Source organism: Fodinicurvata halophila (assembly GCF_042651425.1).
Lineage (GTDB): Bacteria > Pseudomonadota > Alphaproteobacteria > Kiloniellales > DSM-21159 > Fodinicurvata > Fodinicurvata halophila.
Genome location: NZ_JBHSCW010000007.1, coordinates 165976 through 280398, shown reverse-complemented (window position 1 = coordinate 280398; position 114423 = coordinate 165976). Strand labels below are relative to the sequence as shown.

General features: G+C 64.3%; 98 protein-coding genes (2 of these 98 cut by a window edge). 53 read left to right on the top strand and 45 right to left on the bottom strand.

Annotated elements, in window-relative coordinates:
* The 11 genes from ACFOW6_RS13540 to ACFOW6_RS13490 form a co-directional block, all read left to right on the top strand.
* On the top strand, positions 1-338 hold the end of the coding sequence (locus ACFOW6_RS13540) for an ABC transporter ATP-binding protein (protein ID WP_382422919.1). It extends 370 nt beyond the left edge of the window; the window shows 338 of its 708 coding nt (coding positions 371-708); the start codon falls outside the window, past its left edge; the stop codon is at positions 336-338.
* 33 nt (positions 339-371) lie between these two features.
* Positions 372-1601: an ABC transporter substrate-binding protein gene (locus ACFOW6_RS13535; protein ID WP_382422918.1), complete on the top strand. Its 1230-nt coding sequence runs from the start codon at positions 372-374 to the stop codon at positions 1599-1601.
* Between the two features lie 105 nt (positions 1602-1706).
* Positions 1707-2084: a 4-carboxymuconolactone decarboxylase gene (pcaC, locus tag ACFOW6_RS13530; RefSeq protein WP_382422917.1), complete on the top strand. Its 378-nt coding sequence runs from the start codon at positions 1707-1709 to the stop codon at positions 2082-2084.
* A gap of 156 nt (positions 2085-2240) precedes the next feature.
* Entirely contained in the window at positions 2241-2948 is a 708-nt protein-coding gene (locus ACFOW6_RS13525; protein WP_382422916.1) for a GntR family transcriptional regulator, read from the top strand.
* Between the two features lie 9 nt (positions 2949-2957).
* Positions 2958-3356, top strand: coding sequence for a carboxymuconolactone decarboxylase family protein (locus tag ACFOW6_RS13520; RefSeq protein ID WP_382422915.1), 399 nt, complete (start codon positions 2958-2960; stop codon positions 3354-3356).
* Positions 3356-4264: an NAD(P)-dependent oxidoreductase gene (locus ACFOW6_RS13515; protein WP_382422914.1), complete on the top strand. Its 909-nt coding sequence runs from the start codon at positions 3356-3358 to the stop codon at positions 4262-4264. The genes ACFOW6_RS13520 and ACFOW6_RS13515 overlap by 1 nt, the downstream gene beginning before the upstream one ends.
* A 364-nt stretch (positions 4265-4628) precedes the next feature.
* A complete protein-coding gene (locus ACFOW6_RS13510; RefSeq protein ID WP_382422913.1) occupies positions 4629-4874 on the top strand; it encodes a type II toxin-antitoxin system ParD family antitoxin in 246 nt (81 codons plus the stop codon).
* A gap of 1 nt (position 4875) precedes the next feature.
* Positions 4876-5166 (top strand): type II toxin-antitoxin system RelE/ParE family toxin, encoded by a 291-nt coding sequence (locus tag ACFOW6_RS13505; protein WP_382422912.1) that lies wholly within the window; start codon positions 4876-4878, stop codon positions 5164-5166.
* Positions 5167-5484: 318 nt separating this feature from the next.
* A complete protein-coding gene (locus ACFOW6_RS13500) occupies positions 5485-6372 on the top strand; it encodes an N-acyl homoserine lactonase family protein (RefSeq protein WP_382422910.1) in 888 nt (295 codons plus the stop codon).
* 213 nt (positions 6373-6585) lie between these two features.
* Positions 6586-8520, top strand: a complete 1935-nt coding sequence (locus tag ACFOW6_RS13495) for a glycosyltransferase family 2 protein (RefSeq protein WP_382422909.1) — start codon at positions 6586-6588, stop codon at positions 8518-8520.
* A 129-nt stretch (positions 8521-8649) separates the two neighbouring features.
* Entirely contained in the window at positions 8650-9807 is a 1158-nt protein-coding gene (locus tag ACFOW6_RS13490; RefSeq protein ID WP_382422908.1) for a class I SAM-dependent methyltransferase, read from the top strand.
* A 30-nt stretch (positions 9808-9837) separates the two neighbouring features.
* On the opposite strand, the gene ACFOW6_RS13485 is transcribed toward ACFOW6_RS13490, so the two are convergent.
* Positions 9838-11565, bottom strand: coding sequence for an ABC transporter ATP-binding protein (locus ACFOW6_RS13485; RefSeq protein WP_382422907.1), 1728 nt, complete (start codon positions 11563-11565; stop codon positions 9838-9840).
* Positions 11566-11824: 259 nt separating this feature from the next.
* Here ACFOW6_RS13485 and ACFOW6_RS13480 point away from each other — a divergent pair, with 259 nt between their 5' ends.
* Both ACFOW6_RS13480 and ACFOW6_RS13475 read left to right on the top strand, forming a co-directional pair.
* The gene (locus ACFOW6_RS13480; RefSeq protein WP_382422906.1) at positions 11825-12700 is read left to right on the top strand and encodes a class I SAM-dependent methyltransferase; all 876 of its coding nucleotides are present in this window, start codon (positions 11825-11827) and stop codon (positions 12698-12700) included.
* A complete protein-coding gene (locus tag ACFOW6_RS13475; protein WP_382422905.1) occupies positions 12700-13701 on the top strand; it encodes a hypothetical protein in 1002 nt (333 codons plus the stop codon). Before ACFOW6_RS13480 ends, ACFOW6_RS13475 begins: the two co-directional genes overlap by 1 nt.
* A 49-nt stretch (positions 13702-13750) precedes the next feature.
* Here the strand turns inward: ACFOW6_RS13475 and ACFOW6_RS13470 are convergent, their stop codons facing one another.
* From ACFOW6_RS13470 to ACFOW6_RS13405, 14 genes are all read right to left on the bottom strand, one after another.
* Complete coding sequence (locus tag ACFOW6_RS13470) at positions 13751-15214, bottom strand: class I SAM-dependent methyltransferase (RefSeq protein WP_382422904.1); 1464 nt, start codon at positions 15212-15214, stop codon at positions 13751-13753.
* Between the two features lie 303 nt (positions 15215-15517).
* Positions 15518-16444 (bottom strand): NAD-dependent epimerase/dehydratase family protein, encoded by a 927-nt coding sequence (locus ACFOW6_RS13465; RefSeq protein ID WP_382422903.1) that lies wholly within the window; start codon positions 16442-16444, stop codon positions 15518-15520.
* A 172-nt stretch (positions 16445-16616) separates the two neighbouring features.
* On the bottom strand, positions 16617-17777 hold the full coding sequence (locus ACFOW6_RS13460) for an NAD-dependent epimerase/dehydratase family protein (protein ID WP_382422902.1): 1161 nt from the start codon (positions 17775-17777) through the stop codon (positions 16617-16619).
* A complete protein-coding gene (locus ACFOW6_RS13455) occupies positions 17774-18535 on the bottom strand; it encodes a glycosyltransferase (RefSeq protein WP_382422901.1) in 762 nt (253 codons plus the stop codon). The genes ACFOW6_RS13460 and ACFOW6_RS13455 overlap by 4 nt, the downstream gene beginning before the upstream one ends.
* 17 nt (positions 18536-18552) lie before the next feature.
* Complete coding sequence (locus ACFOW6_RS13450) at positions 18553-20535, bottom strand: glycosyltransferase family 4 protein (RefSeq protein WP_382422900.1); 1983 nt, start codon at positions 20533-20535, stop codon at positions 18553-18555.
* 120 nt (positions 20536-20655) lie between these two features.
* A complete protein-coding gene (locus ACFOW6_RS13445) occupies positions 20656-21699 on the bottom strand; it encodes a hypothetical protein (protein ID WP_382422899.1) in 1044 nt (347 codons plus the stop codon).
* A gap of 48 nt (positions 21700-21747) precedes the next feature.
* Complete coding sequence (locus ACFOW6_RS13440; RefSeq protein ID WP_382422898.1) at positions 21748-22737, bottom strand: hypothetical protein; 990 nt, start codon at positions 22735-22737, stop codon at positions 21748-21750.
* Between the two features lie 100 nt (positions 22738-22837).
* On the bottom strand, positions 22838-23626 hold the full coding sequence (rfbA, locus tag ACFOW6_RS13435; protein ID WP_382422897.1) for a glucose-1-phosphate thymidylyltransferase RfbA: 789 nt from the start codon (positions 23624-23626) through the stop codon (positions 22838-22840).
* Positions 23623-24561 (bottom strand): dTDP-4-dehydrorhamnose reductase, encoded by a 939-nt coding sequence (rfbD, locus tag ACFOW6_RS13430; protein WP_382422896.1) that lies wholly within the window; start codon positions 24559-24561, stop codon positions 23623-23625. The genes rfbA and rfbD overlap by 4 nt, the downstream gene beginning before the upstream one ends.
* Positions 24558-25637, bottom strand: a complete 1080-nt coding sequence (gene rfbB, locus ACFOW6_RS13425) for a dTDP-glucose 4,6-dehydratase (protein WP_382422895.1) — start codon at positions 25635-25637, stop codon at positions 24558-24560. Before rfbB ends, rfbD begins: the two co-directional genes overlap by 4 nt.
* A 36-nt stretch (positions 25638-25673) precedes the next feature.
* On the bottom strand, positions 25674-26237 hold the full coding sequence (gene rfbC / locus ACFOW6_RS13420; RefSeq protein WP_382422894.1) for a dTDP-4-dehydrorhamnose 3,5-epimerase: 564 nt from the start codon (positions 26235-26237) through the stop codon (positions 25674-25676).
* A 250-nt stretch (positions 26238-26487) separates the two neighbouring features.
* Positions 26488-27813 (bottom strand): hypothetical protein, encoded by a 1326-nt coding sequence (locus tag ACFOW6_RS13415; RefSeq protein ID WP_382422893.1) that lies wholly within the window; start codon positions 27811-27813, stop codon positions 26488-26490.
* Positions 27814-28080: 267 nt separating this feature from the next.
* Complete coding sequence (locus ACFOW6_RS13410) at positions 28081-28368, bottom strand: HigA family addiction module antitoxin (RefSeq protein ID WP_382422892.1); 288 nt, start codon at positions 28366-28368, stop codon at positions 28081-28083.
* Between the two features lie 10 nt (positions 28369-28378).
* On the bottom strand, positions 28379-28657 hold the full coding sequence (locus ACFOW6_RS13405) for a type II toxin-antitoxin system RelE/ParE family toxin (protein WP_382422891.1): 279 nt from the start codon (positions 28655-28657) through the stop codon (positions 28379-28381).
* A gap of 333 nt (positions 28658-28990) precedes the next feature.
* Here ACFOW6_RS13405 and ACFOW6_RS13400 point away from each other — a divergent pair, with 333 nt between their 5' ends.
* Positions 28991-30313, top strand: a complete 1323-nt coding sequence (locus tag ACFOW6_RS13400) for a UDP-glucose dehydrogenase family protein (RefSeq protein ID WP_382422890.1) — start codon at positions 28991-28993, stop codon at positions 30311-30313.
* 299 nt (positions 30314-30612) lie between these two features.
* Here ACFOW6_RS13400 and ACFOW6_RS13395 read toward each other — a convergent pair whose 3' ends face one another.
* Entirely contained in the window at positions 30613-30786 is a 174-nt protein-coding gene (locus ACFOW6_RS13395; protein ID WP_382422889.1) for a hypothetical protein, read from the bottom strand.
* 200 nt (positions 30787-30986) lie between these two features.
* Between ACFOW6_RS13395 and ACFOW6_RS13390 the strand changes: the two genes are divergently transcribed.
* From ACFOW6_RS13390 to ACFOW6_RS13375, 4 genes are all read left to right on the top strand, one after another.
* Entirely contained in the window at positions 30987-31247 is a 261-nt protein-coding gene (locus ACFOW6_RS13390) for a hypothetical protein (protein ID WP_382422888.1), read from the top strand.
* Between the two features lie 336 nt (positions 31248-31583).
* Positions 31584-34217, top strand: a complete 2634-nt coding sequence (gene mutS / locus ACFOW6_RS13385) for a DNA mismatch repair protein MutS (RefSeq protein ID WP_382423012.1) — start codon at positions 31584-31586, stop codon at positions 34215-34217.
* Between the two features lie 223 nt (positions 34218-34440).
* Complete coding sequence (locus tag ACFOW6_RS13380; protein ID WP_382422887.1) at positions 34441-36126, top strand: methyl-accepting chemotaxis protein; 1686 nt, start codon at positions 34441-34443, stop codon at positions 36124-36126.
* A 182-nt stretch (positions 36127-36308) separates the two neighbouring features.
* Entirely contained in the window at positions 36309-39218 is a 2910-nt protein-coding gene (locus ACFOW6_RS13375; RefSeq protein WP_382422886.1) for a [protein-PII] uridylyltransferase, read from the top strand.
* Between the two features lie 28 nt (positions 39219-39246).
* Here the strand turns inward: ACFOW6_RS13375 and ACFOW6_RS13370 are convergent, their stop codons facing one another.
* From ACFOW6_RS13370 to metX, 3 genes are all read right to left on the bottom strand, one after another.
* Positions 39247-41133, bottom strand: coding sequence for an ABC transporter ATP-binding protein (locus ACFOW6_RS13370; protein ID WP_382422885.1), 1887 nt, complete (start codon positions 41131-41133; stop codon positions 39247-39249).
* Positions 41134-41271: 138 nt separating this feature from the next.
* On the bottom strand, positions 41272-41892 hold the full coding sequence (gene metW, locus ACFOW6_RS13365) for a methionine biosynthesis protein MetW (protein WP_382422884.1): 621 nt from the start codon (positions 41890-41892) through the stop codon (positions 41272-41274).
* A gap of 29 nt (positions 41893-41921) precedes the next feature.
* On the bottom strand, positions 41922-43145 hold the full coding sequence (gene metX, locus ACFOW6_RS13360) for a homoserine O-acetyltransferase MetX (RefSeq protein ID WP_382422882.1): 1224 nt from the start codon (positions 43143-43145) through the stop codon (positions 41922-41924).
* 223 nt (positions 43146-43368) lie between these two features.
* On the opposite strand from metX, the gene ACFOW6_RS13355 reads away from it, so the two are divergent.
* From ACFOW6_RS13355 to ACFOW6_RS13345, 3 genes are read left to right on the top strand one after another with little or no spacing between them, the layout of a single operon-like run.
* Complete coding sequence (locus ACFOW6_RS13355; RefSeq protein WP_382422881.1) at positions 43369-44277, top strand: chorismate mutase; 909 nt, start codon at positions 43369-43371, stop codon at positions 44275-44277.
* Positions 44274-45347 (top strand): histidinol-phosphate transaminase, encoded by a 1074-nt coding sequence (hisC, locus tag ACFOW6_RS13350; RefSeq protein WP_382423011.1) that lies wholly within the window; start codon positions 44274-44276, stop codon positions 45345-45347. The genes ACFOW6_RS13355 and hisC overlap by 4 nt, the downstream gene beginning before the upstream one ends.
* A gap of 10 nt (positions 45348-45357) precedes the next feature.
* Positions 45358-46287 (top strand): prephenate/arogenate dehydrogenase family protein, encoded by a 930-nt coding sequence (locus ACFOW6_RS13345; protein ID WP_382422880.1) that lies wholly within the window; start codon positions 45358-45360, stop codon positions 46285-46287.
* Here the strand turns inward: ACFOW6_RS13345 and ACFOW6_RS13340 are convergent.
* Positions 46271-47287, bottom strand: a complete 1017-nt coding sequence (locus ACFOW6_RS13340) for a DUF2125 domain-containing protein (RefSeq protein ID WP_382422879.1) — start codon at positions 47285-47287, stop codon at positions 46271-46273. The genes ACFOW6_RS13345 and ACFOW6_RS13340 overlap by 17 nt on opposite strands.
* A gap of 130 nt (positions 47288-47417) precedes the next feature.
* On the opposite strand from ACFOW6_RS13340, the gene ACFOW6_RS13335 reads away from it, so the two are divergent.
* Positions 47418-48026, top strand: a complete 609-nt coding sequence (locus ACFOW6_RS13335; RefSeq protein ID WP_382422878.1) for a gamma-glutamylcyclotransferase — start codon at positions 47418-47420, stop codon at positions 48024-48026.
* Positions 48027-48088: 62 nt separating this feature from the next.
* Here ACFOW6_RS13335 and ACFOW6_RS13330 read toward each other — a convergent pair whose 3' ends face one another.
* Positions 48089-49408 carry an aspartate aminotransferase family protein gene (locus tag ACFOW6_RS13330; RefSeq protein ID WP_382422877.1) on the bottom strand — a complete coding sequence of 440 codons (1320 nt, stop codon included), beginning with the start codon at positions 49406-49408 and terminating at the stop codon, positions 48089-48091.
* Positions 49409-49566: 158 nt separating this feature from the next.
* On the opposite strand from ACFOW6_RS13330, the gene ACFOW6_RS13325 reads away from it, so the two are divergent.
* From ACFOW6_RS13325 to ACFOW6_RS13300, 6 genes are all read left to right on the top strand, one after another.
* Entirely contained in the window at positions 49567-51585 is a 2019-nt protein-coding gene (locus tag ACFOW6_RS13325) for a tetratricopeptide repeat-containing sulfotransferase family protein (protein WP_382422876.1), read from the top strand.
* Between the two features lie 105 nt (positions 51586-51690).
* The gene (locus tag ACFOW6_RS13320) at positions 51691-52473 is read left to right on the top strand and encodes a class II aldolase/adducin family protein (protein WP_382422875.1); all 783 of its coding nucleotides are present in this window, start codon (positions 51691-51693) and stop codon (positions 52471-52473) included.
* 137 nt (positions 52474-52610) lie between these two features.
* Positions 52611-53630 carry a DctP family TRAP transporter solute-binding subunit gene (locus ACFOW6_RS13315; protein WP_382422874.1) on the top strand — a complete coding sequence of 340 codons (1020 nt, stop codon included), beginning with the start codon at positions 52611-52613 and terminating at the stop codon, positions 53628-53630.
* Between the two features lie 78 nt (positions 53631-53708).
* Positions 53709-54230 (top strand): TRAP transporter small permease, encoded by a 522-nt coding sequence (locus tag ACFOW6_RS13310; RefSeq protein WP_382422873.1) that lies wholly within the window; start codon positions 53709-53711, stop codon positions 54228-54230.
* Entirely contained in the window at positions 54227-55507 is a 1281-nt protein-coding gene (locus ACFOW6_RS13305; RefSeq protein WP_382422872.1) for a TRAP transporter large permease, read from the top strand. The genes ACFOW6_RS13310 and ACFOW6_RS13305 overlap by 4 nt, the downstream gene beginning before the upstream one ends.
* Positions 55508-55523: 16 nt before the next feature.
* Complete coding sequence (locus ACFOW6_RS13300; RefSeq protein ID WP_382422871.1) at positions 55524-56414, top strand: amidohydrolase family protein; 891 nt, start codon at positions 55524-55526, stop codon at positions 56412-56414.
* A 29-nt stretch (positions 56415-56443) separates the two neighbouring features.
* Here ACFOW6_RS13300 and purH read toward each other — a convergent pair whose 3' ends face one another.
* The 4 genes from purH to ACFOW6_RS13280 form a co-directional block, all read right to left on the bottom strand.
* On the bottom strand, positions 56444-58030 hold the full coding sequence (gene purH, locus ACFOW6_RS13295) for a bifunctional phosphoribosylaminoimidazolecarboxamide formyltransferase/IMP cyclohydrolase (RefSeq protein ID WP_382422870.1): 1587 nt from the start codon (positions 58028-58030) through the stop codon (positions 56444-56446).
* Positions 58031-58116: 86 nt separating this feature from the next.
* Entirely contained in the window at positions 58117-59919 is a 1803-nt protein-coding gene (locus ACFOW6_RS13290; protein ID WP_382422869.1) for a heparinase II/III family protein, read from the bottom strand.
* Complete coding sequence (rpe, locus tag ACFOW6_RS13285) at positions 59916-60584, bottom strand: ribulose-phosphate 3-epimerase (protein ID WP_382422868.1); 669 nt, start codon at positions 60582-60584, stop codon at positions 59916-59918. Before rpe ends, ACFOW6_RS13290 begins: the two co-directional genes overlap by 4 nt.
* A gap of 132 nt (positions 60585-60716) precedes the next feature.
* The gene (locus ACFOW6_RS13280; protein WP_382422867.1) at positions 60717-62057 is read right to left on the bottom strand and encodes an RsmB/NOP family class I SAM-dependent RNA methyltransferase; all 1341 of its coding nucleotides are present in this window, start codon (positions 62055-62057) and stop codon (positions 60717-60719) included.
* 86 nt (positions 62058-62143) lie between these two features.
* Between ACFOW6_RS13280 and ACFOW6_RS13275 the strand changes: the two genes are divergently transcribed.
* Together ACFOW6_RS13275 and ACFOW6_RS13270 are read left to right on the top strand one after the other, a co-directional pair.
* The gene (locus ACFOW6_RS13275; RefSeq protein WP_382422866.1) at positions 62144-62413 is read left to right on the top strand and encodes a hypothetical protein; all 270 of its coding nucleotides are present in this window, start codon (positions 62144-62146) and stop codon (positions 62411-62413) included.
* A gap of 67 nt (positions 62414-62480) precedes the next feature.
* Positions 62481-63032, top strand: a complete 552-nt coding sequence (locus tag ACFOW6_RS13270) for an NUDIX hydrolase (RefSeq protein ID WP_382423010.1) — start codon at positions 62481-62483, stop codon at positions 63030-63032.
* Between the two features lie 59 nt (positions 63033-63091).
* Here ACFOW6_RS13270 and ACFOW6_RS13265 read toward each other — a convergent pair whose 3' ends face one another.
* The 7 genes from ACFOW6_RS13265 to ACFOW6_RS13235 all read right to left on the bottom strand — a co-directional run bounded on the left by ACFOW6_RS13265 (position 63092) and on the right by ACFOW6_RS13235 (position 73773).
* Positions 63092-64045 (bottom strand): branched-chain amino acid ABC transporter permease, encoded by a 954-nt coding sequence (locus ACFOW6_RS13265; protein ID WP_449267367.1) that lies wholly within the window; start codon positions 64043-64045, stop codon positions 63092-63094.
* Between the two features lie 35 nt (positions 64046-64080).
* The gene (locus ACFOW6_RS13260; RefSeq protein WP_382422864.1) at positions 64081-64971 is read right to left on the bottom strand and encodes a branched-chain amino acid ABC transporter permease; all 891 of its coding nucleotides are present in this window, start codon (positions 64969-64971) and stop codon (positions 64081-64083) included.
* 58 nt (positions 64972-65029) lie between these two features.
* A complete protein-coding gene (locus ACFOW6_RS13255; RefSeq protein WP_382422863.1) occupies positions 65030-66241 on the bottom strand; it encodes an ABC transporter substrate-binding protein in 1212 nt (403 codons plus the stop codon).
* Between the two features lie 44 nt (positions 66242-66285).
* Complete coding sequence (locus tag ACFOW6_RS13250) at positions 66286-67032, bottom strand: ABC transporter ATP-binding protein (protein ID WP_382422862.1); 747 nt, start codon at positions 67030-67032, stop codon at positions 66286-66288.
* Positions 67025-67783, bottom strand: coding sequence for an ABC transporter ATP-binding protein (locus ACFOW6_RS13245; RefSeq protein WP_382422861.1), 759 nt, complete (start codon positions 67781-67783; stop codon positions 67025-67027). The genes ACFOW6_RS13250 and ACFOW6_RS13245 overlap by 8 nt, the downstream gene beginning before the upstream one ends.
* A gap of 526 nt (positions 67784-68309) precedes the next feature.
* Positions 68310-69671: a GGDEF domain-containing protein gene (locus ACFOW6_RS13240; protein WP_382422860.1), complete on the bottom strand. Its 1362-nt coding sequence runs from the start codon at positions 69669-69671 to the stop codon at positions 68310-68312.
* A gap of 466 nt (positions 69672-70137) precedes the next feature.
* Entirely contained in the window at positions 70138-73773 is a 3636-nt protein-coding gene (locus ACFOW6_RS13235) for a hydantoinase B/oxoprolinase family protein (protein WP_382422859.1), read from the bottom strand.
* Between the two features lie 210 nt (positions 73774-73983).
* On the opposite strand from ACFOW6_RS13235, the gene coaBC reads away from it, so the two are divergent.
* Genes coaBC through ACFOW6_RS13210 form a run of 5 tightly spaced genes read left to right on the top strand, consistent with a single transcriptional unit; the run spans position 73984 to position 78145 of the window.
* Entirely contained in the window at positions 73984-75216 is a 1233-nt protein-coding gene (coaBC, locus tag ACFOW6_RS13230) for a bifunctional phosphopantothenoylcysteine decarboxylase/phosphopantothenate--cysteine ligase CoaBC (protein ID WP_382422858.1), read from the top strand.
* The gene (dut, locus tag ACFOW6_RS13225) at positions 75209-75718 is read left to right on the top strand and encodes a dUTP diphosphatase (RefSeq protein WP_382422857.1); all 510 of its coding nucleotides are present in this window, start codon (positions 75209-75211) and stop codon (positions 75716-75718) included. The genes coaBC and dut overlap by 8 nt, the downstream gene beginning before the upstream one ends.
* A 57-nt stretch (positions 75719-75775) precedes the next feature.
* Positions 75776-76234, top strand: coding sequence for an RrF2 family transcriptional regulator (locus ACFOW6_RS13220; RefSeq protein ID WP_382422856.1), 459 nt, complete (start codon positions 75776-75778; stop codon positions 76232-76234).
* Positions 76235-76275: 41 nt separating this feature from the next.
* Entirely contained in the window at positions 76276-77271 is a 996-nt protein-coding gene (gene cysK, locus ACFOW6_RS13215; protein ID WP_382422855.1) for a cysteine synthase A, read from the top strand.
* 22 nt (positions 77272-77293) lie between these two features.
* Positions 77294-78145 (top strand): HesA/MoeB/ThiF family protein, encoded by an 852-nt coding sequence (locus tag ACFOW6_RS13210; protein ID WP_382422854.1) that lies wholly within the window; start codon positions 77294-77296, stop codon positions 78143-78145.
* 19 nt (positions 78146-78164) lie between these two features.
* On the opposite strand, the gene ACFOW6_RS13205 is transcribed toward ACFOW6_RS13210, so the two are convergent.
* Positions 78165-79505 (bottom strand): sodium-dependent transporter, encoded by a 1341-nt coding sequence (locus ACFOW6_RS13205; RefSeq protein ID WP_382422853.1) that lies wholly within the window; start codon positions 79503-79505, stop codon positions 78165-78167.
* 342 nt (positions 79506-79847) lie between these two features.
* Between ACFOW6_RS13205 and ACFOW6_RS13200 the strand changes: the two genes are divergently transcribed.
* Positions 79848-82043, top strand: a complete 2196-nt coding sequence (locus tag ACFOW6_RS13200) for a sensor histidine kinase (protein ID WP_382422852.1) — start codon at positions 79848-79850, stop codon at positions 82041-82043.
* A 37-nt stretch (positions 82044-82080) separates the two neighbouring features.
* Here the strand turns inward: ACFOW6_RS13200 and ACFOW6_RS13195 are convergent, their stop codons facing one another.
* Positions 82081-83100: an NAD(P)/FAD-dependent oxidoreductase gene (locus ACFOW6_RS13195; RefSeq protein WP_382422851.1), complete on the bottom strand. Its 1020-nt coding sequence runs from the start codon at positions 83098-83100 to the stop codon at positions 82081-82083.
* Positions 83101-83281: 181 nt separating this feature from the next.
* Between ACFOW6_RS13195 and tsaE the strand changes: the two genes are divergently transcribed.
* From tsaE to ACFOW6_RS13155, 8 genes are all read left to right on the top strand, one after another.
* The gene (gene tsaE, locus ACFOW6_RS13190; protein WP_382422850.1) at positions 83282-83761 is read left to right on the top strand and encodes a tRNA (adenosine(37)-N6)-threonylcarbamoyltransferase complex ATPase subunit type 1 TsaE; all 480 of its coding nucleotides are present in this window, start codon (positions 83282-83284) and stop codon (positions 83759-83761) included.
* Positions 83758-84816 carry an aminoglycoside phosphotransferase family protein gene (locus tag ACFOW6_RS13185; RefSeq protein WP_382422849.1) on the top strand — a complete coding sequence of 353 codons (1059 nt, stop codon included), beginning with the start codon at positions 83758-83760 and terminating at the stop codon, positions 84814-84816. Before tsaE ends, ACFOW6_RS13185 begins: the two co-directional genes overlap by 4 nt.
* Positions 84813-85559, top strand: coding sequence for a nucleotidyltransferase family protein (locus tag ACFOW6_RS13180; protein ID WP_382422848.1), 747 nt, complete (start codon positions 84813-84815; stop codon positions 85557-85559). Before ACFOW6_RS13185 ends, ACFOW6_RS13180 begins: the two co-directional genes overlap by 4 nt.
* 3 nt (positions 85560-85562) lie before the next feature.
* Positions 85563-88598: a double-strand break repair protein AddB gene (addB, locus tag ACFOW6_RS13175; protein ID WP_382422847.1), complete on the top strand. Its 3036-nt coding sequence runs from the start codon at positions 85563-85565 to the stop codon at positions 88596-88598.
* Positions 88595-92128 carry a double-strand break repair helicase AddA gene (addA, locus tag ACFOW6_RS13170; protein WP_382422846.1) on the top strand — a complete coding sequence of 1178 codons (3534 nt, stop codon included), beginning with the start codon at positions 88595-88597 and terminating at the stop codon, positions 92126-92128. The genes addB and addA overlap by 4 nt, the downstream gene beginning before the upstream one ends.
* Positions 92129-92206: 78 nt before the next feature.
* Complete coding sequence (gene trxA / locus ACFOW6_RS13165) at positions 92207-92527, top strand: thioredoxin TrxA (RefSeq protein ID WP_382422845.1); 321 nt, start codon at positions 92207-92209, stop codon at positions 92525-92527.
* 138 nt (positions 92528-92665) lie between these two features.
* Positions 92666-92968 (top strand): 50S ribosomal protein L28, encoded by a 303-nt coding sequence (rpmB, locus tag ACFOW6_RS13160; protein WP_382422844.1) that lies wholly within the window; start codon positions 92666-92668, stop codon positions 92966-92968.
* 146 nt (positions 92969-93114) lie between these two features.
* On the top strand, positions 93115-93948 hold the full coding sequence (locus ACFOW6_RS13155) for a dienelactone hydrolase family protein (protein ID WP_382422843.1): 834 nt from the start codon (positions 93115-93117) through the stop codon (positions 93946-93948).
* Positions 93949-93958: 10 nt separating this feature from the next.
* Here ACFOW6_RS13155 and ACFOW6_RS13150 read toward each other — a convergent pair whose 3' ends face one another.
* Positions 93959-94648, bottom strand: coding sequence for an MBL fold metallo-hydrolase (locus tag ACFOW6_RS13150; RefSeq protein ID WP_382422842.1), 690 nt, complete (start codon positions 94646-94648; stop codon positions 93959-93961).
* 222 nt (positions 94649-94870) lie between these two features.
* On the opposite strand from ACFOW6_RS13150, the gene ACFOW6_RS13145 reads away from it, so the two are divergent.
* The 6 genes from ACFOW6_RS13145 (at position 94871) to ACFOW6_RS13120 (ending at position 101011) form a co-directional block, all read left to right on the top strand.
* Positions 94871-95866, top strand: a complete 996-nt coding sequence (locus ACFOW6_RS13145) for a TRAP transporter substrate-binding protein (RefSeq protein WP_382422841.1) — start codon at positions 94871-94873, stop codon at positions 95864-95866.
* Positions 95867-95982: 116 nt separating this feature from the next.
* The gene (locus ACFOW6_RS13140) at positions 95983-96561 is read left to right on the top strand and encodes a TRAP transporter small permease (protein WP_382422840.1); all 579 of its coding nucleotides are present in this window, start codon (positions 95983-95985) and stop codon (positions 96559-96561) included.
* A 15-nt stretch (positions 96562-96576) separates the two neighbouring features.
* Positions 96577-97875, top strand: a complete 1299-nt coding sequence (locus ACFOW6_RS13135; protein ID WP_382422839.1) for a TRAP transporter large permease — start codon at positions 96577-96579, stop codon at positions 97873-97875.
* Between the two features lie 100 nt (positions 97876-97975).
* Entirely contained in the window at positions 97976-99319 is a 1344-nt protein-coding gene (locus tag ACFOW6_RS13130; RefSeq protein ID WP_382422838.1) for a TldD/PmbA family protein, read from the top strand.
* Between the two features lie 12 nt (positions 99320-99331).
* The gene (locus ACFOW6_RS13125) at positions 99332-100591 is read left to right on the top strand and encodes an aconitase X (protein WP_382422837.1); all 1260 of its coding nucleotides are present in this window, start codon (positions 99332-99334) and stop codon (positions 100589-100591) included.
* A gap of 3 nt (positions 100592-100594) precedes the next feature.
* A complete protein-coding gene (locus ACFOW6_RS13120) occupies positions 100595-101011 on the top strand; it encodes an aconitase X swivel domain-containing protein (RefSeq protein ID WP_382422836.1) in 417 nt (138 codons plus the stop codon).
* A gap of 8 nt (positions 101012-101019) precedes the next feature.
* On the opposite strand, the gene ACFOW6_RS13115 is transcribed toward ACFOW6_RS13120, so the two are convergent.
* Positions 101020-102051: a serine hydrolase domain-containing protein gene (locus ACFOW6_RS13115; RefSeq protein WP_382422835.1), complete on the bottom strand. Its 1032-nt coding sequence runs from the start codon at positions 102049-102051 to the stop codon at positions 101020-101022.
* A 167-nt stretch (positions 102052-102218) separates the two neighbouring features.
* Between ACFOW6_RS13115 and ACFOW6_RS13110 the strand changes: the two genes are divergently transcribed.
* Positions 102219-103157 (top strand): DMT family transporter, encoded by a 939-nt coding sequence (locus tag ACFOW6_RS13110; RefSeq protein ID WP_382422834.1) that lies wholly within the window; start codon positions 102219-102221, stop codon positions 103155-103157.
* Between the two features lie 161 nt (positions 103158-103318).
* Here the strand turns inward: ACFOW6_RS13110 and ACFOW6_RS13105 are convergent, their stop codons facing one another.
* Together ACFOW6_RS13105 and ACFOW6_RS13100 are read right to left on the bottom strand one after the other, a co-directional pair.
* Positions 103319-104380, bottom strand: a complete 1062-nt coding sequence (locus ACFOW6_RS13105) for a class I SAM-dependent methyltransferase (protein ID WP_382422833.1) — start codon at positions 104378-104380, stop codon at positions 103319-103321.
* Positions 104381-104621: 241 nt separating this feature from the next.
* The gene (locus ACFOW6_RS13100) at positions 104622-104906 is read right to left on the bottom strand and encodes a DUF4242 domain-containing protein (protein ID WP_382422832.1); all 285 of its coding nucleotides are present in this window, start codon (positions 104904-104906) and stop codon (positions 104622-104624) included.
* Positions 104907-105040: 134 nt separating this feature from the next.
* On the opposite strand from ACFOW6_RS13100, the gene ACFOW6_RS13095 reads away from it, so the two are divergent.
* Positions 105041-105970: a LysR substrate-binding domain-containing protein gene (locus ACFOW6_RS13095; protein ID WP_382422831.1), complete on the top strand. Its 930-nt coding sequence runs from the start codon at positions 105041-105043 to the stop codon at positions 105968-105970.
* Positions 105971-106107: 137 nt separating this feature from the next.
* Positions 106108-106605, top strand: a complete 498-nt coding sequence (locus ACFOW6_RS13090; RefSeq protein WP_382422830.1) for a GNAT family N-acetyltransferase — start codon at positions 106108-106110, stop codon at positions 106603-106605.
* Between the two features lie 9 nt (positions 106606-106614).
* On the opposite strand, the gene ACFOW6_RS13085 is transcribed toward ACFOW6_RS13090, so the two are convergent.
* The 7 genes from ACFOW6_RS13085 to ACFOW6_RS13055 form a co-directional block, all read right to left on the bottom strand.
* Entirely contained in the window at positions 106615-108696 is a 2082-nt protein-coding gene (locus tag ACFOW6_RS13085; RefSeq protein WP_382422829.1) for a PP2C family protein-serine/threonine phosphatase, read from the bottom strand.
* Positions 108696-109550, bottom strand: coding sequence for a hypothetical protein (locus ACFOW6_RS13080; RefSeq protein WP_382422828.1), 855 nt, complete (start codon positions 109548-109550; stop codon positions 108696-108698). Before ACFOW6_RS13080 ends, ACFOW6_RS13085 begins: the two co-directional genes overlap by 1 nt.
* Positions 109540-110298: a hypothetical protein gene (locus ACFOW6_RS13075; RefSeq protein ID WP_382422827.1), complete on the bottom strand. Its 759-nt coding sequence runs from the start codon at positions 110296-110298 to the stop codon at positions 109540-109542. The genes ACFOW6_RS13080 and ACFOW6_RS13075 overlap by 11 nt, the downstream gene beginning before the upstream one ends.
* Positions 110299-110382: 84 nt before the next feature.
* Positions 110383-112155: a uracil-xanthine permease family protein gene (locus ACFOW6_RS13070; protein WP_382423009.1), complete on the bottom strand. Its 1773-nt coding sequence runs from the start codon at positions 112153-112155 to the stop codon at positions 110383-110385.
* A gap of 63 nt (positions 112156-112218) precedes the next feature.
* Positions 112219-114024, bottom strand: coding sequence for a uracil-xanthine permease family protein (locus ACFOW6_RS13065; RefSeq protein ID WP_382422826.1), 1806 nt, complete (start codon positions 114022-114024; stop codon positions 112219-112221).
* 24 nt (positions 114025-114048) lie between these two features.
* Positions 114049-114381 (bottom strand): STAS domain-containing protein, encoded by a 333-nt coding sequence (locus ACFOW6_RS13060; protein WP_382422825.1) that lies wholly within the window; start codon positions 114379-114381, stop codon positions 114049-114051.
* Positions 114382-114395: 14 nt separating this feature from the next.
* A protein-coding gene (locus ACFOW6_RS13055; protein ID WP_382422824.1) for an ATP-binding protein crosses the window boundary here: on the bottom strand, positions 114396-114423 show its end. It continues 383 nt past the right edge of the window; 28 of the gene's 411 nt are visible here — the last part of the coding sequence; its start codon lies off the right edge, out of view; it ends in the stop codon at positions 114396-114398.

Sequence of the window (114423 nt, the reverse complement as noted above, 5' to 3'; positions counted from 1 at the left end):
TGAAGGAGCGCACGCAGCAGTATGCCGGCACCCTGTCCGGCGGCGAGCAGCAGATGCTGGCCATCGGCCGCGGCCTGGCCTCCTCGCCCAAGCTGCTGATGCTCGACGAGCCGTCCATGGGCCTGGCGCCCACCATCGCCGACTTCGTCTTCGACAAGCTGATGGAGATCCGCCGCGACACCCACCTGACCATCCTGCTGGTGGAGCAACGCGTGGCCGAGGCCCTGCAATCCGCCGACCGGGGCTATGTCCTGGAAACGGGTCGCGTCGTGCTGGAAGGCACGAGCGAGACGCTGCAAGCCGATGATCGTATTCGGCAGGCGTACCTGGGCATGTGAGTGCCCAGGAAACAAAGATAGGGAGGAAACATCATGAAATCGTTCAAGACATTACTGGCCGCGGGCACGGGATTGGCCGTTGCCGCGGCCGCGGTGCCGTTCGCGGCCACCGCACAGGACAACGGCGATCCCGAGCCCGTGCAGATCGGCTTGATTGCCCCCTTGTCCGGCAACTACGCCCGCCCCGGCGAGGTCATGCTGATGGGGGCCGAGATGGGGATCGAGGACGTCAACGCCGCCGGCGGGATTTCCTGTCTCGATGGCGCCCCGCTGGAGCTCGTGGAAATCGATTCCGGTGATACCGTCGAGAAAGCAGCCAACGCCGCGAAACGCATGGTGGCCGAGTATCCGGACCTGGTGGGCGCCACCGGATCCTACCTGAGTTCCTTCACACTCGCGGTGACGGAGGTGACCGAGCGGGCCAAGCTGCCGGTCCTGACGCTGTCCTACTCGGACCTGATCACCGAGCGCGGCTTCGACTATGTCTTCCAGACCGCCGCCTCGGCCGGCGCCCAGGCCGAGATCGCCCTGCCGATCATCATGAACCTGGCCGAGGACCAGACCGGCGAGCGGCCCGAGACCGTGGCCATCATCACCGACGACACGGCGGCCTCGATCTCCTCGGTCGAGCGCATGAAGGAAGGTCTCCTGGAGGACGTCGGGCTGGAGCTGGTGTCCGAGGAGGTCTTCACGCCGCCCCTCACTGACGCCACCTCGCTGGTGCAGCGCATCCGCACCAGCCAGCCCGACCTGCTGTTCTTCCTGCCCACCGTCATCTCGGACGCCAACCTCATCCTCGAGAAGATGCAGGAATTCCGGGTCGACGTCCCGACCATCTCCTTCGGCATCGCCATCGCCGAGCCGGAGGTGCTCAACACCATGGAGCCGGAACTGCTGGAAGGCGTGTTGTCGGCCGTCGCCAACTGGGGCGTCAAGGGCCAGGAAGAGCTGATCGAACGGCTGCGTGAGGAATACGGCGAGCCCTGGATGACCCAGAACGCCATTTCCACCTACGGCGACATGTGGCTGTTCAAGGACGCGCTCGAGCAGGCCTGCGCCCGCGATCGCGAGGCCGTCGGCGAGGCCCTGCGCAACCTGGAGGGCGGCCCCGCCGAGTACTATCCCGGCGGCACCCGCAGCTTCGACGAACAGGGCCGCCGTGAAGGCGCCAGCCTGACCATCATCCAGTGGCAGGACGGCGTGCCCGTCACGGTCTTCCCCGAGGACCTGGCCCTGTCCGAGCCGAAGTGGCCGACCGATTGAACCTGTCGTGCGGCCGGGTCTTCGGGCCCGGCCGCATTTTTCCCCGGCCGGCCAGCCGCTGCCAGCAGGCACCGCACCCGGCCCCCGAGCGAGAGAGGTCAGAAAATGGACAAGGATACTTATGAACGCGGTCTCGAGATCCGCAAGTCGGTCCTGGGCAAGGAATTCGTCGAGCGGTCGATCAACTCGGCCGACGAGTTCAACAAGCCCATGCAGGAGCTTGTCACCGAATACTGCTGGGGGGCTGTCTGGGGCCGCGAGGAACTGCCGCACAAGACGCGCAGCATGCTGAACCTGGCCATGCTGAGCGCGCTCAACCGGCCGCACGAGTTGAAGATGCACATCCGCGGCGCCCTGCGGAACGGCGTGACCAAGGCGGAAATCCGCGAGATCTTCCTGCAGGTCGCCATTTACTGCGGCGTGCCGGCGGGCGTGGATTCCTTCCGCACGGCCCAGGAGATCTTCAAGGAAGAAGGGGGCTGAGCGGCCCCCTTCCCCTTGCACCCGGGCACTCCAGATCATTGGATTGCGAACGATAATATATCGATATCAGAGACGTTTGCGCTGGTTTTTGGAATTTGATTGGCTTAAGGCGATGAGACCCCAAGGTGAGTCGTACAGCTTTGACGGGATAACGGAATGTCACTCGACGACCTGAGAATCGAACGCGAGCCGCTGTCGCTGCGCGGCAAGCTGGTGGAGCAGCTGCGCCTGGCGATCCTCGAGGGGCGCTTCGCCCCCGGCGAGCGCCTGGCCGAGAGCCGGCTGTGCGAGGCCTTCGGGGTCAGCCGCGGCCTGCTGCGCGAGGCCATGCAGCAGCTCGCCGCCGAGGAGCTGGTGGTCAACATCCCGCACCGCGGCCCCGTGGTGGCCAGCATCGACCGCCGCCAGGCCGAGGAGATCTATCGCGTGCGCGGCGTGCTGGAGGGCCTGGCCGCCGAGGACTTCACCCGCAACGCCACGCCCGCGCAGTGCCAGCGCCTCTACGACATCACCGCCGAGCTGCACGCCCTGGCCGACGACAGCCGCGCCGGCGAGCGCGTCGAGGTCAAGAACCGCTTCTACGAGACATTGATCCAGGGCGCCGACAACCGCGTGGTGGGCCAGTTCCTGGTCCAGCTGAACAACCGGGTCAGCCAGATGCGCCGCCTCTCCCTGTCGGTCTCGGGCCGCTATCCCGAGACGCTGAAGGAGATCGACCGCATCATCGACGCCATCAAGGCCGGCGACGCCGCCGCCGCCCGCGCCGCCGCCGAGGACCACGTGCGCCGCGCCACAGAGGTCATCCTGGCGCAGTTCCCTGCGCCATCTTCCGGCGACACGCCGGACCATCGAGAAGAGGAGTGAACAACAGCCATGGATTACGGCGATCTCTATGACAAGGGCCTGGAAATCCGCCGCGAGGTACTGGGCAAGGAGTACGTGGATCAGTCCATCGCCAACGCCGACGACTTCACCCGCGACCTGCAGGACTTCGTCACCAGCACCTGCTGGGGCGCCATCTGGGGCCGCGAGACGCTGGACCGGCGCACCCGCTCCATCATCAACCTGTCCATGATCACGGCGCTGAACCGCCCGCACGAGCTGAAGCTGCACGTGCGCGGCGCGCTGAACAACGGCCTGACGCGCGAGGAGATCCGCGAGATCCTGCTGCACACCGCCATCTACTGCGGCGTCCCGGCGGCCATCGACGCCTTCCGCAACGCCCGCGAGGTGCTGGACCAGGTCGACAAGGAAGAGGGCCAGGACAGCTGATGGGCGACGCGGCAAACCCCGTCACGGGCCCGATCGGCTTCGTAGGGCTGGGCAACATGGGCGCGCCCATGTGCGAGTGCCTGGCCCGCGGCGGCCATGCTCTGCGCCTGTTCGACCTGGACGGCGACAAGCGCCGGGCCGTGGCCGAGGCCACCGGGGGCACGCCCGTCGACAGCCTGGCCGAGTTGCCCCGCGGCTGCCAGCTGGTGATCACCATGCTGCCCGACTCGCCGGTGGTCGAGGCCGCCGTGCTGGGCACCGCCGACAGCCCCGGCCTGGTGGCGGGGCTGGAGCCCGGCGCCGTGGTGGTCGACATGTCCTCCTGCGCGCCGCTGCGCACCGTGGCCCTGGGCGACCGGCTGGCCGAACACGGCATCGCCATGGTCGACGCCCCGGTCTCCGGCGGCGTGCCGCGGGCGCGTTCGGGCAAGCTGGCCATCATGGCCGGCGGCGACCCGGACCAGGTGGCGCGCGTGCGCCCGGTGCTGCAGGCCATGGGCACCCTGCTGGAGGCCGGGCCCCTGGGCGCCGGCCACGCCGCCAAGGCGCTCAACAACTTCGTCTCCGCCGCCGGCCTGGCCGCCGCCTGCGAGGCGGTGAACATCGCCAGGCGCTTCGGCATCGAGGGCCAGCGCATGACGGACATCCTGAACGCGTCCACCGGCCGCAACAATTCGACCGAGAACAAGCTGGCCCAGTACATCCTGAACCACGACTACGGCTCCGGCTTCGCGCTCTCCCTCATGGCCAAGGACCTGACCACCGCGTCCGACCTGGCCGCCGAACTGGGCCTGGACACCCCCACGCTGGAGACCAGCGTCAAGCTCTGGGCCCAGGCCCGCGCCCAACTCCCCGCCGACGCCGACCACACCGAAATCGCCCGCCTGTCGGAGCCCAAGGACGGATGAGGGAGACCAGGGGTGAGTGGTCCGCTAAAACCTTCCCTCATGTTGAGGTGGCCCCATAGGGGCCCTCGAAACATGCCGGCACAGACGGTGGGGCCGGGCACAGGCCAGCACAAACGCCGGTGCCAGCACCCTTCGAGGCTCACTGCGTTCGCACCTCAGGGTGACGCCATTTTTTTGTTTATAATCAATTCACTAAACCGCGTCATGCTGAGGTGCCCGACCCCCCTTCGAGACGCCGCCTTGCGGCGGCTCCTCAGGATGATGAGGGTCGGGCCTCGAAGCACCCTGGCACAGACGGACCGACATCCTAATCTTGCCAATCTTTGCCAAATTATGCCATCCTCTCCACCATGGAGGACTGGCAATGGCGACGATGAACATTTCCCTGCCCGAACAGATGAAGGCTTGGGTGGACTCCCAGTCGAAGAGCGGCCGCTACGGCAACGCCAGCGACTACGTCCGCGACCTGATCCGACGCGACCAGGACCGGCAGGCCCGCCTGGCCGAACTGCAACAGCTGATCGACGAGGGCGTGGACAGCGGCGTCAGCTCCAACAGCCTGGACGACCTGCTGGCCGAAGCCCGGCGCCGGGCCGGAACCAATCACTGACATGCGGCTCCGGACAAGCCGGAAAGCCGATGAAGACATCATCGGCATCTATCTTCACGGCGTCCGGGAATTCGGGGTTCACCAGGCCGAGCACTATCACGCCGGCCTCATGGAAACCCTGCGCCTGCTTGCGGAGCAGCCCATGATTGCCAGGGAACGCAGCGAATTCCGGCCCGCCGTCCGCATCCATGTCCATCAGGCCCACCTGATTGTCTATCAGGTGCGACAGGACGATGTCCTGGTGCTGCGCGTCCTGGACGGCCGACAGGACTGGGAAGAGCTGTTGTCCTGATGTCACGAAATCGGCCATTCCTGGGTGAAACTAAGAGAAGGGGAACCCTATCCACCTCACAAACCCACCCTCATGTTGAGGTGGGCCGCGCCAGCGGCCCCTCGAAACATGTCGGCACAGGCGGCAAGGCCAGGCACAGGACTGTACAGACGCCGGTGCCAGGCCCCTTCGAGGCTCCGCTGCGCTCCGCACCTCAGGGTGAGGATAGGGCGGAGCGGGCCGCTACTAAAAAGATCCCTCATGCTGAGGTGCTCGACCGATAGGTCGAGCCTCGAAGCACCCCGGCACCACCCCAGACCCAAGCGAGAGACACCCACAATGACCACCCCAGACAACCGCCCCGACCCCAACGCCGACACCTACCGCGTCTTCGCCATCCGCTATGCCACCCTGCGGCGCGATCCGCACCACTTCGTGCTGGAGCCGCACCCCGAGGTGATCGATCCGCACGAGGGCGGGCGGGTCATCGACTATTTCGTCTGGGTCATCGTCGGCCGCGGCCGCATCGTCATGGTGGACACCGGCTTCAATGAAGAGGCGGCGAACAAGCGCAAGCGCAACTTCCTGGGCTGTCCGGCGGCGGCGCTGTCGCGCCTGGGCCTGTCGGCCGAGCGGGTGGACGAGGTGGTGGTCACCCACCTGCACTACGACCACGCCGGCAACCTGGACCGCTTCCCCAACGCGCGCTTCCACGTCCAGCGCAGCGAGGTCGCCTTTGCCACAGGGCCGGACATGCGCCACCCCGTCTGCCGCGCCCCCTTCGAGCCTGAGGACGTCTGTCACCTGGTCACCTACAACTTCGCCGAGCGGGTGCGCTTCCTGAACGGCGACGGCGAGATCGCGCCCGGCATCGGCGCCCACCTGACCGGCGGCCACACCGCCGGCATGCAGGCGGTCAGCGTCGAGACGGCGCGCGGCAAGCTGATCCTGGCCTCCGACGTGGCGCACTTCTTCGACCAGATGGTCTGGCGCAACCCCTTCCCGGTGGTGGTGAACATCCCCGCCACCCTGGCGGCCTATGAGCGCATGCGTGAACTGGCCCAGGTGCGCGACGAGCGGGGCGAAATCCACGACCGCCCCGACATGGTCATTCCCGGCCACGACCCCCTGGTGCAGGAGCTGTACCCCACGGTGGCGGAGGAGACCATCGAGCTGTCGGCCGAGCCGCTGGGGGAATCACCGTTGGCGAAGGTGTGGACTCTGTAGGCACCGCCTGGCCCCCAGTCCGACGTCATGGTGAGGTGCATTGACGAATGTCAATGCCTCGAACCATCCCGGCACAGACATTAGCGCCGGGGAGAATTCCAACCTCACCCGCCTTGCGCTCCACACCCCCCGTGTCTTTCTTCAGGCAACGACTTGTCCCGCCTCTTCATCTCCCATAATACGGGACGCATAGTTGTAATCCAGAATGCATAGATGCTCCGCAAACCCCGTCGCCTACAAAAGAAACTGTCCAAGACGCTGGCCCGAACAGCCACTGCTCTGGCACCCTGGTATAAGCGCCATGTGCCGGCCGGCATCCGCAAGGTTATTCCGAAACATCACCGGCGCGCCCTGAAGCAATGGTTCAGATCGGGAGGCAGCCGCCGCCTGAATGCCCTCCCTCACCCCGAGATCTGGATCGACTATTCCGACTGGATCACGCGCAACGACCGCCTGAAAAAGCGGGACGTGGCATTGATCCGCGAGCACATCCGTGCGTTCAGGGTGCGGCCGCGCTTTTCGATCCTGATGCCGGTTTATGATAGTGACCCGACCTACCTACGCGCCGCCCTTGAGTCCGTGATCGACCAGCTCTATCCCGGTTGGGAGCTGGTCGCCGTGGACGACGCCTCCCCCGACGCGCGACCGCGGCAGATCCTGAGCGAGTTTGCCCAGCGCGACGACCGGATCAAGCCCCAGTTCCGCAGTCACAACGGTGGTATCGCGGCCTGCAGCAACACGGCGCTGGAGGCCGCCACAGGCGACTGGATCGTCCTGATGCATCACGACGACTTGCTGGCGCCGCACGCGCTTTACATGGTGGTCGAAGCCATCAATCGACATCCGGATACGGCCATCATCTATTCCGATGAAGACCATGTGGATGCCGAAGGGATCCGCTCGAACCCTTATTTCAAGCCGGATTGGGATTACGACCTGTTCCTGGGCCAGTACTACCTGAACCACCTGGTTGCTTATCCCCGCCCCCTGGTCCGGCAGGCCGGCGGCTTCCGCGAAGGATTCGAAGGCTCTCAGGACTGGGACCTGGCCCTGCGGGTCCTTGAGGCAGCAGGCCCCCAGCCGGAAGTCCAGCACATTCCCTTCGTCCTCTATCACCAGCGCCAAGAGGAACAAGGCTTCTCGTATAGTGTCATTGAAGGCGCCTGCACCGCCGCCCAAACCGCCGTCAACGAGCACCTCGTCCGCACAGGCCAGCCGGCCAAAGCCGTCGCGAGTGGGCACTCCAGCCACCTGCGCATTCGCTGGGACCTGCCCGACCCGCCGCCGCTGGTCTCCATCGTCATTCCCACGAAGGACCGCTGCGAATTGCTGCGCCTCTGCACCGAAGGTCTGTTGACTCGCACAACCTATGCGCCGCTGGAAATCGTGATTGTCGATAACGGCAGCAGCGAGCCTGACGCCCTGGCCTTGCTGCGCGAACTGGACGCCCATCGTCATGTGACGGTGCTGGAGGCACCAGGTCCCTTCAATTTCTCGTATTTGGTTAATCACGGGGTTGCCGCGTCAACGGGTGAGGTCTGCGTCCTGCTCAACAACGACATCGATGTCATAAACCCGGACTGGCTTCAGGAACTTACCGCCCAGGTGCTCAGGCCCGAAGTTGGCGCCGTGGGTGCCAAGCTTTATTATGCCAACGATACGCTCCAGCATGGTGGTGTGATACTCGGTATTGGAGGGGTGGCAGGGCACGCGCATAGATTTATTCATCACGAACACCCAGGATACTTTAATCGTCTTAACCTGGTGCACAGCCTCTCTTGTGTGACGGGCGCCTGTTTGGCTGTACGACGTGCGGTTTATACTGAGGTGGGCGGCCTGGATGAGACAAATTTGAAAGTTGCCTACAACGACGTGGATTTATGTATCAGACTTGGACAGGCCGGCTACCGAATTATTTGGACGCCTCATGCACGTCTGTATCATTACGAGAGCGTCTCTCGTGGAGAAGATACAACCCCCGAAAAACGAGAACGATATCGCAATGAAGTACAGTATATGAAAAGCCGCTGGGTAAGTGTCTTGCCAAATGACGCTTATTATAATCCGAACCTGACAATGGATAGAGAGGATTTCAGCCTAGCGCCCGTGCCGCGTTTACAGCGACCTTGGGTAAACTGGAAATCTTGATGAACAATGGGATATCGAGCGCGAAGCCAGCCTAATTCGTTGCAGCTTGTAATGTTGATATTGGAAAAGACTGAGAGGGGCTGAATATTGAATTGGCATGTACCCTTCACTCATGACAAGGAATCCAAATTGGACAGCTCATTAAAGAAAACGAAGCAAGCATCAAAACCATTTCACAAACGCATGCAAAAAAAGATCTTCCGGCTGACCGGGAGGAAGGTTGCGCGGACGGAATCACCACCAGAACCGCTTCTTTCAGAGAAAACCCCTACTCCTGTTAAGAAAAAGAAAAAAAGGCCTTATCAGGATTTTGCAGGTAAGGGTGAAGCTTCGTCTCGTTCGCATGACAAGCTGAAGGCGCTACGACTCAATACATTACCTGGCGCCAATAATAATGCTAGTCCACTTGAAGGGTTTTCTGTACTCGACCTCGGATGCAATGAAGGTTTTTTTTGCCTGGAGGCTATTAGGCAAGGCGCTACCCGTGTAGTGGGAATTGACGCGCACGGACCGTCAATTGAATCAGCCAGTAAAAATGTACCCGAAGCTGAGTTCGTGCATGGTTCATGGTGGGATGTGCCAGACGATCAGTTTGATGTCATACTCCTCCTGTCAGCAATTCATTATGAGAAAAATCAGAAGAAATTTCTTGAAATGCTTCTGGAACATCTTTCACCAAAAGGAACATTAATTCTGGAGTGTGGTATAGCGAACGAGCAACCAAATATCCGGCGTTGGGATACCGTAAAACGACATGATGGGATTAAGAAATATCCAACTCGTGCACTATTGACTCAAGATATTTTGGAGCGTTTTGCCGTAAGAAGCGCTGGCCGAAGTGTTGATCAGGCTGGTGATCCAGTCCCTCGATACGTTTTCCATTGCACAAGGCGACAGTCTACTGCCCTTTTGATTCCAGGTCTGTCAGGAATCGGGAAATCTCAACTTGGCACACATTTCGCCAACCTAGGTACACCTGTTTATGCAACAGACTCTCTTATTTTGAGGCTTTCCAAGAATCCTAACTATTCTTGGCGTCCCCTGGCAAAAGCAGTGCAAGATATTGTCGTGGAGAAAGGTCAGGACTGGGGTGCTGTAGGAGAAAAAATTGCTTCCGATGATGAACTAGGAAGGGAAGCAGTTGATATCATCATAGAGGAAATCCCAAAGGAAGTGCCGCTTTTCATAATAGAGGGGGACTTGCTACGACATGAGTTTATCATTAGCGAACTCATAAGTCGTATAAAAACCGATGGCATTCGTCCATGGTTGGTCAGTAGTTGTTAATAGCAGATGGAGAATTTCTCTATCTAATCACTATGCAATAATAGCATTCTCCTTGATATCGTGCCCCGGCCTCACCAGCCGACCTGCCTTCAGGTGATGCACCACATCCGCCACCTCCATCCAGCCGGGGCGGTGGGAAATGGCGATGATGGTAACCTCTGCGCTCAGGTCCTTCATCGTCCGGCAGATTTCCTCCTCGGTCGCAGTGTCCAGGGCGCTGGTCACCTCGTCCAGGATCAGCAGTTCGGGCTTGTGCACCAGGGCGCGGGCGATGGCGATGCGCTGGCGCTGGCCGCCCGACAGGCGCCCGCCGCGCTCACCCACCCTGGTATGGATGCCATTGGGCAGGGACTGGACGAAGTCCCACGCACCGGCGGCTTTCAGCGCCTCGATCGCCATCTCCTCGGTCAGTTCGGGTTCCTGCAGGGTGATATTCGCAAGAATCGTCTCGGTGAACAGCCCTACCTCCTGCGGGACATAGCCAATCATCTTGCGCCATGCCTGCAGGTCCACCTGTTCCAGCGGCGTGTCGTCGATCAAGACCTGTCCCTTGGTCGGATAGTGAAACCCAAGCAGCAGGTCCGTCACCGTGGACTTGCCCGCCCCAGAAGGCCCGGTCAGCACGCTCAATCGCCGCGCCGGAAACTCCAGGGACAGGTTGCGCAGCACCGGACCGTCCTTGTTGTTGTACTTGAAATGCACAGAATCGAAGCGGATGCCCTGTTCCACGTGTGGCACGACATCTCCGCCGCGTGGCTCGGCCTCGTCGGATGACTTCTCCATCATGTCATGGAGCGCCTTGAAAGACCCCTGCATGATGGTGACCTGCTGAAACTGGGTCTGCAGCTTGTTGATGGTTTTCACAGTGCGCTGCAGCACCACACCCATCACGAGCAGTTCGGAAATGGGCATCTGGAAGATCTCGATCAGGACATAGAAGGCACCGGCCAGGAAGACCACCAGCAAGGGTTCCTGGGAATTCGACAGCTTTTCCTGAACCATCACCTTGCGCCGCATGACCTTGCGCATCTTCGAGATCGAGGCGTTGATCAGGTTGGCATAGGGCTCCTGTCGCTCCATGGCCTTCAGCGACTTGATACCCAGGAAGGCGTCGGACAGGATGGCCGACAGGGCATTGGTCTGCCCGGCATCGTCCTGACCCAGTTTGCGTGCCTGCTTGATGAAGGGGTGCAACGCTACGGTGATGACCGCCCCGATCACCAACGACGCAATGGCCAGTTTCCAGGACACGAAGAACCCGACAATGACGAAAACCGCAACCTGCAACAGGTTCGACAGCATCATGGCGGCCAGTTGGAACGCACTGCCGGCGCGCAAGGCCATCTGGTTCATGGTCTGGACCATCTTGCCCAGCGACTGGTTCGACAGATAGGGCCAGCGCGCATTCAACAGGTTTGACAGCAGGCGCCGGCGCAGCCCCGTGCTGATATCTGCCACCACATAGCCCACATAACGCATGGCCAACAGGGTCACCAGCGACTTGGAACAGATTCCCGTCACAGCGATCAGCAGCAGGACTTCCAGGTTTGGCTCAAGCCCGAGGGCGCGCACGGCCTCCAGCACATAAGTCGCTGCAGCGGAGGGGTCTTCATTCCCGGAATCGGCCACAACAGCGATCAGCGGTACTAGGCTGGCGATCCCGATACCCTGGAGCACATTGGCCAGCAGCAGGCAGGCCAAGACCATCCACTTCTTGTGGCCCTCGGCGCTGAAAAATATGGTGAAGACCTGTTTCATACAGTGGTGGCTCTAAGTGTAAAAAGTTACACGAGCAAGAAAGGCACAAACCTCTTGTCTAAGCAAGAGACGCACATAAAAGACACGCTATGCCCTTCCTAACATTTAGCTTTAGCCTTTATCATTGCTCCGCAATGCGAGAGCTTCAGATTGATGACCAACACTTTCCCGCACACTGGGAGTATGCCCTTTGAATCCCCCAAAAAATGAACTCAGAGGTCCCCTATATCAATCTGCTGAAATTTGAGAAAGGTCTGATATGAAAGAAGTTTGGGAAGATTTAGTCTCGTTAAATTCGCACGGAGATCATTATTTTGAAGTATTAGATAATGCTGAGAAATATCGCGCTTCCGACACACATACCGACTGGACAAAAGAGAAACTGCATATTGACCTTGATTTGGCAGCAAGTAGGGATCTCGCGCCACTCCCTCTGACAAAGGATCGTGAAGGATACTTCGGTCCCCATCATTTCAGCTATTGGGCCAGCGGTCTTCGTGATGTTAGCAACATGTTCTTTGCTTGCGAACGTTTAGGTGTAAACGTTCAGGATTATCTAGACTTGGGTTGCTCAAGTGGTCGCTTGATACGCCACATGGCATTTCAGCACCCTGAAATTTGTACATGGGGATGTGATATCAATGCCGCTCATGTGGCTTGGGTAACTCAATTCCTACCGGACAGCCTCATGGTATTTCAAAACCATTCGCTACCCACGCTGCCCTTGCCAGATGAAAGTATTGATCTTGTGTCAGCATTCTCAGTTTTCACTCATATCGAAGCATTTGAAACTGCTTGGCTCATGGAATTGCGTCGTATCTTGCGACCAGGCGGCCTAGCATGGGTTACGGTGCATACCGAAAAGACTTGGGAGGACATGAACGAGAACTGGCCCCTTTACGGCGCGTTGAAGAATCATCCCGAATTCCAGAAAATCCCGGCAAGTAGCCCTATGCCGCGGGATCGCATGGTGTTCCGGTGGCGTGCGGAGCGTTCCTATTCTAGCAACGTGTTCTACAGTTATGACTACATTCGCAAGCATTGGGCACGATATCTGGATATTGTCGAGACCCATAGAAGACTGCCTGTTTTTCAAGACGTAATAGTGATGCGGAAGCCTTTTGGAATTCAGTAATGCGCATAAAAAAAAGGAAAAACCTAGTTATCCACATCGGTCACCCAAAAACTGGGACATCGACAATCCAAAAAATTCTTGTCAAAAATAAAGATACAATCAATAGGCTTGGCATAATTTATCCGGACTTTGGTCAAAAGTACAACGCACATCATTTGCTTGTAAATTCTCTTATTTCGCATAAAAGAGATAATTTTCTCCCAAAAAGTGACGTAACTGGATCGCAGGTTGTGGAGGAACTGAAAAATCTCGCAAAAAATCGGTGTGTCGATACTGTAATACTCTCCTCGGAGGCGTTCGTTTGGGCTCTCGGTTTCAAGCCCGCTTTCGAAGAGCTTGAGGCTGCCTTCGAGATACATATCGTTTGGATCGTGCGGTCACCTACGGAGTACGCAAACTCGATGGCCAATCAACTCATCAAAATGGGGTTTTTTCAGCAAGGAATAACGCTGTCCCACGTCATTCGGGAAGCGATCAATCTTGCAGACTACGCCGAAAATGCGAGAGCGTGGCGAGATCGTTTTCCGAATGCGCGATTTTCGGTTGCTTCGATGGCAGATGGTTTCGACGCCTGGGAGTTCTTTTGCGATGAGGTGAATCCCTCACTTCGGCAACTTGAGAGGCCCGAGGAAAATAGTAACGTATCGCTACCACCTGAAGCGTTGGCATTTCTACTGCGGCTTCAGGCGCAGGAACGAAGCAGGTCCAACGCGGAAAGCAGCCGGATAATGAGCATGCTGGATCAATATACAAAAACGGCAAACATCTACCCCCGCAATGTCACTGTTATACCACCCGACGCTCAAGCCGCATTGCTGAAGAAATTCGAGAATACGGGTTCGGAAGTGGCCAAGATGTTTCCCGGCTTCGACCCAAAAGGACTCGAGCCCAGAGAGAGACAATTCGTTGATCTTGCCGCGATCCCAGCAGAGTATGTCATGCAAGTTTATGATTTCTGCATGGAACAGTACAACGGCTACATAGATTTCCTGCGCCGCTGATTCTTTTTGGTCACGGCACCCACATTATCGGTCTTTGACTGTTCCGATCTTAGCGCTGGTATTTCTCAAGATGTTTCGGCAAATACGGCGGCGTATTCGGGTCGCGTACATGCTCCGGAATGGCTACATTTCCGCGCCATGCAACTCCCAGCACCTGCATCGTGACGAAAAGACGCGTGTCAAACCCCGCCATCTTCATTGCGTAGAGCCCACGCTCGACAAAGGGCGACGTCAGGTCGTGAAAGACGACAATAGCGTTTCCTGCAAGATGCGGCAGCACCGCAAGCGCATCGTTGCGTGGGCCATCCCCATCGTGGCTGCCGTCGATGAAGGCGAAGCTCCAGGGCGCCTGCTCTGCCAGCCGCGCCTCCTCGACCATATCCGGCGAAAAGCCGCCATAAAAGCGGAAGCTGCCCTCGCCCTGCACCTGCGAAAGTGCCTTCGTTACCTGCGCCACGCGGTCGCCCGTGTTGAACTCCGGATCGATGCAATCGAGATGCAGACCGGCAGCGACAAGGTGCGCGGCAGTCCAGCCGAAATGCGTCCCGATCTCCAACCCGCGCTGACCGGTGAACTGCTTGGCCAAGGTGTAGAGGCACGCAGCCTCCTCCACCGATGCGTTGCCGGTTTGCCATGATTTGTGATCACGCGTGTCGGACCGCCAAATATGCGGCACCTGCGCCCGTAGGTAGGGCCATTTCACCTGATATGGATCCTGCGCGGTAGCGTGTGGGAAAAGCCCCGTCAACTGCGGACAGTCGAATCCCGGCGGGATGTAGTCGTAACGCGGGATACCCGGCACCACGCGATCCTGCATCTTGACCCCGCCATAGCCGGTATAATCGATCCGCCAGAGAAGCGGCATCGTATAGTCATGTTCCGGATCTTCGAAATAATCATGAAAGGCTTGCCGGGCCCCTTTCCAGTGTCCGTAATCATCAATTATGAACAGGCCCTTGTGGGCAAGGCGCGGCCACAATTCCCGAAGCTCAGCCAGAGTGCTGTCGTAGAAATCAGTGTCGAGCCGCAAGAGCGCGATCTTCTGCGTGCTGGTGGTAGCAAGCGTCTTGCGCACATCTCCCTTGATAAAACGGACCAACCCCATGTTGTAGCCCGTCGAGGCAAGGGCTGTGCGCACGTCCTCCAGTTCGGCGGCGGCGATCACGAGCTCGGCAAACTGCCCCCCCTCTGATCCGGCCATCAGTTCCGCCGCACTCTTGTCGTTGAAGTCGCGGTCGGCCTCCCCCGGTTCAGTCATACCCTCGAAGGTGTCGAAAAGCACCAGCTCGCGACGTGCCCCGCGTTTCATCAGCGCCAGCGCCATGATCATGGCGGATCCACCACGCCACACGCCGCATTCCACGAACCGTCCTTCGATCCCGTTATCGATGACCGCGTTCACCGCTTGGTAGAGAGCGAAGCCGCGTTCGGGAGAAGTCATAGTGTAGGGCTGTACCTTTTCCCAGATTTCCGCAAACTCCGGGTGAGCGGCGAAGTCGAAACTGCGGCTCATATCCTATCCTTTTCTGACTCTGCAAAGCATAAATCGACGGGCGCATGACTCCACTGCTGCATTGCGGTTAACGTGAGATCAAAGCTCCATCCATGTATCACTGGAATTATTGTTTGATAATTGCGCCTGTACGCCGGATAGGGCAAGGGTCATCACCTATGCAGACAGCGTTTTAACGATTGATTACCTTGCTCGGGCTCTCCTTACGCCAAGGACTATGAGGGCAGATCGACAATGAGCCCATGCTGGTTAAAGTTCACAGTCTTTAGTATAATTACTTTTCTTGATAAATTCATAATCAGATTAGCTATTTTCATGTATTATTAAACTATTCCACATATCCCTTATAGAGTATTCCAAGCCAATTGTTGTGTCCCATCCTATGGAATTACTAATTCGCGATACATCCAAAACAATATATGGTGGATCTGTTGGGCGCGCTGGCTGTAGTTTAACGGGAATTTCATAGCCAACTATACGGCTAGCCATAGTATGAATTTCAATAATGGAGTGACCTTTACCCGAACCCACATTCCAAGTTTGATTGATACTGTGTTCGGGTGCTTCAATAGCCATCAAAATGGCCCGCGCCAAATCTTCTACGGCCAAAAAATCGCGTACGATTGACCCATCACCAAATATATGAAAAGGCTGATTTGCTCTAGCAGCTCGCAGTAATGCCCCAACCACCCCTTGGCTAGGATTTGACTGCCAACGCCCTATCGGGTTGGACGGACGCAAGGTAGTTAAATTTAATCCTTGAGTGCGTACAAGGAATCCCAACCCTATTTCAGCCATTTGCTTACCCATCCCATAGGGTGAAACTGGGCACAATGGCTCGTCTTCCGTGATCCTTCCTGTGGCAGACACCTCACCATAAACGGAACCACCAGATGAAAGGAATAGCATATGCGAGCGATGGGTTGCGGCTTGCTTTGCGCACCAAATTACAGGTTGAACATTCTGAGTAAGTTCTTGCCAAGGGTAGTCGATATTTGAGCCTGGCGTTGTTTGGCCTGCAGCCCAAATCACTACATGCGCGCGCCGAAAGATCGGGCTCGGATCATTATATAATTCAGCATACTGTATTGCTTGTAATTCAGGGGCATGTGTCTCCAAGAAGTCCATATCAGGACTCCTTGATACTACTACAACCTCGTGCCCTGCCTCTCGCAGGGCCAGAGTAGTATGTCGCCCAATAAAACCCGTACCACCGAAAATCAGAATCATATTCTATTTATCAATTTGTCTCTGTGGCGGATATCAGTATTTATTATAAATAAATACATTATTTTAAAATAGTTTCCTGATATTTTGCAAGAATCAAAAACTGTGTATTCTTTACACATAGCTCCTCACATTCCGCATTTGAATTATACTCATCGGCATTCATGCTACATAATCAATTGTTCCAATTAGACACACAGGGGATTTTATTCTTATCGCAGCGATCAGAATATTTCCGTGCAATCTCGCGCACCTCTTCCATTAAACCGTCTTCCAATTGGATTGGTTCCAGTCCTAAGTGTAGGAACCTGTCATTTTCAACATGCAGATCATTTTCATCTGCTTCATTACGAGGGTTATCAAGAAAAGCGATCTCTGCATCGGTCTGCGCAGCAATCATCTCTGCCAAATCCCGAACCCGGTGAGTTTCGGTCATTTGGTTCAGGATACTCACCCGATCGCCTTTTTGCGGTGGATTCATCAGTGCCAATTCGATGCAATGGCAAGTATCCTGAATATGAATAAAAGCTCGAGTTTGCCCTCCTGTACCATGGACAGTCAGCGGATAATTAACCGCCGCCTGCATCAGAAAGCGGTTTAGTACAGTTCCATAGTCTCCATCGTAATCAAAACGATTGATAAGTCGTTCATCCATGCGCGTTTCATTTGTTTGCGTACCCCAGACAATACCTTGATGTAAATCTGTAATCCGGACTCCATCATTCTTATTATAATAGAAGAAAAACAGCTGATCCTGCGTTTTAGTCATATGATAGATAGATCCAGGATTAGCTGGGTATAGGATATCTTGTTCATGACGGCCTTTTTCCGTATCAATGGACACTCGAAGATATCCTTCGGGAATCTTCATGCCAGCCGTACCGTATCCATAGACTCCCATTGTGCCCAAATGAACCAAGTGAATATCCTGCTTGCTCTCTACAATGGCGGCAAGCACATCATTCGTAGCGTTTAAGTTGTTGTTAACAGTATAACGCTTGTGCCAACTTGATTTCATAGAATAGGGCGCTGCGCGTTGTTCAGCGAAATGGATTACCGCATCAGGTTTTTCGTCGCGCAGGAGGGACAACAATCTATGATAGTGCTTTCCAATTGTAATATTCTCGGTCCGTATAACATTGCCTGATATCTCATTCCAGGCATGAACACGCTCACCCAAAGACCGGATTGGCGTCAGCGAATTGACTTCCAATTCAATATCAATCTTGCGACGCGACAAGTTATCCACAATAATTACTTCATGGCCACGCGCCGATAGATGGAGTGCAGTTGGCCAGCCACAAAATCCATCACCTCCTAGAACAACAATTTTCATGACGACTCCTTCATCTTGGAGTTATTTTTGAACTCTTCATAGATTGAATGTGAGTATGATTCGAATCCAGTATTCCTAATACGCGCCTTAGAGGATGAAGCACGGATCGTCTGACTATTTTTCTGGCGGCGCTTAAACAAGACTGTATTCGGAACAACCTTATGAACAATGCCATTTATGAGTGTTTCAATATTCCACTGCCAATCCTCATAAGCCCAACCATTTTCCATGTCCCGGTCAGCATAAGGATAGTTAATATGTACTGAACGCGGCGCCATTGCTAATGCATCCCAATAATTTGTCACTCGAAGCAAGTCGATATTAAAATCTTCTGATTCTTGATCAATATGCCGAAATATTGTCGCCTGGCCTTCAAAAAAATAATTATATTCTGGATGAGCTATTACGCTTTTATTATTAAATTGTGCCAAGAAATTATATGCGCGCCACAGCCAACTTTCCTGCCAAAGATCATCACCATCTAGAATAGCGACATGCTTTCCGGCTGCCTGTTTGATGGCTTCATTGCGCGCCTTACCTTGATCACCAACGTCCACTTCAATCCAAAGTGTAGTGGAGGTGGAATGAGCTGCGAAGACCTTCTCTGTGATCGTATCAGGGCGATCTAATACCAGAACAGGCTGTACCGTCAGCCCCCTGTTTCGGGCGGCAGCAATAGCAGTATCAAAACTGCGTAGACTTGCTACAGATACCCTTCCCTCGCGATGGCCGCAAAGAATAGCAGAAATATCAATCATACAGAGAGCCTTATTGTTTAACCATTATGGCGCTGTAGCTTATCAGTATAAAATACTTTATTTGCATTCGTGAGTTTTTTATTACCGGATTCAATATGATCCATCAACAGTTCTACTGAACGAATATAGGCATCTATATTGAACATTGACTGGGCATGCCGATATGCTGCTTGAACGCGCTCCGTTACCTCTTCAGGAGCTCGCAGAATATGGTCCAATGCCGCGATATATGCATCAATGTCTTCAAAATCATCAATCAGCCACCCTGTTCTAGGACCAATTACTTCGCTTATGCCTCCTACATCTGGGGCTATTATAGGTAAGCCATTACGGATCGCATCCAGTATTATAGTAGGTATTCCGTCCCACTGAGCAGTGTAGAGAAAAACGGCATAGCCACCCTCCACCACTTCATCCAGAGAAGAGAATTCGCCTTTTAAATGCACATTTGGCAAATCTTCAAGCTGCGTCTCTAACCCCTTATCCAGCACTGCACGTCCATAAACATCAAACTGTATGTCAGGACTGGCAGCTGCTATGGCCTGAAGAATATCAGGGCGCTTTTGTCGATCAAAACGGCCCGCCCACAAGACACGCCGCGTACGACTAGCCGATTTATTAATTAAAGTTTCCCCTGCATTTCGCATAGGAATACGAAGGATATGTACTGCGCCCTGACTTGACTTCGGCTCTTCGAAACCAAAACGCTCAGCAACATAATTAGCTAAACTTCCATTATCGCAGGCAATTGCGTCCAAATAATTCACGCTTTCTCGTAACCATTGGATCGGATATCCAACACGTGTTTTCTGAGATGTTTCCTCCCAAGTAAAAAGGTACGTTCCCAATGAAATTTGCTGGCTCAATTGTCGGCCATATATTCCCAACATATCCCAGAATAAACGGCTATTAACATTAATAACTGCCTGCGCTTCTACTCCATGCACTAAGTCAAGTAGAACTCTTACTTTTTCTTCTTTTGGCATATCTTGATACCAAAATTTAGAAATATCCGCGAATTCGCTATCCTCTGGGAACCATTCCGGATGCTCGAAATCGCTGGCTTCGGTCATGACAATTAAAAAGCGCTTATCAGGACGAGCCTTTGTCAATGCATGAACAAATTCTCCGGCCACCCGGGCAGCGCCAGACATTCGGACATGCGGAATAGTGATTATGTAAGTAAACTTCAATCCTTCAAAGCGAGATCGAAGGCGATTCAGAATACCCTGTAGATGCTTGTTCGAGGTTACTGGCGATACTGGAATACGACTCCCCTCAGGCAGGGCCACCATCGGCTCCAACGCAATGGCATTGGCAATATCAGACACTAGTTGACTCTCATTAAAGGCTTGCATTGCATCTGCAGTAGCAACATCTACGCTATAGCGGCCTTCTTTGCGCCCATATTGAATATAATGATAAAATGGATTAATATTTTTTAAATGTTTTACATCGGAATTTATTTCCAAATATTGGTGCGTTGAGAATTCAGGAGATGGATCATATCCCATTAACCACCCAATTGTTGCATAATGTAAAGCTGGATCGGTATTGGCGCGCTTAACATCTGGATAACGATTGAGATAAAATTCTACATCAATGTTTTGTCGTATAACTTCTAACTGCTTTGAAGAAGATTGAACAAGTATATATTTATCTGTATTAGGAACTATAATATATTCATAATTATTATTTCTTACACATGGATAATTGTTATTTTTAATTGCATGCAATAATGGGTCGCCCTGATCTGGATTATACCCGGGTGTAGAATTAATGTAATTGTGTATAGAAAATTCTGCGTTTGGATCACGTCCTTCACGCCACCCATATTCACAATAATGTACCAATGGATCGACTCCATTATCTGCCACATCAGGATTATTTTCTAAATAAAAATGAGAATCAAAGTAATCCCTTATTAACTTAATATTTTTTTTGGTATTATCTTTATTTAATAATATTTTACGTATTTTTTTAATTTTTTTCCTTAACATGTCCCCTCCAATTGAAATTATCTATGACTTTCTTGATAATTATATACTTTCTAATATATCATGCCAGTGGCACAGAATACCCCTATCATTTCTATGATAGTTAAATACGATAATTTTGTATTACACATATTTACCATTACATTCTTTTCCATTTTCTGGAATATCACACGTTTTCTTGAAATCTTTGGCTGCTTGGCTGGTTGTGGGCAACGGATGCTTGAACCCTCCTTTTTGGGGCCGCTTCCTAGAAGCACCTTTTGCAAAACAACAGGCCATAAACCATGCAGCTTCCTCCCTTGGTAACATGTCCCCCTCTCCAGCAATTGCCTCGATATCCGGCACAGGCGTGGCAATTAGCCGACACCCTGCAAGTGTCGCTTCCAGATACTTCACCCTGGATTTGCACCTGTTGAAAAGCGTGTCCTCCAAGGGCGCGATCACATCCGTGCAGTGGCTCATCAGCTCGAACATCTCCTCATAGGGCACCAAAGGCTGCCGCTCCACCCGGCGGTGCCAGCGCAGGCGCAAAGACAGGTCTACGGGCCCCACGATCAACAGGCGCGTGTCCGGTTCGCGCCCCAGACAATAGCGTAGCGCATGCTCCGCCACACGGAAGTCACGGCTGTGCCCCTTGGTGCCGGCGAAATAGCCGATGCGCCGCACCGGCCGATTGCGTTTGTACCAGCCTGCCTCCTCCGCGCGTTTCAGCAGGGAGGGAGGGATGAAATTGGGCCGCACCTCCACCTGGGCGTTCGGATGATGGGCCAGCACCTGGTCCTTCAGGGGTTCGGTGGAAACCGTCACCCGGTCGAACAGGTGGAGAACATCTAGATTTCTGCGATAGCGGACGATGATGCGGTCCGGGTCCTTGCCCCGGCTGCGCACGAAGGGGGAATTGAGCGCAATGTCCCGTCCGCCGAAGATCAGGTCGTCGTAATCGGCCCTTACCTGCCGGCCCAGGCTGCGCAGTCCGGCCACCAGGTCGGGCAGTTGCGGTTCGCTGCCTTCCGGCCGGTGGAAGATATAGAGGTCATGGTCGAACTGCGGCGCGCGGAGGAAGGCGTGGAGGGAGGTTACGTGACAGGCATGGCCCTGCGCCTGCAGCACCTCAGCCGAGTGGTAACAGCGATAGCGCGTCGAAGGGTCGTCCAGGGGGCGATCCACCTGGGCCGTATGTGATATGAAACAGATGCGCGCCATGTCCGCTGTTTCCTACAGATTCTGTAACAGGCTGCGGATCTGTCCCGCCACGGTGGCGGGTGCGAAGCTGGGGCACAGACTCTCCATCACCTGCAGCCCGCGGCGCCATTCGGGGCCACCAAACTCCTCTCGTGCCCGCTCCGCCAGGGCGCGAACCGAGGCCAGGTCGCTGTCCGCCACCAGCCAGGGATAATCCCGGCCCAGGTAATGCATGGCATCGTTCTCCTGCACCGACACCAGGATGTTGGCGCCACAGGCGGCCGCCGTGAAGCCCTTCAGGAAGGGCTTGAAACTGCTCGCGCGCCGCCCCTGCCGCACGGCATAATGCATGCTGTAGTCGGGCAGGTGGTCGCGCCACGTCCCGTTCATATCCCGGTTGTCCAGGAAATGAAAATCCACCAGATCGATCAGACGGTCACGGTGGCGGGCGTTGTCGGCGTCGCCGAAATAGCCTAGGCGAAAGTGCTCCTGCTGCGCGTGTAGGCCTTCGATGGCCGGATCCACGTGGTGGGTCACCAGGTGTACCATCCGGTCCGGCCACCAGTTCATGTAATACTGCAACTGCGCGATGGACGAGGCGATATAGACATCGATGTGGTCCGACAGTTCCCGGCGTTCGGGATCGTCCAGGAAGTCGGCGCAGAGAATGTTGTTGTTGCGCTTCAGGTCGTGAACGTCCTGCAAGGTCGCCTTCTTCAGGTACCCCTTGGTCAGGAACAGCACGCTGTCACGGCACAGTTTGGCACCCCGCTCGTCGATGCAGTCGATATCGTAGTCTTCGCCCAGGTGGGCCTGCGCGATCTGTGCCAGCTGCTGCCCCCGCATGTTGCTGGAGGCCAGGGTCGCGAACTTGCTGTGAGTCACCCAAACCACCTTCGTGACGGCCGGGATGTGAACGCGGGGCACGAAGTCCGGATTGCCATAGCGCTGCACCGCGAACTTCGTCTGATAGAACAGGTCGCGCGCCCAGCGGGTTTTCAGGATCTTATAGCGTTTCGGCATGATTATTCTGTCGCGCGCCCACGCCACATAAACAGGGGCCGCATGGAGACGTACCCCGGGTGCTGCACAGCAGTATACACCACGTAAGCCGGAACTGGCATCAATCGATGAAACCCTGATAGCGCGCCACCTCCTCGACCGAAGCGATCTGAACCCCCTGACGGTGTTGCAGGGTGCGCACGAACTCCGCCGCCTCCAACAGGGAATCGTGCGTGCCGGTGTCCAGCCAGGCATAGCCGCGGCCCAGGCGTTCGACCTTCAACTCGCCCATCTCCAGATAGCGGCGGTTGACATCGGTGATCTCCAGCTCGCCGCGGGCCGAGGGTTTCAGATCGGCGGCAATGTCCACCACCCGGTTGTCATAGAAGTACAGGCCGGTTACCGCCCAGTTCGAGCGCGGCTGTTCCGGCTTCTCCTCAAGGGAGATCGCGCGGTTGTTATCGTCGAACTCCACCACGCCATAGCGCTGAGGCTCGCTGACGTGATAGGCGAACACCGTGGCGCCGGCCTGGTTGCCCACGGCGCGGCGCAGGGTGTCCGTCAGGCTGTGGCCATAGAACAGGTTGTCGCCCAGCACCAGGGCGCAAGACTCGCCGCCGATGAAGTCGCGCCCCACGATGAAGGCATCGGCCAGGCCGCGCGGTTCGCTCTGTTCGGCATAGCTGAACGACAGGCCCCATTGCGCCCCGTCCCCCAACAGGCGCTGAAACAGGGGCAGGTCCTGGGGCGTGGAGATGACAAGGATCTCGCGTATCCCCGCCAGCATCAGGGTCGACAGCGGGTAATAGATCATCGGCTTGTCGTATACGGGCAACAGCTGCTTGGAAACCGCCAGGGTCACGGGGTGCAGGCGCGTGCCCGCGCCGCCGGCCAGGATGATGCCCTTCATCTTGCTCCTTTCGTGGTCTGTATTGCCGGACTCTGGGCCGCCGCCGGCTCGGGCAACAAGCTGTCCAGCGTGTCGGACAGCGCCGCCGCCCAAGGGCGCGGGGTGATGCCATAGGTCTGTGCGATGCGGCGGCAGTCCAGCACCGAATTCATGGGCCGCGCGGCCGGGGTGGGATAGTCGCGCGTGGGGATGGGAGTCAGCCGCGGTACGTTCTGGCCGCGCGCCGCCACTTCTTCGAAGATCGCCTGGGCAAAGCCGTACCAGCTTGTGGTGCCGCTGTTGGCGAAGTGGAAGGTGCCGTAGGCGCCGCGTCCGGACAGCAGGCGCTCCAGGATGGTGACGGTGGCCGCGGCGATGTCGTCGGCCGCGGTGGGGCTGCCCCGCTGGTCGTCCACGATGCGCAGCTCGTCCCGTTCGGCGCCCACGCGCAGCATGGTCTTCACGAAGTTGTGGCCGCTATCGGAAAAGACCCAGGCAGTCCGCAGGATGACGTGCTGGGGCAGGGTGGCGCGCACCTCGACCTCGCCCGCCGCCTTGCTGGCGCCATAGACGGACTGCGGATTGATGGGATCGTCCTCCTGCCAGGCGCCGTCCTTCTGTCCGTCGAAGACATAGTCGGTGGAGATGTGAATCAGGGGCAGGCCCGCCGCCCGACAGGCCCGGGCCAGGGCCGCCGGCCCGTCGCGGTTCAGGGCATAGGCCGCCTCGGCCTCGCTCTCGGCCTGGTCCACCGCGGTATAGGCGGCGGCATTGACCACCGCCGCCCAGGGCCGCTCGGCCACGGCGGCCTGAACCGCCGCCGGGTCGGTCAGGTCCAGCTCCATCCGCCCGCGCGCCTCCGGGCGCAGGCCGGCGGGCCAGGCGGCCCGCAGCAGGGCCGTCGCCACCTGGCCGGAGCGGCCAACGATCAGGACGGGACGCACCTCTGCCGTCATTGCATGCCCGCCGTGCGCTCCATGTTGCCCATACCTAACCGCTCACCCTGGTAACTGCCGTCGCGCACCCGTTCCCACCAGTCGCGGTTTTCCAGGTACCAGGCCAACGTGCTGCGCAGGCCATCCTCGAAATCGTGGCGCGGGCGCCAGCCCAGCTCGCTTTGCAGCTTGCCGGCATCGACGGCATAGCGGAAATCATGACCAGGGCGATCGGTGACGAAGCGGATGCGTTCGGCATGGCTCTGGCCCGAGGTATCGGGCGCCAACTCGTCCAACAGGCGGCAGAGCCCCTGCACCACCTCCAGGTTCCGGCGCTCGGCATCGCCGCCGATGTTATAGGTCTCACCCGGGCGGCCGGCCAGCAGCACGCGCTCCAGCGCCTCCACATGGTCGTCCACGTACAGCCAGTCGCGCACGTTGCGCCCCTGGCCATAGACCGGCAGATCGCGGCCCTCCAGCGCGCTGATGATCATCAGCGGGATCAACTTCTCGGGGAACTGATAGGGGCCGTAGTTGTTGGAACAGTTCGTGATCACTGTGGGCAGGCCATAGGTGCGATGCCAGGCGCGCACCAGGTGGTCCGCGGCCGCCTTGCTGGCCGCATAGGGGGAGTTGGGGGCGAAGGCCGTGCCCTCGGTGAAGGCCCCGTCGTCGCCCAGGGCGCCATAGACCTCGTCGGTGGAAACGTGCAGGAAGCGGAAGGCTTTCCGCTGCGCCTCCTCCAGTTCGCTCCAATAGGCGCGCGCCGTGTCCAGCAGGACGTGGGTTCCCTGTACATTGGTGTGCAGGAAGTCGGCGGCGCCGTCGATGGAGCGGTCCACGTGGGTCTCGGCGGCCAGGTGCAGCACCGCATCGGGGCGATGCTGGCGGAAGACGCGCTGCATCGCCGGTGTGTTGCAGATATCGGCCTGGACGAAACTGTAACCGCGCAGGTGGGCCACGGGCTCCAGGGACTCCAGGTTGCCGGCGTAGGTCAGCTTGTCGACGTTGACCACCTCGACGTCGTCCTGCGCCACGAAATGCCGCACCACGGCCGAGCCGATGAAGCCCGCCCCGCCTGTCACCAGCAGTTTCACGCAATATCTCCTTTTCGATTTGGCACGTTCCGCGTGTCAGTCGTCATAAACAAACACCTCCGGCAGGTCCTTCAGAAGAGGCAATTTCCTGTCCTTTTCGGACAGCTTTGCGTCACGGCCGTTCAGCGGCCAGTCGATGGCGATGTCGGGGTCGTTCCAGGCCACGCCCATGTCATGCTCGGGCGCGTAGTAATCGCTGACCTTGTAGAGCACCTCGCAATCGGGCTCCAACGTGACAAACCCGTGGGCGAAGCCGATGGGCATCAGGATCTGGTTCCAGGCCGCGGCCGAAATCGTGGCGCTGACATACTGGCCGAAGGTCGGGGAGCCGCGGCGCAGGTCCACCGCCACGTCGAAAATGGACCCGCGCACCACGCGCACCAGCTTGTCCTGAGCAAAGGGCGGCGCCTGGAAATGCAGGCCGCGCAGCGTGCCCGCCTCGACCGACCAGGTGTGATTGTCCTGGACGAAGTCGATGTCGATCCCCGCCTCGGCCAGAACCTTCTTGTTATAGACCTCGGAAAAGAACCCCCGATCGTCGCCGTGCTTCCTGGGCGTCAACAGCTTGACCTCGGGAATGGCCAGCGCCGCAATCTCCATTGGGTCCCCTGATATAATGAACAGAATACACAGAAAATACCCTTTAAAATTTTAGGGTATCCACCTTATTTGCAACCTATCGGATTAGCCTACCCAAGCAAACAGCCATTTACAAGCCGGGCTTGTGAGTTCGGGCGGGCAGAAACAGAGTCATTTCAGGTACACCCATAGACGTCCTGTCGAGGCGGCTTGTCGCCAGTCAGGCCTTCGAAGCACCTCGGTACCGCCGGTCCGGCCGGGCGCCAACCCCCTACCCACCCCGCAGCCCGCGCAGCAGTCGGCCCGGCAGGCCCGGCAGCTTCCTCAGCTTGCGCCACAGGGGCGAGACCGGGGGTGGCGCGTCGGCCTGGGCCTCGAGGAAGCGGCGGCTGTGGTACTGAACGGCGGCCAGTTCGCTGCCGATGCGCGCCTTCTGGCGCGGGCTGAGGCGTTCGGGCTCCAGGCGCTCGGCGAACTTGCGCGCCTGTTGCAGGTTCTTCAGCAGCTTCTCGGGCATGGCCTGGCGGTTGGCGTCGATGCGGATCTGGTCCAGGCTGTCGGCCAGCTGTTGCGCGCAGCGTTCGGCCACCTCAGGCTGGCACAGCAGATCGGCCAGGCGCTGTGACAATTCTGGCGTCAGCTCCGCCTGGCTGCTGTCGGCCAGCCCTTCCGCTTGCGCCAATTCGAACAGCGCCTGGGGCGGCGCCCACTCCGGCTGCGGCTCGGCGAAGGGAAAGCCGTTCAACAGCTTCTGCCCCGCCTCCCCGCGCGTGTGGATCATGGCGAAGCCGGCCCAGAGCCAAGCCTCGCGCAGCGGCCCCTTGAGCGCCTTCAGCCGCTGGGTCAGCGCGACGAACAGCTCCCCGGCCTCGTCGTCGGCAATCTCGGCATAGGCGCCGGGCCGGCCCAGATAGTCGGCCAGATAGCGCTCGGCCAGGGCCAGCTCCTCCAGCTCCACCTCCAGGGCCGCCTGGTCGGGCAGGCGATAGCTCTCCAGAATGGCGTCCAGGGGCAGGTCCAGCTCGTCGCGCTGGCGGCGCAGCTTCAGGCGCCGGTTGGTCCAGCTATAGGCCAGCTTGGTCTCGGGTGCCAGTTGCAGGGCGGATTCCACATACTCGATGTCGGCGTCCGTCGTCTCGGGCGGCAGGACGGCCGCGCGCAGCCGGGCAAAACCGGCATAGCGCCGCGGGTCCTCGGCATGGAGCGCGCGCATGGCCGCCAGGCGCCGGTTGCCGTTCACCACCAGACCGCTGCGGGTGATCAGCAGCGGCTCGGTCTGCTGCGCCTGGGCGGCCAGCTCCTGATAGATCGGCCCGCGTGCGTCGCGCGCCAGCTCCAGCAACAGGGCGTGCAGCTCACCCTGGACCCAGTCGGCGGCGACGTCGCGGCGAAAGGCCTCGCCCGTCCAGCCCTTGCGCGCCAACAGCGCCTGTAGCTCGCTGATGATCCGCCCGTTCTCCGGCCGATAAAGCGGCAGCTCCAGCGGCAGCCGCACCACCGGCAGCTCGCGATACCCGCCGCGGAACAGCACGAACTGCGTCCCCTCCGCGGCGGTCTCGCAGGCCTGTGTGATCTGTGCCTCGCGGCTGTCAGTCATGCCTAGCCTCGCTGGTGGGTCATGGCCGGGCAGGGTAGTGCAGGAGGTGAGTGGGGGCAAACGGGGGCCGTTGGGGCCGGTGCAAGCCGCCGATCCTTCGAGACGCCGCCTTCGGCGGCCCTCAGGATGACGCCATTTCTTTTTGTGTTACGTCGAAGCCAGCAAAAAACCGGCGTCATGGTGAGGTGCCTTGACGCCAGTCAAGGCCTCGAACCATCCCGGCACAGGCGATTGGACCGGGCTCAGTCCCCCTCAACACCCCCGCGCTCAGGCGGCTGTCTCTTTCAAGGGCCGAACAGGCGGCTGCTTGTGCTGCTGCGCCAGCCAGAGGTCGTAGTTGGCTTGCAGGTTGATCCAGAAGCGCGCCGTGCTGACGCCCGCCATTTCCAGGCGCACCGCCAGGTCGGGGCTGATCCCGGCCTTGCCGTTCAACACCCGGGACAGGGCCGCGCGCGACATGGACAGCCGTTCGGCGGCCTCGGTCACGGGCAGGTCCAGTGGCTCGAACACCGTCTCTTTCAGGATCTCGCCCGGATGGGGATGGTTGTGCATCATGGGTCAGTCCTCAGTGATAGTCTTGATAATCGACAAGCTCGACATCCGTTCCGACAAACCGGAAGGTGACCCGCCAGTTCCCGTTCACCCAGACCGACCAGTGACCTTTCAACGCCCCTTTCAAGGGGTGCAGACGCAAGCCGGGCTGGTTCAAGTCCTTCGGTTCGTTCGCGGCATCGAGCATCGCCAGTATCATGGCAAGCTTTCTACTGTGCGTGGCCTGGATGCCGCGGGTCGAGCCGGTGCGATAGAAGCGCTCCAGGCCCTTGTGCCGAAAGCCGATGATCATGGCACGAAGTGTAGCGCGTAACGTTACGGGCTGCAATGCATTGGTGAAACGGTTGGGCTGGGGAGAATGCCAACGGAGCGGCCTGACCTTGTGGCCGACCCTTCGAGTGCGCTGCGCGCAGCCTCAGGATGACGCCATCACTTATTGTTTCCTGCCAAAACCCGCACAAAACCGGCGTCATGCTGAGGAGCATGGCCCGAAGGGGCATGCCTCTAAGCACCGGCACAGCCCTGCCACAACCACCCCCTTTCCTCCGCCGCCCGAGCGGCGTAAAAAGCAGGCGATTCGACCGGCCTGTCGCAGGCCCTCTGCCATGAAGGGAACGTCTCGTCCATGAACATCACCATGATCGGCACCGGCTATGTGGGCCTGGTCTCCGGCGCCTGCTTTTCGGAATTCGGCTGGAACGTCACCTGCCTGGACCGCGATGCGGACAAGATCGCGGCGCTGGAGGACGGGCAGATCCCGATCTACGAGCCGGGGCTGGAGCCGCTGGTGGCGCGCAACGTCAAGGCCGGGCGCCTGCACTTCACCACCGAGCTGAAAACGGCGGTCAGGCACGCCGACGCCGTTTTCCTGGCCGTGGGCACGCCCAGCGACCCGCACGGTCGCGCCGACCTGTCCTTCATCCATGCCGCCGCCGACGAGCTGGCGGATGCCCTGGAGGGCTTCACCGTCATCGTCACCAAGTCCACGGTGCCCGTCGGCACGGGGCGCGAGATCGCCCGGCGCATCCGCGCGCGCCGGCCCGAGCTGGACTTCGAGATCGCGTCCAACCCCGAGTTCCTGCGCGAGGGCGCGGCGGTGGAGGACTTCCTGCGCCCCGACCGCGTCATCCTGGGCGTCGAGGGCGAACGCGCGGCCGAGCTGCTGCAGACGCTCTATCGCCCCCTGGCCCTGCTGCAGAAGCCCATGGTGATCACCGGGCTGGAGACCGCCGAGGTCATCAAGTATGCCGCCAACGCCTTCCTGGCCACCAAGATCACCTTCATCAACGAGATCGCCGACCTCTGCGAGAAGGTGGGCGGCAACGTCCAGGACGTGGCCCGCGGCATGGGCCTGGACGGGCGCATCGGGCCCAAGTTCCTGCACGCCGGCCCGGGCTTCGGCGGCTCCTGCTTTCCCAAGGACACCCGCGCCCTGGTCCAGACCGGCCAGGACGCCGGCGCCCAGCAGCATATCGTCGAGGCCGTGGTGGCGGTGAACGAGGCGCGCAAGGCGGCCATGGCCGACAAGGTGGCCGAGGCCTGCGGCGGCGCGCTGTCGGGCAAGACCATCGGCCTGCTGGGTGTCACCTTCAAGCCCAACACCGACGACGTGCGCGAATCCACCGCCCTCGACCTGGTCCCGGCGCTGCAGCAGGCCGGCGCCACCGTCCAGGCCTTCGACCCCGTGGGCATGGACAACGCCAAGCCCCTGCTGCCCGACGTCGCCTGGCAGGAAGACGCCTACGCCACGCTGGAGGGCGCCGACGCCCTGGTCCTGCTGACCGAATGGAACGAGTTCCGCGGCCTGGACCTGGCCCGGGTCAAGCACCTGCTGGCCCAGCCCGTGGTCGTCGACCTGCGCAACGTCTACACGCCCCAGGAAATGAACGCCGCCGGGCTGGACTACTACAGCGTGGGGCGCCCGCCGATGCGGGTGATCGAGGGGTGAGGTGGGTTTATCTAACTGGTCATAAAATATAAAAATGACCTCATCCTGAGGCGCGAGCGGTAGCGAGCCTCGAAGGAGCCTGGCCAGGCGGTGCGGTTAGCGTTTTTTCTAGGCCCGACCGCCCGTGCCAAGGTGCTTCGAGGCCCTGCCTGTCGGCAGGGCACCTCAGCATGACGTCGGTTAGTGAGTTGAAATTAAAGAAAAAAGGCGTCATCCTGAGGCGCGAACGCAGTGAGCCTCGAAGGATGCCGGCACCGCCGGTGCCGCTCACCAGACCCCACTGCCTACATTTCTGCGCTTCAAGGTTCGTCACGCCGCAAAGCGTCTGCACGGCGCCGGGCAAAGTGCCGCTGCACCTCCTCTTCCGAAAGATCGGGGCGTGTATCCTGCAGGGCTTCATGCACCCTGGCCCGAAACCAGGCCGCATGCTGTTCAGGGTCGACGCCACTCTGGACCAGGAAGTTGTGTGCCATGACCATCCCTCCTGAATGACGGGTGCAGGCAAGCCTGTTCTCAATGTAATGCAGTTGCATGACATTTTCCAGTATCACGCCCTAACTTGCAGGAGCGTATGCTCTCGCACGTATGCTTTGATATGTTGCCGTTTTTGGTTGGGGCTTTCCCAAGCGTCCCGCAAACTTGCAAAATGGTGCCTTCAGCGAGGTGAAAAGCGATGATCAGGATCTATCGGAGAGACGCCTTCGCTTCAGGCGGCGTTGATCTCTGTCTCGGGGGGTGGAAACAGGGCCTGAACAAGGTCGAGATGACCCGGACCCTGCGCGCCGGCGGCCTCGGACTCAGCCAGGCATCACAAGCGACAGGGCAGCTGCTGGAGGGCGCCGACGTCCGCATCCACCTCTCTCAATTCTCCAGCTTCGAGGACGCGCGCAAGACGCTTTGCCGGGTCGGAGTGGAGCAGGTGACGCAAGCCTAGACGCCAGGCCCCGCCGCCGGTGCCAAGGTGCTTCGAGGCACGCCCCTTCGGGTCGAGCACCTCAGCATGAGGTAGGTTTTATCTAACTGATAATAAAAGATAAAAAGTATCCTCATCCTGAGTCGCGGAGCGCGTGAGCGCGTAGCCTCGAAGGAGCTGGGCCAGGCGGTGTCGTTCGCGCCTTCCAAGTCCCACCGCCCGCCTTCCCCACTGGCGTGACTCCGGCATCTCCGCTAGAAGGGTGGCACCGCTTCCCTTCACCTGACGATCGCCCGAGCGCCCGTGTCCGAACGTTCCGCCGAGACCGCCGAAGACAGCCCTGCCGCGGCCACGCCGATGATGGCGCAGTACCTGGAGATCCGTGCGGCGCATGCCGATTGCCTGCTGTTCTATCGCATGGGGGACTTCTACGAGCTGTTCTTCGACGACGCGGCCCAGGCGGCGGCGGCGCTGGACATCGCGCTGACCCGCCGGGGCCAGCATGCGGGCGAGGACATTCCCATGTGCGGTGTGCCGGTGCATTCGGCCGAGAGCTACCTGGCGCGCCTGATCCGCAAGGGCTTCAAGGTCGCCATCTGCGAGCAGACCGAGGACCCGGCCGAGGCGAAGAAGCGCGGCGCCAAGTCCGTGGTGCGGCGCGAGGTGGTGCGCATCGTCACGCCCGGCACGCTGACCGAGGACGAGCTGCTGGATGCGCGCGCCCACAACTACCTGGCCGCGCTGGCCGAGGCCGGCGGGGCGCTGGGCCTGGCCTGGCTGGACATCTCCACCGGCGACTTCACGCTGACGACGGTGGGGCCCGATGGCCTGGGCGCCGCCCTGGCGCGGGTCGAGCCGGGCGAGCTGCTGCTCTCGGAGAAGCTGGCCGAGCGCGACGGCCCGCTGGCCGAGGCCCTGGCCGAATGGTGCCCGCGCCTGACGCCCCTGCCGGTCAGCCGCTTCGACAGCACCAATGCGCGTCGGCGGCTGGAGGAGGCCTTCTCGGTGGGCACGCTGGCGGCCTTCGGCGAGTTCTCGCGCGCCGAGATCGCCGCGGCCGGCGCCCTGCTGGACTACCTGGAGCTGACCCAGAAGGGCAAGCGCCCGCACCTGCAGCCGCCGCGCCCAGCCGGGGCCGGCGGGCAGATGCAGATCGACCCGGCGACGCGGCGCAACCTGGAGATCATGCGCGGCGCCGAGGGCGGCCGGGCCGGCAGCCTGCTGGCCACCATCGACCGCACGGTCACCGGCGCTGGCGCGCGCCTGCTGGCCGCCCGGCTGGCGGCACCCCTGACCGACGCTGGCGGGATCGAGGCGCGACTGGCAAGCGTCGCCCACCTGCTGGAAGGGAACAACCTGCGCGCCGACCTGCGCGCCAGCCTGAAGCGCAGCCCGGACGTGGAACGCGCGCTCTCGCGCCTGTCGCTGGGCCGCGGCGGACCGCGCGACCTGGCCGCCGTGCGCGACGCGCTGGGCGTGGCCGCTGCGGTTGAGGAGCACCTGGCCGAGGTCGACGCGCTGCCGGACGAGCTGGCCCGGGCGCGCGACAGCCTGGGCGGGCAGGAGGCTCTGGCCGAGCGACTGGGCCGGGCGCTGGGCGACGAGCTGCCGCTGCAGGCGCGCGACGGCGGCTTCATCGCGAGCGGCCATTCCGACGAGCTGGACGAGCTGAAGCGCCTGCGCGACGAGAGCCGGCAACTGATCGCCGGGCTGCAGGCGCGCTACGCCGAGGACACCGGCATCTCTTCGCTGAAGATCCGGCACAACAACGTCCTGGGCTATTTCATCGAGGTGACCAGCGCCAACGCCGGGCGCATGCCCGACGGGCCCGAGGCCGGCTATATCCATCGCCAGACCCTGGCCAGCGCGGTGCGCTACACCACCGTGGAGCTGTCGGAGCTGGAGAAGAAGATCCTGTCGGCCGGCGACAAGGCTCTGGCGCTCGAGATGCAGCTGTTCGGCGAGCTGGTGGAGGCCACCCTCGCCGAGGCCGAGGCCGTCACCGCGACGGCGCGCGCCCTGGCGGAGATCGACGTGGCCGCCGCCCTGGCCGAGCTGGCCGGGCACGAGGGCTGGTGCCGGCCCGAAGTGGAGGAGAGCAGCCGCTTCGAGGTGACGGGCGGGCGCCATCCGGTGGTCGAGGCCGGCCTGCGCCAGGCGCAGGAGGGGCCTTTCGTGGCCAACGACTGCGCCCTGCAGGACGACAGCCGCCTGTGGCTGGTGACCGGCCCCAACATGGCCGGCAAGTCCACCTTCCTGCGCCAGAACGCGCTGATCGCCATCCTGGCCCAGATGGGCAGCTTCGTGCCGGCCGAGAGCGCCGTCATCGGCACGGTGGACCGCCTGTTCAGCCGCGTCGGCGCCGCCGACGACCTGGCGCGCGGGCGCTCCACCTTCATGGTCGAGATGATCGAGACGGCGGCCATCCTGAACCAGGCCGGCCCGCGCGCCCTGGTCATCCTGGACGAGATCGGCCGCGGCACCGCCACCTTCGACGGCCTGTCCATCGCCTGGGCCTGTGTCGAGCACCTGCACGAGGTCAACCGCTGCCGCGCGCTGTTCGCCACCCACTACCACGAGCTGACACGCCTGACCGCGCGCCTGGCGGCGCTGTCCTGCCACGCCATGCAGGTGCGCGAGTGGCAGGGCGAGGTGGTCTTCCTGCACGAGGTCGGGCCGGGCGCCGCCGACCGCTCCTACGGCATCCACGTGGCCCGCCTGGCCGGCCTGCCCCAGGCCGCTCTGACCCGCGCGCAGGAGGTGCTGGAAACCCTGGAGCAGGGCGAGCAGGCCGGCGCGCTCGCCCGCCTGGCCGACGACCTGCCGCTCTTCGCCGCGGCGGAGACGAAGGCGCCGGGCCTGGCCGAGCCAGGCCCCGACCCGCACGCTCCACTCGCCGAGCGCCTGCGGGAGACGAACCCCGACGACCTCACCCCCCGCCAGGCCCTGGAGCTGCTCTACGAGCTGCGCGGCCTGCTGACGGAAGAATAGTCGTTAATACACAAGCAGTGGCCTCATGCTGCTGAGGTGTCCAACCCAGCAGCGGGTCGGGGCGGCAAGCGCCCTGGCGCAGGCGGTCAAGCTGGGCTCATGCCAAACGGCAGGACCGGATTGCCTTAACCGAAATTTAGGAAGCCGTACGTATACTGACGATATGCATGCGGCCTATACCCCGCTTGCGTTCAACCATAGGCGCTTTTCGGGAGTAGACTCCATGCCTTTCTTGCCCAGTACCTTGCAGGGTCGCACCAAGCTGTTTGTTGCGATCGTCTGTGCCATGTCCTTGCTCGCCGTCTTCATGATCTGGATGGCGGGTCAGAGTGTAGGTCGCGAGCGTGCGGCCGTAGATCGACAGATTGAATTCCGTCAGTTGGGCCAGGACCTGGCGGCCGCGTCCGATTACCTGACGAATCAGGCCAGGCTTTATGCCGTGACGGGTAATCGCGAACACCACGAGAACTACTGGCGCGAGGTCGAGGAAACCCAGACGCGGGACAAGGTGGTCGAGCGGCTGCGTGAACTGAATGCGCCCCAGGCGGAATTGGAGCTGATCCAGCAGGCGCAGGAGAGCTCGAACGGGCTTGTGGAAACCGAGGACCAGGCCATGGCCGCGGTGGCCGAGGGGGACATGGACCTGGCGCGCAGCCTGATGTTCGGTGAAAATTACGACAGCCAGAAAGCGCGCATCATGGACTATGTCGCGCAGTTCCAGCAGATGATGAACGAGCGCGCCGCGGCCGAGGCGGCGACTGCGCGCGACCAGGCACGGCTGTTGCTGAATACGGGACAGCTGATGGTCGTGGTGCTGGCCGGGCTGATGGTTGCGGTCCTGGTTTTCTTCTTCAGCCGCCGCGTTGTCCGCCCGGTGGCGGGGCTCAGCCAGACGGTGCGTCGCCTGATCGATGGCGATCATGCCGCCGAGATCCCCTCCCGGGACCGCAAGGACGAGATCGGCGAACTGGCCGGCGCCATGCAGCAGTTCAAGGAAGAGACGCGCGAACGCGAACGCCTGGCGGCTGAACAGGCGGAAGAGGCCGAGCGCAAGGCCCGGCGAAATGATCACATCCACGCCGTGACGCAGCGCTTCGAATCCGAGATCGACACGATCCTGCAAAGCTTGGGCGATGCAGCCAGCGAGCTGCAGACCACGGCCCAGTCGATGTCGGCGGTGGCCGAGGATGGGACGCTGAAAGCCCAGAGCGTGGCCTCGGGCACCACCGAAGCCGCCAGCAATGTCCAGACCGTGGCGGCGGCGGTCGAGGAGCTGACCGCCTCGATCCGGGACGTGACCTCTCAGATGTCCAAGACCTCGCAGATTGCGAAGCAGGCGGCCATCAAGACCGACAGTGCGGTCAGCCAGATCGATGGCCTGCGCGAAGGCGCGGTGCGTATCGGCGAGGTCGTGGAGCTGATTCGGGACATTGCCGAGCAGACGAACCTGCTGGCGCTCAACGCCACCATCGAGGCGGCGCGGGCCGGCGAGGCCGGCAAGGGCTTTGCCGTGGTGGCCTCGGAAGTGAAGAACCTGGCCACGCAGACCTCCAAGGCGACCGAGGACATCACCGGACACATCGAGGGCATTCGCAGCTCTGTGGACGATACCGTGCCGATGATCGAAGCCATCTCTTCGGTGATTGGCGAGTTGAACGAGATCGCCTCGTCGGTCGCGGCCGCGGCCGAACAGCAGTCCTCGACCACGGCAGAGATCAGCCGCAACGTGACCGAAGCGGCCCGTGGCACGGAAGAGGTCTCGAAGAACGTGGCCTCACTGCACGAGGCCAGCCAGACAACCAGTGCGGCCTCTTCCCAGGTGTTGGGAGCAAGTTCATCGCTTTCGGAGAGGTCGGACAGGATCAAGTCCGAGATCAAGAACTACCTGAAGGAGGTCCAGGCCTCCTGACGGGGCGGAGAGTGAGGCTGTTTCCGTTTATTCTCAAATCACTGCCACCCTCATGATGCTCCGGTGCACCCCGTAGAGGTGCACCGGAGCATCTGTGCTGAGCCCGTCGAAACATCCTGGCACCGACTTCGCAGCTTTCCTTACCCCTTGCCCTGAAGCGGCAAAGGGACAATCCTTAGGGCATGGTTTCACCGACACCCGCCGCCGTTCCCGAAGAGGCCCAGCCGCTGGCCGAGGCCGCGCTTGCAGGCGGCAGCCAGCCTGACGACCGGCTGCGCGGCCGGCGCGACATTGTCAATCGCCAGCGCCTGCAGGAGAAGATCGCCGCCACATGGTTCCGCGCCTCGACGCCGGAGCGCGCGCGTTCGGAGATCCTCGACATCCTGAAGGAGGCCCAGGCCGACGGCCGGGACGAGATCGAGCGCCGCTTCCATGACGGCGCCTCGGGCCTGATGACCGCCCAGGCCTTCAGCTTCCTGGCCGACCAGATCCTGCGCCTGGTCTACGATCACGTCAGCCACGACCTCTATCCCCTGCACAACCCCTCGACGGCCGAGCGCTTGGCGCTGGTGGCCGTGGGCGGCTACGGCCGCGGCGAACTGGCGCCCTATTCCGACATCGACCTCTTGTTCCTGCTGCCCTACAAGATCACGCCGCGCAGCGAGCAGGTGATCGAGGCCGTGCTCTACTTCCTCTGGGACCTGGGCTTCAAGGTGGGCCACGCCACCCGCTCGGTGGAGGACTGCATCCGCCTGGCCCGCGGCGACGTCACCATCGCCACCAACCTGCTGGAGAAGCGCTTCCTGTGGGGCGACCAGGCCCTGTTCCTGGAGCTGCGCGAAGGTTACCGACGCGAAGTGCAGAACGGGCGCAGCGCCGCCTTCGTCGAGGCCAAGCTGGCCGAGCGCGACGCACGCCACCAGCGTCACGGCGAGGGCTCGCGCTATGCGCTGGAGCCCAACATCAAGGAGGGCAAGGGCGGCCTGCGCGACCTGCACACCCTGTTCTGGATCGCCAAGTTCGCCTATGGCCTGGACGACATCGAGCGCTTCATCGATACCGGCGTCTTCTCGCGGCCCGAGGTGCGCAAGTTCGCCAAGGCGCTGTCCTTCTTCTGGACTCTGCGCTGTCACCTGCACTTCCTGACCGGCCGCGCCGAGGAACGCCTGACCTTCGACCTGCAGCACCAGATCGCCCCGCTGATGGGCTACAAGCAGCACGCCGGCACCCAGGCGGTCGAGCGCTTCATGAAGCACTACTTCCTGATGGCCAAGGACGTGGGCGACCTGACACGCATCTTCTGCGCCCAGCTCGAGGCCGAGCACGAGCGCCGCTCGCGCTTCCGCCTGACGCCGCTGCTGGGCCAGCGCCGCCTGTCGGGCTTCCAGCTGGACGGCGACCGCCTCTGGGTGAAGGACGCAGGTCTCTTTCAGAAGAACCCCGTGGAGATGCTGCGCATCTTCCAGGTGGCGCAGCAGCATGACCTGGACATCCACCCACAGACCCTGCGCTGGATCACGCGCAACCTGAAGTACATCACCGACTCCGTGCGCAAGGACCCGAAGGCGAACGCCATCTTCCTGGACATCCTGACCTCGGAGCACGACCCCGAGGTGACGCTGAGGCGCATGAACGAGGCCGGCGTGTTCGGCCGCTTCATCCGAGACTTCGGGCGCATCGTCAGCCAGATGCAGTTCAACATGTACCACCACTACACGGTGGACGAGCACACCATCTTCGCCATCGGCATCCTGCACGACATCGAGCAGGGCCGCCTGGCCGAGGAGGCGCCCATCGTCACCGAGGTGGTGCACAAGGTGCTCTCGCGCCGCGCCCTCTATGTCGCGGTGCTGCTGCACGACATCGCCAAGGGCCGGCCCGGCGACCACTCCGAGGTCGGCGCCGAGATCGCCCAGCGCCTTTGCCCGCGCCTGGGGCTGAGCGAAGAGGAGACCGAGACGGTATCCTGGCTGGTGCTGCACCACCTGAACATGAGCGACACCGCCTTCAAGCGCGACATCGACGATCCCGAGACCATCCAGTCCTTCGCCGACCTGGTGCAGTCCATGGAGCGCCTGCGCCTGCTGCTGATCCTGACGGTGGCGGACATCCGCGCCGTGGGGCCCAATGTCTGGAGCGCCTGGAAGGCCGCCCTGCTGCGCGAGCTCTACTGGCGCACCGAGGAGGTGCTCTCCGGCGGTCTGATCACCGAGGGGCGCGAGCGCCGCGTCGAGGCGGCCCAGCAGGCCCTGCGCCAACAGCTGTCCCACTGGCCGACCGAGGAGGTCGAGGCCCACCTGGAGCGCGGCTATGCCTCCTACTGGCTGTCGCTGGACGCCGAGACCCACGCCCGCCACGCCGAGATGGTGCGCGAAGCCGAAGCGGCGGGTCGCCAGCTGAGCGTGGACACCCGCATCGACGACTATCGCCAGGTCACCGAGGTCACCATCTATACCCCCGACCATCCGGGCCTGTTCAGCCGCATCGCCGGGGCGCTGGCCGTGGCCGGCGCCTCGGTCGAGGGCGCGCGCATCTTCACGCTGTCCAACGGCATGGCGCTGGACATTTTCTATATCGAGGAGGCCAGCGGCGGCCCCTTCGATCGCGAGGACAGGATCGAGCGCCTGCGCGCGGCCATCGAACAGAGCCTGACCGGCCGCCTGAAGCCCCTGCAGGAGCTGAAGAAGCAGCGCTCGTCGCTGCCCTCGCGCCTGGAGGTCTTCAAGGTGCCGCCGCGCGTGCTGATCGACAACAAGGCCAGCCGCAACCACACGGTGGTCGAGGTCAACGCCCGCGACCGGGCGGGCCTGCTGCACCGGGTGACCGACGTGATCACCCGGCAGAACCTGATCATCGACAGCGCCAAGGTCACCACCTACGGCGAGCGCGCCGTGGACAGCTTCTACCTGCACGACGCCCTGGGCAGCAAGGTCGAGGACGACGCCCGCCTGCGCCGCCTGCGCCATCGCCTGCTGGAAGCCCTGGAGGCCACACCCGGCGGGGCCGAGCCGGCGCGCAAGACACCCGCACGCCAGCGCGGCGGACAGGGCCGGAAGACCGCAGCGAAGGCGGCACGGCAGACCACGGCCTGATCGGCGGCGGCGCCCGCGCTTGTCCGCGCTATTCGGCCACCTGCGGAGGCGCCTGGCCGGCCTCCCCGTCATCCTCCACGCCCAGGAAGCCGCCGGACTGGCGCTTCCACAGCTCGGCGTAGAGCCCGCCGCGGCGCAGCAGCTCGGCGTGGGTGCCGGTCTCCACGATCCGGCCCTCGTCCAGCACCACCAGCCGGTCGAGCACGGCGATGGTGGACAGGCGGTGAGCGATGGCGAGCACGGTCTTGTGCTCCATCAGGGCATAGAGCTGTTCCTGGATCGCCGCCTCCACCTCCGAGTCGAGCGCCGAGGTCGCCTCGTCGAGCACCAGGATCGGCGCGTCTTTCAGCAGGACCCGGGCGATAGCGATCCGCTGGCGCTGCCCGCCCGACAGCTTGACGCCGCGCTCGCCGGCATGGGCCTCCAGGCCCTGCCGGCCCTTGGTATCGCGCAGTTCCTCGACGAAGTCGAGCGCCTGGGCGCGTTTCAGGGCGTCGCGCACCGCGTCGTCGCCGGCGTCGGGCCGGCCATAGCGCACGTTCTCGCGGATCGAGCGGTGCAGCAGCGAGGCGTCCTGGCTGACCATGCCGATCTGTCGACGCAGGGACTCCTGGGTCACCTGGGTGATGTCCTGTCCGTCGATCTCGATGCGTCCTCCCTCCAGGTCGTAGAAGCGCAGCAGCAGGTTGACCAGCGTCGATTTCCCCGCCCCGGAGCGACCGACCAGGCCGACCTTCTCGCCGGGCTTGATGTCCAGCGAAAGTCCCTCGATCACGCGGCTGTCGGTCACGCCACCCTCGGGCCCGTAGTGGAAGCGGATGTCCTGGAAGGAGATCTCGCCGCGGGGCACGGCAAGCGCGCCGGCATCGCTGCGGTCCGTCACGGCCCGCGGCCGGGCGATGGTGTTGATGCCGTCCTGCACCGTCCCGATGTTCTCGAACAGGCTGGCGACCTCCCACAGGATCCAGTCGGACATGCTGCGGATGCGCATGACCAGCGCGATGGAGACCGCGATCGCGCCCAGCGAGATCGCCGCGTTCAGCCAGGCGAAGATGGCCACGCCCGCCACCGAGGCGAGCAGCAGCGCGTTGGCGGTCTGCAGGCAGACGGTCAGCAGGGTGACCTGCCGCATCTGGCGGTGCACCGTGTCGATGAACCCGCTCATGGCGCCACGCGCATAGTCCTGCTCGCCCCGGCTGTGGGCGAACAGCTTGATGGTCTGGATGTTGGTGTAGCTGTCCACCACTCGGCCGGTCATCATGGCCCGGGCATCGGACTGGGCCATGGAGATGGCGCGCAGCCGCGGCACGAAATGGACCAGGATGAAGAGATAGACCGCCAGCCACCCCAGCAGCGGCACCATCAGCCAGGGATCGGCGCCGCCCATCATCACCAGCGCGCCGGTGAAGTAGACGACGACATAGACCAGGACGTCCATCAGCCGCATCACCGTCTGCCGGATGGCCAGCGCCGTCTGCATCACCTTCTGCGAGACGCGCCCGGCGAACTCGTTCTGGAAGAACGAGAGGCTCTGTCCCAGCAGGTAGCGGTGGGCCAGCCAGCGCGTGATCATGGGATAGTTGGCGAAGATCGTCTGGTGGACCAGCAGCGACTGGGCGAGAACCACCAGCGGAAAGCCGACCACGATCAGCAGGGCCATGCCCGCCAGGCTCATGCCGTGCTCGGCAAGAAAGCCCTCGCGATCGGCATTCGACAGCCAGTCGACCAGGGAGCCCATGTAGCCGATGACGACCACCTCGATCACCGAGATCATGGCCGTCAGGACCGACATCACCCCCAGGAACGGCAGCACCGGCCGCGAATAGTGCAGGATGAAGGCCAGCAGCCGGCGCGGCGGAGTCCCGGGCTCCTGGCTGGGAAAGGGGTCGATCAGGGTCTCGAAGTAGCGGAACATGAGCATCACCGACGGGAGAGGAAAGGAAACACCGCGGCCGCACTGGCCCTTCGTTCTGCGGAGTCGGGGCACCATAGGACCTCAAGTATACTTGAGGTCAAGCCGGCCATGAAAAAAGGGCGCGGGGCCAGGCCCGTCTCAGGCCTTGCGCAGCAGGAAGACTCCGTCCTGGCCGCAGAGGTTGGCGGTGCGCAGCGAGCGGATGGGTCGCGGCCTGAGCGCCTCGCCCACGGTATAGGCTTCCTCGATCACCACGCCACAGGCCATGCAGAGCTCGACGAAATCGCGGATGGTGCAGAGATGGATGTTCGGCGTCTCGTACCAGGGTTCGGGCAGCAACGGCGTGTCCGGCATGCGGCCGTTGACCAGCAGCGACAGGCGGATACGCCAGTAGCCGAAGTTGGGAAACGAGATCACGGCATAGCTGCCGATGCGCACCAGCTGGCGCAGCACGGCGCGCGGATCGCGCGTGGCCTGCAGCGTCTTGGAGAGCACCACGAAGTCGAAGGCACCATCGGGATAGGTGTTCAGGTCGCTGTCGGCGTCGCCCTGGACCACGGAGAGGCCCTGGGCGACGCTGGCGTTCACCCCTTCCTGGCTCAATTCCATGCCGCGCCCGATGACCCCCTTCTCCTCCACCAGATAGGACAGCAGCACGCCGTCTCCGCAGCCGATGTCCAGCACGCGGCTGCCGTCGTCGATCATGTCGGCGATCAGCTGCAGGTCGGCGCGAATCGTCTTGGTGTGCGGCGAGGACATGGCGGTTCCTGAAAGCTCCCGGCTGCGCGTCAGCTGATCCGCCCGGCGTCCCAGGCGGCCTCGCCCTCCGGCAGCGGCCTCAGCTCGCCGGTGGGCAGGTCGATCTGTTCGGCGCAGCCGTTGAGAAAACCGTGCAGGGTTTCGTGGAACTCCGGCTCGTTCAGCAGGAAGGCATCGTGCCCCTTGTCGCTTTCGATTTCCACGAAACTGACGTCCGCCGTGGCGGCGTTGAGCGCATGCACGATCCGGCGGGCATCCGCGGTGGGAAACAGCCAGTCGCTGGTGAACGAGATCACGCAGAAGCGCACCGGCGAGTTGCGGAAGGCATTGGCCAGCACGCCGCCGAAGTCGGCCGCCAGGTCGAAGTAGTCCATGGCGCGGGTGATGTAGAGATAGGAGTTGGCGTCGAAGCGCTCGACGAAGCTGGCGCCCTGGTAGCGCAGGTAGCTCTCCACCTGGAAGTCCGCGTCCAGGCCATAGGACAGCTCGCCCCGGTTCTGCAGGCGCCGACCGAACTTGCGGTGCAGGGCCTGTTCCGAGAGATAGGTGACATGTGCCGTCATGCGCGCCACCGCCAGGCCGCGGCGCGGGATCTTGCCGGTCTCCAGATAGCGGCCCTCGTCCCAGTCGGGATCGGCCATGATGGCTTGGCGCCCGACCTCGTGGAAGGCGATGTTCTGGGCCGAATGATAGGACGCCGTTGCGACGGGAATCGCCGTGCGCACGCGCTCGGGAAACTTGGAGGCCCACTCCAGCACCTGCATGCCGCCCATGGAGCCGCCGACCACGGCGAACAGCTTGTCGATTCCCAGGTGGTCCATCAGGCGCTTCTGGGCATGCACCATGTCGGTGATGGTGATGAAGGGGAAGTCCAGGCCCCAGGGCCGACCGGTGGCCGGGTTGATATCCTTGGGGCCGGTGCTGCCCAGGCAGCCGCCCAGCACGTTGGAGCAGATGATGAAGTAGCGCTCGGTGTCCAGCGGGCGGCCGGGGCCGATCAGCACCTCCCACCAGCCCGGCTTGCCGGTCAGCGGATGGGTCTCGGCCGCAAACTGGTCGCCGGTCAGCGCGTGACAGACAAGAATCGCGTTGGACTTGTCCGCGTTCAGCTCGCCATAGGTCTGATAGGCGATGGCGAACTGCTCCAGGCTCTCGCCGCAGTCCAGCGGCAAGGGGCCCTCGTGGCCCAACTCGACCCGAGGGCCCGGCAGGCTGCGCAGAAGGTCCGGCGATTTCGGGGCTGTACCCGTCATGCTCCTCAGTCCGACAAGGAAGTGATGGTGTTTCGCAAGGCGGTCCGCACAGGTCCCGCGTGAAGGGCCTGACACTAAGCAGGCGAGAGGCGGCTCCTGTCAATGCCCTGTTGCGGCGGACGGCCTTGCGGGTTCATCATGTCGTTGTCTTTGATTTTACCAGTTGTTCCGACTATTCCTAGGCGCCTTTCGTCAATTCTTCAGGATGTAAAGTATCACAACCATGGACCAGGGTGACCCCTCTCTCGACGAGCTGCGCAGCGAGATCGACCGGATCGACGACGCCCTGCACGATCTTCTGATGCGCCGCACGGAAGTCTCGCGCAAGGTGCGCGACGCCAAGGGAGATACCCCCGCGGTCATTCGTCCGGCCCGCGAGGTGCAGGTCCTGCGCCGCCTGCTGGGTCGTCACAGGGGCTCCCTGCCCGGCGCCGTCCTGGTGCGCATCTGGCGCGAGATCTTCTCCGATTCGCTGGCCCAGCAGGGGCCCTTTTCCGTGGCCGTGCTCAATGACGGGTCGGAAGCCTCGCTGGTGGGCATGGCCCGCGATCACTTCGGCATCCTCACCCCGATCCAGGAGCACAGCTCGCCATTGAGGGTGGTCAATGCGGTGGCCGAGGGTGAAGCCTCGGTGGGCCTGGTACCCCCGCCAGAGCACGAGTCCGCGGATCCCTGGTGGCGCTATCTGGCACGCGAGGGCAACGACGTGCCGCGCGTCATCTCCCGCCTGCCGCTGGCCGCGGCGGCAACCCCAAGCACTCCGCCGGGACAGAGCGGCCTGATGATCGGTCTCGTGCCGCCGGAGTCCTCCGGCGAGGACAGCAGCTACCTGATCGTCGAGACCCGCAGCCACTTGAGCCGGGGCGCACTCAAGGAGCTCTTCGAGAAGAGCGGCCTGTCCCCGGACAACATCTATGTCCAGCGCAGCGCCGACTCCGGCCATGGCGAAGACCTGCTGATGGTGGAGCTGCCCGGCTTCATCACCGACGACGACGAACGCCTGAACACCCTGATGGACATCGAGGGCGAGCGCCTGAACGCGCTCTGGGTCGTCGGCTCCTACCCTCTGCCTTTCCAGGCAAGCCCCCTGAGCGAACCCCAAGCAGCCCAGAAGGAACGGGAAAAACCCTGATGGCCCCAACCGCAAGATCCGCCATCTACGACATCGCCCCCTACGTCGGCGGCGCCTCCGCCATCGAGGGACGGGATCAGGTGATCCGCCTGGCCTCCAACGAGAATCCGCTGGGCGCCGGCACCGCGGCGGTGGATGCCTATCGCGCGGCCGGCGACAGCCTGTTCCGCTATCCCGACGGCGGCGCCACGGCCCTGCGCCAGGCCATCGCCGAGGTGCACGGCCTGCCCGCGGACCAGATCGTCTGCGGCGCCGGCTCCGACGAGTTGATCGCGCTTCTGGTGCGTGCCTACGCCGGACCCGGCGACGAAGTGCTCTACAGCGAGCATGGCTTCCTGATGTATCCCATCACGGCCCGGACCCAGGGCGCCGTGCCGGTGCAGGCGCCGGAGCGCAACCTGCGCAGCGACGTGGACGCCCTGCTGGCCGCGGTCACGCCGCGCACGCGCCTCCTGTTCCTGGCCAATCCCAACAACCCCACCGGCAGCTACCTCAGCCGCGACGAACTGGAGGCGCTGGCCCGCGAACTGCCCGACGAGGTGTTGCTGGTGATCGATGCCGCCTATGCCGAATACGTGGAGGCAGCGGACTACAGCGACGGCAACGAACTGGTCGACCGCCACCCGAACGTCGTGGTCACGCGCACCTTCTCCAAGATCTACGGGCTGGCCGCCTTGCGTCTGGGCTGGGCCTATGCCGCGCCCGAGGTGATCGACATCCTCAACCGCGTGCGCGGCCCCTTCAACGTCTCCGCTGCCGCCCAGATCGCCGGCGAGGCGGCGGTGCGCGACCGCGAGCACGTGGCCCGCTCCATCGCCCACAACAGTCGCTGGCGCACCTGGTTCACCGAGCAGCTGGCGCGCCTCAACCTGCGGGCCGAGCCCAGTGTGGCCAACTTCGTCATCGTGCGCTTCGCCGACGCGGCAGGGGCCGCCGAGCACCTCAAGCAGAACGGCATCCTGGTGCGGCAGATGGCCGCCTACGGCCTGCCCGACCACCTGCGCATCACCATCGGCACCGAAGACGACATGCGCGCCGTGATCGATGCGCTTTCGAACTACGAGCAATGAGCGGCCCCCGATGAACCGACCCCTCTTCGACAAGGTCACCCTGATCGGCGTCGGCCTGATCGGCTCGTCGCTGGCCCGCGCCATGCACCGGCACGGCCTGGCCGGCGAGATCGCCGGCTGTGCCCGTACCGAGGAGAGCTGCGCGCACCTCTTGGAGCTGGAGCTCTGCGACACCGCGCACAGCGATCCGGCGGAGGCCGTGCAGGATGCCGACCTGGTCATCCTCTGCGTGCCGGTCAGCGCCAACGCCGCCCTGGCCGAGGCCATGGCGCCGGGCCTGAAGCGCGGCGCCATCGTCAGCGACGTGGGCTCGGTCAAGCAGTCGGTGATCCGCGACGTCGATCCCTTCCTGCCGGAAGGCGTGCACTTCATTCCCGGCCATCCCATCGCCGGCACCGAACACAGTGGACCCGAGGCCGGCTTCGCCGAGCTGTTCGAGAATCGCTACGTCATCCTGACGCCGCCGCCGGGCAGCGACGAGGAGGCGCTGGAGAAGGTTGCCCAGCTATGGCGGACCTGCGGTTCCACGGTGGAGATCATGGAGCCGGGCCATCACGACAAGGTGCTGGCGATCACCTCGCACCTGCCGCACCTGATCGCCTACACCATCGTCGGCACGGCGGCGAACCTGGAGGAGAGCGAGCGCCGCGAGGTGGTCAAGTACTCGGCCAGCGGCTTCCGCGACTTCACCCGCATTGCCGCCTCCGATCCCATCATGTGGCGCGACGTCTTCCTCAACAACCGCGAGGCCGTGCTGGAGATGCTGCAGCGCTTCAACGAGGATATCACCGCCCTGCAGCGCGCCATCCGCTGGGGCGAGGGCGAGATGCTCGAGTCGCGCTTCCAGCAAACGCGCGAGATCCGCCGCGGCGTGGTCGAACTGGGCCAGGCCGGCACCTTCGACCCGCGCGAGCCGGAAAAGGTCAAAAAAGAGGAGTGAGCGGGAACAGCGGCACCGGCCCCAGATGGAAGGTGCCGTCCTGGGCCGACAGCGGCAGTTCCACGACCTGCTGGCCGCTCTCGGAATCGCGCTGCGACGCCGCCTGGGCACCCGTCTTGAGAATCGGGGCCAGCCCCTCGTCCAGAATGCCCTGCTCCACCAGCCGATCGATGGTGGCCTCCAGCCCGCTCACCCGGGCGGTGCCGGCGCCCTCCGGACGCAGGCGCGAATCCAGGGCCACGGTGGCTTCACCCGACAGGTCCAGCGGCCCCCAGACCAGCCTCAGTTCGGTCAGTTCCAGCGTGCCGCCGGCATCACGCCACTGCATCAGCGCGCGTTCCGGCGGCCCCGGCGGCAGGGGCTCATTGAGGGTGCCCGACGTCTCGAAGAGATCGACTTGCTGGCCCAGCGGAGGATCGCTGGCACTGGGCAGGTCAAGCCCATCCAATCGCGCATGGAAGGGTTGTACCGCGTCTTCCTGCTGGTCTTGGCTGCCTGCCAGGCTGCCGAAATCCAGGTGAACCGACTCGGCCGCCACGCTGCCATCGAAAAGGCCCACGAGGGCCAGGCCTTCCAGCCGGGCGCGCAGGCCCTCCACACGACCGTCACGGCCCAGTTCCACCTCGGCGCGTCCCGCGGCAGTGGCCAACTCGATGCGCGGCAGGCCACTGTCGGGCGGAGGATGCAGGCGCTGCGTCCCGGGAAACGAGAAGGACAAATGCCGCGGCGCCCAGACGGCGGCTTCGCCCGTCAGCTCCGGTGCTTCCCAACGCATGCCATCCGCGTCGGTCACCCGCGGCCCCTCGGCGTGCAGGCGCAGGTGGAAGGGAAAGCCGGAAACCGTACGGCTGGAGGTCTCGACCACCCGGCCCTCAGCCTCTTGCCGGGCGATCCAGTCATCGACTTCGGACTCCAGGCGCTGGGCCGACCAGAACCAAAAGCCGCACCAGAGGACGGCCAATACAGCCAAGGCAAGAAGAAGGCGCAGGGTCAATCGCATGAAGGTCATCTTATGCGGCCATCACCGCCGGGCCAAGTCCCCCTGATGGCGTCATCCATACAATCTGCGTCCCTGTAATAATCTGCCCGGGCCTTTGCCGTTTGTACCGCGGCGCGTTACCATACCCGCCATGAGACACGAGTCAGACGAGCGGGAAGACGCGCCGGCCGCCGCGTTCGCCTTCGGGCCGGACGCCGTTGTCCACCGCGAACAGCCGGAGCTACCCCCCAATGAAGACTACTGGGTGTTCGGGTACGGTTCGCTCATGTGGAATCCGGAATTCGATTTCGCCGAATCCCGCTCGGCCCTGCTGCGCGGCTATCATCGGCGTTTCTGCATCTACTCCACGCGCTATCGCGGCACGCCCGATGCCCCCGGCCTGGTCCTGGGCCTCGACCGCGGCGGCGCCTGCCGCGGCATGATCTTTCGCGTGGGTGCCGAGCGGGCACAGGATGCCCTGGATTACCTCTGGGAGCGTGAGATGGTGACCGGCGCCTATCGCTGGAAATGGCTGACCTGCCGCACCGAGCAGGGAGCGGTGCCGGCGCTGTGCTTCATCGCCGACCCCAAGCACCCGCAATACGCCGGAAACCTTTCCTTCGACCAGACCCTGCACTACATCCGCCAGGCCGAAGGTCGCCGCGGCCCCTGCCGCGACTACCTGGCCAACACCACCGCCCATCTGGACGAGCTCGGCATCCACGACCGCATGCTCAAGCGCCTGACGGAAATGCTGTAGAGCCGCCCCATCCGCCTGTGCCGAGATCCTGCACAAGCGGTTCCATTGGGGCTTAATCGAACCTACCTCTTTCTCCGCGCCAGCTCGTCCAGGCTCTCGCCCAGGGCCTGGTCCAGAATCGCGACGCCGCGGTCGATCTCGTCGTGGTTCACGGTCAGAGGCGGAGCGATGCGCCAAACGGCGCCGCGTTCGGGGCGGCGGCGGATGTTCATGCTGAGCCCCAGCTCGAAGCAGCGCCGGGTGGTCAGCGCACCAAGTTCGTGGTGCGCCTCGCGGCTGCTCCGGTCCTTCACCAGCTCCACGCCCAGCAGCAGGCCCAGGCCGCGCACATCACCGATCTCCTCATAGCGTTGCTGCAGGGCTTCAAGCTGCTGGCGCAGGTAGGCCCCCGTATCCCGCGCCCGCTCGATCAGGCGCTCCTCCTCCAGGGTCTTCAGAACGGCCAGGCCCACGGCGGCGGGCAGCGGATCGGAAACATGGCTGGTGTAGTAGGTGAAACCGCGTTCATGGGCACGCGCCTCTACCGCATCGCTGGTGATCGTAGCTGCCAGCGGCAGGCCGCCGCCCAGGGTCTTGGAGACCGTCATGATGTCCGGCGTCACCCCGAAGTGCTCGGCGCCGGTCCTGGCTCCGATGCGCCCGAAGGCCGTCTGTGCCTCGTCGAAGATCAGCAGCATGCCGCGCTCGTCGGCGGCCTTGCGCAGGGCCTGCATGTACTCCGGAGGCGGCACCAGCACGCCGCCGGCACTGATCACCGGCTCGACGATGATGGCCGCCGGTGCGCCGGCGGATTGCATGTCGAACATCCGCAGCCCCAGCTCCAGCGCTGCCAACGCCGACTCCGCATCACTGCCCCCGGGAATCCAGGGGCGATAGCTGTTGGGCTCGGGAATCGGGAAGACTCCGGGCACGCCGGGACCATAGCCCTTGCGGTCGCTGGCGAAGGACACCGACGAGGCCGCCCCCGTCACTCCGTGCCAGGAGCCGCCGACGGCGATGACCTCGTAGCCGCCGGTGTAGAGCTTGGCCATCCTCAATGCGGCCTCGTTGCTCTCGCTGCCGGTGTTGATCAGCAGCGAGCGCGTGAGCGGCGCCGGCATCCAGTCGTCTGCCAGGCGCAGGGCCAACTGTGCCGCCGCTTCCGGCACCATGCCGCTGAAGAGATGCAGGGCCTGCTCTCCGGCCCGGTGCAGAGCCTCCAGGATGGCCGGGTGATTGTGTCCGATGGTGGCGCACATCTGGCCCGAGGTGAAATCCAGGATCTCGCGGCCCTCGTCATCCCAGACCTTCGCCCCCCTGGCGTGCGAGAACAGGTTGTCGAAACGCTCGCCGCCATAGCGAACGAGATGATCGCGGGCCGCTGCCCGCAGCTCTTCGTCCATTCTATCCGGTCTTCCTTGTTGGATGTACAGCTTGTCGGCGACAAGAGCGAACGCCGCCCGGCCGGCCCTGTCAAGGGCGGGGTGGGCTGTCCAAGGGGCCTGTTGGCTGCTAAACAGACGGTGCACAGGCAAACATTCGGCAGGAGTGGCAAGCGGCCATGAATCGCAAGGAACGACGGGCCCAGGCCCGCACGGGTAGCGCCCCAAGACAGGCTGGGACCGGGGGCAACGACCCACAACTGGCCCAGGCGCTGGCGGCTCATCGCAGCGGCAATCTGGCGGCCGCACAGCAAGGCTATCAGGCGGTACTGCAGCGTCAGCCCGACAACACGGAGGCCCTGCACAATCTGGGCCTGCTGGCCGCCCAGGCCGGCGACTACCAGGCCGCCAGCCAGATGGTCTCCCGTGCCCTGGAGACGAAGCCGCGCCACCCAGCGGCCCAGCGCGACCTGGGCAAGATCCTCTACGCCGCCGGCCAGCTGCAGCCCGCCGCCGAGGCCCTGAGGAAGGCGGTGGAGCTGGCGCCGCGCGATGCCGAGGCACAAGCCCTGCTGGGCGCCTGCCTGACCGCCGGCGGCGAGGGCGAGGCCGGCGAGAGCGCCTGCCGCAAGGCCCTGAAGCTGGCCCCCGACCGCCCCGACATCCTGCTGCAGCTGGGCAACGCCCAAGCCTGGCAGCAGAAGTTCGACGAAGCCATCACCACCTATCGAAAGCTGCTGAAGCGCCAGCCCGATCACAGGGAGGCGCGCGGCAACCTGGCGCGCTGTCACTACAACCAGGCCATGACGCTGGTTGGCCAGGGCGAGCTGGAGGCCGCCGGCGAGTCCCTGCGCCTGGCGCTGCAGATCGACGAGTCCTTCGCCGATGCCTGGAGCAACCTGGGCAGCCTGCTGAACCAGCTGGGCCGACCGGAGGAGGCCGAGGCCGCCTGCCGCCACGCGCTGGAACTCAACGCGCAGGACCCGGACGCCCGCGCCAACCTGGCCCTGATCCTGGAGCACGCCAGCCGGCTGGACGACGCGCTGGCCGAAGCCGAGACCGGCCTGGACCAGGCACCGCAGCATCCCTGGCTGCGCCTGGCCGCCGCCAAGGTGGAGCGCCGACTGAACCGTGGCGAGGCCGCACTGCAGCGCTTCACCGGCATCACCGCGCCGCAGGACGGACCCTATCCCCTGCGCCTCGACTGGCACTTCGAGCAGGGCCGCCTGTTCGACCGTCAGAACCGGCCTGACGAGGCGATTGCCGCCTTCCACGCCGGCAACCGTCTGGCCAGCGAGATGGCGGAACAGCTGTTCTCAGCGCCCGGCGGGCGCCAGCGGGGGATCACGCGCCAGCGCATGGAGGCGCTATCGGCGCGCATCACGCCGGAGCGCGTGGCTCGCTGGAGCGCGCTGACACCGCCCAGCGCGGAGGACAGCCCAGTCTTCCTGGTGGGCTTCCCACGCTCGGGCACTACGCTGCTGCATCACGTTCTGGAGAGCCACCCGCGTCTGCGCGTCGCCGAGGAGGTGGAGGCCCTGCTCTCGGCCGAGGCGGCCCTGGCAGGAGACTACACAGGCTGGCTGGACCGCCTGGAACATTTGGACGAGGCCGGAGCCAAATCCGCCCGCCAGGCCTATCTGCAGCGGCTGACGGCCGACCTCCCGGACAAACCCGGCGCGCGGACCGTGGACAAGCTGCCGCTCAACATCCTGCGCCTGCCCGAGATTCATCGCCTCTATCCGAACGCCAAGATCATCCTGGCGCTGCGCCATCCCTGCGATGTCTGCCTCAGCGCCTACATGCAGAACTTCGATCTTAACGACGCCATGGCGAACTTCGTCACGCTGGAGGAGACAGGACGCTTCTATGCCGAGGTCATGGGCCTCTATCGCCGCTATCGCCAGGTCCTGCCGCTGGACGTTCATGCCCTGCGCTACGAGGACCTGATTGACGATTTCGACGGAGTGGTCGGGTCTCTGCTGGACTTCCTGGATCTGGACTGGGACGAGAAAGTGCGCGACTTTGCCGAGACGGCGCGCCAACGCCAGCGCATCGACACGCCCAGCTACAGCCAGGTTACCGAGGGTCTCTACGATCGCGCCCGCTATCGCTGGGAGCGCTACCGCAACCACCTGAACCCGGTGATCGAACAGGTCCGGCCCTTCCTGACCGACTTCGGCTACCCGGAAGTGTAAGACACAGCAATCGGCAACCGCTGGAATCACTCATTGACTCAGAAAATTTCCGCTCGCCATAATTCCTTGTATAAATAGAACATACTCGGGATGGAGGAGACAGCGATGTCGGTGAATGCCATAAGGACCCAACCGTCGCTGCGCGACCAGGTGTCGGCCGAGGAGTGGGACACGCGCGTGAACCTGGCGGCATGCTATCGGCTGATGGCGCTCTACGGCATGACCGACCTGATTTACAACCACATCTCGGCGCGCGTTCCGGGCCATCCGGACCAGTTCCTGATCAATTCCTACGGCCTGCGCTACAGCGAGATGACGGCCTCCAGCCTCTACAAGATCGATCACCAGGGCAACGTCCTGCTGACGCCGGCCACGGACTACGATTTCAACCCGGCGGGCTTCGTCATCCACAGTGCGGTGCACGAGGCACGCTCGGACGTGGACTGCGTGATCCATACCCACACCCGGGCCGGCATGGCGGTCTCGGCCATGAAGTGCGGTCTGCTGCCCATCGCGCAAACCTCTATGCGCTTCTACAACCGGGTAGGCTATCATGACTACGAAGGCGTGGCGCTGGACCTGGACGAGCGCCAGCGTCTGGTGGCCGATCTCGGGCCACACTACGCCATGATCCTGCGCAACCACGGCCTGCTGACCTGCGGACTGAACATCGCGCATGCCTTCAACCTGATGTATTGGCTGGAGAACTCCTGCAAGGTCCAGGTCGACGTCATGAACGCCGGGACGGACCTGCAGTTGCCCTCCGACGAGGTTTGCGAAAAGACGGCACGCCTGTACGACCCGGACGTCCGCCGCATCTACGGTGAACTGGAGTGGGAGGCCATGCTGCGCCAGGTCGATGCCCAGAACCCGGGCTACGACCAATAGCGGCCGGCTCGCCATTCCGTACAAGAAACTGCGAACAGGCAGCCCCCGAAAGGCTTTTCCCCTGTCGGCCCGCACCCCGAAGAGGGATGCACAACAACGATAATAACGATCAGATGAACAATGAGAGGAGACGCGTCATGAAACCCGGAAAATTCCAACTGCGCAAATATCACCTGCTTGGACTGTCCGCTGCTGTTCTCGCCCTGACTGCCCTTCAGGCGCCCGGCGCAGAGGCGCAGGAGCGCCTTCGCATCGGCTGGACGAGCGCCGACAGCGATACGGACCCCTATGCCATCGCCGCGCATTACTTTGCCGAGGAGCTGGAGAACGAGGCGCCGGGGGAATTCGACATCAGCTTCTTCCCCAACAACGAACTCGGCAATGAAACCGAGATGCTGGAGGGCATGCAGCTCGGAACGCTTGAGGCCGCCGTCATCACGGGCACACAGATCGCCTCGATCTCGTCTGCGTTCCAGCTGATCGACCTGCCCTTCCTGTTCAAGGACAACGAACAGGCGCGCGAAGTGCTGGACGGCGAAGTGGGCCAGATGATGCTCGATACGCTGGAGCCCAAGGGAATCGTCGGGCTCGGCTTCGTCGAGGCGGGCTTCCGCAGCACGATCAACAACGTGCGTCCCGTCCACACGCCGGAGGACATGGAAGGCATCCGCCTGCGCGTGCAGCCCTTCGACATCTACCTGGACAGCTTCGAGCGCTTCGGAGCCGATCCCATCCCCATGGAGTGGAGCGAGGTTTTCACCGCCGTTCAGCAGGGCACCATCGACGGACTGGAAATTCCTCTGAGCGTGATTTACGCCAACAACTTCCCCGACGTCACCCAGTACCTCTCGCTCACCCAGCACGTCTACAACGCCCCGGCCCTGCTGGTCTCGAAACAGACCTTCGACCAGCTCAGCGACGAGCTGAAACAGGCGGTCCGGGACGCTGCAGAGACCACTGTCGAACGGCAGCGTGAAACAGTGGGCGCCAACAACCAGGACATGGTCGGCCGCATCGAAGAGGCCGGCATGGAAGTGAACGAGGTCGAGGACATCTCCGCCTTTCAGGAGCTCGTCCGTCCCGTCTACGAAGACTATCGCGAGGACATCGGCAGCGAGCTGATGGACAAGGCCCTCGAAGCGACCGGGCAGAACTAGGCTGAGACCATCGCATCGCCTCCGGCGGAAGCAACACCCGCCGGAGGCGATGCGCTCCGATTGTCAGGCTCGTCCCGTATGATTTTTATGCCGCTTCTTCATAAGCCACTCGATACGATCAGCCTGTGGGTCGGGCGCATCGTGGCCGCTGTCGTCTGCGTTACGGCCGTGGCACTCGTGGCCACGCTGCTGATCGGGGTCTTCTTTCGCTACGTGCTGCACAGCTCGCTGCCCTGGCCCAGCGAGATCAGCCTGCTGCTGTTTTCCTGGACGGTCTTGCTGGCGGCGAGCCTGGGCGTGCGCGAAGACTTTCACGTGCGCGTGACCCTGCTTCGCGACCTCCTGCCCGGCGTCCTGTCCGACATCCTGGAGCGCCTGATCCTGCTGGGGGTCGGGATATTCGCCCTCGCCATGCTGTATTATGGCTGGCAGTTCGCGGAATTCACGGCCGGCCGGACCTCGGCGGCGATCAACTACCCTCTGTGGCTGCGCAACGCCTCCGTCCCCGTGGCGGGGGCCTTCATGCTGCTGCATGTCCTGGCCCGCCTGACCCGGCCGAGCCTGCGTGAAGCGGGAAGCTCGGGGAAGGCTGCCCTATGACCACCGTGGCCATTGTCCTGATCGTGGGGCTGTTCGTCCTGCTGCTCCTGGGCATGCCGATCGCATTCACGCTGGGCCTCCTGGCGCTGGTGGGGATGTGGCTGAACGATGCGAATCCGCTGATCCTCAGCCAGCGTCTCATCGCCGGTACCGGCGTGCACAGTCTGCTGGCGATCCCGGGCTTCGTGCTTGCCGGCTACATCATGAGCGAGGGTGGACTGTCGCGACGGCTCGTCCACATCGCGGCCTCGATGATCGGCCACCTGCCCGGCGGGTTGAGCATGGCCACCGTGGGGGCCGGCACCTTCTTCGGGGCCATTTCCGGCTCGGCCCCCGCAACCACGGCCGCCATCGGCTCCGTCATGACGAGTGAGCTAGAGGAACGTGGCTATGAACGGGGTTACGCGGCCGCACTCGCCACTGCCGTCGGCCCTCTGGGCCAGATGATTCCGCCCTCGATTCCCATGGTCGTCTGGGGCGTGCTGGCGGAGGAATCGATCTCCAAGCTGTTCCTGGCGGGGATCATTCCCGGCCTGGCCGCCGCCCTCGGGTTCGTGGTGATCAGCTATCTCTATGCCGTGATCCGGGGCGTGCCGCGCGTCGGCTGGATGGGGTTTGGTGAAATCGCCCGGGCGATCCGCAACGGGATCTGGGCGCTGTTCACGCCCGTGGTCATCCTGGGCGGCATCTACGGCGGTGTCTTCACGCCCACGGAGGCCTCCATGGTCGGCGCCTTCTACAGCTTCGTCGTCGGCGTCTTCATCTATCGCGAGCTGAGCTGGCGCAAGCTGCCGGGCGTGCTGCTCCAGTCGCTGCGCACCACCGCCATCATCATGTTCATCATCTGCACGGCTTATGCCTTCGCCTGGGTCGTCTCCAACGAGCAGCTGCCCTCCCAGGTCGCCGAGCAGCTGCTCTCCATCACGGACAACCCGATCCTGATCCTGCTGATCCTCAACATCCTGCTGCTGCTGCTGGGCGCCGTCATCGACACGCTTTCGGCGATGGTGATTCTCAGCACGGTCCTGATCGCCGTGGGCAACCAGATCGGGCTGGAGCCCATTCAGCTGGGCGCGATGGTGGTCATCAACTTCGCGGTTGGCATGGTGACGCCACCGCTGGGTTATTCGCTCTTCGTGGCCGCCTCGATCACCGGACTGCGCATAGAGACGGTGGCACGGCATCTCTGGCCGTTCCTGCTGGTCCTCGTGGGCGTCATCGGCCTTGTCTCCTATGTCCCGTGGGTGACGCTGTGGCTGCCCAGCCTGATCGACTGAGAAGAAGGAAGCGACGATGAACGACTCGATTCCCGTGACCCCGGACCCCGTGGCCAATCCCGCCAGGCCCTCAACCCCGCTTCCGGCCGGAGCCTGCGACAGCCATGCTCATGTCTTCGATCCGCAGGGCCGGACCCCTCTGGCACCGAACCGGGAATACTCGCCCTCCCACGCCCCGCTGGACAGGTACGAGGCGCTTTTGCGCCATCTCGGCTTCGAGCGTGCCGTTCTCGTGCAGCCAAGCGTCTACGGCACCGACAACAGCTTCATGGTGGAGTGCCTGGAGACGAAGGGGCCGACGGGGGATGACAGCTTCCGCGGGATTGCCGTCGTCGACAGCTCGGTCACGGACACCGATCTCGAGACGATGCAGCGCGTCGGCGTGCGCGGCATCCGCATCAACCTGGTCTACGGCGGCGGCGTCGACCTGGAGGTGCTGAACAGCCTCGGTACCCGCCTCGCGTCGCTGGGGTGGCATGTACAGTTTCTGGTGGATCTCTCGAAACTGCCGGACTTCGCCAGCCGGGTCGACGACCTGCCGGTTCCCTTCGTGGTCGACCACATCGGCCACTTCCCGGCCCGCCTGGGCCCCGAGCTGCCCGCCTTCCGCGACCTGCTCGGTCTGGTGCGCGAGGGCCGTGCCTGGGTGAAGGTCTCCGGCCCCAATCGCATCAGCACCCGGCCGACGGCACCCTTCGACGACGTCCGTCCCCTGGTGGACCCGCTGGTGGAGGCCAACCCGGACCGCCTGCTGTTCGGCACCGACTGGCCGCACGTCAACCTGTCGCCACCCATGCCGGACGACGGCGACCTGGTGGACGACCTCGCCAACTGGATCCCGGACGAGGCCATCCGCCAGCGCATCCTGGTCGACAACCCGGCCAGGCTCTATGGGTTCGATGGGTAAAGAACGGCGCGGGGAGTCCTGCTCAACACTCAGTGCCGGAAGTGGCGCATGCCGGTGAAGACCATGGCGATGCCGGCCTCGTCGGCGGCGGCGATGACCTCCTTGTCGCGCATGGACCCGCCGGGCTGGATCACGGCGGTGGCGCCGGCCTCGACGGCGGCCAGCAGGCCGTCGGCGAAGGGGAAGAAGGCATCCGAGGCCACCACGGCGCCCTTCGCCCCCTGCTCGCCGAAGGCGTCCTTCGCCTTGCTGGCGGCAATCCGGCTGGAGTCCACGCGGCTCATCTGCCCGGCACCGATGCCCACGGTCGCGCGGTCGCGGGCATAGACGATGGCGTTGGACTTCACGTGCTTGGCCACGCGGAAGGCGAACAGCAGGTCCGACAGTTCGCGCGCCTCCGGCTTGCGTTTCGTGACGGTCTTCAGGTCGCTGGGTCCGACACAGCCGCTGTCGCGGTCCTGGACCAGGTAGCCGCCCGACAGCGACTTGACGGACAGCCCGGGTTCCGCCGGATCGGGCAGGGCATCGGTCAGCAGCAGGCGCAGGTTCTTCTTCTCCGCCAGCACATCGCAGGCGGCCGCCTCAGCCTCGGGGGCGATCACAACCTCGGCAAACAGCTTCGTGATCTCCTGCGCCGTCTCGCCGTCGAGCGGTCTGTTGACGGCGATGATGCCGCCGAAGGCGCTGACCGGATCACAGGCCAGTGCCCGCGCGTAGGCCTCCTTCAGGCTGCCGCCCTCGGCCACGCCGCAGGGATTGGCATGCTTGATGATGGCCACGGCCGGATCGTCGAACTCGGCCACCAGTTCAAAGGCTGCATCGGTATCGTTGTAGTTGTTGTAGCTGAGCGCCTTGCCCTGCAGCTGGCGCGCCGTGGCCACGCCCGGGCGCCGGTTGCCGCCGCCGTAGAAGGCGGCTTGCTGGTGCGGGTTTTCGCCATAGCGCAGCTTCTCGCCCAGTTCGCCAGCCAACACCAGAGAGGGCGGGAAAGCGACCTCCTGCCCCGCATTCATCCAGCCGGCCACGGCGGAATCGTAAGCGGCCGTGTGCGCGAAGGCTTTCGCCGCCAGTTCGCGCAACAGGTCCTGCTGCAGGCCACCGCCATCCATCTGCTCGATCACCCGATCGTAATCCGCAGGGTCGGTCAGCACGGCCACGGCATCGTGATTCTTGGCCGCCGCGCGCAGCATGGCCGGCCCGCCGATGTCGATCTTCTCCACGCAGTCCGCGCGCCCGGCGCCGGAGGCCACGGTCTCGCGGAAGGGGTAGAGATTGACGGCCAAAAGGTCGATGGGCCCGATCCCGTGTTCCTCCATCGCCGTGCGGTGGCTCTCCAGGTCGCGGCGGCCCAGCAGGCCGCCATGGATCTTCGGGTGCAGGGTCTTGACCCGGCCGTCGAGAATCTCGGGAAACCCGGTGTAGTCGCTGACCTCCGTCACCGGAATGCCGGCATCGCGCAGTGCCTTTGCCGACCCCCCCGTGGAGAGGATCTCCACATCGCGCGCCGCCAGGGAGCGGGCGAATGTCACGAGACCGCTCTTGTCATAAAGCGAGAGCAGGGCGCGGCGCACCTTCACGGGCGCCGGACGATCAGCCTGGGGTGTCTGGTCTGACATGCGGGAACTCCGGATTACTGGTCAGCGGATCTCAGGCCCTGTTGTAATCAAGAGTGGTCGCTTTGTCCCCCCTCGCGGCAAAAAATTCAACGCTTGCCCGCCGGCTTGTCGCGCACCGCTTCGCGCTGCAGGGCCCATTTGACCCGCGCGCCGTCCCGGCCGCAACGTCCGCGCAACACCACCTGTTGGCTGCGCCGCGGCTGTGTGTCGCCGAAATAGACCGAGTCCTCCAGGGCGATCGCTGCCCCGCTGCACCGCAAGCGCCAGCCGCCTGCCTTGGGCAACCGCAGCAGCACCGCGTCCCCGGTCTGCACCAGGGCCGCCTGTACGTTGGGATGAAGATGGAAGCGTACAGTAAAGTCCAGAGGGCGGTCGAACGGGTCGGCGCCCGAGGGTTCGACCCGGTCCTCGCCGCGCAGGTCGTCGCCGCTGGCCGCCAGGTAGAGCATGCGCCGATGCAGGGCACCCAGGCGTTCGGCGTAACCGTCGTGCTGGGTCTCCAGCAGGGTCGCGCCCTCTTCCTCGTTGCGCCGGCAGAGCACGTTCTCGGCGCGCGCCACCAGACCGGTCTGCCAGAAGGCCCGCCCGCCGGAGAGCAGCGAGGAGTTGGTCTCCGCCAGGGTCAGGGTCGAGTGGGCCGCGGTGACGCGCAAGGCCTGGCGCAGGGCATCGCTGCCGGTCTGGCCGGCCGGGGCTCCGCAGTTGACGATCATGCGTTCACGTCCGACGCTCATCTCGAAGCTGAGCGTTCCCGCATGGGCCGCCATGTCCAGGCCCGGCGGCGCCGGCGACCCACTGTCCAGAAGTACGAGCGTACGTCCGGCCTGCATGCGCTGGAACCCTGTCTGAGGTGCGGAAGTACGCGGACGACGGCGGGCATCGGCCCGGCGCAGCACCATGTCCACCTTGAACCCTTCCTCGGCCGTCGAGCCATTGAACAACGCCAGTCCGCCATCGCCGTGCTGCAGCAGCCGCAAGGTCGGTCCCATGCCTTCGATCGCCAGCTGCAGTTCGTCGGGCAAAGGCGCACCTGCGGCGTGCAGGGTGGCCTTGATATCCACCAGGTCGCGCAGCACCGCAAGATGGCGGCCGGGGCTGCGTTCGCAATGCCCGCCATCGGCCAGCACCTGCTGCGTCAGTTCGCGGGACAGCAGGGCCAAGGCCTGCTTCAGCCAGGGTTGCCCATCCGGCAGGCAGGCACCGGCGATGGCCAGGCCGCGCAGGGCCACGATCAGGTCCGCGCCGGTCAGGCCGGCTGGCAAGACAGAAGACAGGTGGGCGGCCTGCCGCGCAGCGGATTCAAGGAGTTTCTGACGGAAGTCGATCTCGGCGCTGGCGGCGAAGAAGTCGTACTGGCCCAGCCAATGCGACAGCCGGCGTCCGATGACCAGCGGATCCCAGGCGGGGCTGCTCCAGGTGCGATGCTTCTCCATCCATTCGGTTGTCAGCGCGCGTGCCTGCCGACGTGCCGGATCACCGTTGCAGGCGCGCAGGTCGCGCAGCCAGGAAAAGCTGTGCAGCTCCTCCAGCCAGGCCTTCGAGGCCTGCTCCGGACTCCATAAGGGTCTCGGGTTCTCCAGGGTCTGGCCTGCGAAGGTAAAGCGCAGGTCCACCAGGGCGCGCCCGCGCTCGGCCTCGCCCGGCCAGGGATCGGGCGGCAGGCAGAGCGGGGTCGCGCTCTCGATCCGGGGCAGGAAGATGCCGTAAAGCGGGCTGCGGTAATAGGGCCGTTTCAGACGATACACCAGGCGCTGCCAGAGCAGGCGGCGCGGCAGGGCGCCCAGCGCTCGGACCCGCGCCGAAAGCGGTGGTTTCCGCCCCTTGCGCCATACGTCTTTTTGCGCGGGCGGTGCGGGCGCTGTCTCGCCGGCCACCGCGGCCTCCGTCATCCGGCGTGTCCGCGCAGGGCGCGGATGTTCTCGGCATAGGCCTCCGGCCCGCCCTTGAAGGTGGCGGACCCGGCCACCAGAACGTCGGCCCCGGCGGCAATCGCCTGGGGCGCCGTCTCGCGATTGATGCCGCCGTCGACCTCCAGGTCGATGTCGCGCCCGCTGTCATCGATCATGCGGCGCAGGGACTCCAGCTTGCGCAGGCTCTCCGGAATGAAAGCCTGCCCGCCGAATCCTGGATTGACGCTCATCACCAGGATCAGGTCGACCTCTTCCATCAGCGGCTTCACGGGGGCCAGTGGCGTCCCCGGATTGATCGAGACGCCGGCCTTCTTGCCGAAGGACTTGATCAGCTGCAACGTGCGATGCACATGCGGCCCGGCCTCGGGGTGCACGGTGATGATGTCGGCACCTGCCTTGGCGAACCCCTCGATATAGGGATCGACCGGAGAGATCATCAGGTGGACATCGAAGGTCCGCTCGCTGTGCGGCCGCAGGGCCTTCACCACGTCCGGGCCGATGGTGATGTTCGGCACGAAATGACCATCCATCACATCCACGTGGACATAATCGGCACCTGCCTCGGTGATGGCGCGAACCTCCTGGCCCAGGGCCGCGAAGTCGGCGGAGAGGATGGACGGGGCGATACGTATGTTCTTCTGCATCGGGAAGGCGGACCTTACGCTTGTAAAGAGGGTCTCGAAGCAAAACCGGAAGTCTTCGGGTGATATCAGCAAGCTGCGCCCCCGTCAAAGCTGTCCAGGGACAATCCCGGCGTCGTGGACGCCGGGTCCGCGTCATTCCACTGGCCGCCGCCGCAGCCGACAGGCATAGAAACCATCCAGTCCGCCCAGCTCGGCCAGGTGACAGGGCAGGGTGCGCAGGTCGCCGGCCTCGCTCAAAAGCTCGCCCAGGCCGCCGACCTCCGTAGTCGTCACCGGCACCCGATCGAAGCCGGAATGATCGGCCAGGAAGCGTTCGATACGTGCCGGTCCCTCCTCGGGCAACAGCGAACAGGTGGCATAGATCAGCAGCCCGCCCGGCGCCACCATGCCGGCCGCCGAATCCAGCAGGCGATCCTGCAGGTCGCAAAGGAACGTTATGTCCCCGCCCTGCTTCGACCAGGCCACATCGGGATGCCGGCGCAGCGTGCCCGTGGCGCTGCAGGGCGCGTCCAGTAGCACCACATCGGCTGTCGCCGGCGCCCGCCACTTCGCCACATCGGCCGTCACCACGGATGCGCTCAGGCCAAGGCGCATCAGGTTGTCCTGCAGGCGTTCCAGGCGGGCAGCGGAGAGATCCACCGCCGTGACCTCGGCGCCGGCGGCGGCCAGCTGGCAGGTCTTGCCCCCGGGCGCGGCGCAGAGATCGTAGGCACTGCGGCCGGCCAACGTGCCCGCCAGCCGTACCGGCAAGGCCGCGGCTGCATCCTGCACCCACCAGCGGCCCTCGCCATAACCGGGCAGGGCGCTGATCTCGCCGCGTCCCGAGGGCAGGCGCAGCCCTCCGAACGGCAAGACCTGGGCCTCGAGAGCGGCCGCCAGCTCCGCCTCCTCGCGTGTATCCTTCAACGTCAGGTCCAGTGGCGGTTCCCGCAGTTGCACCGCCAGGCTGTCGCGCAGGCGACTTTCTCCGTAAGCCGTCTCCAGCCTGTCCCACAGCCAAGAGGGCAGATTCAATCTGGCTTCGTCCTGTTCAGCCAGCAACGTTTCCTTCTCGCGATCCAGGCGTCGCAGGACGCCGTTGATCAATCCCTTCAGGGCGCGGCTGCGCGGATGCTCGGCCAGGTTCATGGCCGTGCTGACCGCCGCGTGGGCGGGCGTTTCCAGGAACGCCAGCTGGCAGGCGCCAAGACGCAGGATGTTCAGTGCCCGTGCCTGGCGTGCCCCCAGGGGGCGCTCCAGCAGGCGCGCCAGCAGGTCATCGATCTGCCCCAGGCGGCGCAGCGTTCCGGCAAGAAGTCGACGGGCAAAGGCACGATCCCGGCTCTCCAGGGCGCTATAGCCGGATTGGGCGGCCAGCGCCTCCTCGAGCGGACGGCCCGTCTGCAGGATTTCCTGCAACGCCTCCAGGGCCAGGCGGCGCGGGTCACCGGGCTGGCTTTCAGCGGCGGGTTTCTTGCGGCGAGGGGTGGTCATGGCCCTGCTTTAGAGCATTCGCGCCAGCGAGGAAACCGCATATCGCCTTAACCTTTTGTTAAGACCTGCCGGGACATACTCGGCACATGCAAGTTCATCCGGGCATATCGAACCTACTGGGTTCCTTCACCAAGTCGTTGGACGACATGAGTCGTCCCGGCCCGCCCAAGGACTCGCCCCAGGATGTGGGCCAGAGCGTGCCGCGCGACGGAGCGCCCGGCGAGACCAAACCCACCGGAAGCGGCCCGAGCTCCAACAACGACCTGCCGACCGACAAGACCATCTCCGCCGCCCAACAGAAGGGTGAGGCCGGCGAGCCGGCCTGGCGTGGCAGCTTCGTCAACATGAAGGCCTGAGGCCCGCCTCTTCTCGGAACGATCCCGTGTCTTGTCGTCGCGTCTCCGCCGCGCCATTCTCTGGGGCATGAGCGAGTCCGCCCCACAGAGCGACAACAACTTCGAAAGCCGCGTGCCCGAGGGCGACGACCGGGAACGTCTCGTCTGCCGTGATTGCGGCTTCGTCCACTACCAGAATCCCAAGATCGTCGTCGGCTCGGTGGCCGAGTGGCAGGGCCGGATCCTGCTCTGCCGCCGGGCCATCCATCCGCGCAAGGGCTATTGGACCCTGCCGGCCGGCTATCTGGAACTGCATGAGGAACCGCTGGAAGGCGCACTGCGCGAGGCGCGCGAGGAAGCCTGCGCCGAACTGGAAATCGACCGCCTGCTGGCCGTCTACAGCATCCCGCGCATCAGCCAGGTCCAGCTGATATACCGCGCCCGCCTGCGCCACCAGAAGGTGGCCTGCGGCCCGGAATCGGCGGAGGTCAGGCTGTTCGACTGGGCGGATATTCCCTGGGACGAAATCGCATTTCCCAGCGTCCACTGGGCGCTCACCCACCATCGCGAGGTCCAGGATCGCCAGGACTTCCCGCCCTTCGCCAACCCGCCTGGCGAGACGGGCAGGATGGAGCGGTAACACCTCTGGCGCCCTTGAACGCGAACGGCCTGGCTTCGTTCACACGATACGGTCTGCGCCTACGCCTGGATCCGCAGGATGCGGGCCAGCTCACCGATGATGCCGCGACGGAAGACCAGGACGCAGATGACGAAAATCGCTCCGATGATGACCGTCACCCAGGAGCCGATGCCCGCGAGGTAGTCCTGCAGGGTAATGACGACCCCGGCCCCCACCAGGGGTCCGAGCACCGTGCCCATGCCGCCGAGCAGGGTCATCAGCACCACCTCGCCGGACATGGTCCAGTGCACGTCGGTCAGGGTCGCCGTCTGGAACACCACCGCCTTCGTGGCACCGGCAAGTCCCGTCACCGTCGCCGACAGCGTGAAGGCGCCGACCTTCAGGGCGCTGACGTTGTAGCCCAGCGACGTGACACGCGTCTCGTTTTCACGGATCGCCTTCAGGATCTGTCCGAAGGGCGAGTGGATCGCGCGATAGATCACGTAGAAACCGATGATGAAGACGGCCATGACAAAGTAGTAGAGGTTCATCGTCTGCGAGAGATCGATGAAGCCCAGCAGGTGCCCACGCGGCACACCCTGGATTCCGTCCTCGCCGTGAGTGAACCCCGCCTGCAGCGAGAAGAAATAGACCATCTGCGCCAGGGCCAGGGTGATCATCGCGAAGTAGATGCCCCGCTGGCGAATGGCCAGCGAGCCGAAAGCCGCACCGAGCAGGCAGGCAACCGCCGTTCCGGTGAGGATTCCCAACTCGGGGGTCAGCCCCCAGACCTTGATCGCGTGCGCCGACACATAGGCCGCCATCCCGAAGAACGCCGCATGCCCGAAAGACAGCAGGCCCACGTAGCCGAGCAGCAGGTTGAACGCAAAGGCGAACAGGGCGAAGCACAGCAGCTTCATCAGGTATATGGGGTAGAGGCCCAGAAAGGGCGCAATCGCGATCAGGAGCGCCCCGAGCGCGAATCCCGCAAGCCGCACGCGTCGGTCGGCCAGAAAACTCGACAGCCTCCGCATGCCCGAACTCTTCTCTGATGTCTCGTTCGCAACCGTCATGTGCGTGGCCTGCCAAACAACCCGTGAGGCCTGATGGCCAGGACAATGGCCATCAGGACGAATACGACAACGTTGGACCCCTCGGGATAGAACACCTTCGTCATCCCCTCGATCACGCCGACGCCAAGGCCGGTGACGATCGAGCCAAGAATCGAGCCGAGCCCGCCGATCACCACGATGGCGAAGACCTTGATGATGATGTCCTGCCCCATCAGGGGGCTCACCTGATAGATCGGCGCGGCCATGACGCCGGCGAAGCCCGCCAGCGCCACAGCGCCACCATAGGCCAGCGTCATCAGCAGCGGCACGTTGATGCCGAACGCGCGCACCAGCTCCTGGTTCTCCACCGCCGCCCGAAGGTACGAGCCGATCCGGGTGCGCTCGATCAGGAACCAGGTTCCAAAACAGACGATCACGGCGGCGACCACCACCCAGGCGCGATAGTTGGGCAGGAACATGAAGCCGAGGTTCTGCCCCCCGGAGAGCACCTCCGGAATCGGGTAGGGTGTGCCCGAGACACCATAGGCATTGCGAAACAGACCCTGAATGATGAGAGCGAGCCCGAAGGTCAGCAGCAATCCGTAGAGGTGGTCCAGATGATAAAGACGCGCCAGCATGGTGCGCTCGAGCACCATGCCGACGGCGCCGACAACAAGCGGGCCCAGGATCAGGGATGGCCAATAGCCGATGCCGAGATAGTTCAGCATCATCCATGCCACGAAAGCGCCCATCATGTAGAGCGCCCCATGGGCGAAGTTGATGACGTTGAGCATGCCGAAGATCACGGCCAGACCCAGGCTCAGCAACGCGTAGAACGACCCGTTGATAAGCCCGAGCATGACCTGTCCGAACAGGACCTGAGGCGGTATCCCCAGCAGTTCCGTCATCAACTCCTCCTCTTATGGCAGGCCAATCCCGGCCCCGCTTGCAGTTCGTGCCCGGAGATCACTCCACCAGCGGGCAGGTGCTCTCGGAGAGCGGCTGATAGGCCTCGTCCCCGGGAATGGTGGCGAGGACGTTGTAATAGTCCCAGTCGCCCTCGGATTCGTCCGGCGACTTGACTTCGACCAGGTACATGTCATGCACCATGCGGCCATCCGCACGGATCTCGCCGTTTGGCGCGAAGAAGTCGTTGATGGGCATCTTCTTCATCTGGTCGACGGCCGCTTCGCCGCCGTCGTCATCGATCTCGGCCACCGCCTTGAGGTAGTGCGCCACCGAGGAATAGACGCCGGCATGCACCATGGTCGGATACTGGCCGTCGCGGCGCTCCGAGAAGCGTTTGGCGAAGGCGAGGGTCTCGTCATTCATGTTCCAGACGAAGCCGGTGGTCAGCTGCAGCCCCTGGGCCACATCGAGACCGAGTGCATGAACGTCGGTTATGAACATCAGCAGCGCTGCCAGTGACTGGCCGCCCTCCACGATGCCGAACTCATTGGCCTGCTTGATCGCGTTGGTGGTATCCGACCCCGCATTGGCAAGGCCGATCACCTTCGATCCGGAGCCCTGCGCCTGCAGCAGGTAGGAGGAAAAGTCCGAGGTGTCCAGCGGATGGCGGATGTTGCCGACCACCTCGCCGCCGTTCTCGCGCACCACTTCCGAGGTGTTTTCCTCCAGCGAATGGCCGAAGGCATAGTCGGCGGTGATGAAGAACCAGCTGTCGCCGCCTTCCTGCACGATCGCCCGGCCGGTGCCGATGGCCAGTGCGTAGGTGTCATACGTGTAGTGCACCCCGGTTGGCGAACACTCCTCGTTGGTCAGGCTGGTGGTGGCGGCCCCGTTGATCAGGAAGGCCGTGTCCTTGTCGCGCGTGACCTCCTGGACCGCCAGGGCGACCGACGAGGTCGGCACGTCCACGATCACGTCGACACCTTCCTCGTCGATCCATTCGCGCGCAATGCTCGAACCGACGTCAGGCTTGTTCTGGTGATCCGCCGAGACGATCTCGATTTCCTTGCCGTTGAGGGTGCCGCCGAAGTCCTCGACAGCCATGCGTGCGGCCTCGACCGACCCTTGCCCGGCGAGGTCGGCATAGAGACCCGACTGGTCGTTCAGCACGCCGATCTTGACGACATCGTCGGAGATTTCGGCCTGGGCCGGCAGGCCCATCGCCAGTGCCGCAAGGGCACTCAAGGTCAATGTTGTTGTACGTTTCATTTTTTCCTCCCTGTGATTATGGGGATGCCGGGGCCCGCGGGCACCTAGACCCCCAGATAGGTATCGATTATATCCTGCTTTTCCTCCAGCTCGTTCTTGCGTACCTCCTCGGCCACGCGGCCGTTCTCCATGATGAAATGACGGTCGGCGACCGTGGCGGCAAAGTGGTAGTTCTGTTCGACGAGCAGGATCGTGAAGTCCTTTTCCTTCAGCTGGGAAATGACGTCGTGGATCTGTTGGACGATGACCGGAGCCAGGCCCTCGGTCGGCTCGTCGAGCAGCAGCAGCCGCGCTCCCGTGCGCAGGATACGGCCGATGGCGAGCATCTGCTGCTCACCGCCGGAGAGCTTGGTGCCCGAACTCCGACGGCGTTCCTTGAGGTTGGGGAAGAGGGCATAGATCTCGTCGAGGCTCATGCCGCCGGCCGCCACCGTGGGCGGCAGCATCAGGTTCTCCTCGACGTCGAGGCTGGCGAAGATGCCGCGCTCTTCGGGGCAATAGCCGATACCGAGGCTCGCGATGCGGTTCGAGGTGAGGTTGATCAGTTCCCGGTCGCCAAAACGGATCGAACCGCGCCGATCGCGCACCATGCCCATGATGGAGCGCAGGGTCGTTGTCTTGCCCGCGCCGTTGCGGCCGAGCAGCGTGACGACCTCACCCTCGGGGACGACGAAGCTGCTGCCGTGCAGGACGTGCGATTCCCCGTAATAGGCATGCAGGCCGGACACCTCGAGAAGCGATGTGCGGTCCTGCCTTGTCTCTTCGGCCATGTCCGTTGCGCCCTCAAGCATGACCGGTTCCCATATAGGCTTCGCGCACTGCGGGATCGTTGGCCAGGGTCTGGTAGTCGCCTTCGACCAACACCTCCCCGCGCTGCAGGACGGTAATGGTGTCCGACAGGTCGGCGACCACGCCCAGATTGTGTTCGACCAGCAGCACCGTGCGGTCCTTGGACACCTGGCGGATCAATGCCGAAACCCGGCTGACATCCTCGTGCGCCATGCCTGCGGTCGGCTCGTCCAGCAGCAGGAATTCGGGCTCCAGTGCCAGTGTCGTGGCAATCTCCAGCGAGCGCTTGCGACCATAGGGCAATTCGCCCGCAGGTGTGTGTGCGGCATCGTCCAGGGCAACGGCGGCCAGCAATTCGAGCGCCCGGTCATTCAGCGAATCGAGGACCTCTTCGGCCTTCCAGAACTGATAGGTCAGGCCGGTCGGGCGCTGCAGGGCGATACGCACGTTCTCGAGCGCGGTGAGCCGCGGAAAGACGGCTGAAATCTGGAACGAGCGCACCATGCCCTTGCGTGCGACGGCGGCGGAGCCGGTGCCCGTGATATCCTCGCCCTTGTAGAGGATACGGCCTGACGTGGGCTCGAGGAACTTCGTGAGCAGGTTAAAGACGGTGGTCTTGCCCGCGCCGTTCGGGCCGATCAGCGCGTGTATGCTGCCGCGCCGCACCTTCAGGTTCACGCCATTGACGGCGTAGAAGCCGCGAAACTGTTTCGTCAGTCCTTCGGCCTCAAGTACATACTCGGACTCCGCCATTACCTGTACAGCGCTCCCCGTTACAGTCCCGACCCCGACCGCCTCCACCGCTGCTTGCGGCGTTCCCATAAGGCAGCACGACGCCTGTTTGTTCTTGTTCGCGGTGTCATCGGCGACCCTCCGATACCGGAGTATTTCCGAGCCCGCGCTTGGTTGAGTTCAAGCTTAGACAGCAAAGCGATTGATTGCAAGCTGAGCTTCGGTACAGAGCGAAACCGGCGAGCCGGCCTGGCGCGGCAGCTTCATCAACCTTCAGACCTCAGCCGGCCGGTCTTCCCGTCGGTCGTTACAGCGTTCCTCCGGACCGTCCCCGCACGGTCGCGATGTCTTGCCGTGACGCCCTCACCGCGCCATCCATCCGCGCATGGACTACTGGACCCTGCCCGCCGGCTACCTGGAACGTCACGAGGAAACCTGAAGCGAATGCAGTGGATAGCTCCTGCTCCATCGGCAATGAAATGTGCCAAAGTGCAGTTGGGATCGGCTGCTATGGAGTGGTTTCACCCCGACAGAGCTCAAGGTGCCGTCAGGCGCAGACGAGGCGGTCGCGGCCGGTGTCCTTGGCGGCATAGAGCGCTTGGTCGGCGCGATGGATGAGAGAATCGGCGCTCTCGCCCGATCGAAAGACCGCGAGGCCGGCGGAGCAGGTCTGATTCTGGGGCAGTCTCCGGCGCAGGCGTTCGATTGCCTGGCTGCCCGCTTCCATGCCGGTGTCGGGAAGGACAACGACGAATTCCTCGCCTCCGAACCGGGCAAGCACGTCGGAGGGGCGCATTCCCTCCCGCCAAGCGGTAACCAAGTCCTGCAGCAGTGCATCGCCGGCCCAGTGGCCGTGGGTATCGTTGAATTGCTTGAAGTGGTCGAGATCGAGGAAGGCCAGGCCCAGGGGCGCTCCGGTTCGTTCAGCGCGCGCCATCTCGCGGGCCAGGTCCTTGCTCAACTGGCGGCGGTTGGCCGCGCCGGTCAGCGGGTCGAGCCGTGTGAGCCTTTCCAGCGCATCCGACTGGCGGTGGGTTTCCTTCAGCAGTCCGTCCATGCGGTGCATCACCAGCAGGAGCAGAACGATCGTGGCAATGGCGCCGACCTGCACGATTTCCGTGTCCCGCTCTGCCGTCAGCAGGATCATTGCAGGGACCAGGACGGAGGTCACTCCAAGGACGAGCAAGCGGCGCCGTGACAGCTCGACATTGGATGCATGGACGAAAGGCTCCAACGCGGCAGAGGGATGCCACGCAGCCGCAGCAAAAAGGGCGTAGGCCACCAGCCAGAGCCCGTCCGTTAAGCCGCCGGGCGCGTACCAACCGACCAGATTACCGTGGGCGTACAAAAGGTCCGCCGTCAGATAGGCCAGCATGCCGAGCAGCAGGAAAAGGTGGGCAAGGATGCGGGTCTGTTGCAGGAATACCAGGCGCAGGACCAACGGAAGCAGGATCAGGTCGGCAACCGGATAGGCCGTCGAGACGAGCAACTGGCTCAGGCTGAGGTTCGGGTCGTTCATGTAGGGCGCGATCAGTAGCGCCCAGCCGATGACGGCCGCCGACGTGCCGACGATGAGAGCGTCGCTCAAGGCGCCGTCGTCGCGGTCGCTCCGGCAGCGCAGGACCCAGAGCGCGGCCATGAACAAAGGGTAGACGGCCAGGTAGAATATATCGGCGGACGAAGGAAACGGCTCCAGCCCACTAAGTTCGAGCCAATACCAGATGCCGTGGCCGATGGCGGCCAAGACCAGGGCTCCGGCAACAAGCATCCAGGCCACCGGCCGGAAAAGCCTTTGCCGGCGGTACGCAGCAGCCGCGATGCCCGCAGCGGCAACAACGGTGGCAACCGGGTAGATGATAGCTGCCAGGCGCCCATAGGGGAGTGCGACGTACAGGACGGCCAGCGCCAAGCACAGGCCCGGCCACCATTGCCAGCCCCGCCCCGGGTCTATTGCTGCGGTATTGTCTAGGTTTTCGACTGCATCAGTTGGGGAACGTCCTGCCCCTTGCCACATCACATTCGTCCTCTTCAGGAGGGAGGGCAGTTTCGCCAAGGTTGTTGTCCTGGGCAAAGCTCACCCAGGAAATACGAGGCCGTGCCGACTTTCCCAAAGTGGCCTGCTGTTTGACGGCAAGATCGGGGTGTCTCGCCCGCTGATCAAGTGTCATCTGGCTCGTCTGGTGCTCTGCGATCACGTGGGCGTCCGAATACGGGCAGATATGTGGCTGAGAAGCTGCATCCTCCTCTCCAGGCGGCTGCTGGCCAACTTCACCCAACACACTTCGTGAATCTTCGCCGCGAAATCATACAGTGGCAGAGAAGAAGATGGCAGGTCCGCTGCATCCTGCTGACGAACCTGCCACTCACGTTATGACTCACGCCTTGCCGTAGCCGCCGCCGCCCGGGGTTTCCACCAGGAAGACGTCGCCCGCCTCCATCTCCGCCCGGTCGGTGCCGGACAGCTCATCGACCGTGCCGTCCTTGCGCACCACCGCGTTGCGGCCGAGCGCGCCCGGCTCACCGCCGTCGACGCCGAAGTTCGGCACCTTGCGGTGGCTGGACAGGATCGAGGCCGTCATGGGCTCCAGGAAACGCAGGCGGCGCACCGTGCCGTCACCGCCGCGGTACCTGCCCTTGCCGCCGGAGCCGCGGCGCACCTCGAAGGAGTCCAGCAGCACTGGGAAGCGCCATTCCAGGATCTCCGGATCGGTCAGGCGCGAGTTGGTCATGTGGGTGTGCACCGCGTCGCAGCCCTTGAAGTCCGGCCCGGCGCCCGAGCCGCCGCAGACGGTCTCGTAGTACTGGTAGCGGTCGTTGCCGAAGGTCAGGTTGTTCATGGTGCCCTGGGCGCCGGCCATGGTGCGGGTGGCGCCATAGAGGCAGTCGGTGATGGCCTGGCTGGTCTCCACGTTGCCGGCCACCACGGCGGCCGGATACTTGGGATTCAGCATGCAGCCTTCGGGCAGCACGATCTCCAGCGGCTTCAGGCAGCCCTCGTTCATCGGGATCTCGTCCTCCACCAGGGTGCGGAAGACATACAGCACCGCCGCCCGGCAGACGGCCGCCGGGGCGTTGAAATTGCTGGGCTGCTGCTCGCTGGTGCCGGTGAAGTCGATGCGGGCCTGGCGGGCCTGCTTGTCGATGGAGATCTTGACCGCGATCTGGCTGCCATCGTCCATGGGATAGACGAACTCGCCGTCGGTCAGGCGGTCCAGCACGCGGCGCACCTGTTCCTCGGCATTGTCCTGGACGTGGCCCATATAGGCCTGCACCACGTCCAGCCCGAACTGCGTGACGATGCGGCGCAGTTCGCCGATGCCCTTGTGGTTGGCGGCGATCTGGGCCTGCAGGTCGGCGATGTTCTGGTCCGGGTTGCGGGCAGGGTACTTGCCCGAGCCCAGCAGCTCGCGCAGGGCCTGCTCGCGGAACTGCCCGCGGTCCACCAGCTTGAAGTTGTCGATCAGCACGCCCTCTTCCTCGACCGTGTGCGAATTGGGCGGCATGGAGCCGGGGGTCAGCCCGCCGACATCGGCATGGTGTCCACGGCTGGCCACGTAGAACAGGATCTCCGTCTCTGCCTCGTCGAACACCGGAGTCACCACGGTGATGTCGGGCAGGTGCGTGCCCCCGTTGTAGGGCGCGTTCAGCACATAGACATCGCCCGGCGCGATCGCACCCTCATTGTTGCGGATCACGGCGCGGATAGATTCGCTCATGGAGCCCAGATGCACCGGCATGTGCGGGGCGTTGGCCACCAGGTCGCCGGCCGGCGTGAACAGCGCGCAGGAGAAGTCCAGGCGCTCCTTGATGTTCACGGAATAGGCGGTCTTCTCCAGCGTCGAGCCCATCTGCTCGGCAATCGACATGAACAGGTTGTTGAAGACCTCCAGCATCACGGGATCCACCTGGGTGCCCACGGCATACTCGCGCTCCAGCGGCTGCACGCGCTCCAGCACAACGTGGTTGCGGTTGGTCAGCTTGCCGCGCCAGCCGGCCTCGATCACCGTGGTCGAGGTCTTCTCGATCAGCACGGCCGGTCCGTCCACGGCATCGCCGGGCAGCATGGCGTCGCGGTCATAGACCGGCGCCTCGACCCACTTGCCGCCGCTGTGGAAGGGCTTGCGGGCCAGCGGCTCGAGCGGTTTGTCGCGCGTGCCCTCCTCCAGCACCGGATCCTCGGCGGCGTCGGTGTGGCCGATGGCCTCCACCGAGACCGCCTCCACGATGTGCGCCTTCTCGGGCATGGTGAAGCCGAAGCGCTGGATATAGGCAGCCTCGAAGGCGGCAACGATCGCGTCGCGGTTGCCGTAATCCACGATCAGCGGACTGTCGGTGCCCTCGTAGCGCAGGTGCACCTTGCGCAGCTTCTCGATGTTCGCTTGCTCCACGCCCTGGTCGAGCACCTCGGCCTCGGCCTCGCCGGCCAGGCGGTCCAGTTCGGCCTCGACCTGCTGCAGACTCTCGTCCAGGCGCTGCTCGATGGACTGCTCCTTGATGACACGGATGTCGGCCAGGCCCATGCCATAGGCCGAGAGCACACCGGCGAAGGGGTGCAGGAAGATACGTGTCATGCCCAGGGTGTCGGCGATGTCGCAGGCCTGCTGTCCGCCGGCCCCGCCGAAGCAGTTCAGGGTGTAGTCGCTGACGTCATAGCCGCGCTGGATGGAGATCTTCTTGATGGCATTGGCCATGTTCTCCACGGCGATGCGGCGGAAGCCCTCGGCCGCTTCTTCGGGCGTGCGGGTGTCGCCGGTCTTGTCGTGGATGTCCTTGGCCATCTCCTCGAACTTGGCGCGCACGGCCTCGGCATCCAGCGGCTCGTCGGCATTGGGTCCGAAGACGCGCGGAAAGAAGTCCGGCTGGATGCGGCCCAGCATGACGTTGGCATCGGTCACCGCCAGCGGTCCGCCACGGCGGTAGCAGGTTGGCCCGGGGTTGGCACCAGCCGAGTCCGGCCCGACGCGATAGCGCGAGCCGTCGAAGTGCAGGATCGAGCCGCCGCCGGCGGCAACCGTGTGAATCTGCATCATCGGCGCACGCATGCGCACGCCGGCCACCTGGGTCTCGAAGGCGCGCTCGTACTCGCCGTCATAGTGCGCCACGTCGGTCGAGGTGCCGCCCATGTCGAAGGTGATGATCTTCTCGAATCCGCCCATGGCCGCCGTGCGCACGGCCCCGACAATGCCGCCGGCCGGGCCCGACAGGATGGAATCCTTGCCCTGGAAGGCGCGCGCGTCGGTCAGGCCCCCGTTGGACTGCATGAACATCAGGCGCACGCTCTCGGACTCGTCCTCGCCCAGCTGGCCGGCGATCAGGTCCACGTAGCGGCGCAGGATGGGCGAGAGATAGGCGTCCACCACAGTGGTGTCGCCGCGGCCCACAAGCTTCATCAGCGGGCTGACCTCGTGGCTGACCGAGATCTGCGTGAATCCGATCTCGCGACCGATCTGCGCCAGCGTCTTCTCGTGGTCGCTGAAGCGATAGCCGTGCATCAGCACGATGGCCAGCGAGCGGATGCCCTTGTCATAGGCGGCCTGCAGGTCGCGGCGGGCCGCCTCAGGGTCCAGCGGGGTCTCGATGCGCCCGTCGGAGAACAGCCGCTCCTCGATCTCCACCACCTCCTCATAGAGCAGTTCGGGCAGCTGGATGCGCCGGGTGAAGAGATGCGGGCGGTTCTGGTAGGCGATGCGCAGCGCGTCGCGGAACCCGCGCGTGATGGCAAGGACCGTGCGGTCTCCCTTGCGCTCGAGCAGGGCGTTGGTCGCCACCGTGGTGCCCATCTTGATGGCATCGACGGTGTCTGCCGGGATGCGCTCGTCGCCCTTGAGGCCCAGCAGCGTGCGGATGCCGTGCAGCGCGGCGTCCTCGTACTGTTCCGGATTCTCGGACAGCAGCTTGTGGCTGACCAGCTCCCCGTCGGGGCGGCGCGCGACGACGTCGGTGAAGGTTCCACCGCGATCGACCCAGAACTGCCATTCACCTGTTCCGCCGGGCTGCATCTGCTCGCTCATCTTTTCAGGATCCCCGTGATTGCGTTTGCGGCTATCTAGACGTTTTGTCGATAAAACGTCAAATCGATTTCCCCGGTTCGCCCGAAAGCACGTAGCCCCACCCTCGGTTATGCTTGCCAGAGGGCTGCGGCATCGACAGAATTACGGCAACGAAACGTGAAATCCCTCCATGCCCGTGACGTGGAGGCGTAATGCTATCATATAGGTCATATGCTCTCGGGAAAACGCCTGCTTCTGATCGTTTCCGGCGGAATTGCCGCCTACAAGACACCGGACCTGGTCCGCCGGTTGCGTGCGCAAGGCGCCGAGGTACGTGTGGTCATGACGCCGGCTGCCGAACAGTTCGTCACGCCGCTGTCCCTGGCCTCGGTCAGCGGCAACCGGGTCTACCAGGACCTCTTCTCGCTGACCGACGAGGCCGAAATGGGCCATATCGAGCTCAGCCGCGCCGCCGACCTGGTGATCGTGGCCCCGGCCAGCGCCGACCTGCTGGCCAAGCTGGCCAACGGCCTGGCCGATGACCTGGCCTCCACCCTGCTGCTGGCCACCGACAAGGAGGTGCTCGCCGCGCCGGCCATGAACGTGCGCATGTGGCAGCATCCGGCCACACAGGAGAACCTGACCCGGTTGCAGGCCCGCGGCCTGCACTTGGTCGGCCCCGACGAGGGCGAGATGGCCTGTGGGGAGTACGGCCCGGGCCGCATGGCGGAGCCCGAGACCATCGTTGCGGCGGCGGAGGCGTACTTCAGCGCATCGCGCAGGCTGTCCGGTCTGCGTGCCCTGGTCACAAGCGGGCCGACCCACGAGGCCATCGACCCGGTGCGCTATATCGCCAACCGCTCCTCGGGCCGGCAGGGCCATGCCATCGCTGCCGAACTGGCGCGTCAGGGCGCCGAGGTCACGCTGGTCAGCGGCCCGGTCACCCTGCCCGATCCGCCGGGCGTGAACACGCTGCATGTAAACTCTGCCCGCGAGATGCTGCAGGCCTGCGAGGGGGCCCTGCCGGTCGATATCGCGATCTGCGCCGCCGCCGTTTCGGACTGGCGGGCAAGCGAGGAGGCGGGGCAGAAGATCAAGAAGGACGGGAAGGAGCCCCCGGCCCTGAAGCTCTGTGAGAACCCCGACATCCTGGCCCGGCTCTCGGCCTCCGGCGCAAAGCGCCCTCGGCTGGTGATCGGCTTTGCCGCGGAAACCAGCGACATTGCCGAGCAGGCCGCCGCCAAGCGCCAGCGCAAGGGCTGCGACTGGATTCTGGCCAACGACGTTTCGGCGGAAAGCGGCACTTTCGGCGGTCCCGACAACCGCATCATCCTGATCGACGACCAGGGCCAGGAAGACTGGCCCCGCTCCAGCAAGGACGCCGTGGCGCAGCGCCTGGCAGCGCGCATTGCCCAAGCCTTCGACCGCCCACACAGACAGGACGAGACACCCGCCGATGACTGACCACCCGACCGCCACCGAGCCCCTGACGGCCCCTGAACGCCAGCGTATCCCCCTGCAGCGGCTGCCCCATGGCGCCGATCTGCCCCTGCCGAGCTATGCCACCGAACACTCGGCGGGCGTCGACCTGCCGGCCGCCGTGGACGATCCCCTGGTGCTCGAGCCCGGCGACTGGGCGGCGGTGCCGACGGGGCTGTCCATTGCCCTGCCGGCTGGGATGGAGGCCCAGGTGCGGCCGCGCTCCGGCCTGGCCTTCCGCCATGCCGTCACGGTGCTCAACAGCCCCGGCACCATCGACGCCGACTATCGCGGCGAGATCAAGGTGTTGCTGATCAATCTGGGCAAGGAGAGCTTTCCCGTCACCCGCGGCCTGCGCATCGCCCAGATGGTGATCGCCCGCCACTGCCAGGCCGAGTGGGTGGAAAGCGACTCGCTGGAAACCACATCACGAGGCAGCGGCGGGTTCGGCTCCACGGGGCTGGAAAGCCCCGCCGTCCCGCGATAGGAACAGGACGGACACGAACCCCTGACGCGACAGGAACCAGGACAGGATACGCCAACGATGCTGCGTCTTTCCAAGAAACTCCTCTTCGCCATCGAGGCCGTGGTGGACATCGCCTACAACGCCGGGGCCGCGCCGGTGCGCTCCTCGGACATCTCGGCGCGTCAGGGCATTCCCCGCCGCTACCTGGAACAGGTGCTGCAGGAGCTGGTACACCGCGGCATCCTGGCGGGCCAGCGCGGCCCGCGCGGCGGCTATCGCCTGGCCCGCGAGCGCCGGCACATCTCCATCGGCGACATCGTACGCATCGTGCGCGAGCTGGAAGGCGGCATCGACCTGGCCGAAGGCGAGGAAGGTTCCGAGCTCGGCCAGGCCGTGGTCCGTCCCATCTGGACGAAGATGCAGAACGACATGATGGAGCGCCTGGATTCGATCACGGTCGAGGATCTCTGCAACCAGGCCCGCCAGGCCGGCATCCGCAGCCAGGCCACGCCGGTGGTCACCGATTTCTCCATCTGATCCACACGCGAGCGCAGTCACCATTGAACGGACAATCGCCCATGGATTCCCCAACCTCGCCGAAACGCGGATCGCCTCCCAGCGCCAGCCCGCCGCCCTCTCGCGGGCGCATCTTCGAATCCGTTCTGGACACCGTGGGCGCCACACCGCTGATCCGCCTTTCGCGCCTTGCCGAGGCGCGGCGCTGTCCGGCCGACATCCTCGGTAAGTGCGAGTTCTTCAACCCGCTCAGTTCCGTCAAGGATCGCATTGGTGTAGCCATGATCGAGGCCCTCGAGGCCAGCGGAAAGATCGGTCCGGACACCACGATCATCGAGCCCACCAGCGGCAACACCGGCATTGCGCTCGCCTTCGCCTGCGCCGCCAAGGGCTATCGCCTGATCCTGACCATGCCGGAGACCAGCTCCACCGAACGGCGCAAGATGTTGAAGCTGCTGGGCGCCAGACTTGAGCTGACCGACGGGTCGCTGGGCATGCGCGGCGCGCTGGACCGGGCCGATGCCTTGCTGGAGGAGATCGGCGATGCGGTCATACCGCAGCAGTTCGACAACCCCGCCAACCCCGAAATCCACATGAAGACCACCGCCGATGAAATCTGGACGGACAGTGGCGGCCGGGTGGACATCCTGGTCAGCAGCGTCGGCACCGGCGGCACGCTGACCGGCGTCGGCCGTGTGCTGCGCCAGCACAATCCGGACCTGCACATCGTCGCCGTGGAACCCGAGGACAGCGCCGTGCTGTCCGGCGGCATGCCGGGCCCGCACCGGATCGAGGGCATCGGCGCCGGCTTCGTTCCCCGCAACCTGGACACCAGCCTGATCGACGAGGTTCTGAAGATCGGCAATGACACGGCCTTCCGCACCGCCCGCGAAACCGCGGCCGTCGAGGGCCTGCCGGTGGGCATCTCCTCGGGGGCCGCGCTGGCCGCCGCCCTGGAGGTGGGCGAGCGCCGGGAGAATTCCGGCAAGTCCATGGTGGTCATCCTGCCCTCAATGGCCGAACGCTACCTCTCCACCCAGCTGTTCGAGGGACTCTAGACGCCCGGCCAAAGGACCCGCGATGGACTTCACCGACGCCCAGATCGACCGCTACGCCCGTCATCTCGTCCTCGACGAGATCGGCGAACAGGGGCAGGAGGCGCTGGCGGGCGCCCGGGTTCTGGTCATCGGCGCCGGCGGCCTGGGCTCGCCGCTGCTGCTCTATCTGGCTGCGGCCGGCGTGGGCACGCTGGGCGTCATCGACGACGACCGCGTCGACCTGGCCAACCTGCAGCGCCAGGTGATTCACGGCACCGACGACATCGGCCGGGCCAAGACCGAGAGCGCGGCGGCGCGACTGCGACAGCTCAATCCCGAGATCGTCGTGCAGCCCCACGAGGACCGGCTGACGGCGGCGAATGCCCTGGACATCATCGGTCAGTACGACCTGGTCGCCGACGGCAGCGACACCTTCGCCACGCGCTATCTGGTGAACGACGCCTGCCATCTGGCCGGCCGCAGCCTGGTTTCGGCCTCGATCATGCGCTTCGACGGCCAGCTGTCCACCTTCCGCAGCCACCTGGGCCATGGCGCGGACGGGCGGCAGAATCCCTGTTATCGCTGTCTCTATGGGGACCAGCCCGAGGCCGGCCGCGATTCCTGTGCCGATGTCGGGGTTCTGGCCATGCTGCCGGGCGTGATGGGCAGCCTGCAGGCCACCGAGGTGGTGAAGGAACTGCTGGACCTGGGCGAGAGCATGGCCGGGCGCCTGCTGCTCTACGATGCCCTGGCCATGCGCTTCCAGACCATAACCCTGCCGGCCGATCCCGACTGCCCGCTCTGCGGCCGCACGCCGCGCATCCACGCACTGGAGACGGCCGTCTACGACACGGCCGCCGCCTGCAGCCCCGCCTCCGAGGGGGGGCAGGGCTGACAGGCAACGTGCATCGGCCTCAGAAACTGAAGATGAAGACCAGGATCACGCCGATGGGCGCGATGAAGCGGGCCACGATGTTCCACACCGTGGCTGTCGTGCCGCTGAGGCCCAGTTCGCTCTCCACGCTCTTCCGGTCCAGCTGCCAGGCGACGAAGAGCACCGCCCCCAGGCCGGTCAGCGGCAACAGGATCTTGGCCGTCACCGTGTCCAGCAGGTTGAAGATGTTGAGCCCGAAGAGCACCGGGACGTCCCAGACATTGAAGGACAGCAGGGCGGCGATGCCCAGGCCCCAGATCGCGAATGCGGCCACCACGGTGGCCGGCACCCGGCTCAGCGGCGTGCGCTCCTCCAGCATCTCCACCACCGGCTCCAGCAGGGAAATCGCCGAGGTCAGCGCGGCGAAGGTCAGCAGCAGGAAGAAGATCAGCCCCAGGATCCAGCCGGCGGCCATGCCGCCGAAGGCGATCGGCAGGGTGACGAAGATCAGCCCCGGCCCTTCGCTGGGGTCCAGTCCGTTGGCGAAGACGATGGGGAAGATCGCCAGGCCGGCCAGGATGGCGATCGCTGTATCGAAGATGATGACCGTGCGCGCGGCACCGAGCAGCTTCACGTCCTGACCGAGATAGGAGCCATAGGCAATCATGATGCCCATGCCCAGCGAGAGGGTGAAGAAGGCCTGTCCCATGGCCGCCAGGATCACATCGCCGGTGAACGCGCTCATGTCGGGCGCGAACATGAAGGCCAGGGCTTCGCCGAAATGCCCGCCGAAGATGCCGTAGATCACCAGGATGACCAGCAGCACCACCAGCGCCGGCATCAGAACCCGCACGGCTCGTTCAAGGCCCCTGTTCACGCCAAAGGCCACGATGCCCAACACCAGGGCCATGAAGATCGAATGCCACAGCAGCAACAGGCCCGGACTGCCCAGGAAGTCGCCGAACAGACCCTCGATGGTCGCGGCATCCTGGCCGCTGAACTCCCCGGTCAGCGAGGACAGCGTATAGGACAGCGACCAGCCGCCGATGACGCTGTAGAAGGACAGGATCAGGAAGGCGCCGAGCACGCCGCTGATTCCAACGACCATCCAGCCCTGGCTGCGTCCGCTCTCGCGCGCCAGCTTGCTCAGGCTGTTGACCGGGTTGCTCTGGCCGCGCCGACCGATCAGCCATTCCGAGACCAGGATCGGCACCCCGATCAGAGCGATGCAGATCAGGTAGACCAGCACGAAGGCCGCGCCGCCGCTGTCGCCCGTCAGATAGGGAAACCGCCAGATGTTGCCCAGCCCCACGGCAGAGCCCGTGGCGGCCAGGATGAAGGTCATCCGCGATGACCACTGCGCATGAAACGACTTTGCCATCACTTCCCCCTGACCTCTGTCGATCCCGCCCGGCTGTTGCCAGCCCCGGAAGCAAACAGTCTTTGAAAAGCTTGAAAGATTCTAGCATAAGGCACCAAGAAATGAAACGATGTGGCCGGCTACCAGGAGGGTCCTATTTTTGCCTCACCATGTCATTTGATGGGCTTGGCGACGGAATCCGCGTGCTTTTCTTGCCCGTCAAACCGGTTATTCCTAGACTTGATTGCAGTTCCGGAAGAAAACGGTAGCGCAGTTTGTGACACGGCCGTACAGGGGTGCAGACCGTAATGTTCGTCCTGCAAAAACAGGGCCCGAAGCCCGGCGCCGACCCGGATGCGCGGAATGAGTGATGCTTTCGGCCTCCCCTTTCTGGCGGCCCTGCTGCTTGCGCTGATCATTGGTGGCCTGCTGTGGCGGACCTGGCGTCGCCTGCACGATCAGCACGAGGCGCATCGGCGCGAAGTCGAGGAGCTGCGCCGCGGCCGTGATGCCATGGAGCGTCGTGTCGGCAACCTGAACGAACTGCTGAGTGCAACGGAAAGCGAGCGCACTGCCGCGCGGACCGGCCAGCGGGCCCTGCGCGGCCTTCTGGACAGTCTGCCCCTGCCTGTCTGGCAGCGCGGCGACGACCTGACCCTGACCTACTGCAATCGGGCCTACCTGCTGGCCGTCGAACAGAGTTTCGAACAAGTCCTGCGCGACGGCACCGAACTGGTCGAGGATCAGGACCGCGCCGAATCGCGCCAGCTGGCCCGCCAGGCCCTGAATAGCGAGCAGGCGGAATCACGCCGCTTCCACATCGTGGTGGGGGGCGAGCGGCGCCTGATGGAGATCACGGAAACGCCCCTGCCCGACGGCAGCCTGCTTGGCCTCGCCCGGGACATCACCGAGCTGGAAGCGCTCAACACCGATTTCCAGCGTTACGTGGAGGCCCAGAGCGTCCTGCTGGAACACCTGGGCGTCGGCATCGCGATCTACGGATCCGACATGCACCTGGCCTTCTACAACACGGCCTATGCACGCATCTGGCGGCTCGACGATTCCTTCCTGTCGGGCAAGCCGCATCTCTTCGACCTGCTGGAATGGCTGCGCGAGCACCGCCGCCTGCCGGAACAGGCCGACTTCTCGGCCTACAAGCGCCAGCTGCTGCGCCAGTACCAGACCCTGCTGGAGCCCGCCGAGGAGCTCATCCACCTGCCCGACGGCACCACGCTCAGGGTCACCATGACGCCGCACCCCTCCAGCGGCATCATCCTGACCTACGAGGACGTGACCGACCGCCTGCAGCTCGAGCGCACCTACAACACCCTGCTGGACGTCCAGCGCGAAACCCTGGACAACCTGCACGAGGGCGTCGCCGTCTTCGGGGCCGACGGACGCCTGCGCCTCTACAATCCCGCCTTCGCCGAGATCTGGAATCTCTCCCTGGACTGGCTGGGCGAAGAGCCGCACGTGCGCGACGTCATCCAGGCCTGGCGCAACTATTTCGACCTGCACGAGGAGGGCTGGGAGACCTACCTGGAGCACATGGTCGCGCGCGCCACCGAGCCGGAAACCGACCACGGCCAGCTGGAACGCGCCGACGGCTCCATCGTGGAGTGGTCCCAGGTGCCGCTGCCCGACGGCGACAGCCTCTTCACCTATGTGGACATCACCGATTCCACGCGGGTGGAGCGCGCTCTGCGCGAACGCAACGAGGCGCTGGAAACCGCGGACCGCCTGAAGTCGGAGTTCATCGCCAACATCTCCTACGAGCTGCGCACGCCGCTCAACGCCACCATCGGCTTCGCCGAGATCCTGCAGAACTGCTACTTCGGGCCCCTGAACGAGCGCCAGCAGGAGTACGCCCAGGCCATCGTCGAATCCTCCGAACGACTGATCGCGCTCATCAACGACATCCTGGACCTGGCCTCCATCGAGGCCGGCTACCTGCAGCTCGACCGGGCACCGGTCAGCCTGGCGGGCCTGCTGGAATCGGTGCAGGGGCTCTGGCACGAACGGGCGCACCTGCGCGAACTCTCCCTCGAGGTCAGCTGTAGCGAGGACCTGGAAACGCTGCATTGCGACGAGCGACGCCTGCGGCAGGCCCTGTTCAACCTGCTGTCCAACGCCTTCCGCTTCACGCCGGACGGCGGCGCGATCCGGCTGTCCGGCGAACGCACGGACGATGAGGTGCTGCTGAAGGTCAGCGACAACGGCATCGGCATTCCCCACGAGGAGCAGTCGCGCATCTTCGGGCGCTTCGAACGCGGCCGCCTGTCCCACACCCGGCGCCAGCGCACTGGCGCCGGCCTCGGCCTGTCGCTGGTCAAGAGCCTGATCGAGCTGCACGGCGGCTGGATCGAGCTGTCCTCGGAAGTGGACAAGGGCACCACGGTCACCTGCCACCTGCCGATCTCGCCGCCCCAGGGCGACGCCCTGCCGGCCGGCAACGGAGAAGGCTGGGCACTGCCCGGCAGCGGATCCGCGGAAACCACGGCCAGCCGCCTCCTGCAGCGCTTCTCTCCGCCACCCGGCGAAGGCGGGGGATCTGCCTGAAGCTGCGCGTGAAATGCACGGACTCGGGGTGTGCGCCTTAGGCCCGTCCCGGCACGCCCTTGGTGGTGGAATACTCCCAGTGCAGCTCTTCGCCGGGATGGACGCGCGGATAGATGGCATGGGCCGCGGTCGCCGCCTCCGAGAAGCCCGTCAGGATCAGCTTCAGCTTGTTGCGATAGCTGGCGATGTCGCCGATGGCGTGGATGCCGGGCAGGTTGGTCTCGCAGGTGAAGGGATCCACGGTCAGCGTCTGCCGGTCCAGGTCCAGGCCCCAGTCGCGAATCGGGCCCAGATCCATGGACAGACCGAAGAAGGGCAGCAGGCGGTCGGCCTCCAGGGCCTTCTCGCCACCGTCGAAATCGCGCACGACAACGGCCTCCAGCTCGCCGTCGCGGCCCTCCAGCCGGTGCAGCTGATAGGGAATCACCAGTTCCACCTGCCCGGCGCCGGCCAGGGCCTGCAGCTTGGCGACGCTGTCCGGCGCCCCACGGAACTTGGGCCGGCGGTGGACTACGTAGACCTTGCGCGCGATCTCGGCCAGCAGGATCGACCAGTCCAGGGCCGAATCCCCGCCGCCTGCGATCACCACGGACCTGTCGCGGAAGTCCTCGGGTTTCGTCACGTAATAGAAGACCGATTTGCCCTCGTAGGCCTGGATGTTTTCCAGCGGCGGCCGGTTCGGCCCGAAGGCCCCCACACCCGCCGCCATGATGATGGCCTTGGCCTCCACCACCGTGTCGCGCGTAGTGGTCAGCCGCCACCACTCGCCGACCCGCTCCAGCTTCTCCACGCGCTGGTCCATGTGATAGACCGGCTCGAAGGGCGCCGCCTGCTCCAGCAGCTGCTCGATCAGCTCGCCGGCACCCACACGCGGATAGCCGGGAATGTCATAGATCGGCTTCTCGGGATAGAGCGCCGCGCACTGGCCCCCAGGCACTTCCAGGGTATCGATGACATGACAGTGCATCTTCAGCATGCCGCATTCGAAGACGGCAAACAGGCCGACGGGACCGGCCCCGACAATGGCCACGTCCGTGCGCACAGGTGCTTCTGGCATTGAATACCCCGAACATGAAAACGGTTGGCGATGGAGCGCGGCTAAAATGGCCGCAGCACCCCGGACTTGCAAGAGCCTCGGGCCCGCCCTGAACCAGTCGGGCGTTGCTGTGGAGACAGAGCCTTGTATAAAGGGCGAACGTAGCGAACAGGGTTCAAGAGCAACCTCTCCGGAAGAGCGCGTGACAGAGAGCGTTTCGAGACAACTGCCCAGCGAGAGCGCGACGGCCGAGATGGCAAGCGAGCTGGCCCCCCTGGCGCGCACCGGCGACGTGATCCTGCTCTCGGGCGACCTGGGCGCCGGCAAGAGCGTCTTCGCCCGCGCCTTCATCAACGCCCTGCCGGGTCCACAGGAAGAGGTGCCCAGCCCCACCTTCACCCTGGTCCAGACCTATCAGCGCGGCGCGCAGGAGGTCTGGCACTTCGACCTCTATCGCCTGGAAAGCCCGGAGGAGGCCTGGGAGCTCGGCTTCGAGGAGGCCCTGGCCGACGGCATCTCGCTGATCGAGTGGCCGGAACGTCTGGGTGGCGAGCTTCCCTCCTCGCGACTCGAAATCGAAATCCGCTACAAAACCCCGCAGGACAGCCGCGAGGCCCGCCTGACGCCCGTCGGGACTTGGTGCGGACGCCTCGCCGAACAGCGTGGACAGGACAGGGCATGAAGCAAGGGGTCAACTCGACGGAAGAGCAGCGCCAGGCGACGGCCCACGCGTTCCTGCGAGACTGCGGCTGGGGCGGAGCCGAACTCGGCCTGCTGGCGGCCGATGCCTCTTTCCGGCGCTATTTCCGCGTCCATCAGGATGGCAAACAGGCGGTCCTCATGGATGCGCCGCCCCAGAAGGAGAATGCGGCGGCCTATCTGCATGTCGCCACACAGCTGGCGACCCTGGGCCTCAGTGCGCCGCGCATTCTGGCACAGGACCTCCAGCAGGGCTTCCTCCTGCTGGAGGATTTCGGGGACCGGACCTTCACGCGCGCCCTGGCCGAAGGCGCGGACGAGCAGGCACTCTACGATCTTGCGGTGGACACCCTGATCGCCATGCACACGCGCTGGCAAGGTGCGGGCGAGGCGCACGGGCTGGCCTCCTACGATACGGACAGGCTGCTGGAAGAGGCTGCCCTGTTCGTGGACTGGTACCTTCCTGCGGTGGGCCATCCTCTTTCCACTGCGGCGCGGGCGGACTATCTCGCCATCTGGCGGACCCTCCTGGATCCCGTGGTGAACCAGGTCTCGCTGCCCTCCGTCCTGGTCCTGCGCGACTATCACGTGGACAACCTGATGATCCTGCCGCAGCGCGACGGCGTTGCCGCCTGCGGGCTGCTGGACTTCCAGGACGCGCTGCTCGGCGCACCGGCCTACGACCTGGTCTCGCTGCTGCGCGATGCCCGCCGCGACGTGCCGGCCGGACTGCAGGCGCGAGAGCTGGAGCGCTACCTGGCCGCTTTCCCCGACTGGTCCCCCGAAGCCTTCCAGCGCGCCTATTGGACTCTCGGCGCCCAGCGCAACGCCAAGATCATCGGCATCTTCACCCGCCTGGCGCGACGCGACGGCAAGCCCCGTTACCTGGACCACATTCCCCGTCTCTGGCGCCTGTTCGGGGAGGAGCTGGCACGTCCCGAACTAGCCCCCCTGCGCGACTGGCTCGAGCGTCACGTTCCGCCCCCGGCCCGGCGCCGCCCCGACAGCAATCCCGTTTCCACCGGAGCGTCCACATGATCCAGAGCCCCCCGACCCGTGCCATGGTCCTTGCCGCCGGATACGGCAAACGCATGCAGCCGTTGACCAACGAGCGTCCCAAGCCCCTGATCGAGGTCCACGGTCGCCCCATGATCGACCGGGTCCTGGATCGCCTGGCCGATTCCACTGTCGAGGAGGCGGTGGTCAACCTGCACTACAAGGGCGACATGCTGCGCCGGCACCTGTCCGGACGCAGCAAGCCGAAGATCCGCTTTTCCGAGGAGGAGGAGCTGCTGGACACCGGCGGCGGCATCGCCAACGCGCTGCCGCTGCTGGGCGAGGAGGCCTTCTTCGTCGCCAACAGTGACGTGGTCTGGCTGGACGGCCTGCGCCCGGCCCTGCAGCGCTTGGCCTCCGTGTGGAACGACGAGAAAATGGATGCCCTCCTGCTGCTCCATTGCTCGGCCATGGCTTTCGGCTACGAGGGTCAGGGGGATTTCGCCCTGGCGCCGGACGGCCAGGTTCGCCGGCGCAACGAGCGCGAGGTGGCGCCCTTCGTCTTTACCGGCCTGCAGATCCTGCACCCCCGCCTCTTCGAGGGGGTCCAGAAAGGCCCCTTCTCGCTGAACCGGCTCTGGGACCGCGCCATGGAGAGCCAGCGTCTCTACGGCCTGCGCCACGACGGCCTGTGGTTCCACGTGGGTACGCCGGAGCTGCTGCAGGAGACCGAGCAGGAGCTGTCATACGAGCTCGGCGCACCCCGCCCGGATCCCGTCGTCTAGATCATGCCCGTCAGCACCGCCCGCATCTCGACCATTCCCCCGGAGGTGTCCTTCGTCGACGCACTCGCGGACGGCCTGCTGCAGCGCTTTGCCGAGCCCATGGAGCTGTCCGGGGCAACCCTGCTGCTCCCCACCCGGCGCGCGGTGCGCAGCCTGCAGGAGGCCTTCCTGCGGCGTTCCGGCGGCCGCTCCCTGCTGCTGCCCCGCATGATGCCGCTGGGCGACCTGGACCCCGAGGAGATCCTGCTGAGCGAGGAGGACGGCCTCTCGGACGCGAAGGCCTTCGACCTGCCGCCAGCTCTGCCCGGCCTGAGTCGGCAGCTGATGCTGGCCCGGCTGGTGCAGGCCTGGCGCCGGCAGCGCACTCCTGAGGGGGCCGCTCTGGGCGGATCCTCCCAGGACGTGGCGGCCGTGGAGCTGGCCGCCGAACTGGCGCGCTTCTTCGACCAGGTTCAGACCGAGGGCCTGGACTTCGCCGGCCTGGACAGGCTGGTCGAGGGCGACCTGGCCGCGCACTGGGAAGAGACCCTGGACTTCCTGCGCCTGGTCACCGAGCATTGGCCGCAGATCGAGGCAGCCGAAGGCTGCATCGGCCCGGCCGAGCGCCGACGGCGCCTGCACGAGCAGCGGATCGCCCTGTGGCGGAAACGTCCGCCGGAGACACCCGTGATCGCCGCCGGCTCTACCGGCTCGATCCCCTCGACCGCGGACCTGCTGGCCGCGATCGCGGAACTGCCGCGCGGCGAGATCGTCCTGCCCGGCCTCGACCGGGACTGCAGCGACGAGGTCTGGTCCTGGATCGGCCAGGATCCCGCTCATCCCCAGTACGGCCTGGCCCGCCTGCTGGAGCGCCTGGAAATCCCGCGCAGCGCGGTGGGCGTCTGGCCGGCCGGCGAGGTGGCGAGCGACGCCAGCCAGCGCCGGCGTCTCGTGGCCCAGGCTCTCTTGCCCGCGCAAACCACACAGCTCTGGCAGCCAGATGCCCCGAGGGAAAGCACGCCTGACGCAAGCGGGTTGCGCGCCTGCCTGAACGCCGTGAAGCGCCTGTCCTGCCGCAGTCCGGGCGAAGAGGCGCTGGCCATCGCGCTGTTGCTGCGCCAGGCCCTGGAGACGCCGGAGAAGACGGCCGCCCTGGTCACGCCGGACCGCGACCTGGCCCGCCGCGTGGCCGCCGAACTGCGGCGCTGGAACATCGACATCGACGATTCGGCGGGCCAGCCGCTGGCCCTCACGCCGCCCGGCCAGTTCCTGCGCCTGACCGCGGCCATGCTCGAGGAGGACTGCGCCCCGCTGCCGCTGCTGGCAGCCCTCAAGCATCCGCTCGCCCGCGGCGGGCAGCCGCCCGGCCGGTTCCGGGAAATCCTGCGCCGGCTGGAGCGCGCCGTGCTGCGCGGGCCGCGGCCAGCACCGGGCTTCGAGGGACTGCATGCGGCGCTGCGTCAGAGCGGACTGGACGAGGCCGAACGCGCCGCCCTGGAGGAATGGCTGAACGACCTGGCCGCCGCCTTCCGGCCCTGCGGCGAGCTGCGTCGGAACGGCGGCAGTCTGAGCGAGCTGCTGGAAGCTCATCTGGGCTTTGCCGAATACCTGGCCGGCACCGACGAGGAGGCCGGTGCCGCCGCACTGTGGGCCGGTGAAGCCGGGGAGGCCGCGGCCGACTTCGTTGCGGAACTGCGCGAGGCTGCCGGGCGCAGCCCCGAGGTGGGCCCGGGTGACTACCCGGCCCTGCTGGACAGCCTGATGAGCGGTCGTGTGGTCCGCCCACGCCATGGCCGGCACCCGCGCCTGGCCATCCTGGGCCCGCTGGAAGCGCGCCTGTTGCATCGCGACCTCTTGATCCTGGGCGGCCTCAACGAGGGCACCTGGCCGGCGGAGAGCGAACCCGGCCCCTGGCTCAGCCGCCCAATGCGCCGTGACTTCGGCCTGCCCCCGCTGGAACGCCGCATCGGCCTGTCCGCCCACGACTTCGCCCAGGCCTTCTGCGCCCCCGAGGTGGTGCTGTCGCGCTCCACCCGTGTGGAAGGCTCGCCCACGGTTCCTTCGCGCTGGCTGTTGCGCCTGGAAGCCTGCCTGGAAAGCCATGGCGACGCCGAGGCCATCGAGGATATTTCGCCGCGCCTGCAGCGCTGGACGGAAGAGATCGACCGACCGGCAGAGGTCCGCGCCTGCGCCGCGCCGGCGCCGCGGCCGCCACTGGAGGCGCGCCCCAAGCGCCTGTCCGTCACGCGCGTCGAGACCTGGCTGCGCGACCCCTACGCCCTCTACGCCCGGGAAATCCTGGGCCTGAGGCCGCTGGATCCCCTGGATGCCGACCCCTCGCTGGCCGAACGGGGCACCCTGATCCACCGCATCCTGGAACGCTTCGTATGCAAGTGGCCGCGCGAGCTGCCGGCGGACCCCGCCGCCGAGCTGCTGGCCATCGGCGAGGAGGAATTCGCCGACCTGCGCGCCTGGCCGGGCCTCTACGCCTTCTGGATGCCACGCTTCCGCCGGATCGCCCAGTGGGTCGGCGCGGCCGAGGCCCGGCGCCGGGCCGAGCTCGGCGACGGCCGGATCCTGGCGGAAGTCCAGGGTCGGCTGGAGCTGCCGGGCGGGTTCCAACTGACCGCCAAGGCGGACCGCATCGAATGCCGTGCGACGCGCGGGTTGGCCCTGCTGGACTACAAGACCGGCACCCTGCCCTCGAAGAAGGCGGTCCACTCCGGACTGGCCCCGCAGCTGCCCCTGGAGGCCGCCATCGCCCGGGCCGGTGGCTTCGAGGAGGTGCCGGCGGACTCCGTCGAAGCGCTTGTTTTCTGGCGCCTCAGCGGTGACGAGGCGGCCGGCACGGAAGCCGACATCGCGCCGCCGAAAGAGGAAAGCCTGGACGACCTGGCGCGACAGGCCCTGGAGGGCCTCGAGCGGCTGGTGCGCGCCTTCGAGGATCCGGAGACGGCCTATCATGCGCGGCCGCGGCCGGCCTATGCCCTGGCCTACAACGACTACAGCCACCTCGCCCGGCTGAAGGAATGGGCCGCGACCAGTACGGGGGACGCATGAGCGCGAGCGAACACATGAGTGCCGCCGAACAGGACCGCAGGCAGCGCGAGCGCGGCGCCTCCGATCGCCAGCGCCGCGCCGCCGACCCGCGCACATCGGCCTGGGTCACCGCCTCGGCCGGAACCGGCAAGACCAAGGTCCTGACCGACCGCGTGCTGAACCTGCTGCTGGACGGCACGCCGCCCAACAAGATCGTCTGCCTGACCTTCACCAAGGCGGCCGCCGCGGAGATGCGCATCCGCCTCGCACGGACACTGAAGGAATGGGCGACGGCCCTGCCGGACAAGCTGGACACGGCGCTGGCCGAGTTGGGCCACGCGGACCCGGCGCCGGAGGTCCGGCTGCGCGCCCGCCAGCTCTTCGCGGCGGTGCTGGATGCCCCCGGGGGCATCAAGATCCAGACCATCCACGGCTTCTGCCAGGCCTTGCTGGGGCGCTTCCCGCTGGAAGCCGGCATCGCCCCGCATTTCCGCCTGGTCGAGGAACGCGGCCAGCAGGACCTGCTGACCGCGGCCCGTGAAGCGGTCCTGGCGTCCCTGGGCCAGGCCGGCGAGGAGCGCCTGGATGCCGCCATCGACCGGATCACGGCGCTGGTCGGCGAGGACGACTTCCAGCGCCTGCTGGACGGCCTGATCCACGAACGCGACCGCCTGGCGCGCCTGCTGCGCGAGCTGGGGTCCGAGGAAAAGCTGCTGCAGGCCGTTTTCCGAGCCCTGGACGTGGCGGGGCAGGCCTCGTCCCAGGAGCTGCTGGAGGATGCCTGCCGGGACGTGTCCTTTGACGCGGACGACCTGCGTCGCGCCGCCGAAGCCCTCATGCAGGGCGGCAAGAGCGATCGCAGTCGCGGCGAAATCCTGGCCGGATGGCTGGCGCAAAGTGCCGAGTACCGGGCCCGCGATTGGGAAACGTACCTTGGCGTCTTCTTCACGACGACGGGCAGCCGGCGCAGCAAGCAGGCCCACAAGGAGACGCTCGCCATGCTGCCTGAAGCCGGCGACATCCTCGAGCGCGAAGCCGCCCGCCTGGAGCACCTTCAGGACCGAGTCCGGGCCCTGCGCATCGCCGAGGCCACCTCGGCCCTGCTGCAGCTCGGCCTGCGCATCCTGCAGAGCTACGAGCGGGAGAAGGCCTTGCGCGGACTGATGGATTACGAGGACCTGATCCTCAAGAGCCGCGACCTCCTGGCCCGGCCGGGCATCTCGCCCTGGGTGCTCTACAAGCTGGACGGCGGCATCGACCATGTCCTGGTGGACGAGGCCCAGGACACCAACCCGGAGCAATGGGAGATCGTGCGCCTGATCACCACCGACTTCTTCGCCGGGGAAAGCGGCCACGAGACGGCCCAGGGGCTGGATGCGCGGACCGTGTTCGCCGTGGGCGACGCCAAGCAGTCCATCTACAGCTTCCAGCGGGCCGAACCGGCGGCCTTTGCCCGCATGCAGAGCCACTTCGGCGAACGTGCGCGGGCCGCACGCAAGAACTGGGCCTCGGTGGACCTCATGCACTCCTTCCGCTCCTGCCAGGCCGTGCTCGACCTGGTGGATGCGGTCTTCGAGCGGGAGAACATGCAGGCCGGCGTCACTTTCGGCCGCGGCTGGCTGACCCATGACGCCGTACGCGTTGGCCAGCCCGGGCGCGTGGAACTCTGGCCGCCAGCCAGCCCCCAGGACGAGGACAGCGAATCTCCCTGGAACCTGCCGCTAGCGCGCCAGGAAGACGACCAGCCGCGCGCCCGCCTGGCCGCTCTGCTGGCGCGCCGGATCCACGGCTGGACGGCCCCCGGCGACCAGGCGCAACCGGGCGACGAGGCCTGGCTGGACTCCCACGGCCGGCCGGTGCGGCCCGGCGACATCCTGGTCCTGGTGCGCCGGCGCAATGCCTTCGTGACCGAGCTGGTGCGCGAGCTGAAGGCACGCGACGTGCCCGTGGCCGGTGTCGACCGCATGGTCCTGACCGACCAGATGGCGGTGATGGACCTGATGGCGCTTGGCCGCTTCCTGCTGCTGCCCGAAGACGACCTGACCCTGGCCGTGGTCCTGCGCAGTCCCCTGGTCGGCCTCAGCGAGGAGCAGCTGTTCGGGCTGGCCTGGAATCGTCGCCGCGGAAGCACGCTCTGGCACCGGCTGCGCACCGCCGCGGAGGACGATCCCGAGCTGGCGCAGGCCAGCGAGTTCCTGCGCCATCTGCTGGCCGAGGCCGATTACCGACCCCCGTACGAGTTCTATGCCGACCTGCTGGCGCGCGGCGCCCGCCGGCGCCTTCTGGCCCGCCTCGGGCCGGATGCCGCCGATCCTCTCGAGGAATTCCTCTCGCTTGCGCTGGCATACGAGAGCGAACACACCCCGTCGCTGCAGGGATTCCTGCATTGGCTGGAGACAGGCGAACGCGAGGTGAAGCGCGACCTGGAGAGCGATGGCGGCGCCGTGCGCATCATGACGGTACACGGGGCCAAGGGTCTGCAAGCCCCGATCGTGATCCTGCCGGACACCATGCAGGTCAGCAACAATACGCCGCGCCTGCTGTGGCTGGACCAGCAGGGCACCAGCCTGCCGGTCTGGCTGCCGCGCAGCGGCATGGCAGAGGAGCGCTGCCGCACGGCCCTGGAGGCCGAAGCGCAACGCCAGGACGAGGAGTATCGGCGCCTGCTCTACGTGGCACTGACGCGGGCGGAAGACCGGCTCTACATCTGCGGTTGGGAAACCCGCAGGACAACGCCCGAAACCTGCTGGTACAGGCTCGTCGAGCCCGCCATGGAAGCGGCCGGCGCCACGCCGGTCGAATTCGACTTCAGCGACGAGATCCCGAATGGCTGGAGCGGTCCCGGCTGGCGCCTGGACACGGCGGCCACCGCCCAGCCGGACAAGCGGGACGATGCGCCCCCGCAGGCCGGGCGCGACACGCCCTTGCCGGACTGGCTGCTGCGCGATCCGCCGGCCGAGGCCGACCCGCCGCGGCCGCTCGCCCCCTCCCGCCCGAGCTTGGACGACCCACCGGCCCGCTCGCCCCTGCAGGGCTCTCCGGCCCATGTCTTCCGCCATGGCCGGCTGGTCCACAGCCTTCTGGAACACCTGCCCGACCTGCCGGCCGGGGACCGTCGGTCGGCGGGGATGCGCTTCCTGGGCCAGAGCGCCTTCGCACTGGACGAGGCGGAGCGCAGCGAAATTCTCGATGAGACCCTTGCCGTCCTCGAAGACCCGGCCTTCGCCGGGTTCTTCGGACCTGACAGCCGCGCCGAGGTCCCGATCACGGGACTTGTCCATTCCAGTGCGCAGGCCCAAGTGATCAGCGGCCAGATCGACCGGCTGGCCGTGTTGGACGACGAGGTATTGGTGCTGGATTACAAGACCAATCGACCGCCGCCGCGAACGCTCGACGAAGTTCCAGCGGTCTACCTGCGGCAGATGGCCGCCTATCGCCATGTGCTGTCGGACGTCTACCCCGGCCGGACCATCAGGTGTGCCCTGCTCTGGACCAACGGGCCGCGCCTCATGGAGCTGGACGCAGATCTGCTATCCCGCCATGCGCCTTGACGCCTTTGGGCACAGGCGCCAATACTTCAGCCAAATCAGCCGGGCGAATCCCGGGTCACCAGTAAACGAGGTACACCCATGACTACCACACAGGTCACGGACAGCAGTTTCGACGAGGATGTCCTGAAGGCGGACCGCCCGGTTGTCGTCGATTTCTGGGCCGAATGGTGCGGCCCCTGCAAGATGATCTCTCCCGCACTGGAGGAGATTTCCCAGGCCCTGGACGGCAAGATCACGGTCGCCAAGGTGAACATCGACGAGAATCCCGCAACACCGGCCAAGTACGGCGTGCGCGGCATTCCCACCCTGATGCTGTTCAAGGACGGGGCCGTCAGTGCCACCAAGGTGGGCGCCCTGCCCAAGAACCAGCTCCAGGCCTGGATCGAGGAACACATCTAGGCCCTGTCTGCGCCCCTCATGCCGGCGTGGGGCTTGACGCCGCACGCCGGCTTGCGTAGAAGGCAGTTGCGCGCCCGGATGGGTATCCCCTTCCGGCGCAAATCATTTTAACCGACGATTCGAAACGGAACCGAGATCATGGCACGACGTTGCGCCTTCACCGGCAAGGGTGTCCTGAGCGGCAACAATGTTAGCCACGCCAACAACAAGACCCGGCGTCGCTTTCTGCCGAACCTGCAGGCAACCTCACTTTACAGTGATGCGCTGGGGCAAATGGTGCCTCTGCGCCTGGCAACCTCCTCCATCCGCACCATCGAGCACAAGGGCGGCCTCGACGCCTATCTGCTGGGTACGCCGAACGGCAAGCTCGGCCAGGAGGCCCAACAGCTCAAGCGCCGTATTGCCCGTGCGGCAGCCAGCGCGGAGAGTGCCGCCAGTTAAGCGCCTGGTAAAAAGACGGTTTTGTCATGAAGGCCCGCCATCACGGCGGGCCTTTTTGCGTCTGCGCGAGCTATGGTGGGATCAACAGACGGTTTCATGCTACACTGCGTTTCTCCGCGTTCACGAGTCCGAGAAGGAGGTGCGCGATGAAGTCTCCGATCTACAAGACCATTCCTCTTGGCCCGGCCGAAGGTTCGGGCTATGGCCGCCGCAGTGTGCTGAAGGGCCTGGCTGCGGCCCCGTTGGCCTCTGGCCTCGCCAACGTGCTTGCCAACCCCAAGCTCGCCCGCGCCGCGGCGGAAACCCTTGAGGAAGTACAGCTTACCCTGTCCAACGGCGACACGGTGAGTGCATCCCTTGCCCGGCCTGCGGACACGCCGGCCCAGGCCGTTCTGCTGATCCACGAATGGTGGGGCCTGAACGACCAGATCAAGACCATGGCCGCGGAGTTCGCCGAGCAGGGTTACCTTGCGCTGGCCGTCGACCTTTACGGCGGCGAGGTCGCCGAGGCCGGTAATCGCGAGAAGGCACGCGAACTGACCCAGGAGCTCGATCCAGAAGTGGCCACTGAAACCCTGGTCGCCTGGATCGACTGGTTGAGGGACCACGATGACAGCACCGGCAAGGTGGCCACTGTCGGCTGGTGCTTCGGTGGTGCCTGGTCGCTCAATGCCTCCATCGCCACTCCGGTGGATGCCACGGTCATCTACTACGGACGCGTGGATCGTTCTGTCGAGGACCTGAAGAAACTGAAGGGGCCGGTGCTCGGCCACTTCGGCCGCCAGGACGAGGCCATCACCGCGGAGATGGTGGAGACCTTCGCCAGTCGCATGGACGAGGCGGGCAAGGACCTCACGCTCTACTGGTACGATGCCGGCCATGCTTTCGCCAATCCGACCGGCGCCCGCTATGACGAGGAGGACGCCGCAACGGCCTGGGACCGCACGCTGGTGTTCCTGAAGGCGCAGTTGCGCGAGTGATCGCAGAGCCTCAGCGGACCAGCAGCTCGAAGGAGGCTGCGTCCTGCCAGAGGAAGGTTCCATCCGGCTGGCGCACCATCTCCGGGAAATGGCCCGGCACGATGCGATCGGCGATGGCGAGGATGCGTTCGATGCTCCGGGTGCCCGCCTCCAGGGTGTCGAAGGCCATGTCGCAGCGCCGGCCCACCACCTCCTTGGGGTACTTGATGGCATCGCCGGCGATCACCACGCGGCCCTTGTCCGGTGTATCCAGGTCCAGGGCATAGGATCCTGGTGTGTGCCCCGGCACTGCCAGGGTCCGCACGCCCGGGAACAGGTCCGGCTCGCCGTCCAGAAGCTCGAGGTTGAAACCCTCCAGCTGCATGCGGATCATCTTCGGGATGAACGCGTCCCTCTCGTGCGGGGCTGCAGCGTAATCCCATTCCCGTTGACTGACAAAGACCTTGGCTTCGGGAAACAGGTCGATGTTCAGGCTGTGGTCGAAATGCAGGTGCGAGAGGAAGACGAAGGGAATGTCCGCGGGCGCCAGGTCCCGCGCCGCCAGGGCGGCCAGCAGGCCCTCGCGGTTCACGAAATGCCCGACATCGAACAGCATCGGGCCCTGGGCTGTGTGGATCAGGCTGACGTTCGCCAGGCCCAGGAAGCCTTCCCGGAGGCGCAGGTTGTTGCCCTGCAGGATAATCTCGTAGTCCGCCGTCACGGGGTTTTCCTTTCCTCTCTTGTATGATGACGCCGCGCGCATCAGCGCCGGAAAGTCTCGCCGAAGCCGGCAAGGGCCTCAAGGGTGCGCTGGGCAAATTTGCCGTTCCTTGACACTTTGTCGTTGAATTATGATGATCATGCCGAAACTTAAGGCTATCGCATCAACGCGTTCGCCAATACAACGATCAAGACAATCCAGGCATCAGGGAGTATCAACATCATGACGACCAAGACGATCCTGTCCCGTCTCGCGACCGGCGCCGCCGCCATGGGCCTCGGGCTTACCATGACTGCCGGCGTGGCCGCCGCCGAGAACTGGGACATGCCGACGCCCTACCCCGAGGGCAACTTTCACACCCAGAACATCATCCAGTTCGCCGAGGACGTCGAGGAAGCCACCGACGGTGAGCTGACCATCACGGTGCATTCCAACGGCTCCCTGATCGAGCACCCGGAGATCAAGAACGCCGTGCGCGGCGGACAGGTCCAGGCCGGCGAATTCCTGCTGTCGCTGCTGGCCAACGAGAATGCCATCTTCCAGATTGATTCCGTGCCCTTCCTGGCCACCAGCTATGAAGAGGCCGGCAAGCTCTGGGAGGTCTCCCGCGAGAAGACCGAAGAGCTCCTCGCCCAGCAGAACCTCAAGGTGCTCTATGCCGTGGCCTGGCCGCCGCAGGGCATCTACACCACCGAGAAGCTGCAGACCATCGACGACCTGAGCGGCACCAGCTTCCGCAGCTACAACAACACCACCGAGCGCCTGGCCCAGCTGGCCGGGGCCGTGCCGACCCAGGTCGAGGTGCCGGATCTGGCACAGGCCTTCTCCACCGGCCGCGTCGACGCCATGATCACCTCGCCGTCCACCGGCGTGAACGTGAAGGCCTGGGACTTCCTGGACTACTACGCCGATACCCGTGCCTGGCTGCCGAAGAACATCATCGTGGTGAACCAGGATGCCTTCGACGCCCTGTCGCCCGAGGTGCAGGAGGCCGTCATGGAAGCCGCCGGCGAGGCCGAGGCCCGTGGCTGGGAGATGTCCATGGAAGAGACGAAGACCCAGACGGAAGTCCTCGCCGAGAACGGCATCGAGGTCTACGAGCCGAGCGAGGAGCTTCGTGATTCCCTGCTCGAGATCGGCGAGACCATGTCTGCCGAATGGGCCGAGCGCGCCGGCGAAGAGGGCCAGAAGATCCTGGACGCCTTCCTCGCCAACTGACCCGGGGTCAAGCTTCATGACCAAACGGGCGTGCCGGCCGGATCCACGCCGGTCGGCATGCCCGTGGTCATGTGGTGTTCTCTGGCATCCCACGCCTCCCGTAGGAAACGCAGGCGATGCGCTCTTATCTTGACCACCTCTACCGTATCAGTGGTTATATCGCGGCTTTCTTCCTGTTCGCGATTTTCTCCGTAGTCATAATCCAGGTCGCCCTCGGCCTGATCGACGAGATCCTGCTGGTGCTGATCGGCAAGGCCTTTGGCCTGCAGATTTCCGGCTATGCGCGCTTTTCCGGCTATTTCCTGGCGGCTGCCACCTTCTTTGCGCTCGCCCACACCTTCAAGGAAGGCAGCCACATTCGCGTCAGCCTCGTGGTCCAGCACCTGCCCGAAGGCCTGCGGCGCTGGGTCGAGGTCTGGTGCTGCGCCGTTGCCGCCGTTCTGTCTGGCTACTTCACGCTGCAGATGGCCTCCCTGGTTCATGATTCCTACCGCTTCAACGATGTCTCAAGCGGCTTGATCGCTGTCCCGCTATGGATTCCCCAAACATCGATGGTGATCGGTCTGGTGATCCTGACCCTGGCCCTCGTTGACGAAACGCTGCGCGTTCTCCTTGGTCAGCGGCCCAGCTATGCCGATGCCGAGGGACTGCTGGACCAGACGTCGGACGAGACATCCGACCTCACGCATCGCTAGCTCAGGACAGGCCCCATGGATCAGCTGATACTCTCCGGCGTTCTGGTCATCGCCCTTCTGAGCCTGCTGGCCAGCGGTGTCTGGGTTGCCTTCTCCCTGCTGGCGGTCGGCTATCTCGCCATCGAGCTCTTCACCTCGGTGCCGGTTGGACAGGCGCTTGCCACCAATGCCTGGAGCGCGTCGACGAAGTGGTCGCTGGCGGCCCTGCCCATGTTCATCTGGATGGGCGAGATCCTCTTTCGCTCGCGCCTGTCCGAGGACCTTTTCGGCGGCCTATCCCCCTGGATGGCGCGCCTGCCGGGCCGGCTCATGCATGTGAACATCCTGGGCTGCAGCATCTTCGCCGCCGTTTCCGGCTCCTCCGCCGCCACGGCGGCCACCATCGGCAAGATGTCCCTGCCGGAATTGAAGAAGCGCGGCTACGACGAGCAGATGATGATCGGGACCCTGGCCGGGTCCGGCACGCTGGGCCTGCTGATTCCGCCCTCGATCATCCTGATCGTCTATGGCGTGGCCATCGAGGAATCCATCTCGCGCCTGTTCATTGCCGGCATCCTGCCCGGCATCATGCTGGTCAGCCTCTTCATGGGCTACGTGATGCTGTGGTCGGCGCTCAACCCGTCCCGCACACCGCCTGCGGAACCGCGCATCCCGCTCAGGGAGCGCCTGAAGGCCTCGCGCCGCCTGATCCCCGTCCTGATGATCATTGTCGGCGTGATCGCCTCGATCTACTTCGGGGTGGCCAGCCCGACGGACGCGGCCTCGCTCGGCGTGCTCTTCTCGCTGCTGCTCTCGTGGTTCTCCGGCAGCCTGACCTGGAAGACCTTCCTGGACGGTCTGCTGGGCGCGACCCGCACCTCCTGCATGATCGCCTTCATCCTGGCCGGGGCGGCCTTCCTCTCGGTGGCCATGGGCTTCACCGGCATTCCCCGCGAACTGGCCAGCTGGATCGCCTCGCTGAATCTCTCGCCCTACGCGCTGATCGCGGCGCTCACGGTCTTCTTCGTGGTGCTGGGCTGTTTCCTGGACGGCATTTCCATCGTCGTACTGACCACCGCGGTCATCCTGCCGATGATCGACGCGGCGGGTCTGGACCGCATCTGGTTCGGCATCTACGTGGTGCTGGTGGTGGAGATGAGCCAGATCACCCCGCCGGTGGGCTTCAACCTCTTCGTCCTCCAGGGGCTGACGGGCCGTAACATCTTCAAGGTGGCGCTGGCCGCCTTGCCGTTCTTCCTGATCCTGATGCTCTCGGTGGTGCTGGTGGTCGTCTTCCCGGAAATCGCCACTTGGCTGCCCCAGCAGATGAACTGAACGGACTCGACCGGCAGGCCGGGTGAGGGCTGGCACATTGGCGTGGCCGCGCCCATGTGATAGGCAGCTCGCCCTGACTCTTCACAAACGACGGCTGGACATGACCCCGGAAACCCAAGATCCCGAACTGCTCGAAGACCTGATCCGCAAGGCCCGCACCGCCGGTGCCGACAGTGCCGATGCACTGGTCGCCCGGTCCACCGCCCTCAGCCATGCCCAGCGCATGGGCGAGCTAGAGCAGCTGGAGCGCGAGGAAAGCCAGGATGTCGGCCTGCGTGTCTTCATCGGCAAGCGCCAGGCCATCGTTTCCTCCACCGATCTGGGCGCCAAGGCCCTGGACGAGCTGGTCGAGCGGGCCGTGGCCATGGCCCGGGCGGTTCCGGAGGATCCCTACTGCGGCCTGGCCGAGCCGGAGCAGCTGACCCGCGAGATTCCCGACGTGGAGTCCTGCGACCCCGTGGAACCCAGCCCCGAGGACCTGATCGAGCGCGCCCGTCTGTGCGAGGAAGCGGCGCGTTCCGTCGAGGGGGTCACCAATTCCGAAGGCGCCGAGGCCGGCTGGGGCATGACCCGCGTGTCGCTGGCCGCCAGCAACGGCTTCACCGGCAGCTACCGCGTCTCCAGCCATTCCGTGGGCGTATCCGTCCTGGCCGGCGAGGGCCTGGACATGCAGCGCGACTACGACTTCTCCAGCAAGGTCTTCGCCGGCGACCTGGAGGACCCCGCCGTGGTTGGACGCCGCGCCGGAGAGCGCGCGGTCAACCGCCTGAACCCGGTCAAGCCGAAGACCGGGCGGGTGCCCATTGTCTACGAGTCGCGCGTCGCCAACAGCCTGCTGCGCCACTTCCTGGGTGCCATCTCGGGGCCGTCCATTGCCCGCGGCACCTCCTTCCTGAAGGACCGCATGGGCGAACCGGTGTTCGCCGAGGGCCTTCGCGTCATCGACGATCCGCATCGCAAGCGCGGCCTGCGCTCGCGCCCCTTCGACAGTGAGGGCCTGCCGACGAAGACCCGGAACCTGATCGAGGACGGGCGCCTGACCACCTGGCTGCTGGACCTGGCCTCGGCCCGCCAGCTGGACCTGGAGCCGACCGGCCACGCCAGTCGCGGCGTCTCCGGGCCGCCGGGCCCCTCGCCCAGCAATGTCTACCTGGAACCCGGCCGGCAGTCTCCGGAAGAGATGATCGCCGACATCGAGGAGGGCTTCTACGTCACCGAGATGATCGGCATGGGCGTCAACGGCGTCACCGGCGACTACAGCCGCGGTGCCTCCGGCTATTGGATCAAGGACGGCAAGCTGACCCACCCGGTCAGCGAGGCCACCATCGCCGGCAACCTGAAGACCATGTTCGCCAACATGACCCCGGCCAGCGATCTGAAGATGATCTATGGCATCGACGCCCCCACGCTGCGCGTCGACGGCATGACAGTGGCCGGCTCCTGAGGAGTATGCGCCATGGCCCTCGCCCTGAGCGCCGAGGAACAGGCCGTCGCCGACGGTCGTGACGGGCCCGGGGCGGCCATGGCCCTGCGCATCCTGGCAGAAAGCGCCCGTTTGCTGGGGGCCGAACGTCTCATTCCCATCGCCTCCAGCCACATCGACGGCTGCCTCTATCATGGCGACAGCGGCGTCGCCTTTGCCGAGAGGCTGGTGGAGGGCGGCGCACGGGTCGCGGTCCCGACGACCCTCAACGTCGGCGCCCTGGACCTGATGCGTCCCGAACAGATCCGCCTCGATGCCCATGAACGCGACATGGCCCTGCGCCTCATGCGCGCCCACGAGGCCCTGGGCTGTCGGCCCACCTGGACCTGCGCCCCGTACCAGGCCGGCCACCGCCCGGCCCCGGGCATAGACGTGGCCTGGGGCGAGAGCAATGCCGTGGCCTTCGTGAACTCGGTGCTCGGTGCCCGCAGCAACCGTTACGGCGATTTCCTCGACCTCTGCTGCGCCATCACCGGTCGGGCGCCGGCCACCGGCCTGCACCTGGCCGAGAACCGCAAGGCCACGCTGCTGGTCGACACCTCGGCCATACCCGACCCGCTGAAGGCCCTGGATGTCTTCTATCCCGTGCTCGGGGCCTGGTACGGCCGGGCGGTGGGCGAGGCCATCGGCGTCATCGACGGCCTGCCGCCGGATCTGTCCGAGGACAGCCTGAAGGCCTTTGCCGCCGCGGCCGCCTCCAGCGGCTCGGTGGCGCTGTTCCATGCCGCCGGCCTGACCCCCGAGGCGCCGGATGCCGAGATGGCACTCGGCGGCGCGCCGCCGCAGGCCATCCTGCGCCCGACGCCCGAGGACCTGCTTGCCGCCCGGGACAGCCTCTCGACCGTGGACTCGCAGCAGCTGGATGCCATCGCCGTGGGCAGTCCGCATTTTTCGAATTCCGAATTCAAACAGCTCCTGCACCTTCTGGACGGCCGGGAAAGCCGCGTTCCCTTCTATGCCTGCACGGGTCGGCACGTGATCGAGCAGCTGCAGGCCGAGGGCCTTCTGCAGTCCCTCGAGACGGCGGGAATCCGCATCGTGGCGGACACCTGTGTGGTGGTCACGCCCATCCTGGAGGGCTTCGACGGCGTCCTGATGACCAACTCCGGCAAGTTCGCGCACTATGCGCCCGGCAACACCGGCTATGGCGTGATCTACGGCAGCCTCTCCGACTGCGTGGAAAGCGCTGTGAGCGGCCGCGTCCGGCGCGACGAATCCCTCTGGAGCGCGTGAGCCATGGACGTGTCGGGCGAGGTGCTCATTGCCGGCGAGGCCGAGGGACCGCTCCTGATCCTCTCCGAACCGCTCAGCTTCTGGGGCGGCGTCGATCCGGCCAGCGGCGAGATCATCGCGGCGCGCCATCCCCAGTGCGGTGCGCAGATCGCCGGCCGGCTGCTAGTCCTGCCGCGGCCCATCGGCTCGTCCTCATCCTCCTCGGTGCTGCTGGAACTGATCGCCGGCGGAAAGGCTCCCGCCGGCCTCGTTCTCGGGCAGAAGGACGCCATCCTCCTGCTCGGCAGCATCGTCGGCCGGGAGCTCGGCCATCGCCCGGTCCCGGCACTGCTGCTGGAGGAAAGCACTCTCGCCATGCTTCCGGCCGAGGGGTCGGCCCGGATTGCCACGGACGGCAGACTGTATATCTCAGCGTTCTGAAAGTCGCGTCAGCTGGTCAGGGCGGGCAGGAACTCGCGCTCCACAAGGCCGTGCAGCTGCCGGACATAACCGCTGGCGCCCGAAACGCGCGTGACGTCCGAGGTGATCACCACGGTCAGGGCCAGCTCGGGACAGACATAGATCATCTGCCCGCCATAGCCCCAGGCGTAATAGACCTCGCGTCCCTGCATGGGGCGAATGAACCATCCGTAGCCGTAGCGATCCCCTGTCCAGCGCGAACGGCCCCGGCGCTGCCAGGAGGTCTCGACCCAGGACTCCGCAAAGACCCGTTCGCCGTCGAGGCGCCCGCCCAAGCGGTAGAGTTCGCCGAGCTGCAGCATCGCCCGCGGCGACAGCGCCATGTTGTTGCCGCCGAAATAGATCCCTTGGGGATCCTGCTGCCAGGCGGGAATGGCGATGTCGAGCGGCTGGCCCAGCCAGGAGCGGGCCAGCTCCAGCGTGCTGCGCCCGCTGGCGCGCGTCAGGATGGCGGAGAGCAGGTGCGAGTTGCCGGTGGAATAGCGCATCTCGCCGCCCGGCTCGCCCTCGAAGGGCCGGGTGAGCGCATGGCGCACCCAGTTCGGGCTGGTCACCCAGCGTCCGTAGTGCTGCCCCGAGGTGCGCTGCAGTCCAGCGCGCATGGACAGCAGGTGGCCGATGGTCACCTGCTCCAGGCGCGGATCCGCCTCGTCGGGCACCAGTTCGCCCAGCAGCGGCACGATGGACTGCTCCGGTCCCGCCAGCACACCGCGCTGGATCGCCGCGCCTACCAGCGCCGCGATCACCGTCTTGGCCACCGACTTGACGTTGACCGTCCGCTCCAGCGCCGGCCCGCGGAAGGCCTGCTCGACCAGCGGCCGGCCCTCCTGCGCCACGATCAGGCCGTGCAGCCGTTCGAAGTCACGTGCCGCCTGGATGGCCGACCCCAGGCCCGTCGACTGGGCACGGACATGCTGCCGAGGCCCGGCAGGCAGTATCGATAGGGCCCCGGCCGCCAGGCCCAGCTTCAGGAGGTGTCGTCTGCTTGCATCCATCCGCATGGATTTGGCGCGCCGTGCAGGACAATCAAGCAGCCGCGCACGGAAAGTGCGCAACGATTGAAATGACGCCGCCGCAAGGAACGGGAAGGCGGGCAGGCCACAAAGGGCTATCCTGCCTTCGACCATGCAACACAGCACAGCGGAACGCCAGGATGACACATCACCCGATGACACCGAAGGCCTGGGGCCTGCTGCTGGCCCTGTCCCTGCTGTGGGGCGGCTCTTTCTTCTTCGTGGGCGTGGCGGTGAAAGTCCTGCCGCCGCTGACGATCGTCGCCCTGCGCGTCGGTCTCGCCGCAACGGCCCTGTGGGGATTCTGCCTCCTGCGCGGCATCGGCGTGCCCCGGAGCCCGGCAATCTGGCGCGCCTTCCTGGTCATGGGGCTCATCAACAACGCCATTCCCTTCTCGCTGATCGTCTGGGGACAGGTGCAGATCGCCTCGGGCCTGGCCTCCATCCTCAATGCCACGACACCGCTGTTCACCGTGGTGCTGGCCGGCCTCTTCCTTGCGGACGAACGGATGAGCCTGCGAAAGTTCGCCGGCGTCGTGGTCGGCTTCACCGGCACCGTCGTGATGATCGGGCCCGCCCTTCTCACGGGACGCGAAGCCACCGCACTGGCCCAGGCGGCCGTCCTTGCGGCGGCGCTCTCCTATGCCTTCGCCACGGTGTTCGGACGGCGTTTCAAGACCCTGGGCGTTCACCCCGTCATGACGGCAACCGGCCAGGTCACTCTCTCCTCGCTGATGCTGGTGCCTCTAGCGCTGGTGCTCGAGCGGCCCTTCACCCTGCCGATGCCACCGCCGGAGGTCTGGCTTTCGATCCTCAGGCTGGCGCTGCTCTCCACGGCGCTCGCCTACATCCTATACTTCCGGATTCTCTCCCTGGCCGGCGCGACAAACCTGGCCCTGGTCACCTTCCTGATTCCGGTCTCGGCGATCCTGCTGGGGGCCGTCATCCTGAGCGAGCGCCTGGCGCCCCAGCATTTCGCGGGCATGGGATTGATCGCACTGGGCCTAGTTATCATCGACGGGCGGCTCCCCCGCAGGCTCTTGCATGCCTTGCATCAGCGCAGCTTCTGGCCGACCCCGCCCGAGAAAGGCTGAGCCACGGCATGGTCACCCGGGATGTTCCAAACGGGTGAACCATGGTTCTCTCCTTATCGTCCGTTAAGTGGGACGTGGAGGACAAGAGGAGGCCAGAGAACAATACTCCGAAGGAACATTCTGGCCTGTGATCCCGCCATTGTTGTCCGGCTCATGCCGGCTTATGGCGTAGCCTCCAGGATCATGTTGAACGGGCCTTCAGTGGCCCGTCGCACCTGGCCGAACCCGCCAGCCTTTATCACGTCGCTCAATCGCTTCTCCCCGGCTTGGGCACCAAGCGCGGCGCCAACTTCCTGGTCGAGAGATGTCGGCACGCAGATCATCGTCGAAGCCGCGTAGAACAATCGTCCGACCGGATTCAGATTCTCCTCGACAGTGTTGCCGGACAAGGGCTCCACAATCATCCAGGTCCCGTCGGGCTTCAGCCTCTTCTTGATGTGCTCGGCCGCACCCCGGGGATCCCCCATGTCATGCAGGCAATCAAAACACGTCACGAGATCGAGATCCGACTCAGAGAAATCCTTGGCCAGTCCCACTTCGAAGCGCGTATTGTCCGTGACGCCATGCTCCCGGGCATGAGCTGAAGCCGCTTCGATCGAACTCTCATGGAAATCATAGCCCACGAATGTCGAATTCGGGAAAGCCTCGGCCATCAGTATTGTCGAGATCCCATGACCGCAACCCACATCCGCAACCCTGGCTCCACGCTCCAGCTTTTCGACAACCCCATCCAGTGACGGCAGCCAGTCATTGACAAGACTGTTCACATATCCCGGACGGAAGAAGCGAGCCACGGCGCAGAAAAGGCAGCTGGCCTGATCGCTCCAGCCAACTCCTGCGCCACTGCGAAATGCGGATTGCACCTTCTGTTGGTTGTCGAGCATTGCCGCCATCGTGTCGAACGCCCCAATCAGATAGACGGGACTGTCCTTCACGGCGAAAATCATGGCCTGCTCAGGTGAAAGCGAGAACCTGTCGCTCTCTCTGTCATAGGTCAGGTAATTGGCCGCCGCCTGGCCACAAAGCCATTCACGCAAATAGCGTTCGGAACAGCCTGTGGCCGCGGCAAGCTCTTGGGAATTCATCGCCCCTTCTTCATGCAATACCTTGTAGAGACCAAGCTCGTCGCCGATACGCACCAAGGGCACTGTGAAGGCCCCACCAAGATCAGTCAGCATCTGGCCGACAAGTTCATTGAGCTTATCTTCGTTGATCGCTGTCATGTCCAACCTCCTTTCACTCGGCTTCGAGGGGGAGAGGTCCTTCACAGGTCCATAACACCGCGGCGCGCTCACCCCCAGTTGATCCGGCAGGCGGCTTGGGTCATCCAAGCCCTGCCGTCGCCAGGAACGCGTGCCCGGGATCAGGGATCCCTAGAGTCGACCGGGAATTCCGGACCGGAGGGTCTGTGGTGGTATCGGGTTGCCGTCGCATTCATGACGCCCTCACAAGGCGTCTTCCGTATCAATTGTTCGCTGTGAGCGGATCAATGATCTGGGGAATTTCGACTATTCGAGATAGCGGAATGCCGCTTATCTCGGAATGGCGTATGATTATGTCTTCGTTCTCCGCCAGATAGATACAGAACGCCTTATCGCCGGCGATGTAGCTGTGTTGCCATTGTATGGCTTCATCAAGCGATTCCAGCGCCTGGTTCGCCGCGCGTGCTGCGCCACAAAGTTCCGTCAACGACATGTCACCGATTCCCGGTATATCGCGTTCGACAAGATAGCGTCTGAGATACTTCATCGGAGTTTCCCTTCGCTAAATCCGCATCGTGCCAACCTGATGCGGCCTGCGCGACGCAAGTTTTCTTTTGCCGAAGAAAGGAAGGCTTTTGTACACTTGCTAACTACCTTTCCTGATAAAGGTACGCTTTCGTCATGTCCGGTGTCACTCATCTCAAGGCTCTCCAGGCAGTTGAGATGGCGATCCGCACCGGGTCGCTGAAGGCTGCGGGTGACGAGCTCGGCATCACGCCAGCGGCGGTGGGGCAGCGTATCCGTGCGCTTGAAGACTATCTAGATACAGAACTGCTGTTGCGCGGACGAGCGCGGATTGCGCCGACGGCAGAACTGAACCATGCGCTTCCCGATCTCCAGACCGCCTTTGCGGCGATGGAACGTGTAAGCGAGACGCTCGATTTTCAGCGCTCTGCCGAAATCCACATGGTTGCGGATCCGGACTGGGCCGAGTTGTGGCTGTTGCCCCGTCTTTCGGCGTACCGGGAAAGAAATCCCAACATCTCGTTCTGTATCAACGGGGAGGGCGACGTACCTCTGCGGCTTGGGGCCGCGGACATCCACGTTGATACCAACGAAGCAAACACGCAAAGCGACACTGACGAGGTTCTCTACACGGACCGCCTGTTGCCAGTCGGCTCGCGAGAGAACACGGCCAGGATTGCGGATTCGCCCTCGGAGACCCGGCTGGACGGCTTCCCCTTGTTGCATCTGCATTCGCGGGAAGGGCATTCATTCCGTCCCGGTTGGGCGGAATGGATCGCAACTTTTGGCCATCGCAGCACTGACCCGAACAGGGGCATGCGTTACTGGCACATGCGCCACGCCTTGAATGGGGTCCGGTCAAATGCCGGGCTGCTGATCTGCAACCTGTCATTTGTGCTCCACGACCTCGCCGAGGACAAGATCCAATTGCCATTTCCTGTAAAGGAAAGCCTATCCGCCCCGGAGCCCTATCGCATGCATATTCGCCCGGAAGCTTTGCGCCGGCCTCAGATCCGCCATTTCTGCGAATGGCTTCGCCATCAGGCACAAGAAACCTCGGCCCGGATAGCTGACATGACACACTGATCGTGCAAGATGCTTGAACCGGGATTTACCGAGAGATGCCAATCCCGCCTTCTGCGGGCAAGGCACGAAGGAAGAAGCTCAGGAACAGACGCCGGGGGGGGGCGCCTCGTATAAGGGGCACGGCGAGAGAGGAAGCTATGATTATCCGGAACGAGCGACGCGATGACGTCGAGACCATATCGCGGCTCGTGACGGAGGCGTTCCAAGGCGCCGCGCATTCCGATGGGAACGAGGCGGACATCGTTGCCGGACTCCGCCGCGCGGGAGCCCTTGCCGTCTCCCTCGTTGCTGAAGAGGCCGATGATCTCGTGGGACACATCGCCTTCTCGCCGGTGCGTATCGGGCCGTCCGATACGGGTTGGTTCGGTCTGGGGCCAATCTCAGTCCGGCCGGACCGTCAGGAACAGGGCATTGGTGCCGCGCTCGTTCGCGCGGGCCTGGCACGGCTCGAGGCAAACGGCGGGGCCGGATGCGTCCTGTTGGGGGATCCCGGCTACTACGCCCGTTTCGGCTTCCGGTCCGACCCGGAGCTCGTGATGGAGGGGGTTCCCCCCGACTTCTTTCTTGTGCTGCCGCTTGCCGGTCCCGTGCCCAGAGGAACGGCCAGCTATCACCCGGCATTCTTTCCCGGCTGAGACGACGCGTCAGGAGTCCTCCGTCCGCCGGCGCACCGCCAGGTAGGTGATGTCGTCGGACTGCTCGGCCTCGCCGACGAAGCTCTCAAGGTCCTCCATCACGCCACCGACCCACTCGATGACGCCGCTCTCACATTGCAAACGTTCCGCCACCGCCTGCAGCCGGGATTCGCCATAGGCCTCCTCGTCCGTGTTGAAGGCCTCGGTGATGCCGTCCGTGAACACGAAGAGCGTCTCCCCCGGCCCGACCTCGATGGACTCGTGCGTGAAGCTCACATCGTCCATCACCGCCAGGGCCATGTCGCCGGTCGTGGGCAGGTAGCGTCCCGCACCCTCCTTGCCCACCAGCAGGGGCGGGTTGTGGCCCGCGTTCACGTAGTCGAGCCGACCCGTGCGCGTGTTGAAGATGCCGTAGAACAGGGTCACGAAGAGCATCTGCTCGTTCTCGCTGGCCAGCAGGTCGTTGACGCTCTTCACGCAGCGGGCCGGGTCGCGCTCGTAGCGCGCGGTGGCCCGCAGCAGGGTGCGCGAGATCGCCATGAACAGCGCGGCGGGCACGCCCTTGCCGGAGACGTCCCCCACCATCAGGGCATAGGTGTCCTCGGACAGCTGGAAGAAATCGAAGAAGTCGCCACCCACTTCCTTCGCCGGTGTCATGCCGCCCTGCACCTCGGCCCCCGCGAGCACGGGAAAATCCGTGGGCACCAGAGCCAGCTGCACCTGCCGCGCGATATCCAGTTCCTGCTGGATCCCGGCCAGCTTGGTCTTGGTGATCAGTGCATCGCGCAGTTCGGCGATCAGGTCGTTCAGGCGCTGGTGCTGCTCCGTCACACGCCGCGAGAGCAGCTGCAGGACATTGGCCAGGAAGACCAGGTCATGATCCTTGGCGGCGCTGTCGGCCAGCCCTTCGGCCCCCTCGGCCTGCTGCGCGCTCTCGAGAAGGCCCATGATCTCGTCGCGCGCATCGGAGTCCAGTGCACCGGCCAGGTCCTGCAGGCGCGTGCGGATCAGGCGCTCCTGCCGGCGTCGCTGCCGTTCGCGCTGCAGGCGCAGGTCGCTCAGGCTCTGCAGACTGCTCCGCAGCTGCCGGATGGCCAGGCCGATGCGATCGATCTCGTCGCCGCGGGGCGCGGACTCCCCGGATTGCTGCTCCTGACGCCCCAGCGCATTGAGGGTGTCGATCGCCCGTTCCAACGGCCGGAACGAGCTGCGCAGGTAGAGATGCAGCCCCAGCGCCGTCAGCAGCAGGAAGCCCAGGCCAGCCGCCAGGGTGACGCGGTCGATCGTCTGCAGCCGGGACAGCGGACCCGTCGCGTCGCGGATCGTCACCAACAGCCCGGCCGTGCCCTCGCTCAGGTCCTGCACCGGCACTCCGCTCACGGAATAGAGGCGCTCGTCGTCCTCCATCGTTTCCATGCTGGTGCTGCGCAGGGCCGGTTTCGGCTCGAGCCGCTCCCAGAGTTCAGGGGCGCTGCCCACCACCATGCGGCCGCGCGGGTTCACCAGGTAGGCCGGCGCTTCCATGGCCTCGGAGAAGGACTCGAGCAGGGAGCCGGCATCGCTGCCCAGCGTGACCACCAGGGAATCCCCTGACGCCCCGCCTGCCGGCGCGCGCAACGGGAAGGCATGCACCACGAGGAAGCGGTCTCCCCGATCCTGCCAGAGGCCACTCAGCGAGGTGCCGTCAGCCACTTCGGCCAGACTCGTCAGGTCCAGGGTCCGGGCCGTGTCGATCCCGGTCCTGCTCGAATAGACCAGCTCGCCATCGGCGTTCGTGATCTCCAGAACGTCCGGGGCAAGCTCGCTGTCCGAAACAAGCCGGCGCATGGCACTGCCGATGGCGGCCCGCGCCCTTTCCTCAACCGCTCGCGCCAGACCCCGATCGGACCGGATCGGCGTCTCCAGGGTGGCCAGAGCGGTGCTTTCGCCGGTTACCAGCTGCTGCCACAGGGCCTTCTGGCCCGTTACGGCCACCTCGGTGAAGCGCTCTTCCGTCTCCCGTTCCCGCAGATCGGAGGCCAGGAGCAGGCCCAGCGCCAGGATCACCAGCCCGAGCAGGAAGATCAGCGAGATCCGTGTACGCAACAGCATCAGAACCCGCCTCCTGCGGCGGAAAGGCCGCCCATCGAAACCGAGTCGGAACGGAAGCGGCAGCCTTCTTCCACCGGCGTCATGATCGCCGAAACCGGGGCCGAAAGGCTTTCATCGAAATCGATGGCGCGCAGGCCGGCCGCCTGCTGGCGCACCAGGAAGCAGCGGGTGTTCACATGGGTCTTCAGCTCCTGCAGAGCCGCCAGCGTCAGATCGCTCGGCAGGCCCGAGGGGGCGGGGCTGTCCTGAGCGAAGTCCCCAGAGGAAATGCGTTCCATATCCGCAATCAGATCCGCTTCCGCAACCCTCAAGGGGCGCCAGGCGAACAGCCAGCACCCCAGGGCCGCCAGCAGAGAGGCCAGCGCAGCGGCCAACCCTGCCGTCAGGCCGAGCGGCCCGACAACCTGGGCCAGTTGTCCCGGCTGGCGCGCCAGGCGCAGGCTCCCCGCTACACGACCGTTCTCGGCTTGCAGGGTCAGGGTCATTACCCGGCCGTTCTCCAGGGCCTGCGCATCGCCGGCGCGGGCCAGCACCTCGCCGTCGCTTGCGACCTCGGCGGCCACCACCACAGGCAGGCGCGCACGGGTTTCATCCAGATAACTCTCGAGATCGGGAATTTCCTCCAGCGGCACGCCATAGGAAAGGGCGCGTCCGATCTCTCGCGTCATGACATCGCCCATGGCGCGCTGGGCCGCCTCGCGTTCGCTGGCGAGTTCCCGTTCCATGTGCTGCAGGCCCAGCCAGACGACCGGAAGACTGGCCAGCAACACCAGCAGGAAGACCAGCAGGGGCGCCACGAGTCGCCGCCCCAGGCGCCCGGAGAGATGGTCGCGAAGCCGATTGTCAAAGGCCATTCTCGACCTCCTCCAGGCGCCGACCGGCGTCGTCCAGGCGCTCCACGACCCGCGTGCCATTCCGATGCGCAGCGACCGCACCCGCTTCCAGTTGCGTGGCAGTGTCCCCGCCGCTGTTCTCGCCGCGCAGGCAGGCGGCCGCCCTGTGGAACCGGCCGCCCTCCCGGCGCGCCAGCACCACGGCAAGCGCTGCCGCCAGCAGCAGCGCCAGCGGCACGATCCAGAGCCCGTGCAGGATCAGCGCCTGTTTCAGACCGGATTCCCGTGCTTCGAGTTCCTGGGACGAGGTCACGCTGACGATCTGCGCCACGGTCTCCCCCAGGTCGTTGCGGATCGGCAGGCCCAGCAGGGTTTCCCCGCGGCTGCTGTAGGTCCAGCGTTCTTCCGCTCCGGCCCCCTCCGCGGCCGCCAGCCAGGCCTCCGGCACCGGCTCGCCGATCACGCCGCGATCCGTGCTGTAGAGCGAGGTGCCCTCCGGCGTGAAGATGTCGAGGGCCAGCAGGGTCGAGTCGTTGCGCTTGGCCTCCTCGATCAGGTCCTGGGCCGGCGTGATCTCGTCGATGGGAAAGCCCAGCTGCAGGTTGGCTTCGATGTCGGCGCGCAGATTGTCCAGCTGGAACTCCAGCCGGGCTTCCTGCTGGCTGCGGGCTTCCCGGGACAGCAGGGTCTGGGTTACCGCGAAGACTGCAGCCAAGCCCAGCAACACCGACAGAACGAGGACAAGTCCCTGGCGCAGTTCAAGTCGCATGCTGCTCCTCGGGTCCCCTTGGGACGTTTGTCCGTCTGTGCCGGCCGGATCGAATCATGCCTGCCCTGTTCCCCATCTTGTCCTTCAATGCTCGAACTGCAGCACCAGATTGGCGCGGCCCTTCCGCTCGAACGCACGTACGCGATCGGCTAGGCGTGTGATCATCATCGAGGAGACCTGCATCATGCCGGCGTCCAGGGCCGAATCGTCCTCATCCTCCAGCAACGCGTCCAGATCCACCTGCCCTCCCTGACCCAGGTCGAGCTTTCTGCCTTCATAGGACAGGGCGCAGACCACGTCGACCTCATCGAAGCGAACCGTCAAAGTCACGGGCCCTTCGATAAGCTCTGCGCCCTGCAGTGTCTCCATGGCTTCACCGATTGCCAGGCCGGCACGCCGGATGACCTCTTCCCGCGCGCCCCAGATCTTGCCGTGATGCTCCAGGAACTCCGCAATTTCCGCTCCGGGATGATCGTTTTCCAGTTCCCTGCTCGCCGTCTTCTTGATTCCGATGCGGAACAGCAGGTTCAATCCGATCGCGCAAAGCGACCCTACCATCAAGGCAGAGCCCACGATTGTCTCGCTCCACTCCGGTGCCTGCTCGGTAATACGTGGCAGGATCAACAGCGACAGGCCGACCACGATCGACAGGCCGACGGTGAAGCTGCGCTTCATGTCCAGCATGCGTGAAAAGATCAGCTGCATCCCGGACACGATCAGGAAAGCGGCCGTATAGACCAGGATACCGCCCACCACGGGTTCGGGTGTCAGCACAACCAGTGTGGCAATCGCTGGAATGAAGGCCAGCAGCATCATGATGGCGCCCGTCATGAGGGACACGTAGCGCGACATGACCCCGCTGGCGTGCGCCAGGCCGACATGTGCGCTGGAAGCACCGCCCGAAATCAGGCCCGCGGCACCCAACAGCATGTTCTGGAAACAGTTGGTCATCACCGAACGCGAGACCAGATTCATGTCCGCGCGGCGCCATTTCTTGTGGTTCAGCTTGTCGATGGTCAGACTGACCGCCACCTGGTCCATGGCCCCGAACAGCTCGACGATCAGGTAGGGCAGAATGGCCATGGGCACGAATTCGGGCATCGGCAGACTGATGTTCTGCCAGGGCAGGGCCAGGAGAGGCTGGCCCTCCAGTCGCTCCAGGGCCTGGAAGTCGAACAGGCCCAGCCACAGGCTGAGCAGGCTGCCGATCACGGTCCCGATCAGCACCGCCATGATGCGGAAGCGCATGGACCCCCAGACCGAGGCCGCGATAATGCCGACCAGGGTCCCGATTGCCACAAGGGCCTGGGCGCCGGAGACGCCGGTCCCCTCATTCAGGCCGACGCTGCGCGATACGCCGCTGGACACCAGTTCCATTCCCAGCAGCAGGATGACGACACCGATGACTTCGGGCGGAAAATAGGCACGCAGGCGCGGCAGATAGGGAACCAGGAGCATCAGGATCAGATTGGCGGCAATGACCGCCCCCATCGCGGCCCCCAGGCCGTGGAGACTGACAATCGTGACGTAGGTCGCAAGCGGCACAGGACTGAGAATGCTGACCAGGGGCACGCCGGGCGTAAAGCGGCTGCGCAGTCCCTGCAACACTGTGCCGATCCCCAGGATCAACAGGCTGCTGCTGACGTAGGAAATGGTCTCAGCATACCCCAGACCCAGGGCCGCGGCGGCCAACAGGGCATAGACCATCAGCATCAACACCAGAAGACTGTGCTGGCCGGCAACGGCGAGCAGGACCTTCACCGGCGGCCGGTCCTTCAGGCGATAGATGACTTCCTCCGGCTGGACGCGCTCGGGTTCCGGCGGCGGCGTCAGCACCCATTTCAGGATCGCTGTCATCACGACCCCTTCCCGTCGCAGGGTCGCTTCACCGGCCCGGACAGCGGCACGTACAGACAGGCCTCAGTGTTCGAAGTGCAGAACAACCCCTGCTGTCCCCCTTCGTTCAAAGGCCCGCACCCGATCCGCCAGTCGGGTGATCATCGTCGAGGACACCTGCATCATGCTGGCCTCCAGGGCCGAATCGTCCTCATCCTCCAGGAGCGCTTCCAGGTCTACCTGCCCCCCCTGGCTCAGGGTGAGCGCCTGTCCCTGGTAGGACAGGGAACAAACGACATCGACTTCATCGAAACGAACGGTCAGCGTAACCGGGCCCTTCACGGCTTGGGCATCCTGCAGGATCTCGATGACTTCCCCGACGGCCAGGCCGGCCCGTCGGATGACTTCCTCTCGCGCGCCCCAGATCTTGCCGTGATGCTCCAGGAAGTCCGTGATTTCCGCACCGGGATGATCGCTTTTCAGCTCCATGCGTGCCGTCTTCTTGATGCCAATCCGGAACAGGATATTCAGGCCGACCGCACAGAGCGAGCCCACAATCAGGCCGGACTCCAGGATCGTTCGGCTCCATTCCGGCGCTTCGTCCGCCAGATGCGGCAGGATCAGCAGGGATGACCCGATGACGATGGACAGGCCCACGGTGAAACTGCGCTTCATGTCCAGCATGCGCGAGAGAATCAGCTCCATGCCGGCCACGATCATGAAGGCCGCCGTATAGACCAGGATGCCGCCAACGACCGGCTCCGGCGTCAGCACCACCAGGCCGGCAATCACCGGCAGGAAGGCAATGAGCATCATCATGATCCCGGCAACGAAGGCAACGTGACGTGACATGACGCCGCTGGCATGCGCCAGACCTATGTTGGCCGAGGAGGAACAGCAGGACGTCAGGCCTGCGACCCCGTGCAGGATATTGCTGACAAAGATGGTCAGGGCCGAGCGCGAGACCAGGAACATGTCCGCGCGGCGCCATTTCCTGTTGCTGATCTTGTCGATGGTCAGGCTGCTTGCCATCTGCTCCATGGCCCCCATGAGCTCGACAAGCAGATAAGGCAGGATGGCCATGGGCACGAATTCCGGCATCGGCAGGTCCAGGCCGACCAACGGAACGGCAAAGAAGGACTGCCCGGAAATTCTGGCCAGGCTGTCGGAATCGAGAAAGCCCAGGACCCCGGACAGCCCTACGCCGATCACGGCACCCAGCAGGACCGCCATGATGCGCAACCGCGTGGATCCCCAGACCGAGGCCACAATGATGCCTGCCAGTGTGCCAAGCGCGACCAGAACGGCATCCAGGGAAACCTCCGTACCGCTGCTCAGGCCCACACTGCGCGATACCCCTGCGGAGATCAGCTCGACCCCGAGCATAAGGACAATCACGCCAATGACCTCGGGTGGAAAATAGGCACGCAGACGCGGCAGGTAGGGAACCAGGAAGATCAGCAGGAGGTTCGATACAATGATCGCCCCCATTGCTGCGCCAAGACCGTACAGTGAGACGGTCGCGATGTATGTGGCCAGCTGGACCGGACTGGGTATGTTGATCAGCGGCACACCTGGGGTCAGCCGCGTGCGCAGCCCCATCAGGATTGCACTGATCCCCAGCACGAACAGGGTGCTGGTGGCAAACGCCATCGTTCCCGCTGCATCCATGCCGGTGGAGCGCGCGGCCACGACGGCATAGATCAGCAGCATCATGACCAGGAGGGTGTGTTGGAAACCGATCACCAGCAGGATATTGAGGGGCGGCCGCTCCTCGAAACCGTAGAGAAGTTCCTCGGGCTTTTCACGCGGTTGCCCCTGGGGCCGCGTGATCAGCCACCTCAATGCATTGTAGAGCACCCGTTCACCCCCCCGATCACGAACCGCCAATCCCCCGTTTGCGGATCACGACTCCTACTGAAGGGCGTCACAGGCTGCCTTGCTGCTTGAGTGGATGTTGAAGATGGAGGTGAATCCGCTGATGTCGAAAACCTCCTGGACCTGAGGCTTCAAACCCGCCAGGGCTAGGTTGTGACCATTCGACTTGGCGATCTTGGCCGCCTTCAGCAGGACCCGGAGCCCGGCGGAGCTGACATAGTCCACATGCTCCAGATCCACCACCAGGGCGGCCTGTTCCTTCATGCGTTCACTGATCGCGTCTTCGAACTGCTTCGAGGTATTGCTGTCCAGCCGTCCGCTGACCGCCATGACATGCACGTTCTTGTTGCTGTACTCGTTGATATCCACGAATTCCTCCTCTTTCAGCCTGTCTCGACCGGTTTTACGAAC

What these genes read in the sequence shown, in the direction of transcription:
- ACFOW6_RS13205 (WP_382422853.1), bottom strand. Translation starts at nt 79,505, where the DNA reads ATGGCAAAGTCGTTTCATGCGCAGTGGTCATCGCGGATGACCTTCATC.
- ACFOW6_RS13075 (WP_382422827.1), bottom strand. Translation starts at nt 110,298, where the DNA reads ATGCGACTTGAACTGCGCCAGGGACTTGTCCTCGTTCTGTCGGTGTTG.
- cysK (WP_382422855.1), top strand. Translation starts at nt 76,276, where the DNA reads ATGGATTCCCCAACCTCGCCGAAACGCGGATCGCCTCCCAGCGCCAGC.
- ACFOW6_RS13260 (WP_382422864.1), bottom strand. Translation starts at nt 64,971, where the DNA reads ATGACGGAACTGCTGGGGATACCGCCTCAGGTCCTGTTCGGACAGGTC.
- addA (WP_382422846.1), top strand. Translation starts at nt 88,595, where the DNA reads ATGAGCGCGAGCGAACACATGAGTGCCGCCGAACAGGACCGCAGGCAG.
- trxA (WP_382422845.1), top strand. Translation starts at nt 92,207, where the DNA reads ATGACTACCACACAGGTCACGGACAGCAGTTTCGACGAGGATGTCCTG.
- ACFOW6_RS13380 (WP_382422887.1), top strand. Translation starts at nt 34,441, where the DNA reads ATGCCTTTCTTGCCCAGTACCTTGCAGGGTCGCACCAAGCTGTTTGTT.
- ACFOW6_RS13320 (WP_382422875.1), top strand. Translation starts at nt 51,691, where the DNA reads ATGTCGGTGAATGCCATAAGGACCCAACCGTCGCTGCGCGACCAGGTG.
- ACFOW6_RS13485 (WP_382422907.1), bottom strand. Translation starts at nt 11,565, where the DNA reads ATGAAACAGGTCTTCACCATATTTTTCAGCGCCGAGGGCCACAAGAAG.
- ACFOW6_RS13480 (WP_382422906.1), top strand. Translation starts at nt 11,825, where the DNA reads ATGAAAGAAGTTTGGGAAGATTTAGTCTCGTTAAATTCGCACGGAGAT.
- ACFOW6_RS13110 (WP_382422834.1), top strand. Translation starts at nt 102,219, where the DNA reads ATGACACCGAAGGCCTGGGGCCTGCTGCTGGCCCTGTCCCTGCTGTGG.
- ACFOW6_RS13500 (WP_382422910.1), top strand. Translation starts at nt 5,485, where the DNA reads ATGACCACCCCAGACAACCGCCCCGACCCCAACGCCGACACCTACCGC.
- ACFOW6_RS13515 (WP_382422914.1), top strand. Translation starts at nt 3,356, where the DNA reads ATGGGCGACGCGGCAAACCCCGTCACGGGCCCGATCGGCTTCGTAGGG.
- ACFOW6_RS13105 (WP_382422833.1), bottom strand. Translation starts at nt 104,380, where the DNA reads ATGACAGCGATCAACGAAGATAAGCTCAATGAACTTGTCGGCCAGATG.
- rpe (WP_382422868.1), bottom strand. Translation starts at nt 60,584, where the DNA reads ATGCAGAAGAACATACGTATCGCCCCGTCCATCCTCTCCGCCGACTTC.
- dut (WP_382422857.1), top strand. Translation starts at nt 75,209, where the DNA reads ATGACTGACCACCCGACCGCCACCGAGCCCCTGACGGCCCCTGAACGC.
- ACFOW6_RS13355 (WP_382422881.1), top strand. Translation starts at nt 43,369, where the DNA reads ATGGACCAGGGTGACCCCTCTCTCGACGAGCTGCGCAGCGAGATCGAC.
- ACFOW6_RS13325 (WP_382422876.1), top strand. Translation starts at nt 49,567, where the DNA reads ATGAATCGCAAGGAACGACGGGCCCAGGCCCGCACGGGTAGCGCCCCA.
- ACFOW6_RS13290 (WP_382422869.1), bottom strand. Translation starts at nt 59,919, where the DNA reads ATGACGGAGGCCGCGGTGGCCGGCGAGACAGCGCCCGCACCGCCCGCG.
- ACFOW6_RS13210 (WP_382422854.1), top strand. Translation starts at nt 77,294, where the DNA reads ATGGACTTCACCGACGCCCAGATCGACCGCTACGCCCGTCATCTCGTC.
- ACFOW6_RS13310 (WP_382422873.1), top strand. Translation starts at nt 53,709, where the DNA reads ATGATTTTTATGCCGCTTCTTCATAAGCCACTCGATACGATCAGCCTG.
- ACFOW6_RS13415 (WP_382422893.1), bottom strand. Translation starts at nt 27,813, where the DNA reads ATGACTGACAGCCGCGAGGCACAGATCACACAGGCCTGCGAGACCGCC.
- ACFOW6_RS13345 (WP_382422880.1), top strand. Translation starts at nt 45,358, where the DNA reads ATGAACCGACCCCTCTTCGACAAGGTCACCCTGATCGGCGTCGGCCTG.
- ACFOW6_RS13100 (WP_382422832.1), bottom strand. Translation starts at nt 104,906, where the DNA reads ATGAAGTATCTCAGACGCTATCTTGTCGAACGCGATATACCGGGAATC.
- ACFOW6_RS13440 (WP_382422898.1), bottom strand. Translation starts at nt 22,737, where the DNA reads ATGCCGAAACGCTATAAGATCCTGAAAACCCGCTGGGCGCGCGACCTG.
- purH (WP_382422870.1), bottom strand. Translation starts at nt 58,030, where the DNA reads ATGTCAGACCAGACACCCCAGGCTGATCGTCCGGCGCCCGTGAAGGTG.
- ACFOW6_RS13145 (WP_382422841.1), top strand. Translation starts at nt 94,871, where the DNA reads ATGACGACCAAGACGATCCTGTCCCGTCTCGCGACCGGCGCCGCCGCC.
- ACFOW6_RS13080 (WP_382422828.1), bottom strand. Translation starts at nt 109,550, where the DNA reads ATGGCCTTTGACAATCGGCTTCGCGACCATCTCTCCGGGCGCCTGGGG.
- ACFOW6_RS13505 (WP_382422912.1), top strand. Translation starts at nt 4,876, where the DNA reads ATGCGGCTCCGGACAAGCCGGAAAGCCGATGAAGACATCATCGGCATC.
- ACFOW6_RS13265 (WP_449267367.1), bottom strand. Translation starts at nt 64,045, where the DNA reads ATGCGGAGGCTGTCGAGTTTTCTGGCCGACCGACGCGTGCGGCTTGCG.
- ACFOW6_RS13095 (WP_382422831.1), top strand. Translation starts at nt 105,041, where the DNA reads ATGTCCGGTGTCACTCATCTCAAGGCTCTCCAGGCAGTTGAGATGGCG.
- ACFOW6_RS13155 (WP_382422843.1), top strand. Translation starts at nt 93,115, where the DNA reads ATGAAGTCTCCGATCTACAAGACCATTCCTCTTGGCCCGGCCGAAGGT.
- ACFOW6_RS13330 (WP_382422877.1), bottom strand. Translation starts at nt 49,408, where the DNA reads ATGGACGAAGAGCTGCGGGCAGCGGCCCGCGATCATCTCGTTCGCTAT.
- ACFOW6_RS13495 (WP_382422909.1), top strand. Translation starts at nt 6,586, where the DNA reads ATGCTCCGCAAACCCCGTCGCCTACAAAAGAAACTGTCCAAGACGCTG.
- ACFOW6_RS13090 (WP_382422830.1), top strand. Translation starts at nt 106,108, where the DNA reads ATGATTATCCGGAACGAGCGACGCGATGACGTCGAGACCATATCGCGG.
- ACFOW6_RS13335 (WP_382422878.1), top strand. Translation starts at nt 47,418, where the DNA reads ATGAGACACGAGTCAGACGAGCGGGAAGACGCGCCGGCCGCCGCGTTC.
- ACFOW6_RS13525 (WP_382422916.1), top strand. Translation starts at nt 2,241, where the DNA reads ATGTCACTCGACGACCTGAGAATCGAACGCGAGCCGCTGTCGCTGCGC.
- mutS (WP_382423012.1), top strand. Translation starts at nt 31,584, where the DNA reads ATGATGGCGCAGTACCTGGAGATCCGTGCGGCGCATGCCGATTGCCTG.
- ACFOW6_RS13125 (WP_382422837.1), top strand. Translation starts at nt 99,332, where the DNA reads ATGGCCCTCGCCCTGAGCGCCGAGGAACAGGCCGTCGCCGACGGTCGT.
- ACFOW6_RS13315 (WP_382422874.1), top strand. Translation starts at nt 52,611, where the DNA reads ATGAAACCCGGAAAATTCCAACTGCGCAAATATCACCTGCTTGGACTG.
- ACFOW6_RS13255 (WP_382422863.1), bottom strand. Translation starts at nt 66,241, where the DNA reads ATGAAACGTACAACAACATTGACCTTGAGTGCCCTTGCGGCACTGGCG.
- ACFOW6_RS13070 (WP_382423009.1), bottom strand. Translation starts at nt 112,155, where the DNA reads ATGACAGCGATCCTGAAATGGGTGCTGACGCCGCCGCCGGAACCCGAG.
- ACFOW6_RS13280 (WP_382422867.1), bottom strand. Translation starts at nt 62,057, where the DNA reads ATGACCACCCCTCGCCGCAAGAAACCCGCCGCTGAAAGCCAGCCCGGT.
- ACFOW6_RS13375 (WP_382422886.1), top strand. Translation starts at nt 36,309, where the DNA reads ATGGTTTCACCGACACCCGCCGCCGTTCCCGAAGAGGCCCAGCCGCTG.
- ACFOW6_RS13085 (WP_382422829.1), bottom strand. Translation starts at nt 108,696, where the DNA reads ATGCTGTTGCGTACACGGATCTCGCTGATCTTCCTGCTCGGGCTGGTG.
- ACFOW6_RS13305 (WP_382422872.1), top strand. Translation starts at nt 54,227, where the DNA reads ATGACCACCGTGGCCATTGTCCTGATCGTGGGGCTGTTCGTCCTGCTG.
- rfbC (WP_382422894.1), bottom strand. Translation starts at nt 26,237, where the DNA reads ATGGAGATTGCGGCGCTGGCCATTCCCGAGGTCAAGCTGTTGACGCCC.
- ACFOW6_RS13535 (WP_382422918.1), top strand. Translation starts at nt 372, where the DNA reads ATGAAATCGTTCAAGACATTACTGGCCGCGGGCACGGGATTGGCCGTT.
- ACFOW6_RS13455 (WP_382422901.1), bottom strand. Translation starts at nt 18,535, where the DNA reads ATGATTGATATTTCTGCTATTCTTTGCGGCCATCGCGAGGGAAGGGTA.
- addB (WP_382422847.1), top strand. Translation starts at nt 85,563, where the DNA reads ATGCCCGTCAGCACCGCCCGCATCTCGACCATTCCCCCGGAGGTGTCC.
- ACFOW6_RS13405 (WP_382422891.1), bottom strand. Translation starts at nt 28,657, where the DNA reads ATGATCATCGGCTTTCGGCACAAGGGCCTGGAGCGCTTCTATCGCACC.
- ACFOW6_RS13475 (WP_382422905.1), top strand. Translation starts at nt 12,700, where the DNA reads ATGCGCATAAAAAAAAGGAAAAACCTAGTTATCCACATCGGTCACCCA.
- ACFOW6_RS13410 (WP_382422892.1), bottom strand. Translation starts at nt 28,368, where the DNA reads ATGATGCACAACCATCCCCATCCGGGCGAGATCCTGAAAGAGACGGTG.
- ACFOW6_RS13130 (WP_382422838.1), top strand. Translation starts at nt 97,976, where the DNA reads ATGACCCCGGAAACCCAAGATCCCGAACTGCTCGAAGACCTGATCCGC.
- ACFOW6_RS13450 (WP_382422900.1), bottom strand. Translation starts at nt 20,535, where the DNA reads ATGTTAAGGAAAAAAATTAAAAAAATACGTAAAATATTATTAAATAAA.
- ACFOW6_RS13465 (WP_382422903.1), bottom strand. Translation starts at nt 16,444, where the DNA reads ATGATTCTGATTTTCGGTGGTACGGGTTTTATTGGGCGACATACTACT.
- ACFOW6_RS13400 (WP_382422890.1), top strand. Translation starts at nt 28,991, where the DNA reads ATGAACATCACCATGATCGGCACCGGCTATGTGGGCCTGGTCTCCGGC.
- ACFOW6_RS13120 (WP_382422836.1), top strand. Translation starts at nt 100,595, where the DNA reads ATGGACGTGTCGGGCGAGGTGCTCATTGCCGGCGAGGCCGAGGGACCG.
- ACFOW6_RS13250 (WP_382422862.1), bottom strand. Translation starts at nt 67,032, where the DNA reads ATGCTTGAGGGCGCAACGGACATGGCCGAAGAGACAAGGCAGGACCGC.
- ACFOW6_RS13300 (WP_382422871.1), top strand. Translation starts at nt 55,524, where the DNA reads ATGAACGACTCGATTCCCGTGACCCCGGACCCCGTGGCCAATCCCGCC.
- ACFOW6_RS13275 (WP_382422866.1), top strand. Translation starts at nt 62,144, where the DNA reads ATGCAAGTTCATCCGGGCATATCGAACCTACTGGGTTCCTTCACCAAG.
- ACFOW6_RS13220 (WP_382422856.1), top strand. Translation starts at nt 75,776, where the DNA reads ATGCTGCGTCTTTCCAAGAAACTCCTCTTCGCCATCGAGGCCGTGGTG.
- coaBC (WP_382422858.1), top strand. Translation starts at nt 73,984, where the DNA reads ATGCTCTCGGGAAAACGCCTGCTTCTGATCGTTTCCGGCGGAATTGCC.
- ACFOW6_RS13185 (WP_382422849.1), top strand. Translation starts at nt 83,758, where the DNA reads ATGAAGCAAGGGGTCAACTCGACGGAAGAGCAGCGCCAGGCGACGGCC.
- rfbD (WP_382422896.1), bottom strand. Translation starts at nt 24,561, where the DNA reads ATGACGGCAGAGGTGCGTCCCGTCCTGATCGTTGGCCGCTCCGGCCAG.
- ACFOW6_RS13395 (WP_382422889.1), bottom strand. Translation starts at nt 30,786, where the DNA reads ATGGCACACAACTTCCTGGTCCAGAGTGGCGTCGACCCTGAACAGCAT.
- ACFOW6_RS13115 (WP_382422835.1), bottom strand. Translation starts at nt 102,051, where the DNA reads ATGCGGATGGATGCAAGCAGACGACACCTCCTGAAGCTGGGCCTGGCG.
- metX (WP_382422882.1), bottom strand. Translation starts at nt 43,145, where the DNA reads ATGACGGGTACAGCCCCGAAATCGCCGGACCTTCTGCGCAGCCTGCCG.
- ACFOW6_RS13180 (WP_382422848.1), top strand. Translation starts at nt 84,813, where the DNA reads ATGATCCAGAGCCCCCCGACCCGTGCCATGGTCCTTGCCGCCGGATAC.
- ACFOW6_RS13520 (WP_382422915.1), top strand. Translation starts at nt 2,958, where the DNA reads ATGGATTACGGCGATCTCTATGACAAGGGCCTGGAAATCCGCCGCGAG.
- ACFOW6_RS13245 (WP_382422861.1), bottom strand. Translation starts at nt 67,783, where the DNA reads ATGGCGGAGTCCGAGTATGTACTTGAGGCCGAAGGACTGACGAAACAG.
- ACFOW6_RS13140 (WP_382422840.1), top strand. Translation starts at nt 95,983, where the DNA reads ATGCGCTCTTATCTTGACCACCTCTACCGTATCAGTGGTTATATCGCG.
- ACFOW6_RS13270 (WP_382423010.1), top strand. Translation starts at nt 62,481, where the DNA reads ATGAGCGAGTCCGCCCCACAGAGCGACAACAACTTCGAAAGCCGCGTG.
- ACFOW6_RS13390 (WP_382422888.1), top strand. Translation starts at nt 30,987, where the DNA reads ATGATCAGGATCTATCGGAGAGACGCCTTCGCTTCAGGCGGCGTTGAT.
- metW (WP_382422884.1), bottom strand. Translation starts at nt 41,892, where the DNA reads ATGTCCTCGCCGCACACCAAGACGATTCGCGCCGACCTGCAGCTGATC.
- ACFOW6_RS13460 (WP_382422902.1), bottom strand. Translation starts at nt 17,777, where the DNA reads ATGAAAATTGTTGTTCTAGGAGGTGATGGATTTTGTGGCTGGCCAACT.
- ACFOW6_RS13370 (WP_382422885.1), bottom strand. Translation starts at nt 41,133, where the DNA reads ATGTTCCGCTACTTCGAGACCCTGATCGACCCCTTTCCCAGCCAGGAG.
- rpmB (WP_382422844.1), top strand. Translation starts at nt 92,666, where the DNA reads ATGGCACGACGTTGCGCCTTCACCGGCAAGGGTGTCCTGAGCGGCAAC.
- ACFOW6_RS13200 (WP_382422852.1), top strand. Translation starts at nt 79,848, where the DNA reads ATGAGTGATGCTTTCGGCCTCCCCTTTCTGGCGGCCCTGCTGCTTGCG.
- rfbA (WP_382422897.1), bottom strand. Translation starts at nt 23,626, where the DNA reads ATGAAGGGCATCATCCTGGCCGGCGGCGCGGGCACGCGCCTGCACCCC.
- ACFOW6_RS13195 (WP_382422851.1), bottom strand. Translation starts at nt 83,100, where the DNA reads ATGCCAGAAGCACCTGTGCGCACGGACGTGGCCATTGTCGGGGCCGGT.
- ACFOW6_RS13135 (WP_382422839.1), top strand. Translation starts at nt 96,577, where the DNA reads ATGGATCAGCTGATACTCTCCGGCGTTCTGGTCATCGCCCTTCTGAGC.
- ACFOW6_RS13470 (WP_382422904.1), bottom strand. Translation starts at nt 15,214, where the DNA reads ATGAGCCGCAGTTTCGACTTCGCCGCTCACCCGGAGTTTGCGGAAATC.
- pcaC (WP_382422917.1), top strand. Translation starts at nt 1,707, where the DNA reads ATGGACAAGGATACTTATGAACGCGGTCTCGAGATCCGCAAGTCGGTC.
- ACFOW6_RS13235 (WP_382422859.1), bottom strand. Translation starts at nt 73,773, where the DNA reads ATGAGCGAGCAGATGCAGCCCGGCGGAACAGGTGAATGGCAGTTCTGG.
- ACFOW6_RS13510 (WP_382422913.1), top strand. Translation starts at nt 4,629, where the DNA reads ATGGCGACGATGAACATTTCCCTGCCCGAACAGATGAAGGCTTGGGTG.
- ACFOW6_RS13340 (WP_382422879.1), bottom strand. Translation starts at nt 47,287, where the DNA reads ATGCGATTGACCCTGCGCCTTCTTCTTGCCTTGGCTGTATTGGCCGTC.